Origin of the sequence: Nostoc sp. CCY0012, from assembly GCF_963920855.1 — a bacterium.
GTDB lineage: Bacteria > Cyanobacteriota > Cyanobacteriia > Cyanobacteriales > Nostocaceae > Cyanocohniella.
The window spans coordinates 1-115,343 of the sequence record NZ_CAWUDM010000001.1; the positions used below are offsets into that span (position 1 = coordinate 1).

Genomic DNA, 115,343 nt, shown 5'->3' on the forward strand with positions numbered 1-115,343 from the left:
GGGGACAAGGGGACAAGGGGACAAGGGGACAAGGGGACAAGGGGACAAGGGGACAGGGGGGAATCCATATTTGCGCCGTACTGTATGTATTAGTACCAAAATCTTTCTTCCCCATCTCCCCATCTCCTCATCTCCCTAACTAAGGATGGAAATTGCGACATTCCGGCGCATCTGGATTGTCCCGACAATACTCCTCAAACGAAACCTTAGCGGAAACCATGCCTTCCGATTTGTGATGAGCAGCTTCGGCCTGGAGTTCTTCTACTTCATCCCAAGCCGCAGCACAAGCTTTAGAATAAGCACCATGCTCAGTACAAATAGCGCGAGCGCCTTCAATAGCTTGTTTAATTCTCTCTTCTAGCATCAGCGCTTTTGGCGATTCCACAAAGTTGCTCTTGGTCAAAATGTCAGTGGTTGAAATAATCCCCAACAATTTACCTTGAATCACTGGCGCTCTACGAATGCCAGTATTCGCAAATAATCGTGCTACATATTCCACGCTTAAATCTGGATTGACGATAATGCAGGGCTTGGTCATAATTTCGTAAACCCTCACCTGCTTAGGGTCTTTACCGTAGGCTATTACTTTATAGACAATATCCGTTTCTGTAACAATGCCATAAGCATCAGAATCATGGCGACAATCTACAACTAAAGCACGTAATCCTTTTTCCTTCAATAGCACCACAGCTTCAGCGACGGTAGCCGAACCGCGAATGGTAACTACCTCTGTGGTCATGATATCTTCAGCTTTCATCATTACTGTAGTCTCCTGGTAAATAATTAAGATGCAATACGTAGATATTCAGTCTTAAGAGACTTATTGCCACAAGTTGTGGACAGAATATGGCTGAGTGCTAAAGGTGGGAAGATATTAGAAGTACAAAAGAAAAGTATTGCAGCACACAGTTTAGTAACGAGGGCATGAATCCAGCAATATTTTTCAGCCACAACAATAAATTAGTGCAACTTTTAGTTTCTGATGCTATCCAAAATGACCAAAGTCTAAAATATGAGGATTAATCAACCCAGTCGGTCTAAAATACTTCGTTAAAATAAGCAAAAAGGAAAATAGTAAATTTTTGCCCCTGTCTGGCATTAAAACATGATTAAACTAGCTAAAAAAGCTAAGATCAAATCAAAATTTTGTCAATTATCATACATACACATTTATGCCACGTCGCCATTATCCCCCCGCTTATTTACGTTATCTCAGAGCTAGGTTATGGAATTTAGGCAAACCTAGTTTTTGGGTAACAGCAATTTTTATATCTGTTTTGGGGCTGGTAATTAGGGAATACTGGTTGAACCCAGATATGTTTACTTATCAGCCAAATCTAGAATTTACTTCCTCAGGGGCTGATGATTCCTCCCTGTCAGCAGAAGACAAAGCCATTGCTGCGGATATTGATAACTTACCAGCCTTGTTTAATGACTTTTCACCGATAAGTTTGCCACCGATTCCTAGTACCCCTCAAGATAAATCTCAGGCTAACAATAGCAATAAGTTACTTGAGGGAATTAGCAAACAACAACCTGCTAACAGTACATCATTAGGCATAGCTAATGGTACATCAGTATCTCAGGCAAAAAACCCTTTTGTACTAGAAGCAGAAAATTTATTGCAGTTAAGGGCATTCAATAATACTAGTCAGTCTTTAGGTATCGAATCTGGCTCAGGATCATCTGAACCAACACAAGCAGCCGCAACATCTTCCTTCTCGGACATAGGATTAGTTAATCAGACTGCAAATAATCAAAATATTGACTTAATTAGTCCTTTACAAACACAACCTAATCAACCCAACTCTAATGTATTTGGATTAAATAATACAGCTTCTCCTCAAATCAATTCTATAGGAGAAAGTTCAAATAATGGTGGAGTTATGCAGATCCCATCCAGCAATATTTCACCCAGCCAAAATTTTACACCTAGTGCTGGGTTAAATAATGGTGGAGTCATGCAGATCCCACCTAATAATATTTCACCTAGCCCAAATTTTGCACCAAATACTGGGTTAAATGCTGGGACTGGTTATCTACAGCCGAATACAGTCAACAATTTACCGCCAAATTCATACAATAACTTTAATGGTGGCTCACCCTTAACCAGCCCAACATTGCCCACAGCAGTGACATCACCTATTACCTCTGGTGTCCAGACTAATATGGCACCTCCTGCTATGCAGCCGCCCAGTGCAAATGTTGTTACACCAATGACTCCAGTCATAGCCGATCGCAACGGCAATTTAATCTGGCAATCACCTACTCAACAGATGCAGTCTAATTCCTCAGATCCCCGCCAAGTACCAGGACAGGATACGGGTAGGGTTCAGAATAATCGGCCAATTTTGAATTTGAGATTTTAGCTTCTACATGGGAAATTTTACAGAGAATTTCTCAATTGTTCCTCAGAAACCCAGCTACCGTGGAAACCATAAGGTACTCTCTGGGGAATTAGTACCCGCGCCACAGGTTCTGCTGTCACATCTTGGGCGTTAATGACTACAAGTTCAGAAGTAGTAGTACTCTCATCGTGAACAAAAGTAACTAACCAACCATCGTCTTCAGATGTGGCATCAAGACGCGGGGCGAATACAGCTTCACCTCCATAACAGCCATGTGCAAATTCATGGGTTTGGGATTTGCCATTGCTCAGGTCATACTTGATTAAACCGTCAAACAGTGGTAGAGAACTTTTCGCTAGCTTACCAGCATAGCCGTATCGTATTGGTTGTCCCACGTAATTTTCATTCACCCGGGGAAATTCCGCAGGTACATCATCTAGCATTTCCTCGCGTATTTTCCCAGTACTGAGATTAAATCGCCAGCAATACAGGCGGGGGATATCTGCGTCTGGAACTAGTGAAGAATCATCATTTAAAACATTAGTAGACTTCATCCGACAGGCGATTAGTACTACTTCATTTCCATCTTCGTAGGCGTTGAGAGTATGAAAAATATAACAGGGAGAACTCTCAAACCAACGGATGTTACTGTTGTCACCATAACGTGGGACTATACCAAAACGACTGGGGCGATCGCGCTCAAACATCATCATAGGTTCTCCCCTTTGCACTCTTTCTGGGTTAAAAGTCAAGGGCAAATCCATGAATATTGTGTAGTTTTCGGTGATAGCAAAATCGTGCATCATCACGCCCATAGGCAAATCAATTGGTACTGTCTGCAATAACTCACCTGCGGCTGAAACTACACTGTATTGCAAGTATGGTGGAGTGAAGGAGTAACCAAAAAACATCATTTCACCGTTATTTGGGTCTACCTTGGGATGGGCTGTAAAGGCAGAAACCAGCTTGCCATTATAGGTATATTCACCTTTTGTCTGTAAATCAGGCAGCTTGATGGCGTGCGGCGCACCGCCTTCATTTAATGCCAACATTTGGCCAGCGTGCCACACTAACGCAGTATTGGCAGTATTTTTATATCCACCGTGGGGATTATCCATTTGTGGCGGTTCTAATAACCCAGACCAGACAGCTTTACCTGTGGCTTGTTCTATTTTCCATCCTTGTGTTCGCACATAACGATTGCTATAAGTGGCTTGGCCGTTGCTAATTCTGACACCGTGCAGCATCCCATCACCGTCAAACCAGTGATATTGGCCAATGGGTGGCCACTGAGGATTAGGGCCATTCCGCACAAACATTCCTGATAGGTCGGGAGGTAACTCACCTATGACTTTGAGGGTATTAGTGGTGATTTCTTCACGCACTGGGGCAAAGTTGCCGTTGAGATATGGATTAATAGCAGTAGTTGTCATTGTGTTGATTATGTGAAGGTATAAACCTGATCATGGCACTTTCTCTATATTAGCGATCGCCTGCTCGCCTAATTTGTGCTTATCAGCTATACCGACAAATATTTAGAGTTTTTCAACACTATTTAATTATTGTAGAGAAGCAATCTCAAAGCCTTCATTTTCGTAGCGAGTGCGTAAGTTCTATAATAACAACACCTTATTTGATTTGGTAGCAATTTTTATATTAATGCTCTTTTTTGGTAATTGCTAGATATTATAAAAAGGTTATGGAGCGCGCGTATCTCCATAACCCTTAATTCTTACAATCTTGCTTACTTATTACCTGTTACTTTTTCCAAGAAATTCTGCACATTCTCTTCTACTGAGGTTGCACTTTGTGAATTTTCAGGACGATTCATCTTATTAATGTCAGCATCTCCTTGAACTTCGTTAAGTCCTTTATTCGATTTTTCTTGAACTTCTTTCAGTTTAGGAGGTTCAGATTTAGCGACTTCATCAGTTTTCCGTTGGGTTTCCAGAAGTTGTGTAGTGCCTTCTGTGGGATGACTTTGATAGCTACTAATTGCAAAAGCAGGTAGGGTATTATTGAGTAGTAGCAGTGTGCAAGCAAAAGCTAAAATTACAAAACGTACTGGGCGTAAAACAGATAAAACAAAAGAAAAAATTTTCATTTTCAGTCCTCGATAACAGCATTAACAACGCTAGAATTGCACTTTATAAATAAAATCCATTGCTTCAATTAAATTAAACCATAGGATTAAATTATCAATTGTGCCTCTATGTTTAATTACTTTAAACTATGAAATAGTGAAGAATATTTTTTGCATTTCCGCCTTGAATCATTAAATTGCAAATGCCTAAATAATTCTTGCGTTAGACAAAAATATTCCGCCAGTCAATTCCATCTTTTACACTTTTACTGGGAAATGACTAATGCTCGTATCGACCTGAGGAATGAAGTATATTTTAATTGTCTTGACAATAAAATCAATCGCTAGATAGAGACTGGTCTAATTATCTACAATTTATTACTCCCTCATCACAGACGTACAAACTTGCGCTTCTTGCCAAAGTTGATGCACAAATAACTCAAAGCGTGAAGACATAGGTACAGATCCTCCCATTTGCAGAAGGTCACCGTTTAGAGAAAGATAACTATTGTTATTAGGCGCATCGCTAATAGTTGTAACAAATACACCCAAAGCAGTTTCAGAATTCTCTGATAACCACGAACCGCGCAAAGTGACTTCTATATACTCAGTATCACAGGCACACAGGGCAATAATTTCATTATCGTATTGTTTTATCTCAGCCTGAAGCAAATCTACTCCTGGTAAATCAACAGGAAGCAAAAAGGAAGCCGTGCTAGGTTCGACGCCGAGGCTTTGGCCTACACGCATTGCCAAAACCACTCGCTGCGCTACCCATTGTTCTAAGGACTGATTAAGACACTCTAAATAAAAGCTTCCTTCGGTATAAGTTAATTTCAGCATTCCTTATGCTCTCCTGTGATTCCAGGTTTGCTTGCACTTTTTCCCTGCTGGCAAAATCCCCGTTACTTCATCCAGGGGATACGCTGAAACAGTGGTAAGTAATTTTGAGCAAGCACCACTACCAAATGGCTCTAAAAGTTGTATTACTTTGGGATAGCGTATTGAATATCTGCTCACCACTGCGCTCCTTATCAAAAACCCCCGCTTCTTATTGGGATGAAGCAGGGGTTAAAATTTGACCGAAAAACTTTCTGGTCTTATGTCGGTACAGTATTACTTAGTCTGTATCTCCTGCTGTTTTCATTTATTTTTAGTTGTCCACTCAGCATACTAATGCCGATATATTTAAAATCATCATTATCCTCTGTGATTTGCCGATGCTCTCGATTACTATCACCCATAAATAAATACTCCACTTCCACGGTGACTGATTCCCAACTAGTTCGACAATTGGTAGGACACAAAGAAGTAGAGATGGGGTAAACGGATTTCACAGAAAATTTCACCTATTGAACATTCCTTTAAACATACTACACTTGTATTACTATCCTGTCTACACATTTAAGGAGAAAAAGTAATGCATACAATCACTCGCACCCCAACCACAGACATGGAAGTTACCAGCATTCGCCTGGAGCGGGAACTTAAAGATAAACTTAAAGAAATAGCTGGCAATCAGGGATATCAAGCCTTGATTCGAGATATCCTGTGGAATTATGTCCAACAAAAATCAGGTGAGTGGAAACCCCGATTTTCACGAGCCGATATCCGAGCTAGTATAGCTGCCACGGCCCAGCAAGAAGAACGTTGTGTACTCACAGGTCAGTTAATTCAACCCCAACAACCAATGTTATTAGGACTCACAAGGAATGGCGATATGGTTCCTCTGTGTGCCGAAAGTTTAGCTGGTTAACTTGTATTCTGGTGGATGCAGCTCAGTTAATCATTCAACTGGGTTGCATCGCCAATTCATTTATTATGATGTCTGGGATGGATATATTGTATAAATTTTAACATTAAAGAAATAAATGCTTAGGTTATAAATTATGAATAAAGTTGTGTTGTTTTTGGCATTCATCATCACAACAGTTGACCCAAGCAAGTAATAAGTTTAACAAATCAATAAATAAGCGAAATTATCAAAAATAAAAGTTAAATTGAAATACAACTGAGTCTGTTACTGCCAAGCTCCAGCAATCGTCAAAGCTTTTCCCTGATCTCTATCATCAGAGTATTTAAATTTTTGGCAGTCTAAGATACAGTTATTAAACCATGTTATTTTTTTGTAAAATCTAGTACTTATTTATAAAAAAGGAAGCAGTAATAATACGGTTATTATGCGAGAGTTATAGTCCCAATTCAGGAGAAATTACGGTTTATTAATAATTTACAGACAAAGTATCCTAGTTGCAAGTTAATTTATTAAGTCTGCACAAACATCTCAGTAGTACTTAGATGAAACATCTTAGTATATTCTAAATATTCTAGTACTTATGTAGACATCAGTTAAATATACCAGCAACTTGGTCATCTGAAAGAGAAAGGGGCTATAACAGGTGAGAGAAAGTCTTAATCAAAGATGGGTAACTCACTATCAGGGTGTAGCAACGTAACTAACGGTGAAGAAGATGCCAAGAGATTGGGTGCAGAAAACATGGGGTAATTATCCAAGAGCGTGCCAGGAATGAAAAAGCGTTTATCATTGCCACTACAGTCCCCAGATGACCTAGAGCGATTACAATCATACCCAGTTAAGCTGATGCAGCATCAGGAAGAAGCAGTCCACCAGCTAGCGCAAACAATTAACCACATCATTGCCGACAGTTCGATTACGGCATTGATGCTGGAAGAAATTGCTCAATTGCTAGGAGTTACCTTTAAAGTAGATTGTTGCTGTTTAGTAACAGTTACCAGCGAAGATGGAGGTGAGGCGACTGTTGCTAATTGGTGTTCCCCTGAGTATCTGGGGATGCCGCACCCTAGTGAAATGTTCTCGATAGAACAATTGATGATGGACTTGCCAGTAGTACAATGTGCTGCTGAACCGTTAACAATTGAGGACATTTCGACTATTCAAAATAGTTTAGTCGTTGGATGTCAATACCTACCGTTACCAATCAAAGCGGTTTTGGCAATCCCTACGCGGTTTGGGGGAAAAAATAACGGTGTGGTTTGTCTGATTCATTTCCAGCCTTACGATTGGAATGAGTCGGAAAAACGTTTGCTCAAACAAGTAGAGCCATCTTGCGCGATCGCCTTTTCTCAAGTACTACAAGCACAGTTAATCGCCACTCAAAACCAGTCTCTCCAAAAGACTAACCATCATCAAAGCCTGATCAAGCAATTAACTATATTAAGTCGGACTAACTTGGAGTTAAATCAGATGCTCCAGTTAGCGATCGCCTCAACTGCCGAGTCGTTACAGGTAGATCGGGGTTTACTTATACTCTTAAAATACACAGATCCACTATTTAGAATTCAATCTAAAAAACAAATTCCCAAAGCCAAAGCTACTGTTGCGGGTGAATGGAACCGAGGAATACCCAGTACCCAAACTCATCAACAAGATGCTTTAAATCAGTCCTTCTTGCTTGCAGATTGTGGTTTGTGCCAACGCGTATTTATTGACTCTGGCAAACCAGTGCTGATCAATGACTATACAGAAATCCAAGAGAATTGGACAGTTGCTCCCTTATTTGCCATTGAATTTTTACCTACAGTGCTGTTAATGCCATTAGAGAACCAAGGCAAAATCCTGGGATTCTTAGTGCTACAACAAGCAGTACCCCGTAATTGGCAACTAGCAGAATTAAATCTTGTGGAAATGGTTTGCGCTCAGGTGAGCAATGCCATCATTCAATCACAGACATTGCGCCAAGTTCAGACTGTAGTAGATGAGCGGACGGCCAAATTAAAAAGCAGTCTGGAACTGCAAGCAAAACTGCATGAAAGAACACGGCAATATGTCGAGCAGTTGCGGGAACTCAATGAACTCAAAGACGAATTTTTGAGCAACATGAGCGATCGCCTGCGCTACCCGCTGACAAATATGCTGATGTCAATTAAAAATTTACGTCTGCCAGGAATAGCACCAGAGCGCCAGGCTAGATACTTAGATATCTTGGAGCAAGAATGTACCAAGGAAATCAACCTAATTAATGACTTACTGACACTACAGAAACTAGAGTCGGAGCAAGAAGCACCGCAGTTAGAAACAATTAATTTAAATAGTAAAATTCAAGAATTGGGCATAGCTTTTGAGAAAAGACTAGTAAATAAAGGTTTGAGCATTGCCGTAGATTTACCGACAGAATCGTTAACACTACAAACCGAACTAGAAAGTTTTGACCGCATTCTCCAAGAATTATTAAATAATGCTTATACATATTCGGAGCATGACAGCGCTGTCCATTTGCAAGCGTTTCACCGAGTAGAAGAACAAGTTGATCAAGTTATTATTAAGGTGACTAACATAGGACGTGCCATTTCTGAAGAGGAAGCAACCTATATTTTCGACAAATTCCGTCGTGGTAAAGGGCGTTGGCATCCAGGCACTGGACTGGGACTGGCTTTAGTCAAATCTTTAGTCCAGCACTTGCATGGGGCGATCGCTGTTGAGAGTACACAAATCTCAGATTCCCCATTGAGTGAAGTTTGTTTCACTCTGACTTTGCCTCAATTTTCTGATGTAAGCAAACCATATGCCGAAAGTGACTAAACAAAACAACACCATAGAGAATTTTGACTGTCAAGCTGCTAGCGATGACACAAGCCTCGAAAACAACTTGGCTGCTGATGCAGTTGCTTTACCGGATGTAGCAGTCCAAATTGAGAAAATAGCCGAGCGACAACGGCAAATTACTGCTAAAGTTCAAATTCCTCGCCCCGTTGAACAAATCTGGAAGGTGCTGACAGATTATGAAGCCTTACCTGAATTTATTCCCAACTTGGCGAAGAGTTGTCGCCTAGAGCATCCTCAAGGTGGTATTCGACTCGAACAAATAGGCTCTCAACGCCTACTCAAGTTCAACTTTTGTGCGCGTGTAGTTTTGGATTTGGAAGAATGCTTCCCCAAAGAAATTAATTTTTCTATGGTGGAAGGGGATTTTAAAGGCTTTTCTGGTAGTTGGTGCCTAGAACCATATTCTCTAGGTGAGGACGTCGGGACTATTCTCTGTTACACAATCCAAGTCTGGCCTAAATTGACTATGCCAGTGACAATTATTGAACGTCGCCTGAGTAATGATCTGCGGTTAAATCTTCTGGCTATTTACCAGCGTGTAGAGCAGTTAGCTAGTATCTAATAACCACTACATTAACTTTGAGGGGTTGGAGGAGTCACAAAAAAAGTAGGCATTGAAACTCTCCTATCAAGTTACAAGTTGCTCCACAAGCTGGGATTTCAGTGTGTCCTACTATGTTTGTTGACGTATCCTCACCCTCTTCCTTGACATGACTAAACAGGTTCCGATAGCTGACTATCAAGATGGCGAAATAAAAATATCCACAGTGGTAAGGAACTATTAATAGCGATAAGTCGCACTAAATGACCCGCTGTGACAATTTCTACATTATGATTTAATGCTAGCGACACTAGTATCATTTCGGGCGCTCCTCCTGGTGCTGTGACTAAAAGACAAGTTAACCAATCCCAAGAGGTTAATTGCATAGCCAGAATAGCGGCAGCAGCACCGGCTACAAGAGTCATACCCACAGACACAAAAGCATAACCTATAGCTTTTCTCTCTAAGTTGGGATTATCTCCCCAATACTCTCCAATGGTAATTCCTAGCAGTAGTTGACCTAATAATTTGATGAATAATGGCGAGTTCAAGGTAAGGTCACCCCAGATAGGTAGCCAATGTAACACAGGATTAAAAGCTATACCAATTAATAATGCCCCACAGAACTCGGCAGCAGGAATTTTGCACAATGCAGCCAGATACACTACGAATACGGTGGTTAGAAGGGCTAATAATAGTAATCCTAATTGAGATAGATTAAAACTCAGGAAGATATCTGTTACAGGCAATGTTTGTGGAGTCAGTACATGATCAACTGACACTGCTGTCCGAGCAATTAAAGGAATCAGCAAAACTACAGAGGTGACACGAATTGCCTGCACAAGGGCTACTAAAGTGACATTTCTATCATAATCGGCAGCAATAGATGCCATTACGCCCACACCACCGGGAACAGTAGCCAGCAAGGAAGTTAATAAATTGGTTTGACTCAGGCGAGAGTAAATATAGCCAATGCAGCTACCACATAGCAGCAAAAATAAAGTGAGAAAAATAAATATAGGAATACCAGAGGCTAGAACAGTGAAATTACTACTGCTGCTTGACACGCCCACAGACAAACCCACTAACCCCATCCCCACCTTTCTGGCGGTGCGGTTTGGTGCGGGAGAGTATTGATAAAAAATTCGACATCCTTGGAGAACTATAACACCAGCCACAATTCCGCCAAATATCCAAGCAAATCCACCGACGTGTAATTGAAATAAAGCTAAACCTAAAGGCAGTGCTAGTAGCATTTCCCAGATGAGGACAATTAGTCGCTTCATTGATGGTAGCGGTTTAGCAATAACAGGATTTTCATGAGTGGTTTCCTCTGGGGTGGGAGTAACACTGAGGTTTTGATTCATCGATAAAGGTTTGTTAAATTAATTTTGCTATGCACTCAAAATAACGCGGTCAGCGTAGGTAAACTGTTAGGCTGATATTTTATTTGTTCATCTGTTTAGGTAAGGAAATAATTACAGAAATTCGACATATTGCAAGCTATTAACTACAAGTCGGGGAACCCTGCCAACGCACTAACTCAACTTTTCGCCAAATCAAAAATGGTATAACCTTCTATTTCTCGTTCTTCCATTCCCTAACTGTGGCACAATAAAAAATTGTAATAAGAAAAATATTGTTAAGGTAATTTAGTGACTCCAACTGCTCAATCCACGGCAAGTGCGCGTCGCGTGGTATTTCCATTTACAGCAATTGTGGGCCAGGAAGAAATGAAACTGGCACTGCTGTTGAACGTGATTGATCCCAAAATCGGTGGTGTCATGATTATGGGCGATCGCGGTACCGGCAAATCCACAACTATTCGAGCCTTGGCTGATTTGCTGCCAGAAATCCCTGTGGTTGCCAATGACCCCTTTAACAGTGACCCCAACGACCCCGATGTGATGAGCGATGAAGTCCGCCAAATGGTAGAACAAGGGGCGGAAATTCCTGTAGCTCATAAAAAAGTGCAAATGGTAGACTTGCCATTAGGAGCGACAGAAGACCGGGTTTGCGGTACTATCGACATCGAGAAGGCTTTATCTGAAGGCGTCAAAGCCTTTGAACCGGGGCTACTGGCTAAGGCTAACCGGGGCATCCTCTACGTAGATGAAGTCAACTTGCTAGATGACCACCTAGTAGATGTGCTACTCGACTCTGCTGCCAGTGGCTGGAACACTGTAGAGCGGGAAGGTATTTCCATCCGTCACCCGGCACGTTTTGTGCTTGTAGGTTCTGGTAACCCCGAAGAAGGTGAATTGCGACCCCAACTATTAGACCGTTTTGGGATGCACGCAGAAATTCATACAGTTAAACAACCAGCTTTACGGGTGCAAATTGTGGAACAAAGGTCAGAATTTGACCAAAATCCTCCACATTTCCTAGAAAATTACCAGTCCCAGCAAGAAGCACTGCAACAAAAAATCGTCAACGCGCAGAATTTGTTGCCAGAAGTTAAAATTGAATATGACCAACGGGTCAAAATTTCGGAAGTTTGTTCAGAACTGGATGTAGATGGTTTGCGTGGTGATATTGTTACTAATCGCGCTGCCAAAGCATTAACGGCATTTGAAGGGCGCACCGAAGTGACTGTTGATGATATCAGACGTGTAATTACATTATGTCTGCGTCACAGATTGCGGAAAGACCCCTTAGAGTCCATTGATTCTGGCTACAAAGTAGAGAAAGCCTTTGCACGAATTTTTGGTGTAGAACTACCCGACGATGATACTGCACAAAAAAATGGTACAGGACAAAAGTTAGGGGCAAGAAATTAAAAGCTAGAAGTGTTGAGTTGTGAACAACTGTTTCATGACTCAGCACAGGCCAATGCCCATATAGCTTTACAGCACTCAGTAATGAATATGAGATTGTGGAATTTCTGGTTAAATAGCTTTATTTTAGCTAGCCAATACAACCCGCCGAGGTTTGTAGAGTTATTGATGCTGATGGTAGCGATCGCTATGCTGATAGTAGCGATTATATTACCCGATAGACCTTATTTAGTATTAGGTTTAAGCCTTGTAGTGGGAGCATCCATTTCTATTCTCGTACGAGAAGCGATCGCCCCTTCACCCCAAACAAAAGTCACCCGACTCACAGCACTATTATTGCTTTTCATTAGTTTCTACGGCTTTGTCGATTTGCTATATACCCTGTAGTGACAACTCTCACCGCTAACCCTGATGAGTATTAATGTATCTGAAAATCTTTAATTAATCATAAGTAAAAACACCGGAAAAATTCCAGACTCAATACTTATGCTATGTGTTCCAGATATCAAAACATTCTGGAACATTTTTTCCTAGGAATTGAAAACCTGAGGTAAGGGATTTCCCTGAAATAAATTATCCAATGTTTGTAATTAAAACGACTTCTCTCTTTGTTTTTAGACAATGGGATATTTTTTTATGAGGAATTTTATCAGCGAGATTGCTAGAGTACCCTTTACGCAAATGCGCTGACACTTGCTTGTCCCATCTTCATAAATCCCGCAAAAATACGGTTACGCTAACTTGTACTTCTGATCAAAACTGCAATTATCCAGTTTACTAGGGTGCATAGATGAATAGCCCTGCCAATACGGTGATCCGATTCAATCTGGAAATGGCCAAAGAAGTTGCTCATGAATGGGAGCAAGCTTCCCATGTTGAAATCAGTACTTATTGCCTAGAGATTTTAAAAGAAATCGGATGCTCTGATACTGAACTTCCAGTCAACTTACAAACTCGTGAACAGCAACTAAATTTTATCGTAGGTTTTGCATCTTTAGCGTTTGGGGAGGTACAAAATGTCCAGAGCGTTAATTGAAGATATCTTTAACGAACCAGAATGGTCAGAAGAGACTGCTTTTCCGGCAACTGATCAAGAACTGTTAATTTTAACTCAACAACTTTCCGGTTTTGAAGTTCCCATAAAAGTTTTCTTACAAGCCATAGCTATTGCTGCTTATGACTGTGAATCAGCATTTCGCTACGCTGAAAACTATTTGACTATGGTTCAACGCAAAAACAAAGGTAAACGTAAAAATTTATTATTATTTCGGACTTCACCTAATTTTGCAAACAATTGAGGTGCTTTTGTTGACATAACTCTGCCCTTCAACGCTAATCGTCAGAAGGGCTTGTTTTTTTAGAAAACATCATAATTTTAGACCACAGGTAGAAGAAAATACTGACACAATTCCGTAATGTGAGGCTAGTTGCTCGAACATCAGGAAAATACCAGTGGTTCCAATTAAAGATGATAATCCTACAAAAATCACGCCTTATGTGACTTATGGACTAATTGCTGCCAATGTTTTGGCTTTTCTTTATGAAGCCAGTCTTCCTCCCCAGGCATTAGATGGGTTTTTACATTTGGCGGCTGTAGTCCCGCGAGAACTTTCATTAAGTTTTGCTGGCGTTTCTGTTAATCAACCAGTACCAGAATGGGCAACATTGATTACTGCACAATTCTTACATGGTGGTTTTTTGCACCTAGCCGGCAATATGTTATTTCTCTGGGTGTTTGGTAACAATGTAGAAGAGAAATTAGGCCGTGCCAAATATTTACTGTTCTATTTATCTTGTGGTGTCTTAGCGTCTTTAGCCCAGTGGTTCTTTGCCCAAAACTCTAATATTCCATCTTTAGGAGCAAGTGGGGCGATCGCAGGTGTGATGGGAGCATATATTCTGCGTTTTCCCAATGTGGAAATTTTGGGTGTAGTACCTTTGGGATTTTTCTTCCCCACATTTCGCGTTCCGGCGTATTTTTTCTTAGGATTATGGTTTATTCAACAAGCTTTTTACGGACTTGTCAGCCTAGAAGCACCTACTAACATTGGTATGGAAGGTGGTGGTATTGCCTACTGGGCCCATGCAGGTGGTTTTGTCTTTGGTGCAGTTCTTGGGCCATTGCTAGGTTTATTTAGTGACAAATCCGCGGAAGAATCTCAATACGGTTAGGGTATCTCATCCATTTCACTAAGGCCTCTAATGCTTTCTCTGTGATACCTATGAGTATCAGCCGAAAGTCAAAATGTTAGAGGCTTTTGAGCAGCCCAAATTCACACCTGTTAACAACACAGGGTATATTGCAAATATTGATAATTAGGAAAAGCACCTGTGTTTCCCCTCTATGATGAAAACCAGACGCGAATCACACCGTATATAACTTACGGGTTGATTGGGATGAATATTTTAGTTTTTCTTCATGAAGTGCGTCTGTCAAGTGCAGAATTAGATCAATTCTTCCGAATTTATGCGTTAATACCACGAGAATTAACCAATAACTTTGCCCAGGAATGGCCAACTTTATTTACGTCGCAATTCTTACATGGTGGTTGGTGGCACTTAATCTCAAATATGGTTTTTCTTTGGGTCTTTGGTAACAATATTGAAGACCGTTTAGGCCATGTCAAATATCTAATTTTTTATCTAGCTTGTGGCGCTTTAGCCGCCTTGTGCCAGTGGTTTATCAACACAGATTCAACTATTCCGTCTTTAGGGGCTAGTGGTGCAATTGCTGGGGTGCTGGGTGCATATATTATCCGTTTTCCGCAATCGAGAATTTTGACCTTAGCTTTTTTGGGCTTTTTCGTCACCACAATCAGGATTCCTGCCATGATTCTGATCGGAATTTTCGTGATTCAAAATGTTATATCTGGTCTTGCTAGCCTGCAAACTGCTGCCAATATGAGTGTAGAAACAGGTGGAGTTGCTTACTGGGCGCATATCGGCGGTTTTGTGTTTGGAGTGATTCTTGCCCCATTATTTGGGTTATTTAGGCGCGACTAGGGAATAACACATAAAAAAATAATCAATCGCGCTTGGGGGAGCAGGGGGAGCAATCAGGTTTTTCTCCTTTGCTCCCTCACCTCTGCTGGATTAATTTCTGCTAGCACTAGCTGACACTTCCTCAACAATTGGTGGTTGTTCCTCAAGTGAATTAGTTTGAGGTGAGGTAACAATAATATCAGCACCGTTGATGATAGTACCTAATAAACCTAATTCAAATTCAACTAATTGATCAATGGCTTCTGCCAACATATTTTCTTCGGTATGGTTTGGCCGTGCCACTAGTACTATGGCATCGCTGTAGGGTTGAATTAACAAAGGATCATTGGATAAACTGAGGGGATTAGTATCTAAAATTACGAAATCAAAGCGTTCCCGGACATCTTCCATGAGCTTACGCATTTCGCTGGATTCAATCACAGCAGCCGACTGTCGCACAGGGCCGGGACTGGGAATGATGTATAAATTTTCTACATCCGGAACTAAGCGGATACATTCATTTAAATTGGCGTAATAGCGTAGGGGTTCTAGGCTGGCCCCGGTGTCTGGAGAAATATTCAACGATGCCGCACGCGAAGGCGATCGCAAATCGGTTTCGATAATCAAGGTACGTTTCCCTGCACGGGCTGAGGCTATACCCAAGTTATAAGCACTGACAGTTTTACCTTCTTGACTACCAGTACTAGTAATCAAAAGTACCTTCAAGTTTTTTCCGCCTAGCCGCCGCACATTACTACGAAACTTCTCATAAAACTCCAAATAAGGAGAATCTGGGGAATTTAACACAGGTACGGCTTCTTTGTCTAAATCATCCACAGGCATTAAAGGTATTTCGCCCAGCAGAGCAACTTCCCGTTGACGAAGACTGTTGCGGATATCCTCTTTGGTTTTGAAAGTACCTTCCAATGATCCCAACAAAAACACAACGCCACCGCCAATCAGTAAACCTAAGAAACTTCCCACACCCAAAGTTAGGGGAACGCTGCGAGCATTAGCAGTATCGGTGACCACATTGGGTACTCTAGCAACTGTTAAGCTACTAACTGTTTCAGCTTCTGCGGTTCTAGCATCGGTTAATTTCACCTGCATTTGGTCATAAACGGCTTTTCTCAGTCCTACTTCCTGTTCTAAACGCGATCGCTCTAATTGCTTGTTGGGTATTTGGGAATACTCCTGGCGCAAGCGCTCTTCTTCTCGGATTTGTTGAGCTAATTGTTGTTCGAGTGTCTCGCGTTGAGTTTCTAAAGCCACCAACTGGTAGGCTAACTGTTGTCGGGCTGGATCTAAATTGCTTTGAGCGCGGATACCTGTAATATTTCCCGGCAAAGGAGCCGCTGTACCACCACCCCCAACTACCTCGGCTGCCCGTTGTTGCAGTAATTCTTCCACAGATTCTTTTTGACGCTGCAATTGAATCATTGTGGGATGTTCAGGTCGTAAATCTTTACGGAGTAAAGTTATTTGAGATTCCGCTTGGTAAATTTGCGATCGCAAGTTGGCCAATATAGGATCGGCACTCAAAGCCGACGACACATAAGCTTGACTAGCATTTAAACCCAACTTTTCTTGCAAACTGCGAGTTTGGGCATCAATCCCGGCAACAGTTAGTTGAATTAACCGTTGCTGATTTTGGCTATTTGTCACTGCACCCAGCAAACTGCCATTTTCCGCCGCCAAGATTGCTGGACGTTCTCGGCGATCGTATAGTTCAAGCTTTTGTTCTGCGGCTTCAAGTTCCGATTTAGCTTGCGGTAAACGCTCATTAATTTTTTCAATAATGGCGTTTAATCGCCCAGTATTAATATCGCCACTCAACCTGATCATGGCTTGCATTAATTCTTGCACGATCAATTGCGCTCGCTGACGATCAGTATCTTGATATTTCAATTCAATGATTGTGGATTGCGCTTCTCCTGGTCTGCTTGCATCAGGTAGACGCAAGGCGATATTTTGACCAATAGTTGATGGTTTGACGTTGACTTTTGTCGCCACAGCTTCAATGATTGGGTCTGATAGCAACACTTGCCGACTTAATGCTTGTCCTTGTTGCTGAATTTCACTACCAGTCGTAGAAAAGGAAACTGGTGGACGAGTGTAGGTTAGTGCGCCATCGGCTACGTAGCTGGGTGGTGGTTCTGGCTGTATAGCCACCACGGTTGACCCCGCTACAACTAAAGCAAAACTAGCTAATCCAATCCATTTGTATTTATCAAAAGCAATAAGATAGCGCTTAACAATTGGTGGGGTCATGGCAGAAACATCGATAAACAATTTCGAGTGTTGTCAGTGTTACGGTAGGAAACAGGCGGGAAAATTTTGTAGTGTCTGGGTTGAAAAAACAAAATTACCTTGAGCCGCCGCCAAAGTTTTCAAAGAAATTCAAAAAAGTCCGAATATTGAAGAACGGTTGAGTAATAGTACCCAGGAAATTAGTAATTCTACTAATCAAATTCCGGCCTACTACAATTACATCATTATCTTGCAGCGGCACATTTTGTGAAGCATCACCAGCCAGTGCTTTTCTGGCATCTAGGTTTTGGGTAACTGCTCTACCTTGTTCGGCATCGAAACGCACCAAAGCAATGTCCCGCAGGTTAGCACTATCCAAATTAATGCCTGCCAAAACATCAACAAAATTACTCCCATTAGGTAGTGCTTGAGTGACAATGCCTGACGAAGAATAGTTTAAAACCCGGACTCGAATTTGTGGTACAGCCAAAGAAGAACGAGCGACTAAGTTGCGATCATAACCGTCATCAGCACCGATTTCCCGGCGGGGTACCACTATTGCATCTCCGTCTTGTAAGCGTAAACTAGGCAAAGAGCCGTCATTTTGCAATACTGCATACAAGTCGATAGTTTGTGAAATCACAGAACCATCTGTCAACCTCCGCCGGACTTGTACTTGCCGCAAGTCGGCGGTCATGGTCGAACCACCAGCGATGAATAAAGCATCAGCCACACGGGGTGTTGCCGAAGTAACAGGATAAATACCGGGTCGAAACACTTCACCGCTAATGGTGACTTGAACTGGTCGTGGTGAAGTTAGTGACACTACCAAATTCGGGTCTACCAAAACTTTACTCAAACTCAAGCGAATTTTTTCTTGGGCTTCTTCTAAACTTAAACCTTGTAGCGACACTGTTCCTACTTGGGGAACGACAATATTACCTTCTGGATTAATTTGGGCTTGAAAACTAGAATCTGGACGTTGCCCTGTTAAAGATAAAACTATTATGGGGTCAATAACAAAACGATTCAGCAATATCCGAATTTTTTCTTGGGCTTCTTCCAAGGTTAAACCTTGTAGCGATACGGTACCCAGCAGTGGCACAATAATATTGCCTTCAGGATTGATTGAGGATTGAAAACTCAAATCAGGGAAACGCTGAACCACAACGCTAATGCTATCTCCGGGGCCTAAGCGGTAGGGGCCAGGAGGGCGCTGAAAGATCACACTAATGCCATCTCCTGGGCCTAAAAGATAGCGGTTAAGTTGGGGAGAAAGTTCGTCACTAACGCTTTCCACACCTAGTGGTGGCCCAGGAGGTTGCAGTGGTGGTTGTACTTCCACCGTACCTGATGGCAGCGAGGGTAATTGCCCTAATAATTTTTCTGGAGATGATAAAGGTTGAGCGACAACAGGCTGGACAAAGGTTGTAAAAAAAATCCCTACCTGAAAACTCACAAAGGACAGGGCAATAAATGATGCACGCATATGCAAACTAGAAACATAATAAAGCTGAATTTAGATGAGTACCCCTGAGGGGTTATTTTACGTTGAAAATATTTTTTATGTCTTCTCTTATTGTGCCGCTTTTAACTTTGTACTGCATACTCTAACTCACTTCTCAATTTGAGGTCATATTTACCATCGCCGGGATTTGCTATATATCTACATCTGCAAGGGCAATGGCGGATTTATGATAAAGGGCCGTCCATCAATGTAGCTTGTACTGTTTCACCTAAAGACTGTGCTAAGGGCCAAGTAGTTTCCACTTGTCCTAGAGGTTCCATCGGTATCATGATGCTGACACTAACCCAAGGAACGCGATTTTTTTGCCATTGTGCTAATTGGTCTGCTAGAAACCAACGCCAAGGTGATGGATTTCCACCATTAGGTGTGGCATACCATTGCAAGACAGCAAAAGTTTCTTGTGCGGTGACAACTCGAAAAAACCTAGCTGTTACTTTAGCTTCACTATTTGCACCTAAATTGGAGGGTCGTTTGACAGTAAATTCAGCCGAGCGAGATTGAGCAATATCCCATCTTCCCCAACGCAACTTTCCCCAGCTATTAATATCTGTCCACTCTACTTCGGGTTGATCCATTGGGCCATTTTGGGGATGCAATAGTAGTATGGCCCGGCTTGGCGAGTCTACTTTTTGCAGAATTTGGATTGACCATCTGCCAGTGCTGACTTGTTGTTCTGCTTGTTCAACTGTTTGCCAACCGGCAAGGGTAATTCCGGTTTTACGTATCTCCCGCAATTGACTGAGATTGGTAACAGATGGCGGTTGTTTCCATTGCCACCGTCCTGTCAGGTAACCGGGAACTCCGCCTACTACCAACAGAATCAGTAACAGTACCAGTACTGCCACATAAGTAAATTGCTTTTCTTTGAAGAACTTAGATAAGGAAATCATTAGTAAAAATAAAAATTGCCATAGTTACGCAAAATCTTACTGATAAAATAACACCATAAGCTCCGTAATCAGCAACCCCCATCGACCTGCCCCCAGCACCCTGCTTTTTCACTTGTCCTGGGTACTCTTGCTTCTCCTGCTCACCAAAGTGATTGATTATTTTTTATTTTTCAGTCCCTTGTTCTGGCTGAAGTTCTGCCTCTGGCAAGAAATAGTTATTCATCCAATTCAGTAAAGGCACTAATAAGAGCAGCATACCAGCAGAATAAAGATCACCACCCCAACTGTCATGTAACCATTTAAACGCTGCCTCACGCCCTGTGCCATGAAAGAAGCTCAGTAAAGTGTTGCGAATAATGTTAGCGGTGACACTAATGATTATGCCCCCAGATAAAAACCAAAGAGTAATACGGCGTGAAGACAAAGAATCTGTCCAATAAAGCAGCATCAAGCTGACGTAGAGTGTAGTAAACAACATTTTTAGCCCAGCACAATAAGGGGCTACTTCTACAATCCGTCCACCTACATATATATTTATTTCATCGACAACTACTTCCATGCCCATTTGATTGAGGATGAAACCTGCTGTACCTGCAATAAAGCTTTGTAGAGGTAAGGTGTAGGGAACGAGGAGGTAGGGTATTGCTGTGGGGGTTGCTAAAAATATGAGCAGCAAAGCAAATGCTTGCAATCGGAAGCCGGGTATGCCTTTGAACCACAAACACAATCCTGCGATTATGGTGGGGAAAGAAACATTAACCCATTCTGGGACACCGCTCAGATAAAAAACTCCCCCGACTAAGAGCAAAACAGCACCTAAAGGATGAGTAGTATCTGGGAGACGATACCACTTTTTTCGGTTTAACCAAATTAGGTAAGCGGCAAATGGAAGACCAATAATACCGTGACTAAAATATTCGTGTTCAAGACTGATGCTTTTATTGAGCCAACCATCTAGCCAGTGCAGCAAGATAGGAGCATAGAGCAGCATCAAAAAACCGACAATTGCTATGTTGAGCAACTGGGCGGTGTTTCTGTTTTTTATTTGTTGCTGGAGTGCCATGATTTTCAATAATTGTCAATTAACAATTTACACACAGTGCTACTAAAAGCAGTTACGGGCAATGGGCAGTGGGAATGTAAATTAAATACATAATAACTGTTGTTGTTCACTACTCAGAGTTGATGCGATCGCCTGGACAACTGTTTGAATTTGGCTACTGCTCAAACCGGGGTACATTGGTAACGACAATATTTGCTGTGCGAGCTTTTCTGCTTGGGGAAAGTCTCCTAGTTGATAGCCTAAATATGTGAATGCTGGCTGGAGATGACATGGTATTGGGTAGTGAATGCCAGTTTGAATGCCCACTGCTGTGAGTTTATCTTGAATTTGCTGGCGTTTTAGGGGACAAGCATCATCAACTTTAATCACATAAAGATGATAAACGTGTCCGGTGTGGCTGTGGTTTTGTAGAGGACTAATGCCAGTCGCTGCTAAGGGTGCTAGTTCTTGATCATACTCCTGGGCAATACGCAAGCGATCGCCATTCCACTGGGGCAAATGTGGCAGTTTTGTTAACAGTACTGCTGCTTGCAATGTATCTAAACGACTATTTGTTCCTGATTCCACATGGACATATTTTTGGGATGCACCATAATTTCGCAGACGCACCATTTTCTGGGCTACATCTGCATCTTTTGTCAGCAGCATCCCGCCATCTCCAAATGCTCCCAAATTCTTGCTGGGATAAAAACTAAAAGCTGCCGCTATTCCTACCGCACCGGCTCGATATCCTTCTCTTTCGGCTAAATGTGCTTGGGCGGCATCTTCAAAAATTAGCAGTTTATAGGTATCAGCAAAGTCTAATAGCTGGAGGGGTGATACCATCTGTCCATACAGATGAACAGGAATAATCGCTTTTGTCTGTGGCGTTACTGCTTTGGCTGCTGCTTCTAAATCAATTAAAGCTGTTTGCGGATCACAGTCTACGAAAATGGGCTTGGCCCCAGCACGCAAAACTCCAATCAATGTGGCTACAAAGGTGTTAGCTGGTAAAATCACTTCATCCCCAGCACCAATATTACACGCTTGCAAACCGAGAGCGATCGCATCGGTTCCTGATGCCACACCTATACCATATTTTGTACCGGATTCTGCTGCAAAAGCTGCCTCAAAATCTGCAAGAGCTTGCCCTAAAATAAAATCTCCTTGGGCTAATACCCCCTGGATTGCTTGCTGCAATTGATCTTGAATTGGCTGGTGTTGTAAATTTAGGTCAACAAAAGAAATTTTACTCATTATATTCATAACTAATTTTCCTTAAAGATCAATATCAAACTTTTTAGTTATTCATACAAGCCTTTACTGATGAAGTAATAGTAAAGTCTTAATAAAATATTGATTTACTTCAATTACTTGTTTTTATTTAGAAAATTTTGGTATCTACAATATTGCCAATAATCAATTTTTATGTAAATTTACGAATAAACTTGACTTATTTTAGTCTATATTTTTTAAATCTGCTACAAATAATGCTAATACAGCACAGCATCAAACAAATTTAGATTTTAGCTTTTGGACTGATTCCATAGATAAATTTAGGGTTGGTATCATTAAGGAACTATTAATCAATAGGAATATATTTAGGACTTACGCACCTTATACAAATTCTTGGCGTCCTTGGCGTCTTGGTGGTTCAACAAATCAAGGTTTTCAGCAATTTTTGCGTAAGTCCTGATATTTAGAAAACTTCTACCAGACCATTAGCAAAATTTCTCCTACGACAGTAATAGTATTAACGCGTATATGCATATCAAGGACAATCAAAAGAAAAAACTAGGTTAAATTTTCTCTTGGTTTTAGCTTTAGGGTTATATTACCCTCATCGCCGCTGAAACTAACTTTTTCAGGCGGCAAAACCTATTTATGGATAAATTACAAAATTTCTCTTCCCATCTTGTTTATCAGCAGCTAAATTGGGGAATGCTTAAAAATAGAAAACCATAACCCAGTAACAGTGGTTATATCAATTACAAGATCGAGAAAATATTAAGGTAGCAGTGGCAATGGTAGAGCCTGAAAACAAATTATTTGGCTTCAAGGACGGTTGGGTTTCTCAGGAAGCACGAGAGCAACAACGTCTCGAAGCATTGTCTGAATTAGGTCTGCGGCAACCAGAAACAATCCCAGTCTTTGAAGAAGCCACTCAAACTGCTGCCCATTTTTTAGAAGCGCCAATTTCCATTCTGGGATTTGTAGACCAAGAACTTCATTGGTTTAAGTCATGTGTGGGCTTATCTAGATTGGGACTGATGAATCATCTGGCACAAAACCGCCAACTGTTACGCCGCGAATCCTTCTGCACTCAAGTGGTAGAAAGCCTGCAAGTGCTAGTCATAAATGATACTAGAAAAATTACTGATTCAGTTCTGATTACGAGTAAGTTAGTTCAGGATTATGGTATACGTGCTTACTTAGGAGCGCCACTGATTGATGCTTGTGGGAATTGCTTGGGTGCATTAGCCGTGATGGATTTAGTGCCACGTAACTTTGCCACTCGTGACATTGAGTTTTTGCAAATCATCGCTCGTTGGTGTATGAGTGAATTTGAACGTAACCGATTGCTATTGGCAGACAAGCCAGAAAAAACTCATAGCGGTGCTACGTCCTCGCTGAATGATGAACGCACAAATGACTTAAAAATTACTCCATCTAATTTAACCAAAGAACCATTTTCTACTAAGCAAGTCAAACTGGAACTGTTGGAACAATTAACTCAAGAATTGCGTACACCTTTAACATCTGTGCTAGGTATGGCTAGTGTTTTAGGACGTGAAATTTATGGGCCCTTGACTACCAAACAAAGAGAATATTTAGATATCATTCAACATAGTGGACGGTACTTATTATCTTTAGTTAATGAAATTAACGAACTGGGAACCATAGACGAAAACTTGATGGTGTTGAATTTAGCTCCTGTGGATATTGAAATGCTTTGTCAACAAGCTATCAATACCCTAGAGGAAGCAGCTAACCGTCGTGAGCAAGATATTCGCCTATCCATAGAACCAGGTCACAGTCGCATTTGGCTGTTGGATAAAGACAAATTGCGGCAGATTTTGTATCACTTAGTTTTCAGTGTGATTCAAGTTTCTGCTACAGGCAGCATTGTGCGGATTCACGTTTCTTACAAGGAAAATACACTGAATATTACTATTTGGGTATCCCATCCTTGGTTGGGAGATGGAATGACTGAAGTTGATCCTTACTTTCGCCTTAACTCCTTATCACTACGTGAACTTACAGACGAGACAGGTACCTATAGGGCTTACACTGATAGTCAAGAGGAAGCAGGAATACCAGTAACTATGCAAAAATCATCCAACGTGACTGATACTCACGTAGATATTTTGACCATGAGTTCTGGACAAGATTTAGCTAAGGATCATGGCAATATGTCTCGTGAAAGCTTGGGTTTATTACTTAGCTGTCAGTTGGCAGAATTACATGGTGGACAAATTGCCATTCAAGGTTCACCAGAGTCAGGACACCGCTATGTACTTTCTTTACCACTCCAAGTACCTGTTGCCTCAGATACAGTTAGCGATTAATTATACTAAGCTAATTCACAAGTGGGCAAATACTAATTATTTACCAATCGACGTTACTACTTTTGCACGACCCGCATTATGATTAAGTCCAAGTTCCCTAAGGGCGTACTAATTAATCACAGCGTGTTTTATGAATTTAGTCTGGCAAAGATTTACTTTATCCTATTTACCCCTTAAACAATATCTTGCTACCAGCTTCCTACATCGTTTTTTTGTAGGACTGTTACACTCTTGGCGGCAAAGTAGCATCTTAATGCAGTGGGGAGACGCCATCGCGGTGGCCTTACTCAGTTTAGTGTATGCCCTTGCCCCTTTCGTATCCAGTGGTTTAGTAGGAGTATTATTAGTAGCTTGTGTAGGATTTTGGCTGCTGTTGACTTTATCGGATGAATCAACATCTGCTATTCCTTTATTTACCCCTATTCATTTGTTGGTGTTGCTCTACTGGGGAATTGCTGTTGTCTCGACAGCTTTATCACCGGTAAAACAGGCAGCATTTAAAGACTTAGTAGTATTAACACTTTATTTATTGCTGTTTGCCCTTTGTGCTAGGGTGCTGAGATCGCCTCGTCTGCGATCTTGGATTATTACTTTGTACTTGCATGTAGCGTTGATTGTGAGTGTATACGGGTTACGGCAATGGTTTTTTGGAGCCACAGCATTGGCAACCTGGGTAGACCCACTCTCTCCTCTAGCTAAGACAACTAGGGTTTATAGTTATTTGGGCAATCCTAACTTATTGGCGGGATATTTGGTACCAGCGGTAGTTTTAAGCCTAGTGGCAATTTTTGCATGGCAAAGCCCCCTCAAAAAAGCTTTAGCCTTAACTATGTTGATTGTGAATGCGGCTTGTTTGGTTCTAACTTTTAGCCGTGGCGGCTGGATTGCTCTAGTCGTGGGTATATTAACTGCGATCGCTTTGCTAATTTATTGGTGGAGCGTGCAATTACCTACTTTTTGGCGCACTTGGTTGTTGCCAATTGCTTTAGGTGGGATGATTGGGTTACTTGTACTAGCTGTGATCTTTATCGAGCCAGTACGCTTGCGCGTTTTGAGTATTTTTGCCAACCGAAGCGATAGTAGTAATAATTTTCGCCTCAATGTGTGGGATGCTGTCTTTGAAATGATCCGCGATCGCCCGATTATCGGCATTGGGCCTGGTCACAATGCTTTTAATCAAATCTACCCACTTTATCAACGCCCTCGTTACACTGCTTTGAGTGCCTATTCAGTTTTTCTAGAAATTGCTGTAGAAACTGGCTTGCTGGGCTTGGCCTGTTTTCTGTGGTTAATAGTTGTTACTTTTAATAATGCTTTTGTGCAAATGCAAAGATTACGCCAATCTAGAAGTGTAGAAGGATTTTGGTTAATTGGAGCCGTTGCCGCTGTAGCTGGAATGTTAGCCCACGGGACTGTAGATACTATTTGGTTTCGCCCTGAAGTTAATAGCCTGTGGTGGCTCATGATAGCCTTGATTGCTAGCTACTGGACACCTATGATTCAACCAGTTAATTCACCCACCTCAGAACCTATAGTCAACTAAAATAAACAAGTCTCAGTTGTCGGTCGTCAGAAGAAATACAACTGACAACTGAAGCTTCTTGATCACAAAAATCTCTTGATAAAGCCTTTACATCTCAAATGCCCAGCTGCAAGCTGCTATTAGTCCCTGTAGGTGGTAGCGCCAGGAGTACTAGGATCACGATAACGTGTTGGTTCATCGTTACGCTTTCTACCTGCTAAACCAGCTAGACCGAATAGACCAATTAACCCTAACCAACCCCAATCAAAACCATCATCTTCTTCTATAACTGTAGTCCTTGGTGTAGTTTGCACTCCGGGTTCAGTTACCTGGGCTTTTACAGGTAGAGTTAAAGGCAAAATTGCCATACTCAAAGTAAGAACGCCAGCACCAACTGCTTTGGTTAAGTTACGTGTCATGATAAAACTTTCCTGGTAGTTTCTAACATTACCCACCACTGTATCGATTTCCCCGGCTAATCAAATCAATCTGTGGCTATAAACTAGGTTTTGTTTTAACTCACACTGAAGGTATACAGTTTTCTATCCACTTGTGACTTTTTTGATGTTTTAGGGTGAGCTTTCGGTCATAGTTATAGTCAAACTTAATAATTTTTCATGGCCCTTTGAATATCCCGTTGATCTTGGCGTCGTTTGAGAGATTCTCTCTTGTCGTGGAGCTTTTTACCTTTACCCAGGGCTATACTTACTTTTACCCATCCTCTTTTGAGGTACATCTTCAAAGGTACTAAGGTTAAACCCTGTTGTTCTACTGTGCCAATTAACTTACGGATTTCTTGGCGATGCAGTAACAGCTTACGCGTGCGGCGCGGTTCATGATTAAAGTATTGTCCACTGGCATTATAGGGAGAGATGTGGACGTTAATCAGCCATGCTTCGCCGTCACGAATCAAAGCATAACCATCTTGGAGATTGACTCGACCTGCACGGATTGACTTCACTTCTGTTCCTGTTAACTCAACTCCGGCTTCATAAGTTTCCAGGATTTCATACAAATAACGGGCTTGACGGTTGTCACTAATAACTTTGTAACTTTCGCTTTTTTCGCTCATTGAAAATTAGATGTGCTTTAAATGTGGTTAATAAATAATTGAGACAGGCTGTTGAATTTATAGGAAGATAGATACAGCAGTTCTCAATTGAGTAGAGTAGGGTGATTCAAGATAAATCCATACCTCATCTGTATGAAATCCGCTGCATACTGACACCTAATCTAGTTTATCATCATTTTCAAACACTCAAATAACATCCTCGATAATTTCATACTTAATTATGTTTTGCAGACAAATTGAGTTTGTTAAAGATTAATCACTAAAGATTACTTAAGGTATGACTAGATGAAAATCGGTTAGCTATGCTATTGAGGTTTGATGAAGGAATACTTGGGAATCTTACTATTATTTGAGGCTGTAAAACTGAATTGTTTTCATCATAAATAATTAAGTAGATGTTTATTTAAACTTGTTCAGTTAACGCCAAACAAAAATAGAAATTTTGTTGGTTATTAAGTTACGCTCTCACATATATGGTTTTTGTCCAGTTTAAGATATATTATAAAATCGTCCCTAAACCATTGTCAGCTTACGCTGTAAGCTAATTATGTATAAATTCATAGTCAACCTCTACTTTTTTTTCATATTGCCGTACTAGAAATTTTTAATCAAAATGTCTAAAAGTGTTGATATTACGTCATTTAACGAAAGCACTAATAGGGTTGTTGTCATGGTCGAGCCATACAGCCAAAAAGCGCAAATACAGCAAGTTGTTTACCGCATTTTAGATGCCAATCTAGACCGCGCTCGTGAAGGCTTACGAATTATCGAAGAGTGGTGTCGTTTTGGGTTAAATAATGCTCAGTTACTTGGGGAATGCAAGTATTTGCGACAAGAGTTAGCTCACTGGCATACTGCTGAACTGCGGGCAGCACGGGATACACCAGGTGATCCAGGTACAGAGTTAACCCATCCCCAGGAAGAACAACGTTCTAGTATTAAATCGCTATTACAAGCAAATTTTTGTCGTGTCCAAGAAGCACTAAGGGTGCTAGAAGAATATGGCAAACTGTATCACCCGAATATGGGTAAAGCCTTTAAGCAGATGCGTTATCGGGTTTATACCCTAGAAAGTAGTTTAATGGGTTACCAACGTCATCAACTGCTGTGGCGATCGCACTTATATCTGGTCACTTCTCCCTCAGAAAGTTTGTTAACAACTGTAGAAGCAGCCCTCAAAGGTGGATTAACTCTGGTGCAATACCGCGATAAAACTGCTGATGACACGTTGCGTTTAGAACAAGCGATGAAATTACGGCAACTATGTCAGACCTATGGGGCCCTATTTATCATCAATGACCGCGTAGATATGGCTTTGGCAGTGGATGCCGATGGGGTACATTTGGGACAGCAAGATATGCCTATTGACACGGCTAGACAATTGCTAGGGCCTCAGCGCTTAATTGGCAGGTCTACGACAAATTCTGAAGAAATGCAAAAAGCCATTCTTGAGGGTGCAGATTATATTGGTGTCGGGCCAGTTTATGAAACGCCTACTAAAGCAAATAAACCTGCGGCTGGCTTAGAATACGTCAAATATGCTGCCCAAAATAGTTCCATTCCCTGGTTTGCCATTGGGGGGATAGATGCAAATAACATCAATGATGTGATTGATGCGGGCGCAGAACGTGTAGCGGTGGTAAGAGCGTTGATTCAAGCCGAACAGCCTACTTTAGTCACACAATATTTTCTTTCCCAACTGAACCGCGTCAAACCCGAACCAGCATTTTTTCCTCAGCATACATAAAGACAGCTTATGTCTAACCAGATTATCGTCCAGGTCAATGGAGAAAGTCGTAGTTGCTTGTCGCCAACTTTATTACCAGATTTACTGCAAGAGTTAGGTTTTAATCCTCGTTTGGTGGCGGTAGAGTATAACGGTGAAATTTTACATCGCCAATATTGGTCACACACACAAGTGCAGCCAGGCGATCGCTTAGAAATAGTCACCATTGTCGGTGGTGGTTAATTCAACAAAGCGTTGGGGAGAGGTTCAGATCTATATAGCGATCTATGCAAAGTTTTACGTCTGGCCAATTCTTTACCTTTGCGACCTAGTTGTTCTCGTAACTGCTGGTCTTGACACAATCGCTGGAAGGCTTGAAAAACTTCGTAGCCTGATTTGGGATTCACCAGAATGCCATTTTCTTCATGGCGAATTATATCAATGATGGAGCTTAAACGAGAGGCAATTACTGGTTTACCAAAATAACTCGCTTCTAAGTAGACCACACCAAAGCCCTGTACACGATTAACGGCTGTATCTAACAAAGTTAACATGGCAAAGATATCACAAGCTGCATAGTAGCCAGCTAATTCACGATCAGGTACATAGCCTGCAAAATGTACCCGTTGGTCTACTCGCAAGCGTTGTGCTAAAGATTGTAATACGGGTTCACAGGGCCCCTGTCCACAAATTATGTAGTGGACATCAATGCCAATAGTTAACAGCAGTGGTAAATTCTCAATTACCCGCTCAAAGCTTTTTTGCTTGACTAGCCTACCTACTGAGAGAATAACTAGTGCTGTTTCGGGAATATTATATGTTTCACGCACGCTTTGGCGTAAATCATCAAGATTGGTGGGATTGTGACCTACACCAAACTTTTCTGGTCTGACCACTGGTTGAATCACATGGGTAGGAGTTGCCAAGCGCAAAGAATTTCTCAGATAATCTTGTGTAACATAGCTATTACAGACAATACCTTCGGCGCGAGCTAAAGTCCATCTAAAGAGCGATCGCCCTACAGGATTATGTAAAATCTCAATAATATCCCTACCATGCAAATAAATAAAAAAGCGTATAGGTAATATATAGCTCAATAACAACAGTGCGGGAAACTCGTAGCTGTGTCCCCACTCTATATAACGGTAGTGATAACGAAAATATAGTTTAATAGCTAGCACAAACGAACAAATTAAATTGCAAGTAGGCTGCAACCAACTCCCGATAAAATTACCCAGCCAGTATCTCAGGTTGATCCAACGATATACGGAAAACTTTTGCTCTTGATCAAATACTTGATCTCCTGAACAACCTGCGGCTAATACAACCACTTTTTCTGGGTCTTGAAGACAGCGATTATAAATATATTCTCCAATTGCTGTTTTGCGTGGGAGAAATAAACTGGATATGACTAATATATCTGGGTATGCTGTTTTGTCTCGAACTTTTGAGGGCAAATGTGAAATATGTTCCATGTTAATTTCGCTAATTTTAATTTAAATAATGTGTAATTGTTAATACTAAAATGCAAATACACCAATTAACACTAGTCCCGCTAAGGGAAACTCAACAGTCAAAAAATTTTTCTTATAAACTTTTCATTGATTTTAAATAGTTGGGTGATTAAGGCAGTGCTGTAATTTGAAAGTTAATAACTCTTTAATACACTCAATTGTTTTTGTTTTTTGTCAGCCAAAATTTCCCCTAAGTATAAAATTAGCTGGCAATTGAGCTAAAACATCAATTACAGAATGAGGTATAACGTTTTGTGAATCTAAGGCAGATGCTACAACAGCAACAAGCTTATAAAGCTTCTGTGATTGGCAATTTCCGGATTTCCCATTTCTTCTGGCAACATTGTTGGCTCCTCAAATCATGCAGGCTATGGACACCATATCCACTATATGTTGAGCAAAAATTCCTGGTGATGATTTTGTGGGGGAATTCGCTGGCTCTATATCTAATTGTTCCCTCTTTTTCATGTTAGCCAACAGTTATGCTCAAAAAACTAGGAATTTACACATTTTCGTTAGTTTTTTTACAAACCTTAATTAATCCAACGATGGCAGAGATATTTGTAAACATGATAATCGCTTTGCAATACATAGCTTTGAAAAACATACTTCTCCATATATGTTTGAGCAAATGTATTACAAATATCTCATTTATATTCTAGAACATTTAATCTCAAGACATTATTATTGTTTCTGTGAAGTCTTGGTTGGTTATATTAGTGCTTGATAAATTTTACCAATTCATTTACGCAGCCAAAATTGATGAATTGTATAATTGTAATTTGCAAATAACTAGAAAATGCCAATTTTAGCTAATTTATAAATGATAAACTGCTACAAAAATGACTGAATTTAACTTTGCTAAACAGCGTATCTTAAATAACTTTGATTGTCATGCCAAAATGCCAAAAATTGCTTGATATCCTGGAATTTGTAGACGAAGTAATGATGATGTTGTTAGCAGTGCCTACTCTATTGGACTACAGTTAGCCTCAGAGGTAGAGGAACGTCAAAAAGTGAGCTATTTATCCTCAAGCAGTCCTAATTCTTGTAACTTCATACCAGTAGTCGAAGAAAATTTGCTCAACTACAGCTAAAATCAAGAAGAAAAATCAAGTTAAAGAGCAATTAGCCAGTTCTATGGAAGCACTAGAACTCAAACGCGAAATCGAAATATTGTCCGGTCGTCTGGGTAAAGCCCAGGACTATCTTTGACATACCTGCACTGACCGCCAAAATTCAAGACTTGGAGCAAATAGCAGCCCAGCCAGAATTCTGGAACGACCAAACCCAGGCACAGACAACGCTGCAAGAACTTAACGACCTCAAAGCTCATATCCAGCAATACGATCAGTGGCGATCTAGCCTAGAAGATACTAAGGCTGTAGTTGAGCTATTAGAGTTAGAAACCGATGAAGCATTATTGCAAGAAGCGGAATCTACAGTCAGTCAGCTTAACCGCGAACTCGATCAATGGGAATTACAACAATTACTTTCTGGCCCTTATGACGCGGAAGGGGCAGTGTTAACAATTAATGCTGGTGCTGGGGGTACAGATGCCCAAGACTGGGCTTTTATGCTGATGCGGATGTATACCCGTTGGGCAGAAGCTCACGGCTACAAGGTCAGTTTAGCCGAAGAGTCAGAGGGGGATGAAGCGGGAATTAAATCAGCAACCCTGGAAATTACTGGACGCTATGCCTATGGTTACTTGCGGTCAGAAACAGGCACACATCGCTTAGTGAGAATTTCGCCTTTTAATGCCAATGGCAAGCGACAAACTAGTTTTGCTGGCGTGGAAGTGATGCCGCAACTAGATAGTTCTGTGCAACTGGATATCCCAGAAAAGGATTTGGAAATCACCACATCTAGGGCTGGTGGTAAAGGTGGGCAAAATGTCAACAAAGTAGAAACGGCTGTGCGGATTGTGCATCTTCCTAGTGGTTTAGCTGTGCGCTGTACCGAAGAACGCTCCCAACTGCAAAATAAAGAAAAAGCCCTGGCTCGCCTAAAAGCAAAACTGCTGGTAATTGCCAGAGAGCAACGGGCCCAAGAAATTGCCGAAATTCGCGGTGATATGGTGGAAGCTTCTTGGGGTAACCAAATTCGCAACTATGTATTTCATCCTTACCAGATGGTAAAAGATTTACGTACCAATGCAGAAACAACTGCGATCGCGGATGTGATGAACGGTGATCTTGATCCATTTATTCAGGCTTATCTGCGACAAGAAAACCAGATCGTAGAAAGTACTCCTGCCTAAGAAAGTATGGGTAATGTGTAATCTTGTTACCCTTACCTATTTCTTAAAAAAGACAAAATGGCAATAAATGCCTAGGCAAACTGTTACATTTGTATACAAAAGAGGTTGTAATCAAGTTATTATGAGCAACTCGCCTTCCACAGAACCCAAACCTAGCTACGTCAAACTTGCCATGCGAAACATGGTACGCAAAGGTGGCACTTCTATGAAACATTTTGCCCTCACCACTGTAGGACTTTTAGCCGTCCTGGTGGGACTTGCCTATCTAACTCGTTAACTGCAAGAGGTAAGGGAGAGGGGAGCTAAGGAGAAAAATTGGATATTGGTTCTCCAATGAATCATAACTCACAGGGGTAAGGAGAGTTTGTCGGTGGTACTAGTTGAACTGGATGTACAGGATGTATTTGACCTATCATCCCCCAGAGAATCAATAAATTTGGGGCATAATGATAGTCAAGTTGCCACTCAAACTTGGGAAGACTGGTTTAGTTGCTGGATGGAAAATCTACAGCCTCATCTGCCTCCAGCCCCAAGTTATGAAATAGGAATGCGTTTAACAGACGACACAGAAATTCAAGCACTGAATACTCAATATCGTCATCAAAATAAACCGACAGATGTTTTAGCTTTTTCGGCATTAGAGGTAGATTGTCCTCAAAATCCGGAAATGCTGGCTGCGCCTTTGTATCTAGGTGATATTATCATTTCGGTAAACACGGCCCAACGTCAAGCTCAACAGCAAGGGCATAGTTTACCTACGGAATTAGCTTGGTTAGCGGCTCACGGCTTATTGCATTTATTGGGTTGGGATCATCCAGATGAAGAGGAGTTAATGAAGATGCTCAAGCAGCAAGTAGAATTACTGAAGGCAATTGGTATTACTATTGACATAGAATATTAAATATTTTTGAGGTCTGTAAGTGTTTATAATACTTCTGTAGAAAATTAGCTTAAAGTTAATTGCATCATTAAAAATCTGTGAAATTGCTCTGTAATTCCCCTATAGTTTCATTGTCAAGCTTATGTCCCAACAAGTTTCTCCTCCAACTACACCGAACTGCTTACCATCATTGATAACTAAGGAACGGGAACTGTCCTGGCAAGTGGCATCTAATTTATTTATCAGTTTTAAATATGCTTGGGCGGGAATCAGTTATGGTTTTCACACTCAGCGGAATTTTCGCATTCATCTAAGTGTTTGCGCCTTGGCGATCGCCTTAAGCATTTTCTTGCATCTGTCAGCAGTAGAGATTGCCATTATTGGTATAACTAGTGGTTTAGTTTTGGCATTAGAATTACTGAATACAGCGGTTGAGTCTCTAGTAGACTTGACAGTGAAGCAGACTTATCATGAATTAGCAAAAATCGCTAAAGATTGTGCGGCGGGTGCTGTATTAATTTCTGCTTTAGTCGCAGTATTAGTGGCTGGTACACTTTTGCTACCGCCTCTGGTAATTTTAATTATGTCAAATTTCTAAGTGTGCTTACTGATTTCACCCTGTCTGATGATATTTTTGTGACTGACATATATTTCAAAATGTCTTTTTGATGTTCAGCTCAGGCAGGGCATAATTTAACTCTGTACAATATTGATTATTAATCAAAATGACTTCCACGGCCGTTCGCAACTGGTGATAATTAAACATGATACAAGTTGTTAAACCAGGAGCTATAGGCAGTGATTATAGTTATCGATAATTACGACAGTTTTACATATAATTTGGTGCAGTATCTGGGAGAACTAGCAGCAGAATTTCCCGTAGCATCGGATATTAAAGTTTTTCGCAATGACAAGATATCAGTAGATGAAATTCGTGCCTTAAATCCTGAGGTTGTGGTGATTTCTCCTGGGCCTGGTCGTCCAGAAGATGCCGGTATATCCTTGGATGTGATTAAACAGCTAGGTCATAACTTACCCATTTTAGGTGTATGCTTGGGACATCAAAGCATTGGTCAAGTATTTGGTGGTAAAATTACCTCTGCTCCAGAGTTAATGCATGGTAAAACGTCTCAGGTATGTCACACTGGAGTAGGTGTTTTCCACGGATTAGAAAATCCTCTGGTTGCCACTAGGTATCATAGTTTAGTCATTGAACGTGAAACCTGTCCTGAAGACTTAGAAATTACTGCCTGGGTAGAAGATGGCACAATTATGGGGGTGCGACACCGGAACTATCCTCACATTCAAGGCGTCCAGTTTCATCCAGAGAGTGTCCTCACATCTTCAGGCAAGCAGTTACTGCGAAACTTTTTGGAACAGTTACAGTCGAGAGAGTAATTAATGAAACGACGACAGTTGATGGGCTATGCTGGGGCAGGGTTAGTCACAACTCTGGTGACTAGTTTGGGTTCCCACCAGAAAGCTGACGCACAATCTAGCGGTTTATCAGTTCAGTGGTTGGGTCATACTTGCTTTCTCTTTACTGGTGGTGGTGCCAGAATTTTAGTTAATCCATTTCAGACAGTTGGCTGCACAGCAGGTTATCGTCCGCCTAGAGTGCAAGCAGATTTAATATTGATTAGTAGTCAATTGCTAGATGAAGGTTACGTAGAAGGATTACCAGGAAGCCCCAAGTTAGTGTATGCACCTGGTGTTTACGAGTTCCAAGGTATTAAATTACAAGGAATTGCCATAGACCACGATCGCCTGGGTGGTAGGCGGTTTGGTATAAATACTGCTTGGAGATGGCAACAAGGTGGGATTAATATTCTACATCTAGGTGGAGCTGCTGCACCGATTTCCACTGAGCAAAGAATTTTGATGGGACGACCTGATTTGGCATTAATTCCTGTCGGTGGCAGTGATAAAGCTTACAACGCTCAAGAAGCCAAGCAAGCGACTGAGGTATTAAATCCTAGGTTGATCATTCCCACTCATTACCGCACTCAGGCTGCTGATGCTGCTAGTTGTGATATTGCCCCTGTGGATGAATTTCTCAATTTGATGCAGGGGGTAACAGTACGTCGTAGTAACACGGATACTGTGAACATTACCTCAGGAAATTTGCCAGAAAGTAGTGTAATTCAGCTTTTGAGTTATAGATTTTAAACAAAGGAGTGGGGAGTAGGGAATAGGGAGTAGGGAGTAGGGAGTAGGGAGTAGGGAGTAGGGGGGAAGATTGTGGGTTAGTACCAACATCTTTGTTTTGTTTCATTTTCCTCTTCCTTATCCCCCCATCTCGCTAGTCCCCTACTTACTTAAAACCTGACTTAGGGCGGTTAAAAGTTGGTCAACACTTTCTGGTCGACTATTAAAACCCATCAGTCCGACACGCCAGACTCGACCAGCTAATTCGCCCAGACCACCGCCAATTTCAATGTTATGTTCATTGAGTAACTGCCGAGCGATCGCTTTACCATCTACACCCTCTGGAATGCAGACAGTAGTTAGGGTGGGCAGTCGATATTCTCGCTCAACGTGCATACTTAATCCTAAGTCTTCCAGTCCTTCCCAGAGATACTCAACATTCTTTTGATGACGCTGCCAGCAGTTGGCTAATCCTTCCTCAGCAACTAAACGCAGGGCTTCTCGCAACCCATAGTAAAGGTTAACTGGTGCGGTATGGTGATAGGTGCGTTCACTACCCCAATACTTACCCAATAACGACATATCTAAATACCAATTTGCCACCTTTGTACGCCGCTGCTGCAATTTTTCCGCTGCCCTAGCACTCATGGTAAAAGGCGAAGCCCCAGGAGAACAACCCAATCCTTTTTGACTACAACTATAGGCTAAATCAACTCCCCAAGCATCCAAAAATATAGGAACACCACCTAAACTTGTAACGGTATCTACCAGCAGTAAAGTACCAAATTCCCGGCAAATCTCAGCCACTCCTTCCAAGGGCTGACGCGCGCCTGTAGAAGTTTCGGCATGAACCAAAGCCAAAATCGTCGGACGATGAGTTTCTATAGCTGCCTTGAGTTCATCTAAACTGAAAACTTGTCCCCAGGGTTTAGTCATGGTTCGCACATCTGCACCATATCGCCCAGCCATATCTACCAGGCGATTGCCAAAATAACCAGCGACACCAATTAAAACCACATCACCGGGTTCTGTGACATTGGCGATGGTGGCTTCCATTGCAGCTGAACCGGTACCACTAACCGCGATGGTGAGAGGATTTTCTGTTTGCCAAACATAGCGTAACAGAGATTGAATCTCATCCATCAGTTCCAAAAAAGCTGGGTCAAGATGCCCCACGGGTGAAGTACTCATGGCCTGGAGAACTGCGGGATGGGCATTGGATGGCCCGGGCCCCAATAATAGACGGGATGGGATTTCTAAAGGTTTGAGTTGTAAGCGCTGACTATCGTTAATTGAAATGGTTGGCGTCATAATTTGTCTTCGCCTAGACGATACTTACCGCATCATAGAGCGATCGCATCCCCAATGTTTTAAATAAATCCATCATTTGCTGGAAGCCGCAACAACAACAAGGCTTTACAGTAAAGTATATCTAGCCTCTAGCCCCTTATATTATGATTTTTTCAGGTAAACGACCAAATAATTTGGGTGTGAACAACGGCAAATTAGCACCTTGTCCCAGTTCACCTAACTGTGTTTCTAGTCAGAGTACAGATGCACAACATCAGATTGCCCCACTGACTTTTACCACTAATCCTCAACAGGCGATCGCTAATCTCAAAAATATCATTCAATCTTTACCTAGAACTAAAATAATTACGGAAACAGAAGATTATATATATGCAGAATTTAAGAGTGCTTTAATGGGATTTGTCGATGATGTAGAGTTTTATTTAGATCCTCAAGCTAATGTCATTCATGTGCGTTCAGCTTCCCGCTTAGGTCAGAGTGACTTGGGTGTTAATCGTCAAAGAATAGAGACTATTAGAGCCAAATTTCAGTAATTGCAGTTGGCTGGTAATTGGTAATGGGCTGTGTTAATTACCCATTATCAATTTCCTTTAACTTAAGTCAAATGAGCCACCCATAGCACATTTCATATGGATGAGGGTATATCGCTCTAGCCTCTAGTCTTTAGTCCAAGTGATAAACACTGTAACTCAGTCTAATACCCTACACCAGCGACACTGGGAACATAACCGTTGTTAGCAAACCGCTCTGCAATAATTTGTTGATATGCTGCCTCATAACCATCGACCATATTTTGCAGACTAAAATGCTTTTCTACATGTTGCCGACATTCATGACGGTCTATATCTGCTACTTTGTCAAGAGCAGTAATAAAATCGTCTACATTCTCGCAGAGAAATCCCGTTTTACCGTGAGAAATAACTTCTACAGTAGATCCTAATTTCATAGCAATAACTGGCGTACCTGCTGCCATTGATTCAACCATCACTAACCCAAAAGGTTCTCGCCAGGTAATGGGGAATAAAGTTGCTACAGCACCTCCCATTAACACATTTTTTTGTTGATGATTAGCTTCACCTAAATACTCAATTTGCTTACCATCAATGTGTGGTTGGATTTCTTGTTCATAATATTCTTGATCCACCACATCTACTTTACCTGCGATTTTCAAATGCCAACCAGTGCGTTTAGCAATGGCGATCGCTAGGTGAGTACCCTTCTCGGGTGATATCCTGCCTAAAAAGGCCAAGTAAGGTGGATTATCCGGTTGGGAATAAAACTTATAACTACTAACATCGATTCCGTTGTAAACCGTGGCTGCATAGTTTAATCCTAGCCTCATTTCCCTCTGGGCATTGGAAATACTCACAAAAGGTTGATGTTTCGCATATTGAAACATCTTTTCGTTATCAGGCGTAAAAATACCGTGTAAGGTGTGAATTGTAGGAGTTTTTACAAGATTTGCATAAGGTAGTGCCGAACAGCATACATGGGAATGAATAATATCAAACTCTTCTGCGCGTTCATATACTAAACCCAATTGCAACATTTCATAAATAGTATGTTCCTTAACATCAGGATCGAGTCGTAAAGCACGGGGATGAACCGATACTAGCTTTGCTAGACTGATAGAATCACCCGATGCAAATAAAGTTACTTCATGTCCACGTTTTACTAATTCGTCGGTTAGCAAACCCACGACTAACTCTATGCCCCCATATGCTGTAGGGGGTACTCTCTCAGCTAATGGAGCAATCTGAGCAATTCGCATTACAAACCTCCTAAAAAAAATAATATCTGAATTAAGTATCTGTTTGTTATGTCAGTAGTGCTTATGAATAATTCATTTAGCTAAACAATTCCTTTTAAAGCATTAACAATTATGCATAAGTACTTTACAGATTTTAAGCCTTGAATTGGAGAGTTTTTGTCTATCTTAGTAGGGAATTGTACCTCTTCTAAAGAGGTAGAAAGTGGACTTATTTTATGAAGGCTTAATTTTAAAAATTTATATTTCCCAATTTTTAGCGATTATATTGAGGGAATATGGTAATTTTACAGCAATAAATAATGTCTGAAAGAAAGTATTTGCTTCATTATGGTTTTATCCTGGCGGCAGCTTTACCGCTGTTTATTTATGAAAATTAGATATAATGAAGAAATTTATTTCTCAAGATAGACTTACTTACTAACTCTATCTTTATTGGTTTCAGAATGGCATTGACGTTAAATGTTATGTAAAATACAATACTTAAAGTAAAAAATAACTAAATATTCAACATAACATTAACGATGAATATTGCTCCTACCCCCAAAAAACCGCGTGTCCCTTGGCAGGCGGTTTTATCAGTAATTGTATTTATATTTATGTACCTGCCTATACTAGTTTTAGGTTTTTATAGCTTTAATGAATCACCCTACAGTGCCACTTGGCAAGGATTCACCCTCGACTGGTATCGCCAATTATTTAGCGATGAGCGGGTTTTATCAGCTTTGAAAAATAGTTTAATAGTTGCTAGTTGTGCAGTAGGTATTTCCTCAGTGCTAGGAACCTTCATGGCAGTAGGACTAGCACGTTATCAATTCCCTGGTAAAAAATTATATCGTGGTATTTCTTACCTACCATTGATTATTCCCGATATTGCGATCGCAGTGGCTACACTAGTGTTTCTCGCAGCCTTCGCCATTCCCCTGAGTTTATGGACAATTATCGCGGCACATATAGTATTCTGCCTTGCTTATATTGGACTTGTGGTGTCTTCACGCCTGACAAACTTAGACCCCCACTTAGAAGAAGCAGCATTAGATTTAGGCGCTACACCAATCCAAGCATTTATTAAAGTATTACTACCTCAGTTAATGCCTGGAATTATCGCTGGTTGTTTGCTAGCTTTTGTCCTCAGTTTAGATGACTTTCTCATCGCCAGTTTTACAGCAGGTAGCGGTTCAAACACATTGCCAATGGAAATTTTTAGTCGCATTAGGACAGGAGTCAAGCCTGACATTAATGCGCTGAGTATTCTCTTGATTTCAGTGTCGGCAATTTTTGCTATTATTGCTGAATTAATTCGGGCTTTTGGTGAAAAAAAGTAACCATTAGTTATTGTGTGCAATTACTAGTACTACGAGCATACCCTTGACAAACTCAATAATTTTGTCTTATTATTTTGTCTGTAAGGAAAATATATAAATTCATATATAATTCTTATATATACTTATATTTAAAAGTACCCAACAACAAGACATCAATAAATCAAATGACTGCATTTATATTATCTAGTGTAAGTATATATGCAGGTGTATCTTTGTGCATAGTTACTGGTCTAGATATATATTTTCAATTTGATAGATAGTATTGGGGCTGACTTTGGAAAAGATGCTATTTCCCCCTCATTATGCAAATCTGCCAAAATCCCAATTGCTCAAATCCATTCAACCCTGAAGGTAACAGATTTTGCATGAGTTGCGGACAAAGTAACTTTGGCAAATTTCTCAGAAATCGCTATCGCGTATTGAGCCTATTAGGAGAAGGTGGATTTAGCAGAACTTACGCCACAGAAGATGCGGATAGGCTTAACGCTCCTTGCGTTATCAAACAATTTTTTCCGCAAGTCCAAGGAACAGCACAACGCAATAAAGCAGCAGAATTTTTCAAAGAAGAAGCATTTCGACTATATGAATTAGGAGAAAACCATACCCAAATTCCCCGATTATTAGCTTACTTTGAACAAGCTTCTAGTTTATATCTTGTCCAAGAATTTATTGAAGGACAAACACTATTAACAGAAGTTCAACAAAAACCCTTTAATGAACAGCAAATTCGTCAACTGTTAACTGATTTATTACCTGTTCTTGAATTTATCCATGCCTCTAATGTAATTCATCGAGATATCAAACCAGAAAATATCATTCGGCGACAAAGTGATGGTAAACCAGTATTAATTGACTTTGGTGGTGCTAAACAAGTAACACAAACTAGTTTAGCTAGACAAGCTACGGTTATTTATACCATTGGTTATGCTCCATCTGAACAAATGGCTGGTTTTCCTTGTCATGCTAGTGATTTATATTCCTTGGGCGTAACTTGCGTGCGGCTGTTAACTCAATGTTTGCCTTTACAAGATACTTACGGACAGATTAATGATCCTCTTTATGATGCCATGAATGCTCATTGGTTATGGCGAGAATATTTACAAAAAAAAGGAATTGTTATCAGCGAAGATTTAAGTAAAATCTTAAATAAATTAGTCAAACATTTACCTAGTGAAAGATATCAATCAGCTACAGAAGTTATCAATGACTTGAAAGCTACAAAACAATCTGTTGTTGAACCAAAAATTGCGGTAAATTCTCATCCTACCTTAATCCGATTACCACTATTAACCAAAAAAACCACACCTCCCTTACCTGCTTTAGAAACCTATGAATTTGAAGTAGTCACAGTAGACACAGCCGGAAGAGAAGTCAACCGCGATCGCCTCAAGTCCAAATTCTTTGCAGAAGCTCTCAATAAGTCAATTACACTAGAGATGGTATCGATTCCCGGTGATACTTTTATGATGGGTTCGCCAGAGTTTGAAGGAGATGCTGACGAACGTCCTCAACACAAAGTCACCCTCAAACCATTTTTTATGGGTAAATTTCCCATCACTCAAGCACAATGGAAAGCCGTAGCAGCTTTACCTAAAGTCAAACAAGCTTTAAATCCCTACCCTTCTAAATTCAAAGGTCTAAATCGACCAGTAGAAAATGTATCTTGGTATGAAGCTGTAGAATTTTGTGCCAGACTATCAGAGAAAACTGGCCGCGAATATCGTTTACCCAGCGAAGCCGAATGGGAATATGCATGTCGTGCGAGAACTACAACATCTTTTCACTTTGGCGAAACTGTCACCTCTGATTTAGTCAACTGTAGTAGCGATACTAATAGTGGGGAAGCAAAAAGCAAATTCCGTAAAGAAACAACCGATGTCGGCAGTTTTCAGGTAGCCAACGCTTTCGGATTATATGATATGCACGGGTTAGTGTGGGAATGGTGTGCTGATGCTTGGCACAATAATTATCATGACGCACCCGCAGATGGAACCGCTTGGGAAGTCGAAGGTGATGTTTATCGCCGAGTATTACGTGGCGGTTCTTGGAATTTTAGTGCAGAACTTTGTCGTAGTGCTAGCCGGAGTTGGAATGAATCAGATGGTGGATTGAGGATATGCGGTTTTCGCGTTGTCTTTTCCGCAATTTGATCAGGCCAATTTTTTAACCCCCTGCGGGTATGGCTGCGCTCCATACATGATTTGATTTTCCGTCTTTACTCGGTTATCCGCAAGTTCGTAATTACAATGGCTGATGGAATGAGCGGATCTGCCGAACAGTGAGAAAATTTGAGATTATATATAAAATCATAAATACCGCAGGTAATACAATAGACATATAATAAACACTTAAATAAGTCCATGAGTAAGATAAATATTTACAAGTTTGCCAATAAATTTACATGGAAATAGCATATGGGATTTTATTCACAAAAAATACTGCCATATCTGCTTGATTGGTCTCTATCTGACCCAAATATTGCCAAATATAGAAAAGATATTTTGGCACAAGTCAAAGGGGAAGTCTTAGAAATTGGTTTTGGTACAGGTTTAAATCTTTCTTACTATCCTCAAGGACTGGAAAAGTTGGTCACAATTGATTCTAATCCAGGAGCTAATAAATTAGCAGAAAAGCGGATTCAATCATCCTCTATTACAGTCGATAATAAAGTTTTGAATGGTGAAAATTTACCAATGTTAGATAATACCTTTGATAGTGTAGTAAGTACATTTACTTTATGTAGCATTGCCAAAGTTGAACAGGCTTTAAAAGAAGTATATCGAGTCTTGAAACCGGGTGGACAGTTCTTTTTTTTAGAACATGGATTGAGTAATGAACCAAAAATTCAAGTTTGGCAAAACCGATTAACACCAATACAGAAAATTATTGGAGATGGTTGTCATTTTAATCGTAATATTAGACAACTCGTGGAGTACCAGTTTGATAATGTCCAGCTAGAAGAATTTGTGGGTGAAAATTTACCAAAAATTCCGGGTTACTTATATAAAGGAGTAGCAATAAAGGCGAATTAGTACCGTTACCTCTAAGTCAAAACTACAAAGGGTTTTATTGTAAAATTTTAACCTGCTATACTTATTGTAAATCCAAAAATTCCCACAGGCAAAACAAAAAATTTATGATGCTGCAATAGTAGCGCTCAAACTTGCATTGGAAATATAAAAAGAGTGTAGTGGCTAAGTTGCTATCTGCCCCTTGCCAGAAATTGGTATTGAAAATTTGATTAAAATATTAAAAGAGTAGATTACAACATAAAAATTTAGATACTTCACACCTAGCAACATTTAATTTCATCAATAGTGAGGATGCCAAGTTATAAATATCTTACCCTAGACCTTCCCCGTAACTCAGTATTTCAATAAACGATTATATTTACATTAAGATTCAGGTGACGGAGTACAATAGTCAACCTAAAATTAAAGAAGAGATAAAGTGACGATGGGTGCATAATTACAAATTGTTGAAATGGTCTAACCAAGAGGATGACGAATGTCGCAACCAAAATTGGTATGAAAACACGCAAAAGATCAACTCAGCACAATTTTCACAAATCAAGGCATTTCTAGATTTTTAAGAAACTCCCCACGCATCTATATCGTCTTTAAGCAGGCTGCTCCTCTGAACAACACTATCTCAGTCCTCAGACAGAAAGGTTTTAAAATATGAACGACCAACAAGGATCTAACCGTATTTCTTCAGGTGTAATTGCAGCAGTTTCCGCAGCAGTCGTGGCGGTGGGTGGTGGAGTAGCTTGGCTGACCACTCAACAACAGACGCCTACACCAACCAGCCCATCTCAAACCATCAGACAGCCTCAGCAATCAACGACCCAGCCAGGTAACGAACAAACAGCGAATATTTATTGGCTCAGACCAAGAGCTACAACTGTTGATTTAGTTCCCCAGCCAGTCCAAATAGCTGCTACACAGCCCAATCAAGTGTTAGAAACAGCTTTCCAAACTTTATTAGCCGGGCCAACCGAAGGAACAGATTCGACCACTATCCCCCAAGGAACCAAGTTGTTGGGTTTGAAAACCGAAAATGATGAAGTTCATGTAAATTTATCTGAAGAATTTACCAGTGGTGGTGGTAGTACTTCAATGGTTGCACGTGTCGGGCAAGTCGTTTACACAGCTACCACCTTAAATGCCAACGCCAAAGTTTACATAGACATCAATGGTCAACAGTTGAATGTTTTAGGCGGTGAAGGGGTGGAATTACAACAGCCACTAACTCGTAAAAGTTTCGAGGAAAATTACCCACTTTAGTTCAGATAACAGTTATCAGCTATCAGTTATCAGTCTAGGCAGTGTTTACTGATAACTGACAACTGACTTAGCTTTTGCCATTCAGCACGCGAAAACTGCGGGCTTGATTTTCTAGCCTTGTGGCAAGGCGATCGCACACCCGATTACATAATTCAAAAATCATTTCATCTTCCACCCGATAGTAAGCGCAAGTCCCTTCACTGCGGCGGCTAAGGATTCCTGCTTGCCACATTACTTTCAGGTGTTTGGACACATTAGCCTGAGAAGTCTGTGTTGCCTCTACCAATTCTTGCACGCATTTTTCTTCATCCCGTAGTAAGTGCAGCAGCCGGAGGCGCATCGGTTCACTTAAAAGGCTGAAGTATTCGGCTACTTGTTGCACCACTTCCGGTGGTACAGGCAACGCTTGTTTCATCAGGATTGACCCGCAAGAACAGACAATTTTACAAATGACTCATTGTGATATCAATGACTCACTTGATATATACATTAATACCTAATCGGGGTTAATTCGCATCAAAGGTTGACCATATTCCACTGGTTCGCCATTTTGGACAAGAATTTCCATTACTTGTCCAGATACTTCAGCCTCGATTTCATTCATCAGCTTCATAGCTTCAATGATACAGACTGTTTGACCACTACGAACGCGATCGCCCACTTCCACAAAAGCAGCCTCACCCGGTGCTGGAGCGCGATAAAACGTTCCTACCATTGGGGAATCTACTTCTACTAGTCTCTTGTCAATCGTGGAGGAGGAATTAGCTGACATCTGCACGCTAGAAGCAGTTGCAGCATTATCTAAGCGACCTGTTACCGCCTCCATATTTTGATTTGGTGTTGCTGGGTTTCCAGTTGGGGAAACCGATGTCAATCCCGAACCAACCACACCGCTTACAGCTGCTTGACTAACTGACAAAAATTGATTGCTAAAACTAACCGACTTACGCACCGTTAGTTCAAAGTCATCGCTTTTGAGCGTTACTTCGGCAATATCTGTTTGCGCGATCGTTGCCAGCAGTTGGCGGATTTCATTAAAGTCCAATGGCACAGTTTTTATTACCTCGACCTATCCGTAAATAAGAATCTTAAGTGTGGCAGGGATTTAATCCCTGATGCAGGGACTGTAATCGGAATTTGCCCTGATGAAATTAAATTTATTCCCTGCCTAAATATTTATCCTCACGGGTATCAATTTTGATACGTTCCCCCTGAGCAACAAACAATGGAACCATGACAGTAGCTCCGGTTTCTAGGGTGGCTGGTTTAGTACCACCGGTAGCCGTATCACCTTTGACACCTGGATCTGTTTGCACAATTTCCAAAACCACCGAGTTGGGCAGTTCTACTTCTAGCACTTGCTCTCCCCAACGAATAACGTTGACTTCCATACCTTCTTTGAGGTACTTCACGCGATCGCCAATTTGCTCCACGCTCAATCTATTTTCTTCGTAGGTTTCCATATCCATAAAGACGAACTCTTCGCCCTCTTTATAGGTATGCTGCATCGTGATTTTTTCTAGAGTAGCTTGCGGTACTGTTTCCCCAGCCCGGAAAGTTTTTTCTAGTACCTTTCCAGTTTGAACACTTTTGAGAGTTGTCCGGACAAAAGCAGAACCTTTACCTGGCTTAACATGGAGGAAATCTACCACTCGCCATACAGACCCATCTAACACAATTGAGACACCGGGTCGAAAGTCGTTACTAGAGATCATGAAACTTGCAAATTTGGGAAGACAATCGGCATTTATTGTACCCTTCCAGCGTTGTAATTAGTCATTAATCGTTGAGTAACTTAGTTAAAGGGGACTGGGAACAGGAGCAAGAAGCAGGGGAGCAGGGGGAGAAGAAGTTGACTCATGACACAATTACGAATTACGAATTACGCATCTCCTGACTCAGCACTCCTAACTGTGGGAAGATGGTTGATGGGTTACGCCTAGTGAACAATTTGATGCTGCATTTGAGCCATCCCATCATGTTTAACATATTAAAATCCTGGCTGAAGAACAGCCTAATGGCAATATTGTTAGTAACAATATTTTTAGGCATAAATACAGCTGGCTGGACTCCTTCCAGTAATGCCGCCCTGCCATCTGGAAATGCAATTACTGACGGCAAGGCTTTATTAAGGTATGCACTTCCGATAGACAATAAACCAGTCCGGAAACTGCAAGCCAGTTTAGAAGACATCTCCACCCAGTTGCGAGCCAATAGACGCTGGGGTGCTATTTCCAAAGACCTCAGTCAAGCATCCCGGGTTCTCGATAAACCTTCCCAAATCCTAGCAAGCGTTCCCGCAGAACGCCAACCCCAAGCCGAAGCTTGGATTACTGAATTAAAATCTGGTGTAGATTCACTCCAAGAATCTGTCAAAGCCAAAGATAAAGAACAAATCCTCGAAGGCAGAAACAAACTGCTGAATATTGTTACTCAATTGGAAGAGTCAATGGTGACGGAATTTCCTTTTGAAGTGCCTACTGAGTACAGTAACCTCCCTCAACTCAAAGGTCGGGCCACCGTGGCTATGAAAACCAACAAAGGTGAGTTAACCCTTGTGGTAGATGGTTATAGCGCCCCCGTCACATCTGGCAACTTTGTGGATTTAGTACAGCGAGGTTTTTATGACGGCTTAGAATTTACCCGTTCGGAAGAATCTTACGTACTACAAACCGGAGATCCACCAGGAAAAGAAGTAGGTTTTATTGACCCCAAAACTGGCAAATACCGTGCTATTCCCTTAGAAGTTTTGGTGGAAGGTGACGCAGAACCGACTTATGGCATTACTCTAGAACAAGCAGGTCGTTATCTTGATATGCCAGTTCTGCCTTTTTCTTCCTTTGGCGCATTAGCAATGGCTCGCCCTGAAACTGAAGTAAATGGTGGTTCCTCACAATTTTTCTTCTTTTTGTTTGAGCCAGAACTCACCCCCGCCGGACGCAACCTGTTAGACGGACGCTATGCCGTTTTTGGTTATCTCACCGAAGGCAAGGAAATTTTGGACACACTCAAAGCAGGTGACAAAATTGAATCGGCAACTGTAGTTCAAGGCATCGAAAATTTAGTTGAACCACAAGCAGTGTAAAATTTAGTTCGTAGTCAGCACTTTAGTGCTTAATTAGGCGCTTAAGCGCCTACTACGAGCGGGGACAATGACAATGACTAAAGTTCAAGATATCGGCGAACAAGGTCTTTTAGCCAAATTGCAAAGCTTTTGTCCCCCAGAAGTAATTGGGGATGACGCAGCAGTACTTTTAACCGCACCAGGACAATCTTTGGTAGTGACAACGGATGTGATGGTTGATGGCGTGCATTTTAGCCATGACACTACATCCCCAGAAGATGCTGGTTGGCGGGCTGCGGCTGCTAATTTATCAGATTTAGCGGCAATGGGGGCTTTTCCTTTAGGCATCACTGTGGGGTTGGGACTTCCTGGAGAAGTAAGCGTAAGTTGGGTAGAACGTTTATACCAGGGAATGACAGAATGCTTGCAACAATACAATACATCAATTGTTGGCGGTGATGTCGTGCGATCGCCTGTGACGACCCTATCTATCACTGCCTTTGGTCAAGTTCATCCCCATCAAATTATCCGTCGTGCTGCTGCCCAAGTAGGGGATGCGATCGTGGTTACTGGCATTCATGGAGCCTCCCATGCTGGCTTACAACTGCTTTTGCACCCCGAACTCAAACAAAACTTGACTGATGCAGAATATATCAGCTTAATCAAAGCCCATCAGCGTCCACAACCACGCTTAGATGTCCTACCCATACTCTGGCCAATTCTCGAATCCTACTCCCCATCCCCTCATCTTCCCATTGCCGGCATGGATAGTAGTGATGGTTTAGCAGATGCGATTTTACAAATTTGCCGTGCAAGTGGTGTTGGTGCTATCCTCGAAAGTCAAAAAATCCCTTTACCATTGGCTTTTAGCCACTGGGTGACACCAGCACAAGGGCTAGAATATGCTCTTTACGGTGGCGAAGACTTTGAATTAGTACTGTGTTTACCAGAAATAGCTGCAAATACTTTAGTACAAAAATTAGGTAATGGTGCAGCTATAGTCGGCACGATTACAGCCAGTTCACAAGTACTTCTACAAGATAAACATAAAAAAATCCCCGACCAAGTTTTAAATCTCAATCGGGGATTTCAACATTTCTGTCAATAGCCCATAATCAAAAGTGAATACTGAAGTTCTTCACTAATGACCAATGACTAATGATTTACCCTGCTTGTCCTGAGCGTAAGCCGAAGGAAGCACAGCCGTAAAGCCTACGCCATAGCTGCGCTTACAGCGGTAGCGTCTCGTAGAGAAGGGCTAATAACTAATAACTAAGCCCACTTTGAGGCTACTAGTTCTGCCAAGTCCAGAACTCGCTGGCTGTAACCCCACTCGTTGTCGTACCATGCCATTACTTTTACTAGGTCATTGCCCATCACTAAAGTCAAGCTAGAATCGACAATTGAAGAAGCGTCGCTACCTTGATAATCAGATGATACTAATTGTAGTTCGCTGTAATCCAAGATACCTTTGAGTGGGCCTTCGGACGCATCTTTGAGAGCTTGGTTCACTTCTTCAGTAATAGTACGCTTCTCAACCTGAACTACGAAATCTACCATTGAGACGTTCGGGGTAGGTACCCGTAATGCAACACCATTCAGCTTGCCTTTAAGATCTGGAATTACCAGCGCTACTGCTTTTGCCGCACCGGTGGAGGTGGGAACAATGTTGATGGCTGCTGCCCTTGCCCGTCGCAAATCCCGGTGAGAAGCGTCTAATAAACGCTGGTCACCAGTGTAGCTATGGGTGGTGGTCATTGTGCCTTTAATGATCCCGAATTTATCATTCAAGACTTTGGCGATGGGAGCCAAGCAGTTGGTAGTGCAGCTGGCATTACTGATGATGTTGTGCTTGTTGTGGTCATAATCGTGATGGTTAACGCCCATTACAAACGTGCCATCCTCGTTTTTACCAGGGGCAGTGATTAAAACCTTTTTGGCACCTGCATTCACATGCTTAAGTGCCCCGTCCTTGCTAGTAAATACGCCTGTTGCTTCGATTACCAGATCAATTTCCCATTCTTTCCAGGGCAAGTTTTCTGGGTTGCGATCGGATACGCATTTAATGGTTTTACCGTTAACGATGATTGAATTATCATCGGCCGTAATGTCAGCATTCTTTAACTTCCCAAGCATTGAATCATACTTTAGGAGGTGAGCATTGGTTCTAGGATCTGATGTGTCATTAATAGCAATAAGGTCGAGATTGCTATTTTCTCTGCCCACCCAACAACGTGCAAAGTTACGACCGATGCGCCCGAAACCGTTTATTGCGACTCTAATCACAGTGTCTTACCCTCTGTATTTATGCCTATAAATTGATATCTTTGACCCCAATCATATCGCAAAGGGGGGGGGTATTAATAACCGGAAAGTGTTAGATCAATAAAAAAAAAACATATTTTATTCAGGTTTACCTGAGTAGAGCTTGTGAATCATGATGTAGGATCTAACCCCTTCGGGGACTAAATAGTCAATTGACTGGCCTTCGCGGCAAAGGTTACGAATAAGACTTGACGAAAGTTCCAGTAAAGGTGTATTCAAGAGTTGCCAGTGAATGGTTGGTGACTGCTGCCTTAGTTGTTGCTCCACTTCCTTGCAGATTAACTCGCTTTGAGCTATAGTCTCACCACCTAGCAGTCGGGGTGCGATTAACCAATCACACATTGGTGCTAGTTCGTGTCCACGGTACCAACGGGGTAAGGTTTGGAAGGTATCTAAACCCACAATCCAGTACCAGTGAGTATTTGAGTAAAAAGTAGATAAGTCAATCAAGGTATTGATGGCGTAAGAACTCCCAGAGCGATTTGTCTCTACTAGGGAAACAGTAAACGCTGGGTTATCTCTTGTAGCTAATTGCAGCATTGCTACGCGATGCTCAAACAAAGTCGCTTGTTTATGAGGAGGATTGAGTGATGGCACCCAAATTACTTTTTTTAGGGGTACTTGATACAAAGCTGTCTGAGCTATGAGCAAGTGTCCCCAATGAACTGGATCAAATGTGCCACCAAAGATTGCTATTTGCTGCATTCATCTCATGCCTAGACTTGATGCAATTAAAAACACTTTCAATACTAATGTACTATTTTATTCAATTTACGTTTGAGCTTAATGGAATTTAAAAACTTGTTTCACTACCAATGTATTACAGTAGCCAATACCAGTAAGGAATTGAGAAATATGTATTTGAAACTACAAGAATTTCTGTCCCGATACAGCAGAAATTTTCCGAATAATCTTAACAAGAGTTCAGAAATAGCAAAAACCTCCAACAAAGGTAAAATCATTCTCAATCAGCAAAACAACAGAGGAAAATAATCCAAACATCGGGTATAAACAAGATGCAGGGACAGTTACGGTAAAAATCAAATTCCTGTTATGATACGCGTGTCATTTGTGATTATGGTGTGGTGTAAGAGGAGCAATCAATGAGTAATTTTGTAGATTTTGGCGGCAGACCATTTCATTTCATTGGAATTGGTGGCATAGGTATGTCTGCCCTGGCATACGTTCTAGCCAAGCGTCAACTGCCAGTGTCAGGTTCTGACCTTCGTCCAAATCATATTACGCGCAAGTTAGAATCTATCGGAACACATATTTTTGGAACACAAGAGGCCAGTAATCTGGGATTCTTTGTTTCTAGTGAATCAGCTAATAGAGTATTATTAAACTCACAAGAAATATTACCTACTGTTACCAAGTCAACACTGCCTCAAGTTATTTGTTCAACAGCAATTAACGCTAATAATTTGGAATACAAAGCAGCACTGGAATTAGGCTGTCCAATTTTTCATCGTTCAGATGTCCTAGCTGCCTTGATTTGTGATTATCGTAGTATCGCAGTGGCAGGAACCCACGGTAAAACTACAACCAGTAGCATGATCGGCTATATGCTATTGCAAGCGGGTTTAGACCCAACAATTCTTGTAGGTGGTGAAGTTAATGCTTGGGAAGGAAATGCTCGATTGGGACAAAGTGAATATCTGGTAGCTGAGGCAGATGAATCTGATGGTTCTCTGGTGAAACACGCCCCAGAAATAGGCATTATTACTAATATTGAACTTGATCATCCTGATCACTATGACACCTTAGAAGAAGTAATTGACATCTTTCAAACATTTGCATCTAGTTGTAAAACCGTCATAGGTAGTATTGATTGTGAGACGGTACGCGATCGCCTCAAACCGACAATCACCTACAGCCTCAACCCAGAGACAGAGGCAGACTATACCGTTAGTAATATTGAATATCGCCATGATGGCACCACAGCTTTAGTTTTGGAGAAAGGTAAAGCTTTAGGAGTATTGAAATTAAGACTGCTGAGTCGGCATAATCTAAGTAATGCTCTGGCTGCGGTAGCTGTTGGTCGAGTTGTAGGCTTAGAATTTGGGGCGATTGCCAAGGGTATTGCCACCTTTGAAGGTGCAAGACGTCGCTTTGAGTTTCGGGGAGAAGTTGACGGCATTACCTTCATTGATGACTATGCTCATCACCCTAGCGAAATTCGCGTTACTTTGGCTGCCGCACGCCTGCAAGCAAGGCCAGGGCAAAGAGTGGTTGCTATTTTCCAACCCCATCGCTATAGTCGCACACTGACCTTTTTAGAAGAATTTGCCGAATCATTTACTTACGCCGATTTAGTTGTGCTGACAGATATTTACAGCGCCGGAGAACCCAATTTAGGGCAAATTAGCGGTGAGCAACTGGCAGCAGAAATTGCTAAACAGCACCCACAAGTGCTATATCAACCTAATTTATCCCTAATGAGCGAGTTCTTGCTGCAAACGCTGCGCCCCGGAGATTTGGCATTATTTCTGGGTGCTGGGAATTTAAATCAGGTGATTCCTGAAATAATTACTACACTTTGCGAACCTGCGACAGCTACATCCTAGATGAAGAGAAAGGCATAAAGTCTAACTCTGGCAAGGATTTTATCGATTAACCCTGTTGCTGTATTTTTACAGCAAATAAATGTAAAAATTTCACAAATTGATCTAAAGATGAAAATATCCCAGGCAGCTGCAAATGTCTGCACAATTTTTGCTACAAATGCACAGAAGCAGAAAACAGAAGATTCTAATGAAAGTAAAATAATTTACTTAAAAGGTACTGATTGTGCGATTAAGTCACAAGCATCCTTATCTGCATTTACTTCATATAGAGTTGGGGGAGCAGCGGAATGGTACGTTGCCCCCCATAATTTAGAAGCTCTTCAAGCCAGTCTAGAGTATGCAAAAGAACAAGAGTTATCAGTGACAACACTGGGGGCAGGCTCTAATATGTTGGTAAGCGATCGCGGTTTACCAGGCTTAGTCATTTCTACTCGTCATCTCCGCCATAGCTACTTTGATCCCCAGACAGGCCAATTAACCGTCGCTGCGGGGGAATCAATTCCTAGCTTGGCATGGGAAGCTGCCAAATTAGGCTGGCAAGGATTAGAGTGGGCTGTGGGTATTCCCGGAACTGTTGGGGGTGCTGTAGTCATGAATGCCGGCGCACACAATAGCTGTATCGCAGATATGTTAGTTAGCGCCCAGGTACTTTCGTCAGATGGTACTTTAGCAACTTTGACCCCAGACGAAATCGGTTACAGCTACCGGACTTCATCATTGCAAGGTAGCGATCGCATTGTTACCCAAGCCACCTTCCAATTGCAACCAGGTATTGATCCAGCATTGGTTTTGGCAGTAACCAAGCAACACAAAAAACATCGTCTAACTACCCAACCCTACAATTTCCCCAGTTGCGGTAGCGTCTTCCGTAACCCTACACCTTATGCAGCTGGGTGGTTAATCGAACAAACAGGTTTAAAAGGCTACCAAATTGGCGGAGCGCAAGTAGCATTATTACATGCTAATTTTATCGTCAATCGTGGTGGAGCCAAGGCTAGTGATATTTTTTATCTCATCCGTCATATCCAACAACAAGTACAAGACAGGTGGTCAATTTGCTTAGAGCCAGAAGTCAAAATGATCGGTGAGTTTCAAGCAGTTGCTTAAGGGACTAGTACAGCACGGCGTAAATAGGCATACCATTTAAAATCGTTAAACAGCTTGTTTGATAAGCTTTTTGACTTTTGATTTTTGAACGCCAGTTGCTACAAGTCGGGGAACCCGACGACAGTCGCCTCAAGTCGGGGAACCCGCCCACGGCGCTGTCTCCCCAACGCACTGGCTCCTTTCGACTTCCGCGCAGCGGTACTAGGGGCTAGGGGAAGAAGTTGGGCTTGTACTGTACCATCATCATCCCCCTCATCGCCCCAACTCCAGGATTAATTATTGGTAATAAAAGAGGCAAATTGCCGACCGCATCTATAATTGAATTTGATTTTGTTATTTAACGTACACTTGGAAAATCGATTATGACAGGTAAAGGACAGGGATTTGGTTTTGGCTTAGGAAAAATGAAAGAACTAGCTGATGCTTTTAAAAAAGCGCAGCAAGTTCAAGAAGGAGCAAAGCGTCTTCAAGAAGAATTGGAGCAAATGGAAATTCAAGGTGAATCTGGTGGTGGACTTGTTAAAGTCATAGTCAGTGGGAACCAAGAACCCAAGCGCGTAGAAATTGCCCCAGATGCTCTAGGACAAGGTGCGGAACTACTGTCTGATCTGGTAACAGTAGCCATGAAAGATGCTTACAACAAATCTACAGCCACGATGAGGGAACGGATGGAAGACTTGACCAGTGGACTAGAACTGCCTGGATTTTAATCATTGGTCATTAGTCATTAGTCATTAGTCATCTACCATTAGACTGATGACTGTAGACTTTTGACCTTTGATGGGTACCAAGTAAAATATTTATGCCTTACAAGCTGTTGTTTGTCTGCCTGGGTAATATTTGTCGCTCGCCATCGGCAGAAAATATTATGAATCATCTCATCGCACAGGCTGACTTGGGCGATGACATTTTCTGTGACTCTGCGGGTACATCAAGTTATCACATTGGTAGCGCCCCCGACCGACGCATGAGTGCTGCTGCTGCTAGCAAATTGGGAATTAAACTGCGTGGTCAGGCTCGCCAATTTCAAAAATTAGACTTTCATGACTTTGATATGATCTTGGCAATGGATCAAGAGAATTATGAAAATATTCTCGCTCTTGATCCAACTGGGCAGCATCACCATAAAGTTTATTTAATGTGTCAATTTTGCTCAAGACACACCCTAAAGGAAGTTCCCGACCCTTATTACGGCGGAGTAGATGGCTTTAATCAGGTCATCGATTTGCTTGTGGATGCTTGTGAAGGTCTACTTCAACACATTACCAACAATCAATTACAAGCATAAATGTGAGCAAATACTGTGGGAGACACAGTATTTCTAGCTTGTGCAGAATCTGTAAAAGAATCTCCTGCCACAGCGACAGCCTGGCGGTGAGAGGATCAATCCACTAAGCCATGCTTCATGGCAAAACGGACTAGTTCTGCTCGGTTGCTGGTGGCAGTTTTTCTTAATAAGCTGCTCACATATTTTTCCACTGTTCTGGGACTTAGGTGTAGTTGACTGCCCATGTCGGCATTAGAAAGACCGTGAGTCAATAGTTCTAAGACTTCTTGTTCTCTGGCAGTCAACGATGACAGCAAATGTGATTGCTGAATATGAGTAGATAAAGATTTGTGATTGTCCATTTCTTTTGTCGAAAAGGAACCTCCCAAATTTTCTTTATGGGAAAAGCGGTACTCCGATTGAATAATTTGCGATCGCGCCAGGAGATTCCGAATTGCTGCTGCTAGCTCTTCTAGTTCAAAAGGCTTAGGCAAGTACAAATCGCACCCTGATTGGTAACCCAGAATTCTTTCTTGAGTCTTTGTGCGTGCTGTTAATAAAATTACGGGTAATAACCGAAATACTGGCTGTTGACGGACTCTACGGACTAGTTCATAGCCATTCATCTGTGGCATGACAATATCAGTGACTATCAAATCAGGATGGTAATCATCTACCATTGCCAAAGCTTCTTGACCATCATTAGCTGTGATCACTGAGTAGCCAGACAGTTCAAGATAGTCACTAATAGACAGACGAGTTCCCAAGTCGTCATCCACAACAAGGATTGTCAAGGGCATGGACAGTACACCCCTAGCATTTTTTTACTCAGAATTTGGCTTTTACAAGCTACAACAGTTAACACAGGCAGAAATAGTGTTCTTATGTTTCATAGGATTAACAGCTTATGACTGCCTGAAGGTTGATTTATAAAGAAAATCTTAAATCCTTAGAAAGAGTTAACGAATTGTAACGCTATTCGACTCCTAATGCTTAAAAGTTACAGATAATTTTATGTTTCTTAATAAAGAAACCATAGTGTATGACTATTTCTGACTCAAATGTAAATAATTTTTACTTTAAAATTATTTTTTAGCACTAAGATCGACTCACCTAAAATTAGTCTGGCTGGTCTTAAGTGTAAATCAAATACACAAAAACAAACATAATCAATACTGGTTGATATTTGCCACAAGTATTAATACTCAACAGGAAGCAATCTTTAAGGAAAATGTCCAGAGGATAACGCTGATATAATACCAAATTGCCAAAGATAGTGTTGTGTAAAAAAAATCCCATTCCAGCGTCAGTTTGGCAGTGAGATTGTCAAGGCTGTTAGCCAGCATGACTTATAATAATGACTCATTCTTTGTTTTCCTAACTGGAGAAATCAAACTCATGGGTCGCGCCAAAAAGGTTGTCCTGGCATATTCTGGTGGAGTGGATACCTCCGTTTGCATTCCTTACCTGAAAAAAGAGTGGGGTGTAGAAGAAGTAATTACTCTGGCAGCAGACTTAGGTCAGGGAGATGAATTAGAGCCAATCCGAGAAAAAGCTCTGAAATCGGGTGCAAGTGAATCTCTTGTGGCGGATGTGAAAGATAGTTTTGTTAAAGATTACGCTTTTCCCGCAATTCAAGCCAACGCCCTCTACGAAAATCGCTATCCCTTAGGGACTGCTCTTGCTCGTCCGTTGATTGCCAAGATACTAGTAGAAGCTGCCCATAAATATGGTGCTGATGCGATCGCTCATGGTTGCACTGGTAAAGGTAATGATCAAGTGCGCTTTGATGTTGCTTGTGCGGCCCTTGATCCCAATTTGAAGATCCTCGCACCAGCCAGGGAATGGGGCATGAGTCGTGAGGAAACCATCGCTTACGGTGAGCAGTTTGGCATCCCCACACCAGTCAAAAAATCTTCTCCCTATAGTATTGATAAAAATTTACTCGGTCGCAGCATAGAAGCTGGGGTATTGGAAGATCCAGCTGCTGAACCACCAGAAGAAATTTATGAAATGACCAAGGCGATCGCGGATACTCCCGATGAGCCGGAATACATTGAAATTGGGTTTCAGGGGGGTATTCCTACCAGCCTCAACGGCACACCTAAAAAACCAGTTGAGTTAATTGAACAACTCAATCAGGCAGCAGGAAATCATGGCATTGGGCGGATTGATATGATTGAAAACCGCCTAGTGGGTATCAAATCACGAGAAATATACGAATCACCCGCTATGTTAGTGCTAATTCAGGCACACCGTGATTTAGAAAGTCTGACTTTGACGGCAGATGTGAGTCACTACAAGCGGGGTATAGAAGAAACTTATACCCAAATAGTTTATAACGGTCTTTGGTACAGTCCACTCAAAAACGCACTAGATGCCTTTATTTACAAAACACAAGAACGAGTTTTAGGAACTGTACGAGTCAAACTTTTTAAAGGTAACGCCAGCATAGTCGGACGTTGGAGTGATAATTCTCTCTACACCCCCGATTTAGCAACCTACGGTTCGGAAGACCAATTTGATCACAAATCGGCTGAAGGCTTCATTTATATTTGGGGATTGCCCACGCGCATTTGGGCGCAGCAAAGTAGGAAGTAGGAAGTAGGAAGTAGGGAGTAGGAAGTAGGGAGTAACGAAGAAATTTCCCCCCTGCACCCTGCGCCCTGCCCCCCTGCCTCTTTCCCCTAGCCTCTTCTCACTCACTAGTTGCTCGTTTCACTTGGCGGGACTCTAGCCATATGGGTATACCAATCAAGGCCACCAGAATTAGTAAAGCTGCGATCGCAAATTGACTCACCCAAGCAACTAATTGTTCTAGAGAAATAACTCTGCCAGCAAAAAAAGCTAACGTCACCATCACACTAGCCCATGCGCTTGCTCCTGCTAAGTTGTATACAAAGAATTTTCTAAAAGGCATTTCAGCTATACCTGCTAGTGGCGCTGCAAAAATTCGCAATAATGCGAAAAACCGCCCGAAGAATACAGCTTTAGTGGCATTATCACTAAATTGTTCTTTAATATTTAGCAATCGCTCTTCGGAAACCCGAAAGAGTTTACCTATTTGTAGCAAAAACGGCCAGCCACCAATTTTACCAATCCAATAGCCACAAGCACCCCCTATGACAGCACCTGCAACGGCATCACCAAGTACTAACCAGTAACTTAGTTCATCACTGCCAGCGAGAAACCCGCCCACCAGGGTTACTGTTTCACCAGGAAGGGGAATGCCCAAATTTTCTAGCAAAATTCCCAAAAAAATTGCCCAGTAACCATACTGGTGGGCAAATTCTTGGATGTTTTCTAGTGAAATCAATTCAAGAGACATCCCGCACCGCCGCCTTTACAATTTTTTACCTTTCATATATCTTGGCTCGTTTATGGCTGGGGTGTCAATCAAGCCATAATATAGACTTAATTTATATTTTAGTTTTTTATGTTATTTATTAGATATTGAATATTGACGCTTTAGTCTTTACGAGTTATTAACACAAATACATCCTTCAAACATAATTATTAGGGAAAATTTATAAAAATCTGATGAAAATATAAAAATTTTGTAAAAGATACGGTTGATACCGAAATTATTAGGCGATTATGCCTATATTTAGGGAAGTTAAAATAAATTATACGGCACAAGTACTGAACTAAATTGTTTCCGCAGCCGATATGTGAATTCCTATAATTTGGGAAGCAAACAATATTTTGCTGTTAAAGATAAGCTAGTATTTATGCCAAATTTCTGTTCTGTTACGTGTTTCAACTACCTAGTTAAATTCATGACTATCTCACAAGAATTGCAAGTAGTTTTATTTAAGCCCCACGGCAGCATTGACTTGCAGGGTGGAATGACTTTGAGCGAACAGATGAGGGAAGTCACACCCCAGTCTGATCAACTCTGGGTTATTGACTTATCAGAAGTTGATTTTATGGATAGTTCTGGATTAGTACCTTTGATCAATGGACTAACGTCGGCACGTGAAAATGGTTGTCGCCTAGTGTTATGCAACGTGCAAGCTCCAGTAAGATTAATTTTGGAACTGACTCAACTAGATTCAGTTTTTGAAATTTTTGATACTTACGAGGATATTTTCACCGCCAGCAACGATAAAGATCTGGCTATAGCGAGCTAATTTATTACCTGAGATAGATGGGGTATGTTTATCGCTTTTTTAGTTCTTAATCTTCTCCTAATTCCTTTATCATAGCCAGCGATCGCAGTCTCATGTTAGCCGATTGAACTGACACTTACATTGCAATATTGGTGTCAATTAATGTTTATCGGCAACAGGTGCAGGAGGAAATAAGCAAACCAATTTCAGACAAATTTTGTCTAATTTACTACCCTGACTGCACCAATCATCTGACTGCTAAATATATAAAAGCTAACCACTTCCTTAGAGGTAAGTGGTTTATTATTGGTACTTCACGCATTCTGTACAGTAGAAATATTGTTTTGACTAGAATCCGGACGGGGAAAATTTGGCAAATCAATGCCACTATGACTCGTGGTGCGGGTCTTAATTGCCAAACGGTAACTCACACTTTGTAATTCTGCCTGAAGTTTACGGTTTTCCCTTTGTAACATTGCCACTTTTTCTCTGACTGGAGCCATACGCTCCTCAAATTTACGACGGTAAATTTGGGGTAACTCTTGTACCACTTGCTCTAACATCCGACTGCGATCAGTTAGTTCTTGTACTGACTGCCGTAGTTGGTAAATTTCGGTATCACGAGTAGTAATTTGCTCTTGGTAGAATGTTACTTGCTGCTCAACAGCTTGCAATTGTTCTTGCAATGCCTGCAATTGAGTAGTATCATACTCAGGCTCGGATTTTTGGGGCATAAAATTAGCATTGCCCTTTACCAAGCGGAAAAGTTCTTGAGATAGCTGCTGCACTAATTGATCACGCAGCTGCAACTCTTGGCGCAACTGCGATACCTCTGTAGAGAGAGCTTGGATGTTGGGTGTGTCAGTTTGGCTCACAGTGGCTTACAGCTCCCATTGACGAATGCTTGTCTAAATTTTAGGTATAACTGCGATGGTACTGCCTTAAGGAAGTACTTGTTAATTTAGCATTCCCAACCACATGCCGAAAAACTTACTTGGTAAAAATTTTTTTAGATTTACCTTAATCAGTACTGAGTACTGAGTCAAAAAACTCAACACTCAGCATTGGTAATGAGATTACAACTTAGGCGGTTACAGCAACTGTTTCTGTTTCTGTTTCTGCTGTGTCTGCTTCTGCTTCTGGCAGATCCTGCTTAATAGTCAAGTAGCGAATCACTTCTTCGCTCAAACGCATAGCACGTTCCATAGGAGCGATCGCAGATCCAGGGCCAGTGTAGTTCATTTGCACGTAGATGCCGTCCCGGTGTTTTTTAATTTCATAAGCCAGACGACGTTTGCCCCGATTTTGAATTTCCATATTTTCAGCACCTTGTTCTTGGAGCAAATTATGGTATTTAGCGATCGCTTGCTCTACCTGTTCATCTCCCAGATCAGGACGTAGGATGTATATTGTTTCGTAAACTATGGACATTGCTTTTAAGTCTCCTTATGGACGAAAGGGCTGCTGATGTGATTTTATACAGGAATCTCATGGAGGTTACCCGCAATGATCAACATCAAAGCAACAAGGAACTATAATCTTACCAGTTTTCAATTTGAATCATTAGCCAAATCCGCCAAAAAATAAAAACCTAACCCTCCTGCAATGCTAAACTCACCGCGCTGGCTCACTTTTAACTTTCGATGATCGGTACTAGCTTTTTGGTGAACACCAGCAAATTGATGAAGCTATCAACTTAGCTAATGGGTATGCTTCCCAAATTGAGACTATAGCTAATCGGTCTGGGGCTAAAGCCTCTATCACTGACTGAATATGCTACCCGCTTACAGCTTTCAATCGCAGACAAAAGGATATTAATCAAGGTTATGGCGCAGCGCTATGTGCGAGTTCAAAATCAAGAAGGCAAGATTTACTATGGATTGCTACAACTATCCCTCAATGTGCAGGTGCTAGATGCTCCACCCTGGTTAAAAGGGGAACCCATAGACTTAATTCTCGAACCAAAAAACTACCAAATTCTTACTCCCTGCTCTCCCTCCAAAATTGTGGCGGTAGGGAAGAATTATACAGAACATGCTGAAGAAATGGGAACTAAAGTCCCTAGTGAGCCGCTACTTTTTCTCAAGCCGCCCTCATCTATCATTGCTTCGGAAACAGAAATTAAGTATCCGCTCCAGTCGCAACGGGTAGACTACGAAGGTGAATTAGCATTAGTTATTGGCGATCGCACTTGTAACTGCACAGTAGAAGAAGCCCAAACCAAAATTTGGGGCTACACCATAGCTAACGATGTAACAGCGCGAGATCTCCAACAAAAAGACGGTCAATGGACGCGCGCCAAAGGTTTTGATACGTTTTGTCCTTTAGGCCCTTGGATTGTCCGAGAATTGAATCCTGGAGCCAGATTACAGACCTTTTTGAATGATGATCCTACACCAGTGCAGTCTGCTTGTATTGATCAGATGGTGTTTCCCCCTGAGGTGTTAGTTTCCTATATTAGTCAGGTGATGACACTGTTGCCGGGTGATGTAGTGTTAACAGGTACACCAGTGGGTATAGGGCCGATGCACATAGGCGATCGCGTCCGTGTGGAAATTGAAGGCATTGGTCGCCTGGAAAACACCGTGACCACTTACTAGCGCACCTGCATATAAACAGCATCAGAAATCGCCGGAATTTCTGCATAACGCCCAAACAGAGATTGGGCCACAGAATAGATAATTGCTGCTATTAAGCCGATAAAAATGGTGTTGGTGATAGTTTCAATGGCAAAGCCAGCACCAGGAACCGGAGATATAATTTGCAGCAGTATGGAACACAAAAATATAACTATACTGAATAAAATTGCCTGCATCGTATTAAAACGAATGAAGTGACTAATTTTTTCGTTTCTTACCACTAATAAGAACAAGGCAAAAAAGACGATCAAGCTAGCAAAAGGTACTGCTTGATAAATTGCCAGTATGGGAGTTAAAGGGATTAATATGACTTGCAGGAAAGGAAACTGTCTCAGCAGATAGCTACCAAAAACTAGACCCTCAATTAAAGGCAGTAAATAAGGTAAACAAGCAAAAATCCGGTCAGAAACATTTATAGAACCACGCCAAGTCATTGTGCGTTCTCCTTTGGCTAAATTTTAAAAGTGACTTGAGCCTAGGATAACGCAGTTGCATAGTCTTGCTGATATATCTGATTATTCTACATAAGCAATTCGGAAACCCATCATACATTCATACTGCTCTACTTGCTGTGCATTCAGTTGGCGAATAGCTTGACCGCATCGCAGTTGACCGCCACGCCAACGGGGTTGACCACTCCCATCAGCCAGTAGACAAGATTGGCAAACTTGAGCGGGAGCAAGGATTTGCTCGTCCATTAAAATGACTAACATTGAATCCCTCCTGTACATTTTTATTACTTACCCCGCATTGTTCCCCCAGCTTAGGCACACTTTTATAGATATGCAAATTACGAACGCAGCCAGATGAGGCTGAAACTGTGTATGGAAACTATGGTGATGGTAATGCCCCAACGTATAGTTTTACGCTGCTGTTGGCAAACATGGGGTAATAACAAAAATACCAAGTGAACTTTAATTTATTGTACGTTCTCCCTCTGGGATAGTGATGATTTTGTAACAAGTCATACAAAACTTAGACAAAGTACAGATATGCATAAGTATCCTGAACAATATTAAATCCGCATTCTTTCGCCTCTCTGTAAAGTTAGCCATAGCGGTGTAAAATTTGAAATTCAGGAAAAGGCTTAAAGGTGATTAACACATTCATGGGTCTGGCATCTAATAATAAATAAGTCAGCACTAATAAAAGTCAGCAGTCAAACACCATTGACTGTAAACGTTAACTTAGACGCTGCACCCAGCCAATATCAACAGTTTTGCAATTTCCATAAGGATAGTTGAAGTGACTAGAACTAATTCAGAATTTCTCGCTGACTCTGATCCGGCGATCGCCGGGTTGATTAATCAAGAACTACAGCGTCAACGCGACCACTTAGAGTTGATTGCTAGTGAAAACTTTACCTCGGCTGCTGTACTAGCGGCTCAAGGTTCGGTACTCACAAACAAATACGCCGAAGGTTTACCAGGTAAACGTTACTATGGCGGTTGTGAATTTATCGACGAAATTGAGCAAATAGGAATTGATAGAGCTAAAGAATTATTTGGTGCAGCTCACGCCAATGTCCAACCCCATTCTGGCGCTCAGGCAAATTTTGCGGTTTTCCTGACATTGCTAGAACCCGGTGACAAAATCATGGGTATGGATTTATCTCATGGGGGACATCTTACTCACGGTTCACCAGTGAATGTTTCGGGTAAGTGGTTCCAAGTGTGCCACTATGGCGTGAACCAACAAACAGAACAACTAGACTATGACCAAATCAGAGAGCTGGCGCTAAGGGAGCGTCCTAAGCTCTTAATTTGTGGTTATTCAGCTTATCCCCGGATCATTGATTTTGCTAAGTTTCGCAGTATTGCTGATGAAATCGGCGCTTACTTACTGGCAGATATTGCCCATATTGCTGGTTTGGTTGCTAGTGGTTTGCACCCCAACCCCATTGCTGAATGTGATGTAGTTACAACCACTACCCATAAAACATTACGTGGTCCTCGCGGTGGTTTGATTTTGACCCGCGATGCCGAACTAGGTAAAAAACTAGATAAATCCGTTTTTCCTGGCACTCAAGGCGGCCCTCTAGAACATGTAATTGCTGCTAAGGCAGTAGCTTTTGGTGAAGCACTCAAGCCAGAATTTAAAACTTATTCGGCGCAAGTAATTGACAATGCCCGCGCCTTAGCCCAGCAACTACAAAACCGTAGTTTAAAGCTAGTATCTAATGGTACAGACAATCATTTGATGTTAGTAGATTTACAGAATATAGGACTCACAGGCAAACAAGCCGATCAGCTCGTGAGTGGCGTGAACATCACCGCCAACAAAAATACAGTCCCCTTTGACCCCCAATCACCATTTGTCACCAGCGGACTAAGATTAGGTTCTCCAGCCATGACCACAAGAGGCTTGGGAAAAGTAGAATTTACCGAAATTGGTAACATTATCGCCGATCGCCTACTTGACCCCGATTCTGAGACAGTCGCCCAAGATTGTCGCCAACGGGTAGCCGCATTGTGCGATCGCTTCCCCTTGTATCCACATTTACAAATTCCAGTTCCAGCCTTGGCGTAAAGAAGAAGCAGGGGGGCAGGGGAGCCACTGCGGTGGAAGGGTTCCCCGGCATAAAGCAAGTGGCGTGGCAGGGAGCAGGGGGGAAAAACTTCTAGCTATGACCAACATTTTCCCTTGTCCCCTTATCCCCTTGTCCCCAATTCTCTTGCTGATCAAAGCCCAAAATATAGTAAATATTTAGATGGCAACATCCTACGGCGAATTGTTGTCTGACCACTACGTTACTAAAAATACCGATGCCTCCCCAGATTTATCATCTGATTGCTTTTCTCATAGCCGCAGTAGTCGTTCTCTGGACTACGCCTGATGTAAAAAACATTGGTATAAAAAGTGGACGTGTAGATCAACCAGGCGATCGCAAAGTCCATCAACGCCCAATGGTACGTCTGGGAGGAGTTTCTATCTTTGCTGGTACCATTGCTTCGCTACTGATTGTCTGGTGGTTGGGCGGATTTGGTCATTTACCACCTGAAAAAGAATGGCAAATTTGGGGTGTTACTTTAGGCGGTCTGGGCTTTTTTTTGATTGGTTTAGCCGATGACTTGTTAAGTCTTTCTCCCCTCACACGCCTGCTAATGCAAATTGTGGTGGCGGCTGGCGCTTGGAAAGCTGGTGTAAGTATAGATTTTATTAGCATTCCCACAGTCGGTATAGTTGACCTCACTTGGCTAAGTTTACCGATTACAGTTATTTGGCTGGTGGGGATGGTCAATGCTATTAACTGGATTGATGGATTGGATGGTTTAGCCGCTGGAGTGTCAGGAATTGCGGCTGTAATTATGTTGCTAGTATCTCTATTTATGCGACAACCAGCAGCAGCTTTAATCGCCGCAGCTTTAGCTGGCGCATCTTTGGGATTTCTTCGCTATAACTTCAACCCCGCACAAATCTTTATGGGAGATGGCGGGGCCTATTTTATGGGATTTACTCTAGCGGCTGTAGGTGTAATTGGTTTAGTGAAAATTCCGGCCTTCACTGCGGTGATTTTGCCTTATCTAATTTTGGCTGTACCAATTGTTGATATGTCAGCTGTGATTTTGGCACGACTTTGTAGTGGTAAATTACCTTGGGTTGCAGATGGTCACAGCCATTTACATCACCGACTCTTAAAGGCTGGTTTATCCCATCGCTGGACTGTTTTGTTCATTTACTCTCTTACCCTGTGGGTAGGAAGTTTGGCATTAGCTGTTGCTGGTATTCCTAGTGGTGTTGTTTACGCTAGTGCAACCACCTCGCTACTCAGTTATGTTTCTTGGCGAGTTTGGAAATTATCTCAACAAAAGTAAACGCTGATTACTTTTGTCTTATTAGTGGATGACCAAAGATTTAGTAACCATTCCTCTGCCTGAAGGCGAGAGGCTTTATCCCCCTCCCCACACTATAAGGTGCGTACTTGTGTGGCTTGCGGAATTTCGGGCTGGGTTACGGTTGACCAGAGAGTGTAGACTCACTCCCCAACCCCATAGCTCATTTTTCGCAGATACTCGTCATCTACTCGGCTACTGGCAAAGCCTTGGAAAAGAGCTAATTTCCTGCATTGAGCCAATTTCACCGTATTTTAATGTTACCAAAATGCGAGTTTTTTTAAGTTCAAGTTTTTGTAAAGCCGTCTTCAAAAGACGGGGTTGTAGACCCAGGAGTTTCGATGAGTGCAGAAATTATTTGTGTTGGTACTGAACTGCTGTTAGGAGATATCCTTAATAGTAATTCTCAATTTTTAGCGCAACAATTAGCGCAACTGGGGATTCCCCACTACTATCAAACGGTAGTTGGGGATAACCCAGAAAGACTCAAGCAAGTTATAGAAATTGCTATATCAAGAGCGCAAATTCTTATTTTTACAGGTGGTCTTGGCCCTACACCTGATGACCTGACTTGTGAAACTATCGCTGATTTTTTTGGCGTTCCCTTGGTAGAACATCCAGAAATTATCGAAGACATAACTCAGAAATTTGCCCAACGTGGTCGGGTGATGACTCCCAGCAACCGCAAACAAGCATTGATTCCTCAAGGTGCAGACATTTTACCCAACCCTACAGGTACAGCACCCGGTATTATCTGGCAACCACGACCGGAAATCACAATTTTTACTTTTCCTGGTGTCCCCTCGGAAATGCACCGGATGTGGTCAGAAACAGCGGTACCTTTTCTCAAAAATCAAGGTTGGGGACAAGAAATTATCTATAGCCGGAGTTTAAAGTTTTGGGGAATCGGTGAATCGGCTTTGGCAGAAAAAGTTGCCCCCTACTTTAACTTACCAAATCCCACGGTAGCCCCTTATGCGGGTAAGGGTGAAGTCAGACTACGAATTTCCGCCAAGGCTGCTTCCGAAGCCGCTGCTGAGGCTTTGATTGCACCTGTGGAGAAACAAATTAAAGATATTGCCGGATTAGATTACTACGGGACTAATGATGATACTTTGGCTTCTGTAGTAGGTCAGTTATTGCGTCTATCGGGTGCAACACTATCGGTGGCAGAATCTTGTACTGGTGGGGGATTAGGGCAAATGTTGACTGATAAATCTGGCAGTTCTGATTACTTTTGGGGTGGGGTAATTTCTTATGATAATTCGGTGAAGGTAGGGTTACTAGGAGTGAATCCAGAGGATTTAGAGAAATTTGGGGCAGTAAGTGCTATTGTTGCCGAACAAATGGCTGTGGGGGTAAAAACCCGCCTCTCAACCACTTGGGCCTTGAGTATTACAGGTGTTGCTGGCCCAACCGGAGGAACAGACACCAAGCCAGTGGGTTTAGTTTACATTGGTTTAGCAGGGCCAGAGCAGGAAGTGACAAGTTTTGAATATCGCTTTGGCACTATGCGGGGACGTGCGTTGATTCGTCATGTCAGTGCTAATACAGCATTGGACTTGCTGCGACGGACATTAATCAGATAATCCGGTTCAGGTTTTCCCCATAACATTTTTGCCTTCAACAAAAATCCTACTCCCTACTCCCCACTCCCCACTCCCTACGCTTAAGTAAACTCTATAGTCTCCACAAAATCTAAAATATTCTCCTGAATGTCTTTGGCTTCTTCTGCGATGGAAGTCGGCATTTCATTGTTAAAGAAGTTGTGCTGGCTGCTAACTATATACACATAGTTAGTATTCATAAATGTGAGTAGCCCCCGGTATGCGTCCAACTTAGTAGCAGTGCCATTATTTTCTTGCTGGGAAATTGTGGAACCCTGAGGCATATGAACTAATACGAAGTAAGATCCTTCTATTTTGTCTGCTAAGTATTCAGTATATTTCACCTCAGCTTTAGGCACATTGCTGAAAATTGCTTGCGGAAGGTACTTGTTGACTAGAAGTGATTGAAGATATTCCTCTTGTCCAATAGATTCCAACTCCTCTAACTGGTCTGAAGGGATGGAATAATAATCAATTCTGAGAAAAGTACCGAAGTCATCAGAAAAAGCAACTAGCCCTTCTTGACTGTTTACCTTACCACCCTGTTGTGGATCAACAGGAATAGGAACTGAAAAATTACCTGAGGGCGATTCATATACGTCGTCGCCATAATCTTTTACTATTGTGTCGTCGTCATCAAAGTATTCCTCATTTTCTGCTTCTTCTAAAGCAGCGATTACTTCTTGGATGATTTCTTGCGTTTCTTCATCCTCAAGTTCCAAAGCTTCCTGTAACTTTTTTAAATAAGGCTGTTTTTGTTTAGGGATCACCAGTTCTTCTTCGTCTATCACCACGATTACCCCAGCTGCAAAAGCATCTAAAACTAGGTCATCGGAAAGGCTTTCGTTAGCAAGATTAAATAAAGAACCAAGTCCTTCATCTTCGGCAATGCCTATGAGTTTATCGACTATTTCCACAATTTCATCTGCTGAGTATTCTTCAAAAACTTCAAATTCCCAAAGGATACTCACTAAATTTTCTACATCCACCTCATCTACAGAAGCATGAGCGATCGCAGTGATTGTGGCAATGGCTGCTACGGCTTCTTCTGGACTCAGTGATTCTTTGGAGACTTGTGATGAGTTAAAAATTTTGTCATATTTAGTCATAATTACTACCCTGTTTATTTGCTAGTGCTGACAGATTAAAAGTAACAATGGTCAGTTTAGCAATGTAGCGAACCTTTTATAGAAGAAGGTTTACTAACATTTGGTTAACTTGATGTTTCTCGGTGTGTCGCCAGTGTCCATTCAATATTACTGAAATTCGCTTGTAGTAAAACCCCCGCTTTAGTCGATGTGAATGTTAGACATGGAGAGAGCGAACAGTAATATTTTTGTACCAATTTAGATTTATTATTTAGATTTATTATTAATATTTACTTTACAATTCAATTCCCATATTAGTAATCATCTTTTGCCTTGACTTATGGGCAAGTCACTTCATTAATGAGTAGATTTATCAACTAGCTGACGATAGATTTTTATATCTTGGGTAGGATGACATAATACTGCTGTGTATAATGACACATCGTCTTATAGATGCTGTGGTCTTATCCGTGCAAACTTTAATTCCATGAAATTAAGCAACTTTTATGGTGCAAAATCCTCCATCCCAGTTCTCACCAGAGCAATACAAAGTAGATTCTCCCCGCGCACAAGTAGAAGCTCTCATCCAAGCACCGGCATCAGAAACGGAAATTGATTTAGAATTTCTTTACACGAGAGATATTGAATTTCGTCAAGAAACAATTTATTTTCTGGTAGTTGATCGCTTTTTCGATGGTGATCCAGATAATAGTGAAGGGATTAACTCAGATTTATATGATCCGAACCAACAAGACTGGGGTAAATACTGGGGTGGCGATTTGCAAGGTGTGATTGATAAATTGGACTATCTCAAAAATATGGGGGTGACTGCTGTTTGGCTGACTCCCTTATTTGAACAGGTAGAAGATTTATTAATTAGTAATGCAGCCATGCACGGCTATTGGACAAAAGACTTTAAACGAATTAATCCTCGCTACATTGCCGAAGGTGAGAATCCTTCTTTAAACGAAACCCAGGAAACCAAAAATACCACTTTTGATCGGTTAATTGAGGAACTGCACCAGCGCAACATGAAGTTGGTGCTGGATATTGTCTGCAACCACAGTAGCCCTGATACTAACGGTAGTAAGGGTGAACTGTATGATGATGGCGTGAAAATTGCTGACTTCAATGATGATGTCAATCACTGGTATCACCATTATGGTGAAGTGCAAAATTGGGAAGATGATTGGCAGGTACAAAACTGCGAACTAGCTGGTTTGGCTACCTTCAACGAAAATAATAGTGAATATAGACAGTACATCAAGTCAGCAATTAAACAATGGTTAGACCGGGGTGTAGATGCACTCAGGGTGGATACTGTCAAGCATATGCCTATTTGGTTTTGGCAAGAATTTACAGGCGATATTACCAATCACAAACCAGATGTATTTATTTTCGGCGAATGGATTTACAGCCATCCTGGTGACGATCGCTCGATAGAATTTGCCAATGAATCAGGCATGACTATACTAGACTTTGGCCTATGCGTGGCAATTAGAGCTGCACTAGCCCAAGGTTCAGAAAACGGATTCCACACAATTCAATACATTTTTGACCAAGACCATCGCTACAACGGGGCTACAGAGTTAGTTACCTTTATTGACAACCACGATATGTGTCGCTTTCAAACGCTGAACCCAGATCCAGCGATGTTAAAAGTGGCGATCGCCTTAATCATGACAGTTCGTGGTATTCCCTGTATTTATTACGGTACAGAACAGTATTTACATAACGATACTGATGGCGGTAATGATCCTTACAACCGCCCCATGATGGAAAGTTGGGATACTGATACGGAAATTTATCGTTATATCAGATTGTTATCTGGATTACGACGGTTAAATCCAGCAGTATCAATGGGTAGCCATTGGCAAAAATATATTACACCAGATATTTATTGCTATGTCCGTCGCTATCGTGATTCTATCTGTTTTGTCGCCCTCAGTCGGGGAGGCGCAGTCACCTTACCAGAAGTAGAAACAGAACTACCTGATGGCGAACATACTTGCGTTATCACTCGCAACAAGTATGAAGTAAAAGACGGCAAAATTTATAACTTGCGACTGGAAGAACGGGGAGTAATTGTTTTCAGCCACGTTGGTGAAAGAATCAAAGGAGAAACCATCGTGCGGGTACAACTCAATGGAGTTAATACCCAACCAGGTGAAACCATTGTTATTACTGGAGACTGTCCAGAATTAGGCAACTGGGATATTAGCAAAGCTTATCCTTTAGAGTACATCAACACCAACACCTGGTCGGCAGAGATTCCCTTTAACGAAAGCGCTGGTAACTTGATTAGTTATAAATATGCCATGTGGCGAGAAGGGCGATCGCCTCTGCGCGAAAATCTCGTCAATCGTCGTTGGGTAATTGCCAAAGAAGGTACTGTGAAATGGCGTGATACCTGGGCTTCAGGGCGAGAATCTTAACAGAAAAACATAATTACAATTACGGGCCAGTGCAAAAAATTGTGCTGGCTTCCCAAAGCTAAGTACAAGATATCAGTTAAGAAAAAATTTTGAAGCAACCAGATACCTTTTAATGATTTGTTGCAAGTAATTTACACTTTTACACTTTTCGCCAAAATGCTTTGCAGTATCTTAAAACAAATAACAGCAGTAATACAGATGTAACAATTAAAACTGAGTGCAAAACTAATAGATATCTAAAGTAAGAGGTTTTGAACATGGCTAAACAACCAAAACAACCAAAAATGCCCAAAATGCCAAAGGCTCCAAAACCTCTAAAGATGGTTAACGGGTATTTCAAGAAAGATGGGACTTTTGTAGCTCCTCACCTTAAGGGAGGGTATAAAGCTTTTTAGTTAAGCAAGATGTTACTAAATTTATAAACTGTAATATATTGATACACCCCTAAGCATTAGGGGTTATTTTTTTTGCAAATACTTATTGGATTGAACAAAAATGTTGAGCGCAGTCCCCACCTAAAAATACTATAAAAAGATTTACATTTTAAGTGGGGTAAGCGAAGCGATCGCTATAATCTCGGATTAACCAAAAGTGGCACCATTCCAGCCCCACATTGCACCCTTAGCATCGGCAAATTCTATATAAGTGCGATTTGTCGGTACACCCAGACTTTGATTTATTTCCTGGCAAAAGTCCTGACTCATGGCCTTGGTTTGGTCTGGCTTCATTGTACCTACACTTTTAATTTCGATATAGCAAACTGGATCTGTAGTCCCCGCAAAAGTCATAGGAACCCCCGCTTCAAAAGCCGTCATCACATAAGATTCAGGCTTTCCCAAATGCTTTGCTAACTTACCTGATAAGTTCTTCAGCATAGCCTCAACTTCAGTTTTTTCTGGAGCAGATACAGAAGTTTGCACTTTAATTAAAGGCATAGTATCAAATTCAAATTTTGATTTTTGTTGACATTGTTAAGTTTATCGAACCAGAGGATATCAGCAAGTATCTTCGTCCTTGTCCCCTTGTACCCTTGTCCCCTTGCACCGCACTGAGCTTGTCGTTCGCGCAGCGTCTCGAAGAGAAGTGTCCCCTTGTCCCCTTGTCCCCTTGTCCCCAGTCACTAACGATGAGATGAACGAAATAGATGATTATGTTCAGGATGATATAAACGCGATCGCCCGGTTGTTGGTTTAAGTGCTGGACTGATGAGATAAAGTGTCGTGCGAATCAGGTTTTCTTGATGAGTATAATTTGCCATTTGATTGAGGGGGACAACCATAATTTTTTCATCGGGCCATCCGATGCGAAAGCAAATTGCAACAGGGGTTTCTGGTGAATAGTGTTCCAGGAGTTTGGCTTGGGCTTTTTCGATATGACGCGCACTCAAATAAAGACAGAGACTAGCCTGATGTGCGGCGAGACTAGCTAATTCTTCACTCTGCGGGACTTCTGTACGTCCACTAATGCGCGTCAAAATAATAGTTTGGACTAAACCAGGAACAGTCAATTCTATTTTGAGCTTGGCGGCTGCGGCTTGAAAAGCGCTAATACCTGGTACCACTTCAAAAGGAATGTTGGCCTCCGCTAAAAGCTGCATTTGCTCATGGACAGCGCTGTAAAGACTAGGATCACCAGAATGTAGACGAACTACAGACTTGTGCGATCGCACTCGTTTTATCATCAGCGCCAAAATTTCTTCTAGAGTTTTACTCGCAGTCCGAATTATTTCCGCATCTTGTCGGCAAAGATGCAAAATCTGTTCTGGTACTAAAGAATCAGCAAATAAAATTACATCTGCCACAGCCAGTAGTTTCTGTGCTTTAACCGTTAATAAATCTGGGTCTCCGGGGCCTGCTCCTACAATGTAAACTGCGGATTCTACAGAATATAAATTGCTTTTCATACAGAAACTTTAAATTTTTCTACGTATTTAAACTTAAGAATAAAATTCTCAAGAAATTTTTTTTGGTGTTCACTCAGTAACTTTCCGGATTTACCCTTTATCTCTAGTAGAGATGAATGGTAGATGCACCCTGGTTAAGCCCTAGAGAATACTCTGGGGCATTTTTTATTTTGGTCATTAATCATTGGGAAATTACTTCCCCTTATCCCCTCATCTCCTCATTACTTTTCGGGTGAGAAACTACATCAGGTAAGGGCCGTTTCAGCAAATACAGCCAAGCTAACCCAGCTAATCCCAAAATAATGCCGGTGAAACTCACAACTTGGGCAATTCGTAGTGGCCCCAGCATTAAACTATCAATGCGAAAACCTTCAATCCATACGCGTCCTAAGCTGTAGCTTGCCAAATAAACCAGAAATATCGTCCCTAAGCGCAGATATGGCTTGCCAGATAAACCTCGAAAAAATAAAGTGATCAGCAAGGCGAACACAATTAAATTCCACAAAGATTCGTAGAGGAAGGTGGGATGAAAGTATTCAAAATTAGCTAATGCTGGCGGGCGATTTGCCAAGGGAATATATAACTTCCACGGTAAATCAGTAGGACGACCAAAAGCTTCTGAGTTAAAGAAATTTCCCCAACGTCCGATCGCCTGACCTAAAATCAGCGAAGGAGCCACTAAATCAGCAAGTTGCCAAAAAGAAATTTGTTTGAGTTTGGCAAAAATTATAGTTGCCAACGTACCACCGAGAATTGCTCCGTGAATGGCAATACCTCCTTCCCAAATAGCGATAATCCGTCCTGGTTGTTGGGAATATTCTGGCCATTGAAACAAAACATAATAAAGTCGTGCTGCGGGAATTGCTCCAATCACTAGCCAAATTGACAAATCGCTCACCAACTCTGGGTTTACGTTACGGCGCTTTGCCAGATATTGGGAAAGGCTGACACCGATTAAGACTGCTGAGGCAATTAATAAACCATACCAACGAATAGTTATTGGCCCTATCTCTACTAGAACCGGGCCTGGAGAAGTAAATTGAAACGCTAAAGGCAAAGCAGAAAGATCCAATATCATGCAAAACTACCTAGTTGACTACATTGTTAAGCGTTATAAACAATTAGAGCAGGTTTTTTGGGGCTAGGGGCTAAGGACTAGGGGCTAGGGATATCTGAGAAGTTTAACCGATGGCTAATAACTAATGACTAATGACCAATGACCTATACTGACCTAAGTAGCTTTGATACATCAAAAATATTGTGATTGCTATTTATCCTGGTAGCTTTGACCCTATCACTTTAGGTCACCTTGACATTATTCAGCGTGGAAGTCGGTTGTTTGAGCAGGTGATTGTCGCTGTTCTGGGGAATCCTAATAAAGTACCATTGTTTACTGTGCAGGAAAGATTAGAACAAATTCGTCGAGCTACTCAACATCTCACTAATGTGGAGGTGGATGCTTTTGACGGTTTAACTGTCAATTATGCTCAAAAGCGGCACGCACAAGTGTTGTTACGAGGTTTACGGGCAATTTCTGATTTTGAAGTGGAGTTGCAAATGGCTCATACTAATAAAACTATTTCCACTCAAATCGAGACAGTTTTTCTCGCAACATCAAATGAGTATAGTTTTTTAAGTAGTAGTGTGGTAAAAGAGATTGCAAGGTTTGGCGGATCTGTTGATCATCTTGTTCCCGAACAAATTGCCCTAGATATATACAAATGCTACAACCACACCTCTCCAATGGCGAACCAAATTACAACGGAAGCTATCCCCCCTCTCAAGAGTCTTCCAACGGAACGGGAAGCTTAGATATTCAACAAGAACTCAACCGTTTAGAAGAGTTGATTCTGGATGGTCTTCGCATTCCCCTAACAGGACGCACATTAATAGATGAAGAACTGTTATTAGAGCAGCTAGATTTCATCAGGCTTTCTTTGCCATCGATTTTTCAGCAATCGGCCTCACTCCTACAACATAAAGAAGAGGTGTTGTTGGAGGCGGAAGAATATGGGCAGCAAGTTATTGAGGCAGCCCAAGCTAAAAGAGCGCAAATTTTGGCGGAAAGCGATATTATTCGACAGGCAGAACAGGAAGCTGATCAGTTGCGGAGACAAGTGCAACAACAATGTGAGGCGATGATGCAAGAAACCCTCACAGAAATTGATAACAGACGGCGTATTTGCCAACAAGAGTTGGAGGAAATGCGACAAACTGCGATCGCCCAAGCCCAAGATATTGAAAATGGCGCTGATGAATATGCTGATAATGTCCTCGAAGGTATCGAGCAAGACCTCAAAGATATGTTACGTATTATTACGAATGGGCGGCAACAACTAAGACATGATGCCACAACGCAACGTCATCCTTACAAGAAAGGCTAGCACTGATATACAGAATATGGGATCACAGAGTTGCCAAGAAAATGCCAAGGTTTGGGTTCTATCATAATAAAAGTAAAAATTAAGACATAAGTTTATGTGTTACCCAAAATTACACTGCGAATTTCGTGGACTAATTCTGTGTAGTGAGAGTCCGATAACACTGCTTCTGTATCTTGTATGGCAATAGTTGGTGCTAAATCAATCCATGACCTGCACCCACTGTATTCCTGAAGATAGGGAATTTCTACAACTTGGGGTAATTTATAAGTTCTGAGTAAAAGAATATACATTGCTTGACGAGGCTTCCACTTGAGGCGATCGCTAATGAAATTCTCGTTCCAAATATGAAAGGGAAACAAAGCATTAACAATGGATTCATCACTCACAGGCAAAATATCGGTAACTTGCGCCCAACTACTTATAGGGACTTTTTCGGGATGCCAACCCGATGTGACAGGAGATACGAGATTGGCATACTCAGCTTTGAGCATACAAGCTTGTTGATGTTCATAAGTAGGATACAGCAAAATTTGCTCATGGGCTACCTGGAAACGTCCGTTTTTTTCATGAATCCCACCTTTACGGAGCAACATAATAGTTTGACCGTGTTCTAAGGCATTGATCGCTACTGCCCATTCTTTGAGTGCATGTGAAGTTGTAGTTAATTCCATTAACTGTTAATTTTTAAGTTTATCGCTAGGAAAAAGTCTGGCTAGACTACTCAATCCGGAAATTGAAGGGTAAACGAGCGTAAACCCCTAATGGATCGTTCATATTTTGCAAAATAGCCATTTCTTGTTGTATTTTTTGCAATTCAGCTGTCAATAAGTTAGATGTTTGAGTTTGTATTCCCACATTTCCAAAAACTGTCAGTATTTCTTCAGTAGCGCGCCCGAAAAATCGTTCTTCAAAGCTACTGACTTGAGGATACTCTTGCAATTGCCAATCTTTACCCAGTTGCGCTTGTTCAGCAGCGTATGCAATAGCAGCATTCAGACCACCTATTTCATCGACCAAACCAAGTTCTTTTGCAGCCGAACCTGACCAAACTCTGCCCTCGGCAATTTCTGACACTTTTTGTTGTGATAAGTTGCGTCCTTGCACAACTTTGTCGAGGAATAGATTATAAATGCGGTCAACACTACGCTGATAAATAGCTATCTCTTGGGCTGTTTTTGGGCGAGTTACTGTTTGAGTATCAGCAAACTGTGCTGTTTTTACTGAATCCCAAGTAATGCCATTATCATTTGCTAATTCCTGTCCATTAAACAGTACACCAAATACACCTATGGAACCTGTAATGGTGTTTGGTTCGGCAAAAATGCGACTGGAATCGCTAGCAATCCAGTAACCCCCAGAGGCGGCGACATCTCCCATAGATACAACAACAGGTTTGACTTCACGGGTGAGTTGTACTTCTCGCTGCATGATCTCAGATGCTGTCGCACTACCGCCGGGGGTATTAATTCGCAAAACAACCGCCTTGACATCATCATCTTGGCGTAGTTGATTGAAAATTCTGGCAAAGCGATCGCCTCCTACTTGACCCTCTTCACCTCTACCATCGACAATTTCGCCCTCAGCATAAACCACAGCAATGCGGTTTTTGGAGTTACGTTCTACACCTAAGTTTTTACCGGAAACTTGCGCGTAATTTATCAAGTTGATTTGTCGGAATGTCCTCTCAGAATCGCTGCTGGCTGTCAATTTTTTTAGATCAGTCACAACCTGATCGATGTATCCTACCTGATCTACTAAACCACTGGCTTTAGCTTCTTCCGGTGCGAGAATGGCTTGAGTATCTGCGATCGCTTGCAACTGTTGGGGAGTCAGTTTCCGGCTAGAACCTACCGTAGTCCGCCAATTTCCCCAAACATCGTTCAACAGGGTTTGTGTTTGTTCGCGGTTTTCTGGACTCAACTGAGTGAGGGTAAATGGTTCCACTCCCCCTTTAAATTTCCCCACGCGCACAACCTGAACACCAATGCCGAATTTGTCTAAAGCTCCCGTCAAAAATAAGGGTTGGCTACTCAAACCCTGAATTTCCATCAAACCTAAAGGGTTAATGACAATAGTATCTGCCACCGAACTCAAGTAATATTCCCTTTGTCCCAAACCTACACCATAGGCAACAATTTTCTTTCCGGAGGCGCGAAATTCTGCTAATGCTTGACGAATTTCTGTCAGGGAGGCAAAGCCCATATTACCAACTGTTCTGGTGCGGCTAGCATCTAAATAAATACCGACAATGCGCGGATCAAGCCTGGCCTTTTCTATAGTTTCGAGAACACGACGCAGTGTCATCCTTTCTACTTCTGCTCCAGATAATGCTCTCTGAAACAATTCGCCAGAACCGGGTTCCCTGTCAGTGATATTCATCGATAAGTCAAAAACTACCACAGATTTATCTTTCACCTGTGGACTACTTTCTCTGGTACTTGTAGCTGCAATTAACAGTAAAAAAATTCCTGTTGTGCCGATACCGAAGAAAATAAACAGTCCTAAAATAGTACCGAGTAAGCTAGCAAAAGTTTGTTTAACAAAATTACGCATTTTAGTTATAAATCACAATAGACAATAATTAAAAGTTTTGGTTGGCGACTGAGGACAATTTGCTGAGAAAAACATAATTGTCAAATTTTTCTTTCCATCCCCAAGGAGAGAATTAGGAAATTCGCTGTAAATTTCCGGAATCCTGCAAATTTTTCAAAGTAGCATTCCCAGTGCAAAATAATACCGTAGTAATTTCTGCAATTAACACCTCAGCTAAATCATAGACTGCTGCTTCTGATACTGCGGCTGCTTGCAAAAAGGGCATAGCTAAACCAGCTAAATCTGCTCCTAAAGCGATCGCCTTAGCTACATCTAGTCCGTGACGTAACCCACCTGAAGCAATCAAGGGTATATGAGGAGCGAATGCCCGAATACTGGTGAGACATTCTGCTGTCGGCAAACCCCAATCAGCAAACGTTTGTCCTAAGCGCCTCTGCAAAGCATTTTCCGCACGTTCACCTTCTACCTTGGCCCAAGAAGTACCACCAGCACCAGCGACATCAATTGCTTGTACTCCCGCTGCTATGAGTTTTTCTGCCATTGGGGCGGAAATCCCGTTACCTACTTCTTTGGCAATTACTGGTATTGGTAATTTAATACATAAATCAGCAATTTTATCAAGCACACCACGGAAATTAGTATCACCTCTGGGTTGAATAAACTCTTGCAGAGGGTTAATGTGCAAAATCAACGCATCAGCTTCTAAAATATCGATAATTCGCCGACATTCATCCAAACCATACTTGTAGTTAAGTTGGACAGCGCCCAGATTAGCAAACAGAAGCACATCCGGTGCGTATTTACGCACAGCAAAAGTATCAGCTACTTGAGGTTTTTCCACAACTACACGCTGGGAACCAACACCCATCGGGATTTTGTAATGTTGGGCAACTTGCGCTAAACGTTGGTTAATCATTGCGGCTTGTGCTGTACCGCCAGTCATGGACGAAATTAATAGGGGTGCGCCGAGGTGTTTGCCGAAAAAAGTTGTACTGATATCAATATCTTCGCTGTTGAGTTCCGGTAAACAGCAATGAGTAAACCGATAATGTTCTAGTCCATTGGTAATTTGGTGACATTGAACATCTTCTTCTAGACAAATCCGGATGTGATCCGCTTTGCGTGACTGGGTTTGGGCAGAGTTGCTGGTAGAGGCGTTCACTGGTAAATATGAGTCAAAGCAGTTTTGATCACTATTGTTACAGTAACTCGCCAGGAAAGCCCAATTTTTCCATAGACAAGAAACTATTTCATCACCATATTGGTTTAAATACCTAATTTCCGCCCTGAATTTCTTCAACTTCAAACATACTAATTAATACTCCAGCAATAGGAATTGAGAGAAAAACACCTACCAAACCAGCGACTTTCGCCCCTACTAATAAGGCAAAAAACATGAAGACTGGATTCATATTTATTGAGCCTTGCATAATTCGCGGCATCAGTAAGTTTTCTTCGACTTGTTGGAGGACAACACAACCAATTAATACTTTCAAACTTACCAAAATTCCTTGAGGCAAAACAATTAAAGAAACTAGGGAAATGCCGATAGTGGCACCAATGCCAGGAATTAAGTCAAATACACCTGCGATCGCAGCTAAAAATAAAGCATAAGGTAGTTGCATCACAATAAAGACAATAAATATTGAAATCCCAAAAAATAAGGATAACAATAAACGTCCCCAAAAGAAGCCCAAAAAGTTTTGCTGGACGGCAGAAGTGAATTTATTCCGTGTATTGGGTGGGAAAATTTTTATAATAAAATTCCAGATTCTTTTCCCATCTAACAACATAAAAAAAGCGACAACAGCTATCAAAACTAAATCAACTAAATTAGTTACTATAATTTGAAATGTCGTCAAACCTGTGCCAATGCCTGCTAAAATTTGATTGCGTAATTCTTCTTCAACTGCTTGCAAATCTACTTGAAAATTAAATCTTGTGAGCAAATTTTGTAATGTATCTAATAGAGAAAGTAGATAATCAAGAAATTGAGGTGCCTGATTGAGTAATTCTTGGAACTGAGATAAGATGGCAAAACCGAGAGTTGCTACTAAACCACCTAAAATCAACAGACTAAGTAAAAAAATTATAATAACTGCAATACCATGTGGTAAAAAACGTTCAGCCCATTTAACTGGATAATTTAGTAAAAAGGCTAGAATTGCCGCAAATATAAAAACGATAAGTACTGTTTCAAAATAAGCCAAAACTTGTATAATTGCCCAACTCAGCGCAAACAGTAATACATAACGAATCAGTTTTGTATTATTCAGTTGCTCCCAAAATCTCTTAACACTTGGCTCATTCATAAATTTAAATTAATTTAATATTCTTTTTTTGTATAATCATTACCGAAACCTTCTGCCAAGCATTTTGTCAAGTAAAAAGAGATAATTTCATCTACCTACGGTGACGCTTCTTCTCGGAAGATGAAGGGTTATGCTGTTCTTCTTCAGAAATATGTACAGCATACTCAGAAGGTACAATTGCCGCACCGCGCTGTTTGGCATAAACTTTGGTAAACTCTGCTCCTAAAAACAAAATGTGGGCAGCATAAAAAATCCAAGTGATCACAATTACAAACGATCCAGCTACACCATAAGCAGAACCAAAATCAGTTTGACCAAGAAATAAACCAAAGAAATACTGACCTACTAAAAATAAAAGTGTGGTGATAATTGCCCCAACAATAGTATCACGCCAAGCAATCTCAGCATCTGGTAACATACTATACATCATAATAAATATTAATGTTGTCCCTGTAAAAGTAATTAATAAGCTCATAATTTGCCACAGATAACCTGAACCGGGTACTAATTCATTTAAGATAATTACTAATCGTGCCAAGAGGGTGTTACCAACAAAAAATAAAACTAAAATAAAAGCAACTCCCAATACCATCAAAAAAGATAACAACCGTTTACGAAACAAATTAAAAACACCTCGTCCTGGTGTTGGCTTTACCTCCCAAATTCTATCGAGTGCTGCTTGAATTTGTGTAAATACTCCAGTAGCACCAAAGATGACAAAACCAATATTAAACAAAATTTGCCATGTTCTTTGTCCGGGATCAACCCTTAAATTAGCAATAGCTGTGCCAATTAATTCTGCACCTTCTTCACCAAATATTTGACTCAATTGAGAAACAAGCTCTTCTTGCACTGCTGCTTCACCATAAATTGTCCCCACAATCATAATTACTAGTACCATTAGTGGTGCTAGAGAGAAAACTGTGTAATAAGCTAGTGATGAAGCCAACAAAGACACTTCATTTAGTTGCCATTCAGAAAAAACTTCTGTCAATAAACGTCGAATTTTTCTAATACTCATAATATTGAATAGTTAGGGATAGAGGCTAATCCCGCTACCCGGAAGTCAAAAATCAAAAAGCCTGTTTGACGATTTCAAATGGTATGTCTATTTACACCGTGCTGTACTAGAAGAGAAGAGGTTGAGTGGTTAATTAGTTAGGCTTGTAAAGGTTCGTAGTGAGGACTTCATTCCTCTCCATGTCGTTTGATTTATGCCCCTGATTTGCCTACTCCTTATTCCCTAATCCTCTGCCATTGTCAGAAATTTTTAACTCATCACGGAATTGTAAAGTATGAATTTCCGTAGGCATTCCAATTCCTGCCTGTTCCAGTGCTTCTTTAATTGCTTGAGCCATCAAAGATGTAGTTTCTAAAAATGGTAATCGTCGAGAATTTACCCAACAGCGCACCTCAATATTAACTGTACTTGCTGCAAGTTCTCGTACTAAAATATCTGGATTTGGTTCTTTTTCGATACCTTCAACTCCTAAAACCGCGTCTATGATAATTTGTTTGGCTTTTGTAATATCAGCGTTGTAATCAATACCAAAAATAATAGAATTGCGGCGAACAGTTGAAGCAGTGTTATTAATAATAGTGGCACCAAAAACTTCTTGATTGGGAATATAAACAACACGCCCATCATAGGTTTTCAATGTTGTCGCTCGTAGTTGAATTTGAGTAACTGTACCTTCAAATTCTTTAATAACTATCTGATCCCCTAAATGAAAAGGACGAGATATCAGCAAAATAATGCCGGAAAAATAGTTACTCAAAATATCTTTGAGACTAAAACCTATGGCCACACTGGTTAATCCCAAAGTTCCCAGTAAAGTAGCAAAGTCTAATCCCAGGACTCCCAATGCCACAATTGCACCTACCACCCACACCACCCCATATACCAGGCGGCTAACTAAAATTTTGGAGCTACGATCTATTTCCCAACGATGCGCCCCTGCTAAAGTCAGACGACGCATACTAGTAGCGATTAACCCAGTGGCGATCGCCACTAAAATCATGCCGATAAAGGATGGTAGATTATCAATGGTATCTCGCTGAAACTGCCGCAGGGTAGATAATAGTCGTTGCCCCACATCAATGGCTAGGGGAGGTTGCTCAAATGCTTGAGTTAACTGCTTTGCCCACTGTTGTGCTAGTGTTTCTACTTCTAGGTTAAAGTCTTGGGCATCCTGTTGGGTGACAGTCATTAACACCCGGTTATTGAGTTGCAACGTGGCAATATCACGCTGGGGATCTAGGACAACAGAAACAGTCCTATTAACTGGATTTTGGACTAAAACACTGGCAATACGACGGTTAATAATCTGCGCCCGTTCAGTAGCACTAAGTTCTCCCAGGCTACCAAGTTGAAACACAGGCCGTCCCCTGACGACTATATCGGCAAAAAACGGGCCAGATGCGGGAATTGGTTGAGTTTCCCCTGGTGGGGGCGTTACAGGTATGGGGGGAATTTCCTGTGTTAGCCCCTGTCCCATAGGTACAAGCAGCAAACTCAAAAGAAATATGACAACTAGAAATTTACGGGTATAAAATCTGCTAATACCCTTGAGAAACCGTCTCACCATGATCTTTAATAACGCAATACCGCCGCTAAAGGAGCTGCTCCTGGTACTTTTTCAGGCTCAACGGCATATACAGTACCACCGTTTAACAGTGTATGTACAGCTGCTAAATCCATCAAGTCTTCATCACCGGCTTCTTGTTGGGGATGTACCTCTACTCTGCCTGTCTCTGGATCAAAATGTCCCCACTTTTGTTGTCCCACAGGAACGAATAAAGAATCAACTCGTTGGTAATAAGCGGCGGAAACAGCTTCGGTGATATTACTTGCAGTTTGTCCTGTCCCTGCCATTTCTTGATAGCGTTCCATAGCTTCATGTTGTGCTTGGTCAAAGTATGGCTGGACAATATTCCAAGCTTGTTGCTGTAATTCTTCAGCTTGTAATTCCTCTGGATTGCCTGTAATACCTTCATCCATCAAGTGGGGATAGGTATTAGCTTGTTTGTAAATGGGTAAAAGGTAGTCAACACCTGCTACCACCAGAGGCGATCGTTGATTGTTCAGCAACTCTTGTAAACCGTCATTCACCTTTTGGAAGTAACGCAACAAGTCATCTTTTTGCTCCTCGTTACCAGCGCCTTGACCATGAAATATAGCGGAGCGATCGCCCCCTCCTCCCCCTTGTGATGTGCCAGTATGAAACTGGAGGCTCTTTTCGGGATCATCATATTTTAGTGCCTCCGCAATACTTTGAGGCACATCGCCTAACTGCATCTCGCTGACACTGTAGCGACTACCCTGGAACAATCGCACTTGATTTTGACTGAGTGCCAAAATATAAAATTGTCCATCGCCTGTGAGCAAAGGTAGCAGAGGCTTGAAGTGAAAGCGGTCACTTACTACAACTAATTCCGCAAAATCCAGTGGTACACAGTAGTAACTAAATACATCGCCAGAGATGAAAATTGCTAATCCATCACTTTGATGTTGCCAAAAATCATATTCATCTAATTCTTGAGCAGGTTTTAGTAAGTCTCTAGCATCTTGTGGCCGCATCCCGGTGGTAATTAGTTGTTCTTCAGCTTCCCGGAGTAAGTTTTTAAACCGAATGGGGTTCTGTTGGGTTTCTACTCCCCGACGCTCGGTTGGTAGAAAAATTGAAACGCAAGTATCTTTAGCTGCTGCCAATATTGCTAGTTCGTCAATAGAAAATAATTTCAACTTAGTTTTTCTCCTTAGTGATTTTGAAAAAATATCAGGATATCTCTGGAGTAAAACCAGAGCGATCGCCTTGCACTAATGTCTAAGCATTTTCATTTTTAAATAACCCTCTGAGGTATGAAATTAATTAATAACTTTAGATAGTGGCGCCAGCAATTGAGATTAGTTATTGTATTTAGAGGTAGTCCAGTATTTCACTACAAAAGCCTCACGTTGCGCGCACTGCGGATGCATAACCTTAGCTGGATTGTCTCATATCCCTTACTTACCACTTCCTACTCCTATCAACGTTTCTTAGCTAAAAAATATGAAAGTAGATGAATTACTGAAAAACTACACCGCAGGTGTCAGAGACTTTACTGGTGTCAATCTCAGTGAAGCGGATTTAAAAGGATATGACCTCAGTGGGGCAGTTTTAGATAAAGCCATATTAGATGGAGCTAAACTTAATCATGCTAATTTAGCCCAAACCAGTTTAATAGAAGCAGACCTCAATGGAGCGGATTTGAGTAATGCCAATCTTAGTGAAAGTAACTTAGTTGGTGCAATTTTAGATGGTGCGATTTTAGACGGAGCCATTTTAGATGGTGCTAATTTAAGTCAGGCAGATTTAACCATAGCCAATCTCATTGGAGCCAACTTAAGTGATGCAGAGTTACAAGCAGCAAACTTACAAGCAGCAAACTTAGATCAAGCAGATTTAAGTGGTGCAGATTTAGCTGTAGCTGACTTAACTCAAGCGAATCTTAACGAAGCAGATTTGAACGAGGCCAATTTAAATGGAGCTAATTTAGATGGGACTGATTTAGGCGGAACAATTCTAGATTAGGTAGGATTATGACTGTACGATCGCCCAAATAACTCCTAATTTCTAGCTTTTCTATGGATTTTCATCCAGCGTTGTGTGCAGTCATAGCAGAACAAATTGCCAATAGTCCCCACAGGCGAATTACTTTTGCTGAATATATGGATTTGGCCTTATATCACCCTGAATACGGCTATTATTCCAGTAATGCAGTCAAAATTGGCTTTAAAGACGGTGATTTTTTCACATCTCCCAGTCTCGGTACTGATTTTGGTGAGTTACTAGCAGTACAATTTGTGCAGATGTGGGGGATTTTAGGACGACCTGTACCTTTTTCTGTGGTAGAAATGGGAGCAGGTCAAGGAATTTTGGCCTTACATATCCTTAGTTACTTGCATCTGCATCACCCAGATTTGTTTGAGGTGCTGGAATATGTGATTGTGGAGAAATCTCCAGGTTTAAGGCAAGAACAACAGCAATGTTTGCAGAATTTTCCTGTACGCTGGTGCAATTTAGCAGATATCCCCACTGATGCGATTACTGGCTGTTTTTTTTCTAATGAGTTGGTAGATGCTTTGCCAGTACATCAATTTATTTTAGAAGATGGGGAAGTGCGAGAAGTCTATGTGACGACAGGGGATGAAGGGGATACATTATTTGTGGAAGTTACGGGGGAAGTTTCTACGCCCCGATTAAGAGAATATTTTAATTTAGTGGGTATTGATTTAGCACCAAATGTCTATGAAGATGGTTATCGCAGTGAAATTAACTTAGCGGCTTTAGACTGGTTGAGTATAGTAGCTGACCGCTTGCAACGGGGGTATGTGTTAACAATTGATTATGGACATCCTGCCCATCGTTACTATAACCCCAGGCGATCGCAAGGAACATTACAGTGCTACTACCAGCATCGTTATCACAACAACCCTTATATTAATATTGGACAGCAAGACATCACAGCCCACGTTGACTTTACTGCCTTGGAAAGATGGGGTGAGCAATGCGGCTTAGAGAACCTGGGTTTTATCCAGCAGGGTTTATTTTTGATGGCATTGGGTCTAGGCGATCGCATTGCTGCTATCTCTGATCAAAAACTGCCTTTAGCCCAACTATTACAGCGGCGAGCTGCACTACACCAGCTGATAGACCCCACAGAACTAGGAGGGTTTGGGGTTTTAGTTCAAAGTAAAGGACTCCACAAGGCAGAAAGTTCTCAACCCCTCAAAGGATTAACTGTGCCAGAGTGAGAAAGCAGGGGGGCAGGGGAGCAGGGGAGAAAAACTACCCACAAGGAGTGGGGCTTTAAACATTCTCTTTTGGTAAAAAGTTAAAACTCTATGTAAGAATGCTAGATCAACCTGATATGGACTAGCATAACATTGGCTACTGTGCAGAGAAAAATCATAGGAAAGTATTAATTATGACTCCCCATGAATTGTTATTATTAGTGACACTACTTACTCCCGGCATCTTACTTTCAGTAATAATTATGGTGACTTTTGCCGCAGGTGGTTGATCAATAATCAGTAATGAATCAACGGTGAACAGTTATCTGTGGACACTGATAATTGTTCACTGGCAATAGAATCAAACAAGAGAAACGCGATGTCTACAACAGGCTACGCCTACGCTGTACCAAAGGAACGTGAAAAATGAAGGTGGCATTTCTGGGAACTGGACTCATGGGATTACCGATGGCTCAAAGGTTGTTAGCAGCCAACATAGAGTTAGTAGCCTACAACCGCACCCCAGAAAAATTAGCTCCACTACAGGCAGCTGGTGCGGAAATCGTCACACATCCCCGCCAAGCCATACGTGAGGCTGAGTATATTATTCTCATGCTGACTAATGCTGCGGCCATTTATCATGTTTTGCTATCAGATACATCTTGGCGCACCCTAGAAGGGCGGACTGTGATTCAGATGGGGACAATTACTCCCACAGAAAGCCAAGAAATTAGAGATGCTGTCATTGGCGGCGGTGGTGAGTATATAGAAGCACCAGTATTAGGGAGCATTCCCGAAGCCAAATCTGGCAAACTAATTGTCATGGTAGGCGCTGAACCAGAACAATATCAACGCCACTTAAAAATACTACAAAATTTTGGGTCAGAACCAATACTTATAGGGCCAGTAGGAGCGGCTTCTGGCTTAAAGTTAGCACTCAATCAACTGATTGCTTCCCTAACAACTGGTTTTGCCCTCAGTCTGGCTTTTGTAGAACGTCAAGGTATAGATGTAGATTTATTCATGCAAATCCTGCGTGATAGTGCCTTGTATGCACCGACCTTTGACAAAAAGCTGCGAAGAATGTTGGATGGAAATTATACCAATCCCAACTTTCCCACCAAACACTTACTCAAAGATACAGATTTATTTATTTCGGAAGCCAAAGCCCTAGGTTTAGATCTCACCAGTATTGAAGCTGTGCGACACATTTTACAAACAGCCATGAAAATGTCATTTGCTAATGATGACTACTCGTCAATATTTTCTGCCATGAATGAATGGGGAGAAGCTAGTGGGGAATAATTAATTAATTTAAAATGCCTGATAAATCCAATACAAACCCCGGTAAAATATCCTCTCCCGACAAGCTAGTAGGTGATTGTAGAATCTCGACTTCTTCCCCTGGACGGTAAATTTCTACTCGTTGGCTTTGGGGGTCAATCAACCAGCCGAGACGCACATCATTATTTAAGTACTCCTGCATTTTTTGTTGTAAACTCTCCAAGTTATCAGAAGCAGAGCGTAACTCTACAACAAAATCAGGGGCCATTGGCAAGAATCTAGTAGGGTCAGGATTTAAAGCCTCTAATCGTTCTCGATTCACCCAAGATGCATCAGGAGAACGGTTTGCACCATTAGGCAACTTAAAACCTGTAGACGAGTCGAAAACTAGTCCAGTATCATCAGCATCAGCCCAATTAGCCAAACGTTGTGTCAGCTTACTATTGCGATTTCCGCTTTTCCATCCAGTTGGCGGCATAATAATTAACTCACCCTCAGCTGTGCGCTCAAGTCGTAGCTCTCGATTGTTAACACAGAGTTGAAAGAACTGTTCATCTGTTAAATCAATGGCGGGGCTAAGGTTTAGAATCAGGGCAGTCACGTCGTTTTGCTCCAAATTCAACAGCAAGAGCGAATTGCTTTTAGGTAGTAGTCTAACAAAATTATCAAGTTAGGTTATGGGTGCAAAATTCCTCGTCTTCAGCAATACGGTTGTTTTAACATTCCTGTGCAAATAGTCTCTACAAAAAAACCCCCCATATCGGGAGGCTTAAATTTAGCGGAGAAAACTTGTTAATCTATACCACCAACACAGCCAGCGCTCCTCCTAAAGCGGAGAATACTGCGGAAACCAAGGCTGTGGCAAATAACCACCAGGAAGCTGTAGCTGCGGCTTTGCGGGTTTCTTCTGCTTGCCGTTGTGCTTGATGTTTGACTTCTTCTAGGCGGCGTTGCGCTTCATGTTGGATGCGCTCGGCGCGTTGTAATACTGTGTTGCGCGCCCGTTCGATTTGGTCAATAATCCGGTTGGCATCTGCTTCGGAGATGTCCTCACGGGAACTCATAATTGCTACTAGGGTATCGCGGTTGAAAGAAGACAGGCGATCGCGTAGGGCATCAAAACCAGCTTGGGGATCGTCAAACAATTGACGGACATCGTGTTTAACGCCATCGTAGTTGAGTTCAGGACGATCTAAGGAGTTGAGATAGTAACGGATGCGAGCAAAAATCCCGTCCACGACATCTTGAATCCGCCGTTGGATACCCCGTATCTGTTCGACAAATTGATCTCTTACTGAGACGATATTATCGGCAATTCTGGCTGCTTCTTCATCGGTCATATCTTCCCGAATTTTCAGCAAGGCAATAATTGTCGAACGGTCGAAATGAGCCAGGCGATCGCTAAAGCTTTCCATTCCTACCCGTGGATCATGCAACAATAATTGCAAGTCGCGTTTGATAGCTTCTGGATTCAGTTCTTCTTTGCCTGTTTGTCGCAGATACTCTTCTAAATAAGCTTGGAATGTTTCCACTCTCTGCTGTGTCCGGATTGCCAAGCGACGAGGCGATCGCACAATATCACGAATGGAAGTTTGTACAGAATCAATGACTTCATTGACTTGCTGTTCACTTAAGTCTTGACGTTGACTTAATAACTGTACCAACGTATCTCTATCTAGCTGTGACAAGCGGCGACGTAGTGCTAAGGCTCCTTCTTTGGGGTTTTCAAATAATCTGTTGAGATCACGTTGAATACCTTCGGGATTCAATTCAGATTTGCCAGTGTTCCGCAAGTAATCTGCGATTGTCGTAGTTACAGAGTCGTATTGCTCTTTGGCTCTGTGTACTAAGGCTTGAGGTGCATGGCGGACACTATGCCAAGAGTCTTCCACAGTATGAACGATTTGATTAACTTGCTCGTCGCTCAAGTCTTGGCGTTGACTCAATAACTGTACCAAAGTATCCTCGTCAAAGCGAGCCAATCGGGCGCGAATGGCTGTCATGCCTGCTTGGGGATCTTCTAGCAATTTTTGCAAATCAGCACGAATAGCATCAGGATTTAATTCAGATTTTCCAGTGTTACGCAGATATGACTCTACATTCAGCCACATGGTTTCTGCTTGATATTTGGCTTGGTCTGCCAGTCCTTTGGATTCTACCAAGACATGTTCAATCTGTTTTTCCAATTCATCCAGAATCGGGTCTACTTCTCCTATATAAACATCATTACGTTCTAGGAGAATATCGCTCATTCCTTTACGGTCAAATTGGGCTAGTCGCAGCGATAGAGTTTCGTAATCGGCTTCTGGGTCTTTCAGTATGGGTTTAAAGTTCTGCTCAATACCTTCGGGAGTTAAATCTGCCTTACTGGTTACCAAAAGATAACTGGCGACTTGACGTTGTAAGTCTTGTGCTATTTCTCTTTCTTCATCAGCGGTGACGATGACCAAAACTTCTCGGCGAACCGCTTCTAGTTGGTTAACAATTTGCTGAATTTGTCTTTGAGTTAGTAATCCTCGTTGTTGCAGGGTCTTGGCGAAATCGCTGCGAGACATTTTCTCTAATTCCCGCCGAATTATACCAGGGTCGGCGGCTGGGTCATAGATGACATCACGAAATTCTTGGGCGATTCTTTCCCGGCTCAATTGCCAAGCATATGTGTTGAGTAGGTAGTTTTCTACATCAGCGCGGATGGGGCTGTAGGGTTGTGATGGTGTCGGTAAACCCAGCTTATCTCCTTGTTCGGTGGCTTTGTCTTTTGCTTGAGTCAGGGCGTGCCAGATTTTTTCTACATCTAAATCTGACAAATCAGCCCGTCCCAGGGTAATCCCAGTCAGTGCTGTGAGGCCTTGTTGTAAGGTCTGTTGCATCAAACCGGGTTTTTCTGCTGCTGGTGCTTCCTTGGAGGTGGAAGTCTTGGTTTCGGCGATTAACCGATCTAGTTTGGCACTTAGTTCATCTGTCTTGGTTTGCCCTGGTGGTAGTGACTTGAGATAATCTACTAACTCACCTAAACGGTCTTGGTTGGGTTGTTGACTGACTACCTGCTGCCAAACTTTGTATAGGGTGTCAGCTATACGGTTAATGTCTCGTTTGGAAAGGTCAGTGCGACTACTAACTAAATCGATGAACTTCTGGCGGTCAATGTGGCGCAGATCAGGACTACCTGCAATGGCTAGCAGGTTGGGATCTTTGAGGAGATTTTCAAAATCACCACGAATTTTGGATAAATCTAATTCGGGGGGACGAATCTTTTCGAGGTAGTCTTCTACGTTTTCCCGGATACTATCAGGGTCAACAGCGCTGCCTATTTCTCGGCGCACAGCGGCCGCCGCCGCTTCGGCTGTGGCTACTACTTGCTGATTAACAGCTTTGGCCCCTAATGCTGCCGTTGCAGTCCCCATAATCGCTTGAAAACCGGAAGTAGCTGAATTGACCACCGAACCAATTAAAGAACCTACGGTAGTGGAACTCACCCACACTAGTAATAAAAAGTATGCACCCCAAATTACTAATCCCAGAATTGCACCGAGTCGGGCATCTAAAACTAATAGACTTAATTTAACTGCGAGAAAACAAGCCAGCAATAAGGCGATCGTCACAGTGATTAATGTCCAAATTCCCACTGCTGTGCCAATTTTGCGAATTGTGCCACCCAAACTTCCTACTTCCTCACTACCCGAATCTGAGTCAGAGGAACGCCCCAAGTAGGAAATACCTGCTGCGACGGAGAGGTTAGTTAATACTAATTGAAAAGCAAACGCTAGGATGACACCAGAAATTAAAGCCACAAAAAAGCGCGGCCCTGAATTGATCACCGATGCTTGCTCTGGTGTAATACCTGTGGGAACTACTGGAACCTGTGCCACCCACAATAGCGGCTTGTAGGCTGCCAACAGGTTTTCCGTATGTTGAAACATTATATTTCCTTCTTCTAGGGTTAAATTTGGGGGGATTAAGAATTTCATGAGAAGCAACTGTGTAATTATGTCTGTATCTATGGCAGTACCCAAGTCTTTGATAACTTTCAGAATCCAGGAATTTACCTGTTCAATGCATCTCTCTAAGGTTTGAAAAGTATATCTAGCGCTAGATGGAAGTTTGTTATTTAATAGCAGAAGTTCGCATAAAATTTGAAGTTATTATGCAGCTAAAAGCTGAACTATGATAGAATAAAGGGTCTATTTTTTAATTATTTATAACAGCTACAATAGCGAATTTATCTGTTTAAATCATAAATTGATTCTGATTTCTTGAGGGCAGATTTACATTTATTTACAATTAAAAATTTCATCACCCTCTCAAGGTGGATTTGTCTGTAGTCATACGTTGTTGAAATCGTCCACAAGATGTGCTTGTAGTTTGTACCTCCAGACAGAAAGCAGCTTATTGATAATTAGGTAAAGTAAAGTTAAGCAATAAATTTTTCAGGACAAAAACATGGAAACTCGATCTTCCTCTGATTTACCAACAGTTGCAAACGAATATAACGGTAGAGATCGCAATGCTTTTCTTTTCGGCTGGACTCCCCAAGCAGAAATCTGGAATGGTCGGTTTGCAATGATTGGCTTTCTTGCTTATTTACTGTGGGATTTAGCAGGATATAGCGTTCTCAGAGACGTGCTACATTTCATCGGTTACTAAAGATAAAGATTAATCACTCAAAAATAAATTGGATTTGGGAGAAAAAAATGGAAACTAGAGAAAATCGTCCATCTACAGATTTACCACCTATTGCTAAAGCTTATAATGGTGTAGATCGCAATGCTTTTATATTTGGCTTGAATCCTCAAGCTGAATTGTGGAATGGTCGCTTGGCAATGATTGGCTTTCTTGCTTACTTAATTTGGGATTTAGCTGGATATAGTGTCTTACGCGACATTCTGCATATTGTGGGGTATTAGTGATCAATGAGGAGTTGGGATAGACAAATTATCTGGTAATTTCCACACATACCTCACAAAAGATTCTTAACTCCTCACTCATACTGGTCTAGGTAGGCGGAACCAAAATTGGGAACCGCCTTTTGCGCGTGGGAGATAACCAATGGTTCCTCCCCAGCGTTCAATGGTAATTCGGCAAAAATAAAGTCCTAATCCAGCCTTACCTGACTTGTGTTTACCTTGGGAAAACTTTTTAAATAAGGTATTTACCATCTCTGGTGGGACACCACTACCTTCGTCATCTACGGACAAGAGTACATATTCTCCATCAGGTTGCAAATTAATGGTTACAGTAGACTGTGGTGAACTGTGGCGATAAGCATTTTCTACGAGATTGGAAATCACTCTATCCAAACGTGATTTATCCCCGATAACTTTCCAGTCTGCTTGCATATCAATACTAGGACTTAACTGTAAATGGATATGATTTAGTGTAAAAGTTGGGTTTAATAGCTCGAAAATATCCTGTGCAGAACTTAAAATGTTGGGTAAATTTTCACTTTCAATTGTAAAATTTTCTAGTGACATTACCTCAACAGAAAAGACATCTAAAATTTGCCTAATGAGCATTTCTTGATTAAGAGACTGCTTTCTAGCAACTTCTAAATATTCTTTCCCTTTTGGGGTCAAATTTTCAAATTCTAGTAAAGCTAAACAACAATTAATGGCACTCAGTTGTCCGGCTATGTCATGAACAATACAGTGAATTAATATCTCTTTTTTTTGATTTTCTTTTAAAATTTGTTGATAATTTAAATTGTTTTCTCTAGCTTTTTGAATAATATATTGATTATTTTCAAAGAGGTCAGTTAATAATGCGATTAAGAGAATTTTTTCGAAATTGACACAAAGTGCATAGGCTTCAAATTGGTATTCCTTGCCATTTACATCTATTTCATTCCATAAGCCGGACTTCAGCTTTAATTCACTATTTTGCTGCCAAAATTCTTCGGCATCAATTAAGAAGTTCTCTAAAAAGGGTATATGATTACGGGGGATAAATTTATCTGTATCAGATATCAGATTTTGTAGTTCAAATTGCTGAAACCAATTAGGGATATCTCCAATTATTTTAAATAATCCTGCACTCATTCTTTCTAAAGCGAGAATGTTTAAAGTTGCAAATAGTGCCTTATTTATAGAATCATTCATAAATTATATTAATTTTTCTTGTAATAAGATAAAATCATTAGCTTTTTGTTGCAGCAAGGAAAGGTACTGATTATCCCAAATATTATCTAATAGTAATACCCAATCTCCTTCTGCGGAAGGAAATAGATGGACATCGGCAAAGATTTTTTGTCCTATATTTACAAGAGGTAAAAAAATAGTGACATTATCTAATGGTAGCAACCCTTCTAAAAAGAAAACTTGTTCTGTGACATTCTTTCCTTGGCAGAGGTTGTTAATTCCGTATTCTGTTAGTTTACCGCCCCAAGTTAATAGTTCACCATCTTTTTTGACTAACAGATAGGCCAGGGAACGCTCTTCTATGAGAAAGTTCAAAATATAACTATTTACAGAGTTAGGAATATTCACTGTCTATTTATCCAGTATTTGTTTAGCAAGAGTTTGAAAAACTTCTTCAACACCTAGTCCATTTTTAGCGCTAGTTTTAATCATAGTCCAACCCTTGTTGACGACAGCATCTATGTCAGTCTTTTCAATTTCCCATTCATCTGTCATATCCTCTTTGTTCAGTACCAGAATAAAGGGAACTTTACCAATTGCGGCTTCTACTCTTGTTTGAATATCAAAAGCTTTTTCTAGGGTATTTCTCCGGGTACTATCTACGACTAATAAATATCCTGCTGAACCTCTGAGGTAAGACATTCTGATTTTTTGAAATTCGTCTTCTCCATGAATATCCCAGAGGATAAAATTTAATTTATGATCTTGTATATCTACAGTTTTTTTATCAATTTTGACACCTACGGTAGTCTGATATTTTTCCGAAAAGATGCTGTGAACGTAGCGCGTAACTAAACTAGTTTTACCTGTAGCAAATGCACCTACCATACAAATTTTTTTTGTATCATATATGAATATTAGTTATCAATACTTGAAAAGATACTCGACGGTGAGTTTCTAGAGATTTTGATGTCAAGTCTAACTGCAAAAGCTCTTGATAACTCATTCCTATAGCGGAAAATTTACTGGTGTTGATGCCTTGAGAATTTAAATAAGATAATATTCTATTAGCACGTGCTTGACTAAGAAGAGTATTTTGCTCTTTTGTTCCAGTAATATCTGTGTGTCCTATAATTTGAATTTGGACATCTTTGTTTAAATATTTAGCAGTATTTAAAATTTGCTTAATAATTAATACTAAGTTATTTAATTCATTGTTACTACCAGCTACTAGGTTAGTAGTTCCTTCATCAAAAAAGAGTGTTGTTTGTTCGAGTTGTTTTTTGTATGACTCTAGTTGACTTAGTTCGGTAGCTACAAGATTTTGCTCATCAAATTGCATAATTCCCGGAACATAACGCCATAATTTACGCGCTTCTAATATCCATTGACGAGGTGCAGAACCAGTAGCTTGCAAAATGCCATTGTTGTCAACTTGTAATGATACAGTTGTTGGTGGTTGGAGTAATGTTTCAACTCTTTGAGTGATGAATGGCGTCTCAAGGGACAAGTAAGGTTGCCAATGACTGATGACATTTTGGGATTTAAGATTTGTGGCTGGTATCAGAGTATTAGGATCTACTGCTAATGGATCACGCATTCCCGAAATGTGGTATTTTCCATAACGCTGCTTGGTGTTAATCACCACAATTCCTGGTTGGGAGTTGAGTTGTTGCAGATAGTTATGCCAGCGGAGTTGTTCTCTAATAGCAAAAAAGCCCCAAATACTACAAGCGATCGCAGCAGTACCGAAAAAAGCCCATGCATAAGTATAATTTTTTTTAGCTGGCGTTTTATATTGGATTGCCAAACAGGGTTCTAAATAAGATTGACTAGGCTGCAATACTGCTGTATTCCCAGTAAAACCATTAAGTTCTTGTGCAAGTTTGAGATGAATTTTTTCGATAGCTTCTTGAAAAACTAACTTTAACTCTTGGGGAGGGATACCCCGAATCATACCTGCAAGTAACGCTTGAGGCCCTGCTTCAATCCAGATTGTCAGTTCTCCAAAGCGTAAACTTTTTATCCCAGTTTCTTGAGATACATTAAAAGAGTCTTGGACAAAATCTTGAATAGCTGTCAACATCGCAGATACCAAATCTGGATCTTGAGTCGTTACCTCAGTTGCGACTAAATGTTGCAACAATAACCCAGTTTGTTTATGTATTAAAAATACTTGCTCAACGCGATAAACAAGCGATCGCAACAGGACAATTTCTGCAAATGATTTGCCAGTGCGTCGTGCTTCTAGTGTCCATTTGAGGCTCTCTGGTGATAAGCTATGTTCCAAGGTTTGATTCAGGGATTGCATCATCTCATTGAGAACTGTCGCAATTGCTTTGCGGGTGGCTGGGCCAATGATGGGAAAAAATGCTTCGGATAGCACATTTTGGTCTTGCTGTACAGAAGCTTGAATGGCCTCTTCCACCGTTGATACAATAGCTTCACCCAGTTTTTTATCTTGCTGCGATCGCAACAGTACTGCTTCTGGTAATAAACGGCTAATATCTTCTGGGTGAATGTGAGGATTATCTAATCGCTGATAAAGATTTTCCAGTTTAGTCGGTTCAAGTCCCAGAAGTAAACTACGAAGTTCACTCAACTCATCAATAACTTTTTGATCTTTGTTATTGACAGACAAATCAGAAGATTGGCTATGACTACCCACAACTTGAGTAGATACTTTACTTCTGGCATTAGGAGCATAGTCTTTCATTACCCAACTCCCCTTAATTCACAATTAATATTAAGTTGCATTGATTCGATATAAATTCATCAAATAATCAGGTGATTTTGACTTAAAATTCTGATTTATTTTCTGTACTTAATCGAATAGCTAAGTCGGTAAATAAGGCTGCCAAATTAGAACGATCAGCTTTGTTTCGACGCAGTTCCTGTGCTTCCCGTTCTAGTAAAGCCAAAATCTCTTCATATTTGTGCTGGATGTCATCTTGCAAACTTTTAGATTGGTTGAGAATTTGTTCGCGTAATTCCCTTTGACTATGAGTATTTTGCTCATCAACTTGAGCAATTTTTTTCTCTAATGATATAGTTATATTATTATGTTCTTCAGTTAGTAGGGTGACTTTATGGTCACGTTCTACCTGTTCATTTTTCAATCTTTCTGCTAAAGAATCTATTTCTTGTTTAACGTAACTTTCTAAAGCATCTAAACGTTTTCTTGTTTCATCACGTACATTAGAAAATTCTTTTAATAAGCGTTCTTCTAAGCGCACAAACCTTTTTTCAAATTCCCGTGATTGACTACCAAAAAGAATATCTCTAACTTTATCTAAATTGTTAACTTCACTAATACCATTACTAGTAAGCTGATGTGACCCCTGTTTAACTAGTTCGCCTGAATTATTATTGATGTATTCTTCAGGTGGGTTCATACTTTTAATCCTGATTAAATCTGAAGTTTGGTGTAATTTTTAGCTACGGGGATATCATAATATGGGGTTTAGTTTCTAGTCAAAACGAAGTATATTTAAATACAGAATTACTTTGTATCTACCTGAAGAGATAAATTTAATGATTGAAGGTGCGTTGCGCTGGGCGACAACACACCCTACTAATGAAGGATTGGGGTGATTGGATTAATCAATCCGATTGGGTATACCTAAAACACCACAAGGAAAATTAGCACCTAGTGTCTGGATAATGGGGTGATTAACTGATTTGCATCCCAAAAACAACACATCCGCCGCTTCTGATTCCACAACTTTTGTGAGTTCGGTTCCCACGCAGCCAAACCGCAAATGAGATTTAAAGGAACCTTCCCATTCTTCAGCCAAACTACGTGCTTGCCAAAGAATTATATCTGCTTGCTGGAGATGAGTTGTAGGATTTTCTTGTAAACAGGAACTAATACCCCGTAATTTTGCTGGAGTTAAAACGGGGGTAAAAGAATGGGAAACTTCACTAACAGGACATTCCAAAGTAGGCACAGGTTTAGCAAAGCTCAACACCCCTGGATACTGACTGCTATAATTATTTTCGACTACATAAACAGCTTGTACTGTAACTTGGACATTGGTAGCTAAACGCGTTTGATGAGCAATCCAAAAAGCTATATCTAGAGCGGTGTGACTGTTAGGAGAGGCATCATAGCCAACGATTAAGCTAACAGATTCTGCTTTGTGATCTTTTTGAGAAAAAGGTTTTTTCGGTTCTGGTAATAATACCATTTGACCAATTAAGTCATCTCGACCTATGGCGCTTTGCAGGCGCACTAACATTGGCTTGATTTTCACAGCTTTACCTTCTCCCCAAGGAAACGAATAATGAATGAGAAGCAGGGTAGAACACAGATAGCCCATATCCCAGAGGATATACATGTGATATCCGCAAGAAAGCCCCAATAACAAATGGTATTAAAGCCAATACTTTGGGGGTTTCCTTCCATTGCCGACGGAGTTAGCTGACGGGCTAAGACTGGAAGATGTCTCTCGTAAGATTAGCCCCAAACATTGGTTCCTCCGTTCCAAATCCAGTGTCGATGAATTTGAATTAGGCTACCCACTAAAAAAATGATAGTCTAATTTACCAATTTTGCAAAAGTATTTATCGAGTACATTGAAGGTCTGATTAAAATTACTTAATGGCCTTTTGAGTTTGGCGTGACAACTATAACTTTTTATGTAGGCGATCGCTAATTATATACAGTCATTAACAGACACATATTCTGGTTTTAGGTTGCTACACCAGAGATCAAGCCCATTTTCTATTGACAATACATGAAGAACGCAGCATAGGCGATCGCATTATTTCCCATGTGCGTCAAATTTAGGGGCAATTTTCAATATAATATTATGAGATCTATTTCTTTTGGCAGTTGAACTATATCACTGATTTTGATGAGCCGTACCGCAATCGCTAAACTAAGCGTATATGTAAATTTACCCACCTACTCCGGACTCACCTTAAAATAATGGATTTTAGTCTATTACTGGCTGAAAATACTGATATTATTCTCAATAAATGGGTTACAGCAGTTCGTAAAGATAGAGAGATTGAAAGTGCTGATGATTTAACTTATACAGCCATTCAAAATGATCTTCCTGATGTCTTAGACGCAATGGTAACAGTACTTTCTAAGTCTCAGGGAAGTGATATCCAGTCGATAATTACGGCTAGCTGGCATCATGGGGTTCTGCGAGCTAAACAAGGCTTTGACCCCACAGAAATTGCCCATGAATATCATTTGCTACGAATGGTAGTATTTGATACTTTGGAATCTGATTTATTAAAAGGAACACCTTTAGAGATCATTCGAGCAATGCGTTTGATTGATGCAGTAATCGATGAAGCGATCGCTCGGTGTGTTAATAGTTATGTTGAAGAACGCTTACGAGAGTTAAAGCATTTGCAGTTGTCATTAACGCTACATAATCAGCAACTAAATCGCTTAATTGTGGCTAATCAAGATTATATTGCTCAACTAGCACATGATTTGAAACACCCTTTAAGTTCGATTATTGGCTACTCAGATCTATTTTTACGCCAACAACGCAAGAAGCCAAACGTCAGAGATACTTATACCAATTTAGAACATATTGAGCGCGTACTACGCAATGGCAGACATTTACTGCGTTTGATTAACGATGTGTTAGAAATTTCTCGGTATGACGCAGGACAGATGAAACTCAACCCAGTCAAGACTGATGTGCGTGAGTTAATCGACAACATATGTGAAATGTTGCAGCCTTTAACAGAGGAAAAAAATTTACGTGTAGTGGTGGATTACGATAGCATCCCTCAGGAAATAGTCACAGACGAGTTTCATTTACAACAGATTATGACCAATCTTGTGAGTAACGCCATTCGTTACACCAAGTCCGGGACTATTAAAATAAAATGCCAGCTAGTGGATAATGATAAATGGGCGATCGCAGTTGCTGACACCGGAATTGGTATTGCACCAGAAAATCTAGAGCAGATATTTGAACCTTATTTTCGGGCTAATGCAGGTAATCAGCCTTATCTACCAGATAGCACTGGTTTGGGCTTGGCAATAGTTTCTCGTTTAGTTAAATTATTGCAAGGTGAAATTGATTTAGTATCTGAGGTGGATGTGGGTTCTACTTTTACAATTACTCTGCCTTTGAAACTAAATCTACCGCAAGAGTGAATCCCAAATTACTGTAACAACAAACCTTGTTTTTCTAACTTAGCTAACGCATCTTCCGCAGCAGCTTTTTCTGCTGTTTTTTTATTGCGCCCCTTACCTTCTCCATATTCTTTGTCATCCACTAAAACTTTAGCGGTAAATTCTGGTGCATGAGACAAACCACCTACTTGAACTGTGACATATTTAGGAGGATTGGGAGTCACATTGCGTTGTACCCATTCTTGAAAGCGATTTTTGCAGTCTACATTCGAGCGAGACATGACAATTTGCTCAGGTACAGCATCAAATAATGGTTCAACAATGGCGCGAACTGCTTCAATATTTAAATTGTTATCCAGATAGTAAGCAGCAATCACTGATTCAAAAGTACTACTCAGCAAATTAGGATTTTGGTAGCCGCCATCTCTAATAGCACCTTTTCCTAACCGCATTCTCAAATCTAAACCCACCTCAAGCGCAAACTTAGCTAATTGCTTCTCGTCTACTAAAGCCGAACGTCGTCGAGTTAATTCATCTTCTCCTCTTTCTGGATGACGACGATAAAGATATTCACCACTTAAAAAATTCAATATAGCATCACCGAGAAATTCTAAACGTTCATTGTGTTCACCTTCTTCTGGGTTTTCATTTACATAAGAACGATGTGTCAACGCACGACGTAAAAGTTTTTCATCGCGGAATATTAGAAGCCGATGTGTTTCAGTAGTGTTTGTATTCATTTTGTTTAATTGTCTTGATACTGCTTGTTAATCACAGCATAAAGGCATCTTATCTAGTAAATTTCGATGATTTTGAACTATCCCCAATCATCAGATAATAATGGGACATCATAAAATTTAAACTTTTGGTCTACTGTTATTATGGTTAAACCTTCTACCAAGGCTTGAGCAATTAATATCCTATCAAAAGGATCTTTATGGTATAGAGGTAAATCAGCAACCTTGATTCCATGTGCCAACGTCATAGACAAAATCTCAAAACGACTAAATCGTAAAGCCTCCTCCAAATTATTAGGAGCAATTAACTTTCCTAAAGACTGTTTAATTGAAATCTCCCAAGCACTAATCGCACTAACAAAAATTAAATTTTCAGGATTAGTAATTACCTCTCTTACCTGATATGACAATTTAGAATCATTTTCTAAAAACCACAACAAAACATGAGTATCTAACAAAAAAATCACTACTCATCCCCATAAAATGCTGCAATTACTTCTTCTGAAGTCTCATCAAAATCATCAGCAATCTTAACTTGTCCTTGCCAAAAACCTGCAACTCTTGGTTTTAAGGCATCATTTACCTCAGTTTCAGTAACTTTAGGTTCAGGTTGAGGCAATGGCAAAACTTTTGCAAAAGGAATACCCTGATGAGTTAGGGTAACTTCAACATGATTTTGAATATCTGACAATAAATCAGCTACATTATTCGATAAATCAGCAATATCAAAAGTTTTTGGTGACATTTTGTTTATGCCCTACTCATTACCAGCATTATAGCTACTTTAAATGTTTGGTGGAAATACTTTATTTAAGTCGAGTAATAAATCATGAAAACAAGACAAAGCTATCACCTGATTAGGCAAAACAATACGCTTATTTAAATAGCCATATTTTCCTTGGGTGTCTAAATATGGTTCACTGTAACATTCCAGATGATGATCAAATAAATTAAAGATCCAATAATCATGAATACCTGCTTGAGCATAAAGAGGTATTTTGACATCTTGGTCGTAAGCTAAAGAAGAATCAGCAACTTCCATGACCAATAAAATATCCACAGGGACAGGGTGAGATGAAAGATAATTATCATCTCGATTTTTGACAATGGCAAAATCTGGCTCAGGTTCGCTGTTAGGTGGTACGCTAATGGGGGCTTGAGATTGCAATGTTGCCCTATCTCCTACAAGTTTTGGCAGTTCCCGCAACAAATTTCGTAAACAAGTTTCGTGGGCTGTACCCTTGGATACCATTTGAATAATTTCTCCATTAATTAATTCAATATGATCATCTTCATGAAAAAAGCCCAGTTCTGTCAGCCTGTGGTATTCATCCAAAGTAAAACGTTTAGCTTGAGCAATACTCATCAACTTGCTCCCAGATTTTCATATCGTATATTCTAAGTGTGCCAGAAATTGCTATGCTAAAAGCCGAGACCAGCTATTTTGCTAACCATGCCCGCGCCTACTTTAAACCCTACAATTACAGCCTTTCCCTTGACAGCCGTAGTCGGCCAAGAAGCAATTAAATTAGCCTTGCTGTTAGCAGCAGTCGATCCTGGTTTGGGGGGAGTGGCGATCGCAGGTCGTCGTGGTACGGCAAAATCAGTCATGGCTCGTGCTATTCATGCCTTACTACCACCCATCGAAATTGTTAAAGGCTCCATTAGTAACTGCGACCCTAACCACCCAGAAGATTGGGATGATTATCTATCCGCAGAGTACGCAGATCAAGATATTAACCATATCCCTACCGAAATCGTCCCAGCACCTTTTGTGCAGATACCGTTGGGAGTGACAGAAGACAGACTTTTGGGTTCTGTGGATGTCGAAAAATCTGTCCAACAAGGTGATACGATTTTTCAGCCTGGGTTACTCGCCACAGCTAACCGAGGTGTGCTGTATGTGGATGAATTGAATTTATTAGATGATCAAATCTCCAATCAGCTACTCACAGTACTATCTGAGGGACGTAACCAAATAGAACGTGAGGGAATTAGTTTTCAGCATCCTTGCAAATCCTTATTTATTGCCACCTATAACCCAGAAGAAGGCGGATTACGGGAGCATTTACTTGATAGAATTGCCATCTCCCTTTCTGCTGACGGTGTACTGGGCTTAGATCAAAGAGTAGCAGCAGTAGAGCAAGCGATCGCCTACTCTCAATCTCCCCAAGAGTTCCTTCAGCAATATAACGAAGACTTAGACGGCCTGAAAACTCAAATTATCTTGGCGCGGGAATGGTTAAAAGAAGTCACCATCACCCAAGAACAAATTGCCTATTTAGTAGATGAAGCGATTCGTGGTGGAGTCCAAGGACATCGCGCCGAATTATTTGCTGTGCGCGTTGCGAAAGCTGCGGCGGCTTTGGAAGGACGCACCACAGTCAACGCCGAAGATTTACGCCGGGCTGTGGAATTAGTCATTGTCCCCCGGTCAACCATCGTCCAAACGCCGCCACCTGACCAACCACCGCCACCGCCACCACCACCGCCACAAGACCAAGCAGAACAGGAAGACCAAGACGACGAAGACGACCAGGAAGACCAAGAAGAACAAGACCAAGACGAAAATCAAGAACAAGAACCACCCGATATTCCAGAGGAATTTGTTTTTGACCCAGAAGGGGTGATTTTAGATGAGAGTGTGCTGTATTTTGCCCAAATGGCGAAACGGCAAGGCAAATCTGGTAGTCGCAGTATTATTTTTTCCGAAGACCGGGGACGCTACATTAAGCCAATGTTACCCAAGGGTAAAGTACGACGCATTGCTGTAGATGCCACCCTGAGGTCAGCTGCACCCTATCAAAAAGCCAGACGCGAAAAAAACCCAGGTAGAAACGTCATTGTCGAACAAAGTGATATTCGTTCCAAACGCTTGGTACGTAAAGCTGGGGCGTTGGTTGTATTTGTGGTAGATGCTTCTGGTTCAATGGCACTTAACCGGATGCAATCGGCTAAAGGTGCAGTCATGCAACTGTTAACAGAAGCTTATCAAAACCGTGACCAAGTTGCATTGATTCCCTTCCGGGGTGAACAAGCAGAGGTATTATTACCCCCCACACGTTCCATTGCTTTAGCACGTAACCGTTTAGAAAGATTACCTTGTGGTGGTGGTTCGCCCTTAGCACACGGTTTAACCCAAGCAGTACGTGTCGGCGTTAATGCCCAGATGAGTGGAGATGTTGGGCAAGTTGTGATTGTTGCCATTACCGACGGCCGGGGTAATATTCCCTTGGCGCGTTCTTTGGGTGAACAGCTAGAACCAGGGGAAAAGCCAGATATCAAAGCAGAATTATTAGATATTGCTGCAAGGATTCGCGCCGCAGGAATGCAACTATTAGTAATTGATACAGAAAGTAAATTTGTATCTACTGGTTTTGCTAAAGAATTATCGCAAACAGCCGGAGGCAAGTATTATCATTTGCCCAAAGCCAACGATAAAACCATAGCTGCCATGACTAAAGGTGCGATCGCTGATTTAAAATCTCGATAAGGGCATAAAGTAAAACCCAACGCTTCGCTGGGAAACGCTGGGTTTAATTCTTCGGTTTTATCTCCTATTCCCGACTCTTAAAACTCTCCCGCTAAAGCTGGGACGCACTGTTCACACAACAAGGGATGCTCTGCTGATTCTCCCACATGGGTAGAGTAATTCCAGCAGCGATCGCATTTCTTCCTATAGAGTTAGAGTTTCTTTCTTTGTTCTAAAGGCGCATCAGAGTGAATCTTTATGACAAGGGAGATGCTGCCCAATTGTCATATTCTAGATTAGATATATTTTGAAAATGTTTGATATTTGCAGTAATTAAAACGCATTCATGTTGAATTGCTGATGCTGCAATAAGCAAGTCAATCGGAGCAATGAGTAAACCTTTTTGACGTAAGTCTGTGTAAATGAGACTTGCAATGTTAGCTGTTTCTAAATCTAGTGGAAAAATTTCACTGCTATTGGCAAGTATTTCAAATTTTTGCAACAGTTTTCGTGCATCTTTGTAGAGTAAACCACTTTTGATTTCGTAGTAGGTGAGAATAGAAAAAGTCAATTTATTGTGAAATCGTTGGTATTCACTGAATTTTTTGACAACTTGTTTTTCACCTCGCAAAAAATATGACAAGATATTTGTATCCAATAAAGCTTTTTTCACAGGTCGATTTGTCTTTGTAAATCTAACGATCGCTGTTCTTCAATCTCATGTTCGAGAGTTTGTAAAATTGTGGCTTCTTCACCACTGGCAATACCAGCAAATTGCATAAAATCTATGGATATTTGACGCATTTCATTTTCTATCTCAACTGTCCCGATGAGAGCTTCTAATACATCCCAAGCATTACCATTAGGCACTGATTCAATGGCAGATTCAATTTTGATGACATAACGCTTGTTAGGTTCCAAATTTAAAGGTGAATCTGGACGCAAAAATTGACCATCAAATGTAACTATTAATGTCTCACTCATAATTTTGTATGATAAGTATTTACTATTTAATTTTACTACTTATATATTCATCTGATCAGCAAAACCCAACGCTTCACTAGGAAACGCTGGGTTGCATCAAACCGGAGTATTTCTACTCTCTAAAACTCTCCCGCTAAGGCGGGAACGCACCGTTCACATAATAAGGGATGCTCTTGTGATTCTCCCACATGGGTAGAGTAATTCCAGCAGCGATCGCACTTTTCCCCTTCTGCATTGACTATACCAATTTCCCAATCTACTGTTTTGGCTGTATATTTTAATCCTTGTAGTTTCTCAGCAGAATCTAAGATTTCCACTTGGGAAGTCAGCAATAAATACCGCAGTTCGTCAATACCATTACCTTTTTTGGGGTTAAAGGCTTTGATAGCATCGCCTAACTGTTTATGAGGAATGTGAATTAAGGCTTTCGCTTCTAGGGAAGAACCAATCATTTTTTCTACCCTGGCTTGTTCTAATACCTTGTTAACATCGGTGCGGAGTTGTCGCAGAGTTTCCCAAAATTCCCCTAAATCTGGGTCACTCCAGGCTTGGTCTATCTGCACCCAACCAGCCTCAAATACCGATTTATAAGGTGTTTTATAGGGAATGTATTGCCAGATATCCTCAGCAGTATGACACAACACAGGTGCGATCGCTCTGGCTAAATTTTCTAAAGCAATCTGCAATACTGTTTGACAACTGCGGCGACGGAAAGCATTAGCAGCACTAATGTACAGTCTATCTTTGGCAACATCTAAATAGAAGTTGGATAAATCCACAACGCAGAAATTCTGCACTGTTTGGAAGAAGCGGAAGAATTGGAAACTTTCAAAAGCATCTGTAACTTCTGCAAACACCTCAGTCATGCGGTGCAGCATATAGCGGTCAATTTCTGGTAAATCGTCCAGGGGTACTGCATCTTTTTCGGGGTCAAAATCATGCAAGCTACCCAACAAAAACCGCGCTGTATTGCGAATCTTGTTTCTAACATCAGCTAATTGCTTGATGATATTGCTACCCAGGCGCACATCAGCAGAATAATCTACCGACGACACCCACAAGCGCATCACATCAGCACCATAGGGAGGTTCTTTTTTCTGGTCTTTCCCGCCATTAATTACAATTTGGGGGTCAACCACATTCCCCACCGATTTACTCATTTTTCGCCCTTGTTCATCTAAAACAAAGCCGTGAGTCAAGACAGTTTTATAAGGTGCAATGCCATTTACAGCTACACTAGTCAGCAAACTAGACTGGAACCATCCCCGGTGTTGGTCAGAACCTTCCAAATACATATCAGCTGGATAGCGTAACTCAGGACGTTGTTTCGCCACAGCCGCCCAAGACGAACCAGAATCAAACCACACATCCATAGTGTCTGTACCTTTGCGGTAAGACTTACCATCGTTGCGGTAAGACTGGGGTAATAATTCCTCTACCGATAATTCCCACCAAGCATCAGAACCTTTTTCGGCAATGATAGCTTGGACATGGTTGATAGTTTCCTCATTTAATAACGGTTCCCCGGTCGCTTCATCGTAGAACACCGGAATCGGTACACCCCAACTACGCTGACGAGAAATACACCAATCAGAACGTTCAGCCACCATCGGCGTGATGCGATTTTCCCCTTGGGCTGGAATCCATTTTACACCTGCGATCGCCTTTAATGCTTCATCCCGAAAACCAGCCACCGAAGCAAACCATTGTTCAGTCGCCCGGAAAATCGTCGGCTTCTTCGTCCGCCAATCGTAAGGATATTTGTGGGCGTAAGCTTCCTCTTTCAACAAAGAACCAGCAGTATTCAACGCATCAATTACCGCTTGATTTCCCTCACCCAGCACATTTAACCCAGCAAACTCACCCGCCTCTTGAGTAAAATCACCATTGTCATCCACAGGCGCAAGAATCGGTAACTTGTAACGTTGACCAACAATATAGTCCTCCTGACCATGACCAGGCGCAGTATGTACCAACCCAGTACCAGACTCAGTAGTAATATAATCACCACCCACCACCACCGGACTTTCACGGTCAAACAAAGGATGACGATAAGTAGAATGTTCTAAATCCCGCCCCTTAAACGTAGCCTTCACCGTTAAATCCACATCCAAAGTAGCAGCCAACCTTTCCACCAAATCAGCCGCCACAATCAAAAACTCTCTCTGCGCCTTAGCGTCTTGGCGTGAAACCTCCACCACCGCATAATTCAAATCACCATTCACCGCCACAGCCAAATTCCCTGGAATCGTCCAAGGAGTAGTAGTCCAGATAGCGACACTCAAATGCGGCAAAAATTCCCCCAAAACAGGCTTCACCGCCTCAGCCAACTTCGTCACCGGAAACGCCGCATAGATACTGCGAGAAGTATGACCTTCCGGATATTCCAACTCCGCCTCAGCCAAAGCCGTCTTAGAACTAGGACTCCAATGCACTGGCTTCAAACCGCGATAGATGTATCCTTTTAACACCATCTGACCGAACACACCAATTTGCGCCGCCTCATATTCCGGCTTCAAAGTCAGATAAGGATGATCCCAATCACCCCAAACACCGTAGCGTTTAAAACATTCCCGTTGGTCATTTACCGTAGCTAAAGCAAACTCCTTCGCTTTTTGTCGCAGAGTTAAAGGCGTTAAACTTTGCCGTTCTGCCGACTTCATATTTTGCAGCACTTTCAACTCAATGGGTAACCCGTGACAATCCCAACCCGCCACGTATCTAACTTTACGTCCTTGCAGTAATTGGTAACGGTTAATAATATCTTTGAGAATTTTATTTAAGGCATGACCAATGTGCAGCGAGCCGTTAGCGTAGGGAGGCCCATCATGAAGTATAAATAATTCGCCGGGGTTTTCTTGCGACAGGCGATCGTAAATTTTATTTTCTTCCCAGAACTTCTGGATTTCGGGTTCCCGCTTGATGGCGTTCGCCCGCATATCGAATTTAGTCTTGGGTAAGTTTACCGTATCTTTGTAGCTTCCAGGTTCTGTCACAGTCTCATGCCTAAGATTATATGTGCAGTTTATCCGATCAATTATAAGAGATGGGCATGATTATAGTCTTAAATTGAGGAAGGAAAGCGAACAGGAGTCATCAGTGTTTTAAAGCGATGAAGTTTTGTAATTAGTTTTTATATAATAGATTTCAGAATCGTGAGATATCGGGACGGTTGTTGTTTTTTTTCGTCTTTCCAAGGCATCATTTTCACTTTCGGATAGGAGAAACCCAATATTCTCTTAGAACGAGTAACAGCAACAAATATATTATGCTTTTCATCTTCTATGGCAGCAGGATTGTTAGCACGGTAATCAGGAAATGTTCCCTCTGCCATACCCATAATAATAACTACATCAAACTCTAAACCTTTAGCTTTTCCAACCGTTAATAATGAGATACCTTCATGATTTGCTGGTTGAGTAGTCCCTAAAGCAATATGATTAAGAAATGATGCAAGACTAGGATTACCACCAGGTTTTGAACGTAAAAAAACATCCCAATGCTTTCGCCATACTTCAGTATCTTTAATAATTAAAGCACGTTCTTCTTCTTCTGAATTTTCTAGCGTATTAGCAAATTCATCTAAGCTATCCATTGCCTTAATGAAAGCAAAATTTTGTTCAGTCCAATTCATTACTTTTACAGCTTCTAACACTGCTTTTTGTTTATTGTCAGAGATTGTTTTAGATATTGAGTTCAAAATCTCTAAACCATTATTAAACTTTTTATATGGTGTAAATTTTTCATCTATATTCCAACGGTTGATTAGTTTTCCAATATGAAGATGAGAGCGAGGATTAGCGATGATTCGCATACATAGGTCAAAATCTTTTAGTAGATCAGATTCACTTTCATCTTGCGGTGAAATTTCTTTGTAGTAAGGATATCCTCTATTAATTAATTCATCTTCTACAGAGGATAGTACATAGCGAGTACGACCTATTAATGCACAACTTCCCCAATTTATAGGGGTTTCAACAGATGTATGTCCGTTATCAATTAGTTTTTTAATATAATCTAATACTAAAATTGCCTCATGTTTTTCATTTGCTGCTTCTATAAATTTTAATTCTCCGATAATAGGTAATCTTTCTTCTACTTTATATTTTGAATCTAAAGCCTTAGCTGCATTAACAACCATTTTAGATGAACGAAAATTCTCTTTCATCTCAATCTTAGTTGCTTGAAAATATTCTTCAAAATTATCCAAATATTTAGTATTTGCTCCATTCCAGCCAAAAATTGCCTGTTTAGGATCTCCAACCATCATTACATTTCGATATTCAGTACCACAAAGTGCAAGAAGTACCTGATATTGAACTTCATTTAAATCTTGTGCTTCATCAATACAAATATATCTGTATAACCGACGGTAAAAGTCAGCGATTTTAGGACGTTCTGTAAATAGTTGGTATGTCAACAATAATAGATCATCAAAATCTACTGCATTAGATGTACGGAGAACTTCATTATAAGCTTCATAGACTTTTCTGTGAATTTCATCAGTTAGCATTTCAGGAAGTTGTAAATTCCTTTTAGCTTTCTCAATTGTTTCAAACCAATTTGTGAGCAGCTTGTTTTGCTGTTTTGGTTCACCAGCATTTTTTAATTCATATTTTAGTTCTGGATCATCCATTACTGCTTGTAATAATATTTGTTTACGATCTTGGTTAGATTCGAGAATATTAGGACGACCTTCAATTCCTACAGCTTTACCTCTATTTGCTAATACCTCTAAACAAAAACTATGTAATGTACCAATAAAAGCCCGTTGATTTATATTTGGAAACTCTCGCAAACGTTCTTTCATCTCGTTGGCTGCTTTGTTGGTAAAGGTTAAAGCTAGGATGCGAAAATGTCCTTTATCTTCAATGAGTAAACGTCTCACTCTTTCTGTTAAAACAAGAGTTTTACCTGCACCAGGTCCAGCAATAACTAACAATGCGCCATCACCATGTTGAACAATGGTTTGTTGGGTTTTTGAAAGATGAATTCTCATATAATCTTCCCTTTTATCTCTTTTGTAGACCAATATCATCAGATATTTTTTCAAATAATTGGCGAATCTTCTTGGGAAATCTGCGCTCTTCATCCTGTAAATCAGTTATTGATTTTGCAATTGGTAATCCATATTGAGTTTTGCCATTTGTGAGTACATCAATTAATGCTTTCTTTCTTCCATCTGCTAACTGATAATCTCTTACTGTCCCACCCTTGGCTTTTTGACCATGCATTCTTATAATATAGTCAGTATCTAAATAATTAACAGTGTCATAATAAATATCAAGCATAGCTAAAATAGCATCTTCATATTCTTCATCAACAAGGTAAGATTCAAAATTTTGATTTTCAGGTAGAAAAACTATATTAGAATGCTGAGTATAATCATCTATGCCTATATTTCTTAATGCGGTTGTAACATCTTTCACGGCGGTTGGTTCAGTATCTGAAAATAGATACCAAGGAATCTGAAAATTGGATACTAAACGAAGAAATGGTAAATAATTTCCAGAACCATCAACTCCAATAAAAGAAATACCCAAAGAATTAATATGTCTTTCCCAATATTTTTCAGCAAAAAATGGTAGTGCTTGTTCTTCCGTTTCTCCTTCAAATAAAACAACAGCACGAGAATATAAAATATCCCCTCTCGTATTCATCACCATTCTATCAATTTTGCGGATATCTTCAGGTTCAAGAGATGTTGTATCCAGTTGAGTTACCACTGTATCTGCTCCATTTTTCCTAAAGTGTCGAAAACTGGAAATATGTGCTTGACTAGCAATGTAAGGAGAGTGTGTACTAACAATTCGTTGACCAGGAATATCTCCAATTTGCTTGAACAGTGAACGCTGTGCTTGGGGATGGAGATGAGCTTCTGGTTCTTCTAAAGCTAACATAGGATGTATAGTTCCAACCTCAGCGTTTTTTTGTCTCCAAGTGGTATAAGCATGAAATATCAGTAATGCTGCTAAACTTCGTGTACCCATACCATGTCGAATGAGTGGGAAAGTTTGCGCGTCTTTAGTTGCGAAGGTTACATCTATTCCTTTACTCAAATTTCTTAAATTACGAGCAATGGGAGTAATAGAAACACTTCCTTGGTCAGAAGCAACTGTTTGATGTAGTTCATTTAAAGATTGCTCAATATGTCGAAAAACTTCACTAGATGTCGTAATATCTTCATTTAGTTTAGCTAAGTTCTCTTCCAGACTTTCCACCTTTTCATCTGTAAGCCCTGGGTTAGAAACTAATTTATGCCAAAAGGAATTTCGAGCATACATTTCATCTTGTATATCCCGTTTAGCATCCATTAAATAGAATGATAAAGGCTCAATGTGACTAGAAGTAACAAAACCAGCATTTTCTTTAATAATAGATTTATTCCAATTATTTGGATCTATTTGCCAGTCCTGTAAGAACCTTCTTTCTGTAACATATTCTCCTCTTGTGGAATCCCATTTTATCTGAGTACGAATAGCAATAAAATCATTATCTTGGTCATCTTGTGAAATTGCAATTCCCCAAATTTCTAACCAAAAACTACCCTCTGGAAAGTTCTCTATAACTTTTCCTTCATTATCCACATCCACTGGTCGAATGAGTATATCTATTGTCACCATTCTATCTTTTGGTACTTTGTTTTCTGAAGGTGATAAATAGATATCTTCAGGTGATATCGTTCTTCTCCCTGAACCAATGGCTGTAAATAGTGCCTCTAAAAAGCCTGTCTTACCTGAATTATTCTCTCCTATCAAAACAGTCAGTTCATCTAGTTTTACGTCTACTTGTTTGAGGGAACGAAAATTGCGAACTCGTACTTCTATAAGTTGGATGCCACTCATATCTATTTATTGTAAAATAAAATTATGGCATGATCTTTATCTAATATACGTATAATGTAAAAAATGAGGGTTATAGGTTGGGGTAATGTTGGGTTTTACTGTGTTCAACCCAAACTACAGATATTGGAAGTTATAAAAAATGAGTAACTTATAGTAAATTTTGAACTTGTTTATTTGACTATGGTTTTTCAATTAAAAAAAACCCAACGCCATATTAGGTAACGCTGGGTTTCAATAAAATCAACCAGCCTGATTATTCGGTGGTATTTGTTCCGATTGCTCTTCTGCTAGAGGAGCAAGTGCAGCATCCGGTGCAATTTCCTCAGCAGGAATCGGTTCTTTTTCTTCAGTCTCTGTTTCTGCTTGTGCTGCTTCCACCATTTCAGCAGATGGGGGATTTGGTGGTGTGGCTTCTGGTACAACCTCACCTTGAGATTCAGTCTCGGCGGTAGTAACTTCTTCCTCTACAGGTTGTTCTGGTGTGGGAGTGGTTTTATCGATAATCTCCACAGCAGGTTTCTCTCCCAATACAGAAGTAATATCTTCAGGTTTAGGAGTTACAGGTTGCTTTTGTACTTTATTTTTCACACCGCCAAAGGTGCGACCAATACCCTGCTGCACCTGCGCCAGCCTATCCTGGAGCGATAATTTAGTCACTTGCTCCTGAATACCAGTTTTTACTGTCTCAGGACTGGGTACTGGCGTTTGTTGTAGCAATGGGGTTAGTTGCCGACGTAATGAAAGAGTTTGCCAGCCAAACCAAACCAAAAGAGCCACACTAGCCACATGACCGAGCAAAAGACCCCCAGAAATGCGCGGTGCAAACACCCATAACATCAGGGCATAAAAAAGTCCGACACCACTCCAAATAAAATCATTCTTACGGTGGATTTCTGGAAAAAAGAAAGCTGATATGTAAAGGGCTAAACTACCAAGTCCAACCACAAAAGCTAGGACATATGCCAGCATTTTTTGGTTACTCCTTCATAAAATACGTCTTTTAATTTAGAGGATAGAGGCTAGAGGTTAGAGTGAGAAAGTTATTTCCCCCCTGCTCCCGGCCACTGAGCATAGCCGAAGTGCTGCTCCCCTGCTTCTTCCCCCAGTCCCTAAACTAACAATTTTGCAAATTTTGTCACTCAATTGTCGATTTAGATACAAAATAAAATCAATTCCTTGTGTTAGTTATGGATTTTTGTCATTTATTCAAGTCTTAAGGTCTTCTTTATAAGAGATGCGAAAATCTCGGTCTACCCTAAAGATAAAAGGATCTGCAAGAGTTAGCCAAAATTAATTTATGACACTACAAAGCTTTGGTGTGATTGGATTAGCCGTAATGGGCGAGAATATCGCTCTTAATGTTGAGCGTAATGGCTTCCCAATTGCAGTTTATAACCGCTCCAGAGAAAAAACGGACGCGTTTATGGCGCAGCGGGCGCCTGGAAGGAACGTCAAAGCCGCCTTTACCTTAGAAGAATTTGTCGCTTCATTGGAACGTCCCCGCAAAATCCTCGTGATGGTGCAAGCTGGTAAGCCAGTGGATGCGGTGATTGCCCAACTCAAACCTTTACTAGATGAAGGCGATATCATTATCGACGGTGGCAACTCTTGGTTTGAAGATACAGAACGCCGCACTCAGGAACTAGAACCAGCTGGACTGCGGTTTTTGGGTATGGGTGTCAGTGGCGGTGAAGAAGGCGCTCTCAATGGCCCTTCTCTCATGCCTGGTGGTACACCAAGTTCTTATGAGTATCTGTCACCAATTTTCAACAAAATTGCTGCCCAAGTTGATGATGGCCCTTGTGTAACCTATATTGGCCCCGGTGGTTCGGGTCACTATGTCAAAATGGTACACAACGGCATTGAGTACGGTGATATGCAGTTAATTGCAGAAGCCTACGATTTGCTGAAAAATGTGGCTGGATTAGATCACAATCAGCTACATGAAGTGTTCACTGAGTGGAACACCACCGATGAACTCAATTCATTTTTGATTGAGATTACATCCAATATTTTCCCCTACATCGACCCTGACACCAAAAAACCCCTAGTCGATTTAATTGTTGACGCAGCCGGTCAAAAGGGAACTGGACGCTGGACTGTACAAACTGCTTTGGAATTGGGTGTAGCGATTCCCACCATCACAGCAGCAGTTAATGCCCGGATTCTATCTTCGATTAAAGATGAACGGGTAGCAGCTTCTAAGAGCCTCACAGGCCCCAGTGCTAAGTTTGATGGCGATGTGAAGGATTTTGTGAATAAGGTGCGTGATGCTCTTTATTGTTCCAAAATTTGTTCTTACGCTCAGGGTATGGCGCTGTTATCTACAGCTTCCAAGACTTATAACTGGGATCTGAATTTGGGTGAAATGGCACGGATTTGGAAAGGCGGCTGTATTATTCGCGCTGGCTTCTTGAACAAAATTAAGAAGGCATTTCACGAAAATCCCGCATTACCTAACCTGCTACTTGCTCCCGAATTTAAGCAGACAATTCTTGACAGACAAGATGCTTGGCGGGAAGTGATTATCACAGCAGCAAAACTGGGTATTCCCGTACCTGCATTTAGTGCATCCTTAGATTATTTTGACAGCTATCGCCGCGATCGCCTGCCTCAAAACTTGACTCAAGCACAACGCGACTACTTTGGCGCACATACTTACAAGCGTCTTGACAAAGATGGAACATTCCACACTGAGTGGGTTCCCATTGCTGAAGCTAAAAAGTAAACTTTCACGCCTCTAAATCGGCATATTGTGAAAGTTAAGATTGTTTAGGCTGAAGATTTGAGAGTGACTCTGAGTTTCAGGGTCACTCTCTTCATACCTGAATTAAGTGAATTAATTTCTTGGTATTTCATCATAATTCGTTGTCTCCATTGATTTATCAAGACACTTCACGTTCAATGATGAATTACGTAGACGCGCTCTCTGAGGCTTCCCGCAGAAGATGACGAATTACGAATTAAAAGCATTTGCACTAGACTTTTCCATGAAATCTCTGCGTCCACTACCCCGATGTGGTACTGGTCTTTCTGGTTCACTAAATTGAGCTTGATATTGTTGTGAACCAGAAGGCGAAAGTAATATCTCAGACGCACGATTTACTTTAGCTTGGCAATTAAAAGCTAAGGTACTGAACACCAGACTAGACACTAAAAGGGAAATTGTAGCTCGCATAACAAATGTCTATTTTTAAACTTTCTTATTTAGAGCTACTTAGTTTTTTGTGGTGTGTCCGGAAATTTTTTAAAAAAGTAGTGTGTTTTACTGAAAAAAAACTACTTTAACGATACGTCTTCAATTTTTTCAGCTAATAACCATTGACCAGAATGATTCATGCGGCCCCAAATAGTCAGCATTTGCCCATTTACAGCGGCTTGTAGCTGCTCATCTATGTGCGATCGCCAAGTGACAATCTGCCAAGTTTGTCCATGATAAGCGCCTGGCGTTGCGATCGTGAATCGGTAATCCTGCTGATTTAGACGCTGAAAAGCGCCTGTAAAACAGTCGCTCTGCCGTGTTAATACTGAATTATCTTCTACGTAATAGTACTTATTTAAGGATGAATCAGGGTGATTGCCATTTAATGGATAAGCTTGGGGTTCATTTAAGTAATACGCTTGCCAATTAAGCCATTCCGGATAGTTGGGTGATAAATCTAAATTAAATAAAGGTATAATTGTTGCAGGAGCTTGTAAATCTTTTAACAAAGCTTCTTGTAGTTGCCTAACAGGTAAATCTCTCGGCTGACAGTTCAACTCAACGCACATAGCCGCTGCCATTCCCGCAGCTTGACCGATACCCATAACCACAGGTTGCAATCTGGTAGCGCCATTGGCAATATGAGATACAGAAATATTCTTTTCACAAACTAATAAACCATCTGCAACCGCGGGAATCAAGCACCGATAGGGAATCGTAAAGGGTGTCCCAGTCCAACGTCCCCCCCAGCGAATAGATTTAGGTTGTAGTGGTAAATCAAACCCAGGATAATGATGATCGTTGGCATAGTTACCCACCGCAATGGTATCGGGGAATAGAGATGCTACCCTACCCCCCGTCATGGGCAAAATATCCTGTTCTCGCACAGTAGTTAATCCCACCAAGCGACGACTTTCGCGGTAATAAGGATGCAATGCAAAAGCACTATGGTTACAGGGAAAAACTGACTCAGCTAAACCGTAGCGTCTACCCAAGTTGTTCTGGATAAAATGAGCAAAATTTTGGCTATGCCAGCGAGATTCTTGGAAAAAATCTTGTTTATCTTGTTCTGACTTGATTAATCGTCCTACTCCTTCAGCATAGTCATTGCCACAGATAGGCCAGTTAATCATAAAATGACCATCTGACCAACGTCCATAATTCAAAAATTTCTCTGGGCCATAATCATCCCAAGTACCAACAAACAAAGATGCATCATAAGTAGGTGCAGCTAGGATTTCTGGGGCGTCG

General features: G+C 41.1%; 106 protein-coding genes, 1 pseudogene and 1 riboswitch (1 of these 108 running past the window's edge). Of the genes and pseudogenes, 48 read left to right on the forward strand and 59 right to left on the reverse strand.

The genetic code is table 11. The features are described from left to right. Window positions 1-139: 139 nt before the first annotated feature. Entirely contained in the window at window positions 140-760 is a 621-nt protein-coding gene (locus tag ACM0OS_RS00005) for a CP12 domain-containing protein (protein ID WP_414541096.1), read from the reverse strand. A 412-nt stretch (window positions 761-1,172) separates the two neighbouring features. Between ACM0OS_RS00005 and ACM0OS_RS00010 the strand changes: the two genes are divergently transcribed. Further along, the gene (locus ACM0OS_RS00010) at window positions 1,173-2,369 is read left to right on the forward strand and encodes a hypothetical protein (RefSeq protein WP_414541097.1); all 1,197 of its coding nucleotides are present in this window, start codon (window positions 1,173-1,175) and stop codon (window positions 2,367-2,369) included. A 17-nt stretch (window positions 2,370-2,386) separates the two neighbouring features. Here ACM0OS_RS00010 and ACM0OS_RS00015 read toward each other — a convergent pair whose 3' ends face one another. From ACM0OS_RS00015 to ACM0OS_RS00030, 4 genes are all read right to left on the reverse strand, one after another. Continuing rightward, window positions 2,387-3,781 (reverse strand): carotenoid oxygenase family protein, encoded by a 1,395-nt coding sequence (locus ACM0OS_RS00015; protein WP_414541098.1) that lies wholly within the window; start codon window positions 3,779-3,781, stop codon window positions 2,387-2,389. 311 nt (window positions 3,782-4,092) lie between these two features. Then, on the reverse strand, window positions 4,093-4,452 hold the full coding sequence (locus tag ACM0OS_RS00020; protein WP_414541099.1) for a hypothetical protein: 360 nt from the start codon (window positions 4,450-4,452) through the stop codon (window positions 4,093-4,095). Between the two features lie 357 nt (window positions 4,453-4,809). Next, window positions 4,810-5,274, reverse strand: coding sequence for an alr0857 family protein (locus ACM0OS_RS00025; RefSeq protein ID WP_414541100.1), 465 nt, complete (start codon window positions 5,272-5,274; stop codon window positions 4,810-4,812). A gap of 257 nt (window positions 5,275-5,531) precedes the next feature. Then, entirely contained in the window at window positions 5,532-5,768 is a 237-nt protein-coding gene (locus tag ACM0OS_RS00030) for a hypothetical protein (protein ID WP_414541101.1), read from the reverse strand. An 83-nt stretch (window positions 5,769-5,851) separates the two neighbouring features. Here ACM0OS_RS00030 and ACM0OS_RS00035 point away from each other — a divergent pair, with 83 nt between their 5' ends. The 3 genes from ACM0OS_RS00035 (at window position 5,852) to ACM0OS_RS00045 (ending at window position 9,578) form a co-directional block, all read left to right on the forward strand. After that, entirely contained in the window at window positions 5,852-6,187 is a 336-nt protein-coding gene (locus tag ACM0OS_RS00035) for a ribbon-helix-helix domain-containing protein (RefSeq protein WP_414541102.1), read from the forward strand. 771 nt (window positions 6,188-6,958) lie between these two features. Further along, window positions 6,959-8,992: a GAF domain-containing protein gene (locus ACM0OS_RS00040; RefSeq protein ID WP_414541103.1), complete on the forward strand. Its 2,034-nt coding sequence runs from the start codon at window positions 6,959-6,961 to the stop codon at window positions 8,990-8,992. Continuing rightward, a complete protein-coding gene (locus ACM0OS_RS00045) occupies window positions 8,985-9,578 on the forward strand; it encodes an SRPBCC family protein (RefSeq protein ID WP_414541207.1) in 594 nt (197 codons plus the stop codon). Before ACM0OS_RS00040 ends, ACM0OS_RS00045 begins: the two co-directional genes overlap by 8 nt. A gap of 152 nt (window positions 9,579-9,730) precedes the next feature. Here the strand turns inward: ACM0OS_RS00045 and ACM0OS_RS00050 are convergent, their stop codons facing one another. Next, complete coding sequence (locus ACM0OS_RS00050) at window positions 9,731-10,924, reverse strand: AbrB family transcriptional regulator (RefSeq protein WP_414541104.1); 1,194 nt, start codon at window positions 10,922-10,924, stop codon at window positions 9,731-9,733. Between the two features lie 288 nt (window positions 10,925-11,212). On the opposite strand from ACM0OS_RS00050, the gene bchI reads away from it, so the two are divergent. The 6 genes from bchI to ACM0OS_RS00080 all read left to right on the forward strand — a co-directional run bounded on the left by bchI (window position 11,213) and on the right by ACM0OS_RS00080 (window position 15,337). Beyond that, on the forward strand, window positions 11,213-12,337 hold the full coding sequence (bchI, locus tag ACM0OS_RS00055) for a magnesium chelatase ATPase subunit I (RefSeq protein WP_414541105.1): 1,125 nt from the start codon (window positions 11,213-11,215) through the stop codon (window positions 12,335-12,337). An 87-nt stretch (window positions 12,338-12,424) separates the two neighbouring features. After that, a complete protein-coding gene (locus ACM0OS_RS00060) occupies window positions 12,425-12,721 on the forward strand; it encodes a hypothetical protein (protein ID WP_414541208.1) in 297 nt (98 codons plus the stop codon). 403 nt (window positions 12,722-13,124) lie between these two features. Beyond that, complete coding sequence (locus ACM0OS_RS00065; RefSeq protein ID WP_414541106.1) at window positions 13,125-13,370, forward strand: hypothetical protein; 246 nt, start codon at window positions 13,125-13,127, stop codon at window positions 13,368-13,370. Continuing rightward, window positions 13,351-13,632, forward strand: a complete 282-nt coding sequence (locus ACM0OS_RS00070; protein ID WP_414541107.1) for a hypothetical protein — start codon at window positions 13,351-13,353, stop codon at window positions 13,630-13,632. The genes ACM0OS_RS00065 and ACM0OS_RS00070 overlap by 20 nt, the downstream gene beginning before the upstream one ends. Before the next feature lie 154 nt (window positions 13,633-13,786). Further along, window positions 13,787-14,506, forward strand: coding sequence for a rhomboid family intramembrane serine protease (locus ACM0OS_RS00075; RefSeq protein ID WP_414541108.1), 720 nt, complete (start codon window positions 13,787-13,789; stop codon window positions 14,504-14,506). A 159-nt stretch (window positions 14,507-14,665) separates the two neighbouring features. Next, the gene (locus ACM0OS_RS00080) at window positions 14,666-15,337 is read left to right on the forward strand and encodes a rhomboid family intramembrane serine protease (protein ID WP_414541109.1); all 672 of its coding nucleotides are present in this window, start codon (window positions 14,666-14,668) and stop codon (window positions 15,335-15,337) included. A 90-nt stretch (window positions 15,338-15,427) separates the two neighbouring features. Here the strand turns inward: ACM0OS_RS00080 and ACM0OS_RS00085 are convergent, their stop codons facing one another. From ACM0OS_RS00085 to ACM0OS_RS00105, 5 genes are all read right to left on the reverse strand, one after another. Continuing rightward, window positions 15,428-17,587: a GumC family protein gene (locus ACM0OS_RS00085; protein WP_414541110.1), complete on the reverse strand. Its 2,160-nt coding sequence runs from the start codon at window positions 17,585-17,587 to the stop codon at window positions 15,428-15,430. 94 nt (window positions 17,588-17,681) lie between these two features. Then, window positions 17,682-19,055 (reverse strand): polysaccharide biosynthesis/export family protein, encoded by a 1,374-nt coding sequence (locus ACM0OS_RS00090; protein ID WP_414541111.1) that lies wholly within the window; start codon window positions 19,053-19,055, stop codon window positions 17,682-17,684. A 203-nt stretch (window positions 19,056-19,258) separates the two neighbouring features. After that, the gene (locus tag ACM0OS_RS00095; protein ID WP_414541112.1) at window positions 19,259-19,984 is read right to left on the reverse strand and encodes a cyanoexosortase B system-associated protein; all 726 of its coding nucleotides are present in this window, start codon (window positions 19,982-19,984) and stop codon (window positions 19,259-19,261) included. A gap of 163 nt (window positions 19,985-20,147) precedes the next feature. After that, window positions 20,148-21,047 carry a cyanoexosortase B gene (gene crtB / locus ACM0OS_RS00100; protein ID WP_414541113.1) on the reverse strand — a complete coding sequence of 300 codons (900 nt, stop codon included), beginning with the start codon at window positions 21,045-21,047 and terminating at the stop codon, window positions 20,148-20,150. 81 nt (window positions 21,048-21,128) lie between these two features. Then, the gene (locus ACM0OS_RS00105) at window positions 21,129-22,292 is read right to left on the reverse strand and encodes a DegT/DnrJ/EryC1/StrS family aminotransferase (RefSeq protein ID WP_414541114.1); all 1,164 of its coding nucleotides are present in this window, start codon (window positions 22,290-22,292) and stop codon (window positions 21,129-21,131) included. A gap of 758 nt (window positions 22,293-23,050) precedes the next feature. Here ACM0OS_RS00105 and ACM0OS_RS00110 point away from each other — a divergent pair. Together ACM0OS_RS00110 and ACM0OS_RS00115 are read left to right on the forward strand one after the other, a co-directional pair. Beyond that, the gene (locus ACM0OS_RS00110) at window positions 23,051-24,595 is read left to right on the forward strand and encodes a histidine kinase dimerization/phospho-acceptor domain-containing protein (RefSeq protein ID WP_414541115.1); all 1,545 of its coding nucleotides are present in this window, start codon (window positions 23,051-23,053) and stop codon (window positions 24,593-24,595) included. Between the two features lie 130 nt (window positions 24,596-24,725). Beyond that, window positions 24,726-26,138, forward strand: a complete 1,413-nt coding sequence (locus ACM0OS_RS00115) for an IctB family putative bicarbonate transporter (RefSeq protein WP_414541116.1) — start codon at window positions 24,726-24,728, stop codon at window positions 26,136-26,138. Window positions 26,139-26,257: 119 nt separating this feature from the next. Here the strand turns inward: ACM0OS_RS00115 and ACM0OS_RS00120 are convergent, their stop codons facing one another. Both ACM0OS_RS00120 and smpB read right to left on the reverse strand, forming a co-directional pair. Next, window positions 26,258-26,536: a WGxxGxxG family protein gene (locus ACM0OS_RS00120; protein WP_414541117.1), complete on the reverse strand. Its 279-nt coding sequence runs from the start codon at window positions 26,534-26,536 to the stop codon at window positions 26,258-26,260. 185 nt (window positions 26,537-26,721) lie between these two features. Continuing rightward, the gene (gene smpB / locus ACM0OS_RS00125; RefSeq protein ID WP_414541118.1) at window positions 26,722-27,189 is read right to left on the reverse strand and encodes an SsrA-binding protein SmpB; all 468 of its coding nucleotides are present in this window, start codon (window positions 27,187-27,189) and stop codon (window positions 26,722-26,724) included. 613 nt (window positions 27,190-27,802) lie between these two features. Between smpB and ACM0OS_RS00130 the strand changes: the two genes are divergently transcribed. Together ACM0OS_RS00130 and thiS are read left to right on the forward strand one after the other, a co-directional pair. Further along, entirely contained in the window at window positions 27,803-28,936 is a 1,134-nt protein-coding gene (locus tag ACM0OS_RS00130; RefSeq protein WP_414541119.1) for a thiamine phosphate synthase, read from the forward strand. Window positions 28,937-28,945: 9 nt separating this feature from the next. Further along, complete coding sequence (gene thiS, locus ACM0OS_RS00135) at window positions 28,946-29,158, forward strand: sulfur carrier protein ThiS (RefSeq protein WP_414541120.1); 213 nt, start codon at window positions 28,946-28,948, stop codon at window positions 29,156-29,158. On the opposite strand, the gene ACM0OS_RS00140 is transcribed toward thiS, so the two are convergent. After that, window positions 29,155-30,390, reverse strand: coding sequence for a glycosyltransferase family 4 protein (locus ACM0OS_RS00140; protein WP_414541121.1), 1,236 nt, complete (start codon window positions 30,388-30,390; stop codon window positions 29,155-29,157). The genes thiS and ACM0OS_RS00140 overlap by 4 nt on opposite strands. A gap of 1,179 nt (window positions 30,391-31,569) precedes the next feature. Between ACM0OS_RS00140 and prfB the strand changes: the two genes are divergently transcribed. From prfB to ACM0OS_RS00170, 6 genes are all read left to right on the forward strand, one after another. Next, window positions 31,570-32,692, forward strand: a protein-coding gene (gene prfB, locus ACM0OS_RS00145) for a peptide chain release factor 2 (protein WP_414541122.1) whose coding sequence is annotated in 2 segments (ribosomal slippage) — window positions 31,570-31,641 and window positions 31,643-32,692 — 1,122 coding nt in all. Because the reading frame shifts where the segments join, the coding sequence is not laid out codon by codon here. 121 nt (window positions 32,693-32,813) lie between these two features. Continuing rightward, window positions 32,814-32,969, forward strand: a complete 156-nt coding sequence (locus ACM0OS_RS00150; protein ID WP_414541123.1) for a DUF3285 domain-containing protein — start codon at window positions 32,814-32,816, stop codon at window positions 32,967-32,969. 93 nt (window positions 32,970-33,062) lie between these two features. After that, window positions 33,063-33,593 (forward strand): rRNA maturation RNase YbeY, encoded by a 531-nt coding sequence (gene ybeY / locus ACM0OS_RS00155; protein ID WP_414541124.1) that lies wholly within the window; start codon window positions 33,063-33,065, stop codon window positions 33,591-33,593. 121 nt (window positions 33,594-33,714) lie between these two features. Continuing rightward, window positions 33,715-34,170 (forward strand): diacylglycerol kinase family protein, encoded by a 456-nt coding sequence (locus tag ACM0OS_RS00160; protein WP_414541125.1) that lies wholly within the window; start codon window positions 33,715-33,717, stop codon window positions 34,168-34,170. 200 nt (window positions 34,171-34,370) lie between these two features. Beyond that, complete coding sequence (locus tag ACM0OS_RS00165) at window positions 34,371-34,970, forward strand: anthranilate synthase component II (RefSeq protein WP_414541126.1); 600 nt, start codon at window positions 34,371-34,373, stop codon at window positions 34,968-34,970. A 3-nt stretch (window positions 34,971-34,973) separates the two neighbouring features. Further along, window positions 34,974-35,741, forward strand: a complete 768-nt coding sequence (locus ACM0OS_RS00170; RefSeq protein WP_414541127.1) for an MBL fold metallo-hydrolase — start codon at window positions 34,974-34,976, stop codon at window positions 35,739-35,741. Between the two features lie 141 nt (window positions 35,742-35,882). Here the strand turns inward: ACM0OS_RS00170 and ACM0OS_RS00175 are convergent, their stop codons facing one another. Then, a complete protein-coding gene (locus tag ACM0OS_RS00175; RefSeq protein WP_414541128.1) occupies window positions 35,883-37,031 on the reverse strand; it encodes an alanine--glyoxylate aminotransferase family protein in 1,149 nt (382 codons plus the stop codon). A gap of 143 nt (window positions 37,032-37,174) precedes the next feature. Between ACM0OS_RS00175 and ACM0OS_RS00180 the strand changes: the two genes are divergently transcribed. Continuing rightward, window positions 37,175-37,564, forward strand: a complete 390-nt coding sequence (locus tag ACM0OS_RS00180; protein WP_414541129.1) for a DUF1499 domain-containing protein — start codon at window positions 37,175-37,177, stop codon at window positions 37,562-37,564. Between the two features lie 161 nt (window positions 37,565-37,725). Here ACM0OS_RS00180 and ACM0OS_RS00185 read toward each other — a convergent pair whose 3' ends face one another. Continuing rightward, on the reverse strand, window positions 37,726-38,802 hold the full coding sequence (locus tag ACM0OS_RS00185; RefSeq protein WP_414541130.1) for a glycosyltransferase family 4 protein: 1,077 nt from the start codon (window positions 38,800-38,802) through the stop codon (window positions 37,726-37,728). 521 nt (window positions 38,803-39,323) lie between these two features. On the opposite strand from ACM0OS_RS00185, the gene ACM0OS_RS00190 reads away from it, so the two are divergent. From ACM0OS_RS00190 to ACM0OS_RS00205, 4 genes are all read left to right on the forward strand, one after another. Then, window positions 39,324-40,124 carry an ABC transporter permease gene (locus tag ACM0OS_RS00190; RefSeq protein ID WP_414541131.1) on the forward strand — a complete coding sequence of 267 codons (801 nt, stop codon included), beginning with the start codon at window positions 39,324-39,326 and terminating at the stop codon, window positions 40,122-40,124. 302 nt (window positions 40,125-40,426) lie between these two features. Next, window positions 40,427-42,274: an SUMF1/EgtB/PvdO family nonheme iron enzyme gene (locus ACM0OS_RS00195; protein ID WP_414541132.1), complete on the forward strand. Its 1,848-nt coding sequence runs from the start codon at window positions 40,427-40,429 to the stop codon at window positions 42,272-42,274. A gap of 264 nt (window positions 42,275-42,538) precedes the next feature. Beyond that, on the forward strand, window positions 42,539-43,156 hold the full coding sequence (locus ACM0OS_RS00200) for a class I SAM-dependent methyltransferase (protein ID WP_414541133.1): 618 nt from the start codon (window positions 42,539-42,541) through the stop codon (window positions 43,154-43,156). A 648-nt stretch (window positions 43,157-43,804) separates the two neighbouring features. Continuing rightward, window positions 43,805-44,410, forward strand: coding sequence for a GerMN domain-containing protein (locus ACM0OS_RS00205; RefSeq protein ID WP_414541134.1), 606 nt, complete (start codon window positions 43,805-43,807; stop codon window positions 44,408-44,410). A gap of 67 nt (window positions 44,411-44,477) precedes the next feature. Here ACM0OS_RS00205 and ACM0OS_RS00210 read toward each other — a convergent pair whose 3' ends face one another. The 3 genes from ACM0OS_RS00210 to efp form a co-directional block, all read right to left on the reverse strand. Next, window positions 44,478-44,825: an ArsR/SmtB family transcription factor gene (locus ACM0OS_RS00210; RefSeq protein ID WP_414541135.1), complete on the reverse strand. Its 348-nt coding sequence runs from the start codon at window positions 44,823-44,825 to the stop codon at window positions 44,478-44,480. A gap of 81 nt (window positions 44,826-44,906) precedes the next feature. Continuing rightward, window positions 44,907-45,461, reverse strand: a complete 555-nt coding sequence (accB, locus tag ACM0OS_RS00215) for an acetyl-CoA carboxylase biotin carboxyl carrier protein (RefSeq protein WP_414541136.1) — start codon at window positions 45,459-45,461, stop codon at window positions 44,907-44,909. Window positions 45,462-45,567: 106 nt separating this feature from the next. After that, complete coding sequence (gene efp / locus ACM0OS_RS00220) at window positions 45,568-46,125, reverse strand: elongation factor P (protein ID WP_414541137.1); 558 nt, start codon at window positions 46,123-46,125, stop codon at window positions 45,568-45,570. Between the two features lie 263 nt (window positions 46,126-46,388). Here efp and ACM0OS_RS00225 point away from each other — a divergent pair, with 263 nt between their 5' ends. Then, a complete protein-coding gene (locus ACM0OS_RS00225; RefSeq protein WP_414541138.1) occupies window positions 46,389-47,495 on the forward strand; it encodes a peptidylprolyl isomerase in 1,107 nt (368 codons plus the stop codon). 73 nt (window positions 47,496-47,568) lie between these two features. Beyond that, the gene (thiL, locus tag ACM0OS_RS00230) at window positions 47,569-48,582 is read left to right on the forward strand and encodes a thiamine-phosphate kinase (RefSeq protein ID WP_414541139.1); all 1,014 of its coding nucleotides are present in this window, start codon (window positions 47,569-47,571) and stop codon (window positions 48,580-48,582) included. Window positions 48,583-48,746: 164 nt separating this feature from the next. Here the strand turns inward: thiL and ACM0OS_RS00235 are convergent, their stop codons facing one another. Both ACM0OS_RS00235 and nadD read right to left on the reverse strand, forming a co-directional pair. Next, window positions 48,747-49,760, reverse strand: a complete 1,014-nt coding sequence (locus ACM0OS_RS00235; protein WP_414541140.1) for a type I glyceraldehyde-3-phosphate dehydrogenase — start codon at window positions 49,758-49,760, stop codon at window positions 48,747-48,749. 117 nt (window positions 49,761-49,877) lie between these two features. After that, window positions 49,878-50,504 (reverse strand): nicotinate (nicotinamide) nucleotide adenylyltransferase, encoded by a 627-nt coding sequence (nadD, locus tag ACM0OS_RS00240; RefSeq protein ID WP_414541141.1) that lies wholly within the window; start codon window positions 50,502-50,504, stop codon window positions 49,878-49,880. A gap of 398 nt (window positions 50,505-50,902) precedes the next feature. Here nadD and murC point away from each other — a divergent pair, with 398 nt between their 5' ends. From murC to ACM0OS_RS00260, 4 genes are all read left to right on the forward strand, one after another. After that, window positions 50,903-52,366, forward strand: a complete 1,464-nt coding sequence (gene murC / locus ACM0OS_RS00245) for a UDP-N-acetylmuramate--L-alanine ligase (RefSeq protein WP_414541142.1) — start codon at window positions 50,903-50,905, stop codon at window positions 52,364-52,366. A 108-nt stretch (window positions 52,367-52,474) separates the two neighbouring features. Then, window positions 52,475-53,473 carry a UDP-N-acetylmuramate dehydrogenase gene (gene murB, locus ACM0OS_RS00250; protein ID WP_414541143.1) on the forward strand — a complete coding sequence of 333 codons (999 nt, stop codon included), beginning with the start codon at window positions 52,475-52,477 and terminating at the stop codon, window positions 53,471-53,473. A 362-nt stretch (window positions 53,474-53,835) separates the two neighbouring features. Then, complete coding sequence (locus tag ACM0OS_RS00255; RefSeq protein ID WP_414541144.1) at window positions 53,836-54,183, forward strand: YbaB/EbfC family nucleoid-associated protein; 348 nt, start codon at window positions 53,836-53,838, stop codon at window positions 54,181-54,183. A gap of 92 nt (window positions 54,184-54,275) precedes the next feature. Continuing rightward, window positions 54,276-54,761 (forward strand): low molecular weight protein-tyrosine-phosphatase, encoded by a 486-nt coding sequence (locus tag ACM0OS_RS00260; protein WP_414541145.1) that lies wholly within the window; start codon window positions 54,276-54,278, stop codon window positions 54,759-54,761. Between the two features lie 95 nt (window positions 54,762-54,856). Here ACM0OS_RS00260 and ACM0OS_RS00265 read toward each other — a convergent pair whose 3' ends face one another. Beyond that, entirely contained in the window at window positions 54,857-55,540 is a 684-nt protein-coding gene (locus ACM0OS_RS00265) for a response regulator transcription factor (protein ID WP_414541146.1), read from the reverse strand. Window positions 55,541-56,138: 598 nt separating this feature from the next. Between ACM0OS_RS00265 and ACM0OS_RS00270 the strand changes: the two genes are divergently transcribed. Next, on the forward strand, window positions 56,139-57,341 hold the full coding sequence (locus ACM0OS_RS00270; RefSeq protein WP_414541209.1) for an argininosuccinate synthase: 1,203 nt from the start codon (window positions 56,139-56,141) through the stop codon (window positions 57,339-57,341). A gap of 97 nt (window positions 57,342-57,438) precedes the next feature. Here the strand turns inward: ACM0OS_RS00270 and ACM0OS_RS00275 are convergent, their stop codons facing one another. Beyond that, on the reverse strand, window positions 57,439-58,068 hold the full coding sequence (locus ACM0OS_RS00275) for a DedA family protein (protein ID WP_414541147.1): 630 nt from the start codon (window positions 58,066-58,068) through the stop codon (window positions 57,439-57,441). Between the two features lie 451 nt (window positions 58,069-58,519). Here ACM0OS_RS00275 and ACM0OS_RS00280 point away from each other — a divergent pair, with 451 nt between their 5' ends. After that, window positions 58,520-58,873, forward strand: a complete 354-nt coding sequence (locus ACM0OS_RS00280; protein WP_414541148.1) for an STAS domain-containing protein — start codon at window positions 58,520-58,522, stop codon at window positions 58,871-58,873. Window positions 58,874-59,166: 293 nt separating this feature from the next. On the opposite strand, the gene ACM0OS_RS00285 is transcribed toward ACM0OS_RS00280, so the two are convergent. Further along, the gene (locus ACM0OS_RS00285) at window positions 59,167-59,727 is read right to left on the reverse strand and encodes an Npun_F5560 family protein (RefSeq protein ID WP_414541149.1); all 561 of its coding nucleotides are present in this window, start codon (window positions 59,725-59,727) and stop codon (window positions 59,167-59,169) included. A 208-nt stretch (window positions 59,728-59,935) separates the two neighbouring features. Then, window positions 59,936-60,283, reverse strand: coding sequence for a 30S ribosomal protein S6 (rpsF, locus tag ACM0OS_RS00290; RefSeq protein ID WP_414541150.1), 348 nt, complete (start codon window positions 60,281-60,283; stop codon window positions 59,936-59,938). 395 nt (window positions 60,284-60,678) lie between these two features. Here rpsF and ACM0OS_RS00295 point away from each other — a divergent pair, with 395 nt between their 5' ends. Further along, the gene (locus ACM0OS_RS00295; protein WP_414541151.1) at window positions 60,679-61,452 is read left to right on the forward strand and encodes a fumarylacetoacetate hydrolase family protein; all 774 of its coding nucleotides are present in this window, start codon (window positions 60,679-60,681) and stop codon (window positions 61,450-61,452) included. Here ACM0OS_RS00295 and ACM0OS_RS00300 read toward each other — a convergent pair. Both ACM0OS_RS00300 and ACM0OS_RS00305 read right to left on the reverse strand, forming a co-directional pair. Continuing rightward, entirely contained in the window at window positions 61,449-61,925 is a 477-nt protein-coding gene (locus tag ACM0OS_RS00300; protein ID WP_414541152.1) for a Tic20 family protein, read from the reverse strand. The genes ACM0OS_RS00295 and ACM0OS_RS00300 overlap by 4 nt on opposite strands. A gap of 81 nt (window positions 61,926-62,006) precedes the next feature. Next, a complete protein-coding gene (locus ACM0OS_RS00305) occupies window positions 62,007-62,204 on the reverse strand; it encodes a hypothetical protein (protein ID WP_414541153.1) in 198 nt (65 codons plus the stop codon). A gap of 532 nt (window positions 62,205-62,736) precedes the next feature. Here ACM0OS_RS00305 and glyA point away from each other — a divergent pair. The 3 genes from glyA (at window position 62,737) to ACM0OS_RS00320 (ending at window position 66,913) form a co-directional block, all read left to right on the forward strand. Next, complete coding sequence (gene glyA / locus ACM0OS_RS00310; RefSeq protein WP_414541154.1) at window positions 62,737-64,020, forward strand: serine hydroxymethyltransferase; 1,284 nt, start codon at window positions 62,737-62,739, stop codon at window positions 64,018-64,020. A 236-nt stretch (window positions 64,021-64,256) separates the two neighbouring features. Then, window positions 64,257-65,306, forward strand: a complete 1,050-nt coding sequence (locus ACM0OS_RS00315) for a glycosyltransferase family 4 protein (RefSeq protein ID WP_414541155.1) — start codon at window positions 64,257-64,259, stop codon at window positions 65,304-65,306. Window positions 65,307-65,665: 359 nt separating this feature from the next. Beyond that, window positions 65,666-66,913 carry a competence/damage-inducible protein A gene (locus ACM0OS_RS00320; RefSeq protein WP_414541156.1) on the forward strand — a complete coding sequence of 416 codons (1,248 nt, stop codon included), beginning with the start codon at window positions 65,666-65,668 and terminating at the stop codon, window positions 66,911-66,913. Window positions 66,914-66,993: 80 nt separating this feature from the next. Here ACM0OS_RS00320 and ACM0OS_RS00325 read toward each other — a convergent pair whose 3' ends face one another. Continuing rightward, window positions 66,994-68,040, reverse strand: coding sequence for a hypothetical protein (locus ACM0OS_RS00325; protein ID WP_414541157.1), 1,047 nt, complete (start codon window positions 68,038-68,040; stop codon window positions 66,994-66,996). Window positions 68,041-68,525: 485 nt separating this feature from the next. Here ACM0OS_RS00325 and ACM0OS_RS00330 point away from each other — a divergent pair, with 485 nt between their 5' ends. Next, on the forward strand, window positions 68,526-70,454 hold the full coding sequence (locus tag ACM0OS_RS00330) for an alpha-amylase family glycosyl hydrolase (protein ID WP_414541158.1): 1,929 nt from the start codon (window positions 68,526-68,528) through the stop codon (window positions 70,452-70,454). A gap of 581 nt (window positions 70,455-71,035) precedes the next feature. Here the strand turns inward: ACM0OS_RS00330 and ACM0OS_RS00335 are convergent. From ACM0OS_RS00335 to lgt, 3 genes are all read right to left on the reverse strand, one after another. Next, window positions 71,036-71,389: a phenylpyruvate tautomerase MIF-related protein gene (locus ACM0OS_RS00335; protein ID WP_414541159.1), complete on the reverse strand. Its 354-nt coding sequence runs from the start codon at window positions 71,387-71,389 to the stop codon at window positions 71,036-71,038. Between the two features lie 185 nt (window positions 71,390-71,574). Continuing rightward, window positions 71,575-72,357, reverse strand: coding sequence for a precorrin-4 C(11)-methyltransferase (cobM, locus tag ACM0OS_RS00340; protein WP_414541160.1), 783 nt, complete (start codon window positions 72,355-72,357; stop codon window positions 71,575-71,577). 202 nt (window positions 72,358-72,559) lie between these two features. Then, window positions 72,560-73,435 (reverse strand): prolipoprotein diacylglyceryl transferase, encoded by an 876-nt coding sequence (gene lgt, locus ACM0OS_RS00345; protein ID WP_414541161.1) that lies wholly within the window; start codon window positions 73,433-73,435, stop codon window positions 72,560-72,562. A gap of 182 nt (window positions 73,436-73,617) precedes the next feature. Between lgt and coaD the strand changes: the two genes are divergently transcribed. Together coaD and ACM0OS_RS00355 are read left to right on the forward strand one after the other, a co-directional pair. Continuing rightward, complete coding sequence (gene coaD / locus ACM0OS_RS00350) at window positions 73,618-74,169, forward strand: pantetheine-phosphate adenylyltransferase (protein WP_414541162.1); 552 nt, start codon at window positions 73,618-73,620, stop codon at window positions 74,167-74,169. Continuing rightward, window positions 74,079-74,741: a DivIVA domain-containing protein gene (locus ACM0OS_RS00355; protein WP_414541163.1), complete on the forward strand. Its 663-nt coding sequence runs from the start codon at window positions 74,079-74,081 to the stop codon at window positions 74,739-74,741. The genes coaD and ACM0OS_RS00355 overlap by 91 nt, the downstream gene beginning before the upstream one ends. A gap of 92 nt (window positions 74,742-74,833) precedes the next feature. On the opposite strand, the gene ACM0OS_RS00360 is transcribed toward ACM0OS_RS00355, so the two are convergent. The 7 genes from ACM0OS_RS00360 to ACM0OS_RS00390 all read right to left on the reverse strand — a co-directional run bounded on the left by ACM0OS_RS00360 (window position 74,834) and on the right by ACM0OS_RS00390 (window position 83,351). Then, complete coding sequence (locus ACM0OS_RS00360; RefSeq protein WP_414541164.1) at window positions 74,834-75,412, reverse strand: DUF1802 family protein; 579 nt, start codon at window positions 75,410-75,412, stop codon at window positions 74,834-74,836. Window positions 75,413-75,458: 46 nt separating this feature from the next. Then, the gene (gene sppA / locus ACM0OS_RS00365; protein ID WP_414541165.1) at window positions 75,459-77,294 is read right to left on the reverse strand and encodes a signal peptide peptidase SppA; all 1,836 of its coding nucleotides are present in this window, start codon (window positions 77,292-77,294) and stop codon (window positions 75,459-75,461) included. Between the two features lie 112 nt (window positions 77,295-77,406). Further along, window positions 77,407-78,456, reverse strand: a complete 1,050-nt coding sequence (gene fni, locus ACM0OS_RS00370; RefSeq protein WP_414541166.1) for a type 2 isopentenyl-diphosphate Delta-isomerase — start codon at window positions 78,454-78,456, stop codon at window positions 77,407-77,409. Window positions 78,457-78,568: 112 nt separating this feature from the next. Continuing rightward, a complete protein-coding gene (locus ACM0OS_RS00375) occupies window positions 78,569-79,606 on the reverse strand; it encodes an AI-2E family transporter (RefSeq protein WP_414541167.1) in 1,038 nt (345 codons plus the stop codon). 91 nt (window positions 79,607-79,697) lie between these two features. After that, window positions 79,698-80,627, reverse strand: a complete 930-nt coding sequence (locus tag ACM0OS_RS00380) for a YihY/virulence factor BrkB family protein (RefSeq protein ID WP_414541168.1) — start codon at window positions 80,625-80,627, stop codon at window positions 79,698-79,700. A 208-nt stretch (window positions 80,628-80,835) separates the two neighbouring features. Beyond that, window positions 80,836-82,104 carry a mechanosensitive ion channel family protein gene (locus ACM0OS_RS00385; RefSeq protein ID WP_414541169.1) on the reverse strand — a complete coding sequence of 423 codons (1,269 nt, stop codon included), beginning with the start codon at window positions 82,102-82,104 and terminating at the stop codon, window positions 80,836-80,838. A 95-nt stretch (window positions 82,105-82,199) separates the two neighbouring features. Next, a complete protein-coding gene (locus ACM0OS_RS00390; RefSeq protein WP_414541170.1) occupies window positions 82,200-83,351 on the reverse strand; it encodes a hypothetical protein in 1,152 nt (383 codons plus the stop codon). A gap of 307 nt (window positions 83,352-83,658) precedes the next feature. Between ACM0OS_RS00390 and ACM0OS_RS00395 the strand changes: the two genes are divergently transcribed. The 3 genes from ACM0OS_RS00395 (at window position 83,659) to ACM0OS_RS00405 (ending at window position 86,687) form a co-directional block, all read left to right on the forward strand. After that, window positions 83,659-84,180 (forward strand): pentapeptide repeat-containing protein, encoded by a 522-nt coding sequence (locus tag ACM0OS_RS00395; protein WP_414541171.1) that lies wholly within the window; start codon window positions 83,659-83,661, stop codon window positions 84,178-84,180. 53 nt (window positions 84,181-84,233) lie between these two features. After that, window positions 84,234-85,403 (forward strand): class I SAM-dependent methyltransferase, encoded by a 1,170-nt coding sequence (locus ACM0OS_RS00400; protein ID WP_414541172.1) that lies wholly within the window; start codon window positions 84,234-84,236, stop codon window positions 85,401-85,403. 405 nt (window positions 85,404-85,808) lie between these two features. Further along, a complete protein-coding gene (locus ACM0OS_RS00405) occupies window positions 85,809-86,687 on the forward strand; it encodes an NAD(P)-dependent oxidoreductase (RefSeq protein ID WP_414541173.1) in 879 nt (292 codons plus the stop codon). A gap of 4 nt (window positions 86,688-86,691) precedes the next feature. On the opposite strand, the gene ACM0OS_RS00410 is transcribed toward ACM0OS_RS00405, so the two are convergent. Next, on the reverse strand, window positions 86,692-87,267 hold the full coding sequence (locus tag ACM0OS_RS00410) for a Uma2 family endonuclease (RefSeq protein ID WP_414541174.1): 576 nt from the start codon (window positions 87,265-87,267) through the stop codon (window positions 86,692-86,694). Between the two features lie 196 nt (window positions 87,268-87,463). Next, window positions 87,464-90,586 (reverse strand): MFS transporter, encoded by a 3,123-nt coding sequence (locus ACM0OS_RS00415; RefSeq protein WP_414541175.1) that lies wholly within the window; start codon window positions 90,584-90,586, stop codon window positions 87,464-87,466. A 520-nt stretch (window positions 90,587-91,106) separates the two neighbouring features. On the opposite strand from ACM0OS_RS00415, the gene ACM0OS_RS00420 reads away from it, so the two are divergent. Together ACM0OS_RS00420 and ACM0OS_RS00425 are read left to right on the forward strand one after the other, a co-directional pair. Beyond that, a complete protein-coding gene (locus ACM0OS_RS00420) occupies window positions 91,107-91,310 on the forward strand; it encodes a chlorophyll a/b-binding protein (RefSeq protein ID WP_414541176.1) in 204 nt (67 codons plus the stop codon). Window positions 91,311-91,357: 47 nt separating this feature from the next. Further along, window positions 91,358-91,570: a chlorophyll a/b-binding protein gene (locus tag ACM0OS_RS00425; RefSeq protein ID WP_414541177.1), complete on the forward strand. Its 213-nt coding sequence runs from the start codon at window positions 91,358-91,360 to the stop codon at window positions 91,568-91,570. A gap of 78 nt (window positions 91,571-91,648) precedes the next feature. On the opposite strand, the gene ACM0OS_RS00430 is transcribed toward ACM0OS_RS00425, so the two are convergent. The 6 genes from ACM0OS_RS00430 to ACM0OS_RS00455 all read right to left on the reverse strand — a co-directional run bounded on the left by ACM0OS_RS00430 (window position 91,649) and on the right by ACM0OS_RS00455 (window position 96,981). After that, window positions 91,649-92,761: a sensor histidine kinase gene (locus ACM0OS_RS00430; protein ID WP_414541178.1), complete on the reverse strand. Its 1,113-nt coding sequence runs from the start codon at window positions 92,759-92,761 to the stop codon at window positions 91,649-91,651. 3 nt (window positions 92,762-92,764) lie between these two features. Next, on the reverse strand, window positions 92,765-93,148 hold the full coding sequence (locus tag ACM0OS_RS00435; protein ID WP_414541179.1) for a hypothetical protein: 384 nt from the start codon (window positions 93,146-93,148) through the stop codon (window positions 92,765-92,767). A gap of 3 nt (window positions 93,149-93,151) precedes the next feature. Beyond that, window positions 93,152-93,652, reverse strand: a complete 501-nt coding sequence (locus tag ACM0OS_RS00440; RefSeq protein ID WP_414541210.1) for a Rab family GTPase — start codon at window positions 93,650-93,652, stop codon at window positions 93,152-93,154. Then, a complete protein-coding gene (locus ACM0OS_RS00445) occupies window positions 93,645-95,456 on the reverse strand; it encodes an OmpA family protein (RefSeq protein ID WP_414541180.1) in 1,812 nt (603 codons plus the stop codon). Before ACM0OS_RS00445 ends, ACM0OS_RS00440 begins: the two co-directional genes overlap by 8 nt. 82 nt (window positions 95,457-95,538) lie before the next feature. Continuing rightward, a complete protein-coding gene (locus ACM0OS_RS00450) occupies window positions 95,539-96,135 on the reverse strand; it encodes a hypothetical protein (protein WP_414541181.1) in 597 nt (198 codons plus the stop codon). Window positions 96,136-96,339: 204 nt separating this feature from the next. Continuing rightward, window positions 96,340-96,981 carry a universal stress protein gene (locus tag ACM0OS_RS00455; protein ID WP_414541211.1) on the reverse strand — a complete coding sequence of 214 codons (642 nt, stop codon included), beginning with the start codon at window positions 96,979-96,981 and terminating at the stop codon, window positions 96,340-96,342. Between the two features lie 155 nt (window positions 96,982-97,136). Beyond that, a riboswitch (cyclic di-AMP (ydaO/yuaA leader) is annotated at window positions 97,137-97,269 on the reverse strand. Window positions 97,270-97,673: 404 nt separating this feature from the next. On the opposite strand from ACM0OS_RS00455, the gene ACM0OS_RS00460 reads away from it, so the two are divergent. Next, window positions 97,674-98,873 (forward strand): sensor histidine kinase, encoded by a 1,200-nt coding sequence (locus ACM0OS_RS00460; protein ID WP_414541182.1) that lies wholly within the window; start codon window positions 97,674-97,676, stop codon window positions 98,871-98,873. Window positions 98,874-98,881: 8 nt separating this feature from the next. Here the strand turns inward: ACM0OS_RS00460 and rnc are convergent, their stop codons facing one another. From rnc to ACM0OS_RS00480, 4 genes are all read right to left on the reverse strand, one after another. Continuing rightward, on the reverse strand, window positions 98,882-99,592 hold the full coding sequence (rnc, locus tag ACM0OS_RS00465) for a ribonuclease III (protein ID WP_414541183.1): 711 nt from the start codon (window positions 99,590-99,592) through the stop codon (window positions 98,882-98,884). Window positions 99,593-99,669: 77 nt separating this feature from the next. Beyond that, complete coding sequence (locus ACM0OS_RS00470) at window positions 99,670-100,056, reverse strand: type II toxin-antitoxin system VapC family toxin (RefSeq protein ID WP_414541184.1); 387 nt, start codon at window positions 100,054-100,056, stop codon at window positions 99,670-99,672. Then, on the reverse strand, window positions 100,056-100,334 hold the full coding sequence (locus tag ACM0OS_RS00475) for a hypothetical protein (protein WP_414541185.1): 279 nt from the start codon (window positions 100,332-100,334) through the stop codon (window positions 100,056-100,058). Before ACM0OS_RS00475 ends, ACM0OS_RS00470 begins: the two co-directional genes overlap by 1 nt. 39 nt (window positions 100,335-100,373) lie before the next feature. After that, window positions 100,374-100,955, reverse strand: a complete 582-nt coding sequence (locus ACM0OS_RS00480) for a Uma2 family endonuclease (RefSeq protein WP_414541186.1) — start codon at window positions 100,953-100,955, stop codon at window positions 100,374-100,376. 87 nt (window positions 100,956-101,042) lie between these two features. Here ACM0OS_RS00480 and bchD point away from each other — a divergent pair, with 87 nt between their 5' ends. After that, a complete protein-coding gene (gene bchD, locus ACM0OS_RS00485; RefSeq protein WP_414541187.1) occupies window positions 101,043-103,082 on the forward strand; it encodes a magnesium chelatase ATPase subunit D in 2,040 nt (679 codons plus the stop codon). 77 nt (window positions 103,083-103,159) lie between these two features. Here bchD and ACM0OS_RS00490 read toward each other — a convergent pair. From ACM0OS_RS00490 to ACM0OS_RS00520, 7 genes and pseudogenes are all read right to left on the reverse strand, one after another. Continuing rightward, window positions 103,160-103,264, reverse strand: a pseudogene (locus ACM0OS_RS00490) (zinc finger domain-containing protein); the annotation flags it as partial. Window positions 103,265-103,317: 53 nt separating this feature from the next. Further along, window positions 103,318-103,734, reverse strand: coding sequence for a type II toxin-antitoxin system VapC family toxin (locus ACM0OS_RS00495; RefSeq protein WP_414541188.1), 417 nt, complete (start codon window positions 103,732-103,734; stop codon window positions 103,318-103,320). Beyond that, window positions 103,731-104,045, reverse strand: a complete 315-nt coding sequence (locus tag ACM0OS_RS00500) for a hypothetical protein (protein WP_414541189.1) — start codon at window positions 104,043-104,045, stop codon at window positions 103,731-103,733. Before ACM0OS_RS00500 ends, ACM0OS_RS00495 begins: the two co-directional genes overlap by 4 nt. Before the next feature lie 119 nt (window positions 104,046-104,164). Continuing rightward, window positions 104,165-107,041 carry an isoleucine--tRNA ligase gene (gene ileS / locus ACM0OS_RS00505; protein WP_414541190.1) on the reverse strand — a complete coding sequence of 959 codons (2,877 nt, stop codon included), beginning with the start codon at window positions 107,039-107,041 and terminating at the stop codon, window positions 104,165-104,167. 137 nt (window positions 107,042-107,178) lie between these two features. After that, a complete protein-coding gene (locus tag ACM0OS_RS00510) occupies window positions 107,179-109,044 on the reverse strand; it encodes an ATP-dependent helicase (protein ID WP_414541191.1) in 1,866 nt (621 codons plus the stop codon). A 13-nt stretch (window positions 109,045-109,057) separates the two neighbouring features. Next, window positions 109,058-110,890, reverse strand: a complete 1,833-nt coding sequence (locus tag ACM0OS_RS00515; RefSeq protein WP_414541192.1) for an ATP-dependent nuclease — start codon at window positions 110,888-110,890, stop codon at window positions 109,058-109,060. A 240-nt stretch (window positions 110,891-111,130) separates the two neighbouring features. Then, on the reverse strand, window positions 111,131-111,859 hold the full coding sequence (locus tag ACM0OS_RS00520; protein WP_414541193.1) for a Ycf66 family protein: 729 nt from the start codon (window positions 111,857-111,859) through the stop codon (window positions 111,131-111,133). Between the two features lie 328 nt (window positions 111,860-112,187). On the opposite strand from ACM0OS_RS00520, the gene gndA reads away from it, so the two are divergent. After that, the gene (gene gndA, locus ACM0OS_RS00525; RefSeq protein WP_414541194.1) at window positions 112,188-113,618 is read left to right on the forward strand and encodes an NADP-dependent phosphogluconate dehydrogenase; all 1,431 of its coding nucleotides are present in this window, start codon (window positions 112,188-112,190) and stop codon (window positions 113,616-113,618) included. Between the two features lie 228 nt (window positions 113,619-113,846). Here the strand turns inward: gndA and patX are convergent, their stop codons facing one another. Both patX and ACM0OS_RS00535 read right to left on the reverse strand, forming a co-directional pair. Beyond that, window positions 113,847-114,068 carry a heterocyst-inhibiting protein PatX gene (gene patX, locus ACM0OS_RS00530; protein ID WP_414541195.1) on the reverse strand — a complete coding sequence of 74 codons (222 nt, stop codon included), beginning with the start codon at window positions 114,066-114,068 and terminating at the stop codon, window positions 113,847-113,849. 101 nt (window positions 114,069-114,169) lie between these two features. After that, window positions 114,170-115,343: the 3' portion of an FAD-dependent oxidoreductase gene (locus ACM0OS_RS00535; RefSeq protein ID WP_414541196.1), read on the reverse strand. The gene runs 611 nt beyond the window's last position; only the last 1,174 of its 1,785 coding nucleotides appear in the window; its start codon lies beyond the right edge, outside the window; the stop codon is at window positions 114,170-114,172.

Excerpts from the sequence above, each read along its gene's own strand:
- ACM0OS_RS00005 (WP_414541096.1), bottom strand. The coding sequence starts at position 760 with ATGATGAAAGCTGAAGATATCATGACCACAGAGGTAGTTACCATTCGC.
- ACM0OS_RS00010 (WP_414541097.1), top strand. The coding sequence starts at position 1,173 with ATGCCACGTCGCCATTATCCCCCCGCTTATTTACGTTATCTCAGAGCT.
- ACM0OS_RS00015 (WP_414541098.1), bottom strand. The coding sequence starts at position 3,781 with ATGACAACTACTGCTATTAATCCATATCTCAACGGCAACTTTGCCCCA.
- ACM0OS_RS00020 (WP_414541099.1), bottom strand. The coding sequence starts at position 4,452 with ATGAAAATTTTTTCTTTTGTTTTATCTGTTTTACGCCCAGTACGTTTT.
- ACM0OS_RS00025 (WP_414541100.1), bottom strand. The coding sequence starts at position 5,274 with ATGCTGAAATTAACTTATACCGAAGGAAGCTTTTATTTAGAGTGTCTT.
- ACM0OS_RS00035 (WP_414541102.1), top strand. The coding sequence starts at position 5,852 with ATGCATACAATCACTCGCACCCCAACCACAGACATGGAAGTTACCAGC.
- ACM0OS_RS00040 (WP_414541103.1), top strand. The coding sequence starts at position 6,959 with ATGAAAAAGCGTTTATCATTGCCACTACAGTCCCCAGATGACCTAGAG.
- ACM0OS_RS00050 (WP_414541104.1), bottom strand. The coding sequence starts at position 10,924 with ATGAATCAAAACCTCAGTGTTACTCCCACCCCAGAGGAAACCACTCAT.
- ACM0OS_RS00060 (WP_414541208.1), top strand. The coding sequence starts at position 12,425 with ATGAGATTGTGGAATTTCTGGTTAAATAGCTTTATTTTAGCTAGCCAA.
- ACM0OS_RS00065 (WP_414541106.1), top strand. The coding sequence starts at position 13,125 with ATGAATAGCCCTGCCAATACGGTGATCCGATTCAATCTGGAAATGGCC.
- ACM0OS_RS00070 (WP_414541107.1), top strand. The coding sequence starts at position 13,351 with ATGTCCAGAGCGTTAATTGAAGATATCTTTAACGAACCAGAATGGTCA.
- ACM0OS_RS00085 (WP_414541110.1), bottom strand. The coding sequence starts at position 17,587 with ATGACCCCACCAATTGTTAAGCGCTATCTTATTGCTTTTGATAAATAC.
- ACM0OS_RS00090 (WP_414541111.1), bottom strand. The coding sequence starts at position 19,055 with ATGCGTGCATCATTTATTGCCCTGTCCTTTGTGAGTTTTCAGGTAGGG.
- ACM0OS_RS00095 (WP_414541112.1), bottom strand. The coding sequence starts at position 19,984 with ATGATTTCCTTATCTAAGTTCTTCAAAGAAAAGCAATTTACTTATGTG.
- crtB (WP_414541113.1), bottom strand. The coding sequence starts at position 21,047 with ATGGCACTCCAGCAACAAATAAAAAACAGAAACACCGCCCAGTTGCTC.
- ACM0OS_RS00105 (WP_414541114.1), bottom strand. The coding sequence starts at position 22,292 with ATGAATATAATGAGTAAAATTTCTTTTGTTGACCTAAATTTACAACAC.
- ACM0OS_RS00110 (WP_414541115.1), top strand. The coding sequence starts at position 23,051 with ATGGTAGAGCCTGAAAACAAATTATTTGGCTTCAAGGACGGTTGGGTT.
- ACM0OS_RS00115 (WP_414541116.1), top strand. The coding sequence starts at position 24,726 with ATGAATTTAGTCTGGCAAAGATTTACTTTATCCTATTTACCCCTTAAA.
- ACM0OS_RS00120 (WP_414541117.1), bottom strand. The coding sequence starts at position 26,536 with ATGACACGTAACTTAACCAAAGCAGTTGGTGCTGGCGTTCTTACTTTG.
- smpB (WP_414541118.1), bottom strand. The coding sequence starts at position 27,189 with ATGAGCGAAAAAAGCGAAAGTTACAAAGTTATTAGTGACAACCGTCAA.
- ACM0OS_RS00130 (WP_414541119.1), top strand. The coding sequence starts at position 27,803 with ATGTCTAAAAGTGTTGATATTACGTCATTTAACGAAAGCACTAATAGG.
- thiS (WP_414541120.1), top strand. The coding sequence starts at position 28,946 with ATGTCTAACCAGATTATCGTCCAGGTCAATGGAGAAAGTCGTAGTTGC.
- ACM0OS_RS00140 (WP_414541121.1), bottom strand. The coding sequence starts at position 30,390 with ATGGAACATATTTCACATTTGCCCTCAAAAGTTCGAGACAAAACAGCA.
- ACM0OS_RS00150 (WP_414541123.1), top strand. The coding sequence starts at position 32,814 with ATGAGCAACTCGCCTTCCACAGAACCCAAACCTAGCTACGTCAAACTT.
- ACM0OS_RS00160 (WP_414541125.1), top strand. The coding sequence starts at position 33,715 with ATGTCCCAACAAGTTTCTCCTCCAACTACACCGAACTGCTTACCATCA.
- ACM0OS_RS00170 (WP_414541127.1), top strand. The coding sequence starts at position 34,974 with ATGAAACGACGACAGTTGATGGGCTATGCTGGGGCAGGGTTAGTCACA.
- ACM0OS_RS00175 (WP_414541128.1), bottom strand. The coding sequence starts at position 37,031 with ATGACGCCAACCATTTCAATTAACGATAGTCAGCGCTTACAACTCAAA.
- ACM0OS_RS00180 (WP_414541129.1), top strand. The coding sequence starts at position 37,175 with ATGATTTTTTCAGGTAAACGACCAAATAATTTGGGTGTGAACAACGGC.
- ACM0OS_RS00185 (WP_414541130.1), bottom strand. The coding sequence starts at position 38,802 with ATGCGAATTGCTCAGATTGCTCCATTAGCTGAGAGAGTACCCCCTACA.
- ACM0OS_RS00190 (WP_414541131.1), top strand. The coding sequence starts at position 39,324 with ATGAATATTGCTCCTACCCCCAAAAAACCGCGTGTCCCTTGGCAGGCG.
- ACM0OS_RS00195 (WP_414541132.1), top strand. The coding sequence starts at position 40,427 with ATGCAAATCTGCCAAAATCCCAATTGCTCAAATCCATTCAACCCTGAA.
- ACM0OS_RS00200 (WP_414541133.1), top strand. The coding sequence starts at position 42,539 with ATGGGATTTTATTCACAAAAAATACTGCCATATCTGCTTGATTGGTCT.
- ACM0OS_RS00205 (WP_414541134.1), top strand. The coding sequence starts at position 43,805 with ATGAACGACCAACAAGGATCTAACCGTATTTCTTCAGGTGTAATTGCA.
- ACM0OS_RS00210 (WP_414541135.1), bottom strand. The coding sequence starts at position 44,825 with ATGAAACAAGCGTTGCCTGTACCACCGGAAGTGGTGCAACAAGTAGCC.
- efp (WP_414541137.1), bottom strand. The coding sequence starts at position 46,125 with ATGATCTCTAGTAACGACTTTCGACCCGGTGTCTCAATTGTGTTAGAT.
- ACM0OS_RS00225 (WP_414541138.1), top strand. The coding sequence starts at position 46,389 with ATGTTTAACATATTAAAATCCTGGCTGAAGAACAGCCTAATGGCAATA.
- thiL (WP_414541139.1), top strand. The coding sequence starts at position 47,569 with ATGACTAAAGTTCAAGATATCGGCGAACAAGGTCTTTTAGCCAAATTG.
- nadD (WP_414541141.1), bottom strand. The coding sequence starts at position 50,504 with ATGCAGCAAATAGCAATCTTTGGTGGCACATTTGATCCAGTTCATTGG.
- murC (WP_414541142.1), top strand. The coding sequence starts at position 50,903 with ATGAGTAATTTTGTAGATTTTGGCGGCAGACCATTTCATTTCATTGGA.
- murB (WP_414541143.1), top strand. The coding sequence starts at position 52,475 with ATGAAAATATCCCAGGCAGCTGCAAATGTCTGCACAATTTTTGCTACA.
- ACM0OS_RS00255 (WP_414541144.1), top strand. The coding sequence starts at position 53,836 with ATGACAGGTAAAGGACAGGGATTTGGTTTTGGCTTAGGAAAAATGAAA.
- ACM0OS_RS00260 (WP_414541145.1), top strand. The coding sequence starts at position 54,276 with ATGCCTTACAAGCTGTTGTTTGTCTGCCTGGGTAATATTTGTCGCTCG.
- ACM0OS_RS00265 (WP_414541146.1), bottom strand. The coding sequence starts at position 55,540 with ATGCCCTTGACAATCCTTGTTGTGGATGACGACTTGGGAACTCGTCTG.
- ACM0OS_RS00270 (WP_414541209.1), top strand. The coding sequence starts at position 56,139 with ATGGGTCGCGCCAAAAAGGTTGTCCTGGCATATTCTGGTGGAGTGGAT.
- ACM0OS_RS00275 (WP_414541147.1), bottom strand. The coding sequence starts at position 58,068 with ATGTCTCTTGAATTGATTTCACTAGAAAACATCCAAGAATTTGCCCAC.
- ACM0OS_RS00280 (WP_414541148.1), top strand. The coding sequence starts at position 58,520 with ATGACTATCTCACAAGAATTGCAAGTAGTTTTATTTAAGCCCCACGGC.
- rpsF (WP_414541150.1), bottom strand. The coding sequence starts at position 60,283 with ATGTCCATAGTTTACGAAACAATATACATCCTACGTCCTGATCTGGGA.
- ACM0OS_RS00295 (WP_414541151.1), top strand. The coding sequence starts at position 60,679 with ATGGCGCAGCGCTATGTGCGAGTTCAAAATCAAGAAGGCAAGATTTAC.
- ACM0OS_RS00300 (WP_414541152.1), bottom strand. The coding sequence starts at position 61,925 with ATGACTTGGCGTGGTTCTATAAATGTTTCTGACCGGATTTTTGCTTGT.
- ACM0OS_RS00305 (WP_414541153.1), bottom strand. The coding sequence starts at position 62,204 with ATGTTAGTCATTTTAATGGACGAGCAAATCCTTGCTCCCGCTCAAGTT.
- ACM0OS_RS00315 (WP_414541155.1), top strand. The coding sequence starts at position 64,257 with ATGCCTCCCCAGATTTATCATCTGATTGCTTTTCTCATAGCCGCAGTA.
- ACM0OS_RS00320 (WP_414541156.1), top strand. The coding sequence starts at position 65,666 with ATGAGTGCAGAAATTATTTGTGTTGGTACTGAACTGCTGTTAGGAGAT.
- ACM0OS_RS00325 (WP_414541157.1), bottom strand. The coding sequence starts at position 68,040 with ATGACTAAATATGACAAAATTTTTAACTCATCACAAGTCTCCAAAGAA.
- ACM0OS_RS00330 (WP_414541158.1), top strand. The coding sequence starts at position 68,526 with ATGGTGCAAAATCCTCCATCCCAGTTCTCACCAGAGCAATACAAAGTA.
- ACM0OS_RS00335 (WP_414541159.1), bottom strand. The coding sequence starts at position 71,389 with ATGCCTTTAATTAAAGTGCAAACTTCTGTATCTGCTCCAGAAAAAACT.
- cobM (WP_414541160.1), bottom strand. The coding sequence starts at position 72,357 with ATGAAAAGCAATTTATATTCTGTAGAATCCGCAGTTTACATTGTAGGA.
- lgt (WP_414541161.1), bottom strand. The coding sequence starts at position 73,435 with ATGATATTGGATCTTTCTGCTTTGCCTTTAGCGTTTCAATTTACTTCT.
- ACM0OS_RS00355 (WP_414541163.1), top strand. The coding sequence starts at position 74,079 with ATGCTACAACCACACCTCTCCAATGGCGAACCAAATTACAACGGAAGC.
- ACM0OS_RS00360 (WP_414541164.1), bottom strand. The coding sequence starts at position 75,412 with ATGGAATTAACTACAACTTCACATGCACTCAAAGAATGGGCAGTAGCG.
- sppA (WP_414541165.1), bottom strand. The coding sequence starts at position 77,294 with ATGCGTAATTTTGTTAAACAAACTTTTGCTAGCTTACTCGGTACTATT.
- ACM0OS_RS00375 (WP_414541167.1), bottom strand. The coding sequence starts at position 79,606 with ATGAATGAGCCAAGTGTTAAGAGATTTTGGGAGCAACTGAATAATACA.
- ACM0OS_RS00380 (WP_414541168.1), bottom strand. The coding sequence starts at position 80,627 with ATGAGTATTAGAAAAATTCGACGTTTATTGACAGAAGTTTTTTCTGAA.
- ACM0OS_RS00385 (WP_414541169.1), bottom strand. The coding sequence starts at position 82,104 with ATGGGACAGGGGCTAACACAGGAAATTCCCCCCATACCTGTAACGCCC.
- ACM0OS_RS00395 (WP_414541171.1), top strand. The coding sequence starts at position 83,659 with ATGAAAGTAGATGAATTACTGAAAAACTACACCGCAGGTGTCAGAGAC.
- ACM0OS_RS00400 (WP_414541172.1), top strand. The coding sequence starts at position 84,234 with ATGGATTTTCATCCAGCGTTGTGTGCAGTCATAGCAGAACAAATTGCC.
- ACM0OS_RS00405 (WP_414541173.1), top strand. The coding sequence starts at position 85,809 with ATGAAGGTGGCATTTCTGGGAACTGGACTCATGGGATTACCGATGGCT.
- ACM0OS_RS00415 (WP_414541175.1), bottom strand. The coding sequence starts at position 90,586 with ATGTTTCAACATACGGAAAACCTGTTGGCAGCCTACAAGCCGCTATTG.
- ACM0OS_RS00420 (WP_414541176.1), top strand. The coding sequence starts at position 91,107 with ATGGAAACTCGATCTTCCTCTGATTTACCAACAGTTGCAAACGAATAT.
- ACM0OS_RS00425 (WP_414541177.1), top strand. The coding sequence starts at position 91,358 with ATGGAAACTAGAGAAAATCGTCCATCTACAGATTTACCACCTATTGCT.
- ACM0OS_RS00430 (WP_414541178.1), bottom strand. The coding sequence starts at position 92,761 with ATGAATGATTCTATAAATAAGGCACTATTTGCAACTTTAAACATTCTC.
- ACM0OS_RS00445 (WP_414541180.1), bottom strand. The coding sequence starts at position 95,456 with ATGAAAGACTATGCTCCTAATGCCAGAAGTAAAGTATCTACTCAAGTT.
- ACM0OS_RS00450 (WP_414541181.1), bottom strand. The coding sequence starts at position 96,135 with ATGAACCCACCTGAAGAATACATCAATAATAATTCAGGCGAACTAGTT.
- ACM0OS_RS00455 (WP_414541211.1), bottom strand. The coding sequence starts at position 96,981 with ATGTTAGTGCGCCTGCAAAGCGCCATAGGTCGAGATGACTTAATTGGT.
- ACM0OS_RS00460 (WP_414541182.1), top strand. The coding sequence starts at position 97,674 with ATGGATTTTAGTCTATTACTGGCTGAAAATACTGATATTATTCTCAAT.
- rnc (WP_414541183.1), bottom strand. The coding sequence starts at position 99,592 with ATGAATACAAACACTACTGAAACACATCGGCTTCTAATATTCCGCGAT.
- ACM0OS_RS00475 (WP_414541185.1), bottom strand. The coding sequence starts at position 100,334 with ATGTCACCAAAAACTTTTGATATTGCTGATTTATCGAATAATGTAGCT.
- ACM0OS_RS00480 (WP_414541186.1), bottom strand. The coding sequence starts at position 100,955 with ATGAGTATTGCTCAAGCTAAACGTTTTACTTTGGATGAATACCACAGG.
- bchD (WP_414541187.1), top strand. The coding sequence starts at position 101,043 with ATGCCCGCGCCTACTTTAAACCCTACAATTACAGCCTTTCCCTTGACA.
- ACM0OS_RS00500 (WP_414541189.1), bottom strand. The coding sequence starts at position 104,045 with ATGAGTGAGACATTAATAGTTACATTTGATGGTCAATTTTTGCGTCCA.
- ACM0OS_RS00510 (WP_414541191.1), bottom strand. The coding sequence starts at position 109,044 with ATGAGAATTCATCTTTCAAAAACCCAACAAACCATTGTTCAACATGGT.
- ACM0OS_RS00515 (WP_414541192.1), bottom strand. The coding sequence starts at position 110,890 with ATGAGTGGCATCCAACTTATAGAAGTACGAGTTCGCAATTTTCGTTCC.
- ACM0OS_RS00520 (WP_414541193.1), bottom strand. The coding sequence starts at position 111,859 with ATGCTGGCATATGTCCTAGCTTTTGTGGTTGGACTTGGTAGTTTAGCC.
- gndA (WP_414541194.1), top strand. The coding sequence starts at position 112,188 with ATGACACTACAAAGCTTTGGTGTGATTGGATTAGCCGTAATGGGCGAG.
- patX (WP_414541195.1), bottom strand. The coding sequence starts at position 114,068 with ATGCGAGCTACAATTTCCCTTTTAGTGTCTAGTCTGGTGTTCAGTACC.